The sequence below is a fragment of the Ruminococcus sp. AF20-12LB genome, from assembly GCF_003478985.1.
In the GTDB taxonomy this organism is placed as follows: Bacteria; Bacillota; Clostridia; order Lachnospirales; family Lachnospiraceae; genus Blautia_A.
On the sequence record NZ_QUGH01000013.1, the window covers coordinates 1 to 103,481 of the forward strand.

Annotated in this window: 93 protein-coding genes; 74 read left to right on the forward strand and 19 right to left on the reverse strand. The window is 45.7% G+C overall.

Translation table 11 applies throughout. The annotated features are described in order from the left end of the window. On the reverse strand, positions 1-1,016 hold a 1,016-nt coding region (locus DWX61_RS14875), incomplete at its 3' end, for a helix-turn-helix domain-containing protein (RefSeq protein WP_147419631.1). A gap of 317 nt (positions 1,017-1,333) precedes the next feature. Between DWX61_RS14875 and clpB the strand changes: the two genes are divergently transcribed. The 12 genes from clpB to DWX61_RS14935 all read left to right on the forward strand — a co-directional run bounded on the left by clpB (position 1,334) and on the right by DWX61_RS14935 (position 18,541). Next, on the forward strand, positions 1,334-3,916 hold the full coding sequence (clpB, locus tag DWX61_RS14880; protein ID WP_118626103.1) for an ATP-dependent chaperone ClpB: 2,583 nt from the start codon (positions 1,334-1,336) through the stop codon (positions 3,914-3,916). A gap of 284 nt (positions 3,917-4,200) precedes the next feature. Beyond that, entirely contained in the window at positions 4,201-4,374 is a 174-nt protein-coding gene (locus DWX61_RS14885) for a DUF4250 domain-containing protein (protein WP_118626179.1), read from the forward strand. 293 nt (positions 4,375-4,667) lie between these two features. Beyond that, entirely contained in the window at positions 4,668-5,186 is a 519-nt protein-coding gene (locus DWX61_RS14890) for a MarR family winged helix-turn-helix transcriptional regulator (RefSeq protein WP_227573847.1), read from the forward strand. Then, positions 5,179-7,341: an ABC transporter ATP-binding protein gene (locus tag DWX61_RS14895; RefSeq protein WP_118626105.1), complete on the forward strand. Its 2,163-nt coding sequence runs from the start codon at positions 5,179-5,181 to the stop codon at positions 7,339-7,341. The genes DWX61_RS14890 and DWX61_RS14895 overlap by 8 nt, the downstream gene beginning before the upstream one ends. Beyond that, positions 7,338-9,176 (forward strand): ABC transporter ATP-binding protein, encoded by a 1,839-nt coding sequence (locus tag DWX61_RS14900; protein ID WP_118626107.1) that lies wholly within the window; start codon positions 7,338-7,340, stop codon positions 9,174-9,176. Before DWX61_RS14895 ends, DWX61_RS14900 begins: the two co-directional genes overlap by 4 nt. 322 nt (positions 9,177-9,498) lie before the next feature. Then, the gene (locus tag DWX61_RS14905; RefSeq protein ID WP_092068733.1) at positions 9,499-10,866 is read left to right on the forward strand and encodes a hypothetical protein; all 1,368 of its coding nucleotides are present in this window, start codon (positions 9,499-9,501) and stop codon (positions 10,864-10,866) included. A 4-nt stretch (positions 10,867-10,870) separates the two neighbouring features. Further along, positions 10,871-12,022, forward strand: a complete 1,152-nt coding sequence (locus DWX61_RS14910; RefSeq protein WP_118626109.1) for an aminotransferase class V-fold PLP-dependent enzyme — start codon at positions 10,871-10,873, stop codon at positions 12,020-12,022. Between the two features lie 124 nt (positions 12,023-12,146). Next, entirely contained in the window at positions 12,147-12,440 is a 294-nt protein-coding gene (locus tag DWX61_RS14915) for a hypothetical protein (protein WP_110103239.1), read from the forward strand. 104 nt (positions 12,441-12,544) lie between these two features. Continuing rightward, positions 12,545-13,414 (forward strand): AraC family transcriptional regulator, encoded by an 870-nt coding sequence (locus tag DWX61_RS14920; protein WP_092068404.1) that lies wholly within the window; start codon positions 12,545-12,547, stop codon positions 13,412-13,414. A gap of 172 nt (positions 13,415-13,586) precedes the next feature. Next, the gene (locus DWX61_RS14925; RefSeq protein ID WP_118626111.1) at positions 13,587-15,956 is read left to right on the forward strand and encodes a glycoside hydrolase family 31 protein; all 2,370 of its coding nucleotides are present in this window, start codon (positions 13,587-13,589) and stop codon (positions 15,954-15,956) included. Between the two features lie 156 nt (positions 15,957-16,112). After that, positions 16,113-16,433, forward strand: a complete 321-nt coding sequence (locus DWX61_RS14930) for a putative heavy metal-binding protein (protein WP_015527228.1) — start codon at positions 16,113-16,115, stop codon at positions 16,431-16,433. A gap of 5 nt (positions 16,434-16,438) precedes the next feature. After that, entirely contained in the window at positions 16,439-18,541 is a 2,103-nt protein-coding gene (locus tag DWX61_RS14935) for a HelD family protein (protein ID WP_118514259.1), read from the forward strand. A 98-nt stretch (positions 18,542-18,639) separates the two neighbouring features. On the opposite strand, the gene DWX61_RS14940 is transcribed toward DWX61_RS14935, so the two are convergent. Together DWX61_RS14940 and DWX61_RS14945 are read right to left on the reverse strand one after the other, a co-directional pair. Continuing rightward, a complete protein-coding gene (locus DWX61_RS14940; protein ID WP_118368961.1) occupies positions 18,640-19,407 on the reverse strand; it encodes a response regulator transcription factor in 768 nt (255 codons plus the stop codon). 4 nt (positions 19,408-19,411) lie between these two features. Then, the gene (locus DWX61_RS14945) at positions 19,412-21,214 is read right to left on the reverse strand and encodes a sensor histidine kinase (protein WP_118626113.1); all 1,803 of its coding nucleotides are present in this window, start codon (positions 21,212-21,214) and stop codon (positions 19,412-19,414) included. A 284-nt stretch (positions 21,215-21,498) separates the two neighbouring features. Here DWX61_RS14945 and DWX61_RS14950 point away from each other — a divergent pair, with 284 nt between their 5' ends. The 3 genes from DWX61_RS14950 to DWX61_RS14960 all read left to right on the forward strand — a co-directional run bounded on the left by DWX61_RS14950 (position 21,499) and on the right by DWX61_RS14960 (position 24,611). Continuing rightward, positions 21,499-22,824: an ABC transporter substrate-binding protein gene (locus DWX61_RS14950; protein ID WP_015527223.1), complete on the forward strand. Its 1,326-nt coding sequence runs from the start codon at positions 21,499-21,501 to the stop codon at positions 22,822-22,824. Positions 22,825-22,908: 84 nt separating this feature from the next. Next, complete coding sequence (locus tag DWX61_RS14955; protein WP_226843038.1) at positions 22,909-23,790, forward strand: carbohydrate ABC transporter permease; 882 nt, start codon at positions 22,909-22,911, stop codon at positions 23,788-23,790. Continuing rightward, positions 23,790-24,611, forward strand: coding sequence for a carbohydrate ABC transporter permease (locus DWX61_RS14960; RefSeq protein WP_118626115.1), 822 nt, complete (start codon positions 23,790-23,792; stop codon positions 24,609-24,611). Before DWX61_RS14955 ends, DWX61_RS14960 begins: the two co-directional genes overlap by 1 nt. A gap of 90 nt (positions 24,612-24,701) precedes the next feature. On the opposite strand, the gene DWX61_RS14965 is transcribed toward DWX61_RS14960, so the two are convergent. Both DWX61_RS14965 and DWX61_RS14970 read right to left on the reverse strand, forming a co-directional pair. Further along, the gene (locus DWX61_RS14965; RefSeq protein ID WP_118626117.1) at positions 24,702-25,832 is read right to left on the reverse strand and encodes a pyridoxal-phosphate-dependent aminotransferase family protein; all 1,131 of its coding nucleotides are present in this window, start codon (positions 25,830-25,832) and stop codon (positions 24,702-24,704) included. Positions 25,833-25,880: 48 nt separating this feature from the next. Next, positions 25,881-26,444, reverse strand: coding sequence for an ECF transporter S component (locus tag DWX61_RS14970; RefSeq protein ID WP_118626119.1), 564 nt, complete (start codon positions 26,442-26,444; stop codon positions 25,881-25,883). Between the two features lie 503 nt (positions 26,445-26,947). Between DWX61_RS14970 and DWX61_RS14975 the strand changes: the two genes are divergently transcribed. From DWX61_RS14975 to DWX61_RS14990, 4 genes are all read left to right on the forward strand, one after another. Continuing rightward, positions 26,948-28,063 carry a hypothetical protein gene (locus DWX61_RS14975; RefSeq protein WP_243101157.1) on the forward strand — a complete coding sequence of 372 codons (1,116 nt, stop codon included), beginning with the start codon at positions 26,948-26,950 and terminating at the stop codon, positions 28,061-28,063. Between the two features lie 176 nt (positions 28,064-28,239). Further along, positions 28,240-29,013: a class I SAM-dependent DNA methyltransferase gene (locus DWX61_RS14980; protein WP_118626121.1), complete on the forward strand. Its 774-nt coding sequence runs from the start codon at positions 28,240-28,242 to the stop codon at positions 29,011-29,013. Positions 29,014-29,031: 18 nt separating this feature from the next. Beyond that, on the forward strand, positions 29,032-29,913 hold the full coding sequence (hslO, locus tag DWX61_RS14985) for an Hsp33 family molecular chaperone HslO (protein ID WP_015527218.1): 882 nt from the start codon (positions 29,032-29,034) through the stop codon (positions 29,911-29,913). A 19-nt stretch (positions 29,914-29,932) separates the two neighbouring features. Beyond that, positions 29,933-31,882, forward strand: coding sequence for an NAD(+) synthase (locus DWX61_RS14990; RefSeq protein WP_118514270.1), 1,950 nt, complete (start codon positions 29,933-29,935; stop codon positions 31,880-31,882). 23 nt (positions 31,883-31,905) lie between these two features. Here DWX61_RS14990 and DWX61_RS14995 read toward each other — a convergent pair whose 3' ends face one another. Continuing rightward, positions 31,906-32,343 (reverse strand): FMN-binding protein, encoded by a 438-nt coding sequence (locus DWX61_RS14995; RefSeq protein ID WP_118626123.1) that lies wholly within the window; start codon positions 32,341-32,343, stop codon positions 31,906-31,908. A gap of 203 nt (positions 32,344-32,546) precedes the next feature. On the opposite strand from DWX61_RS14995, the gene addB reads away from it, so the two are divergent. Both addB and addA read left to right on the forward strand, forming a co-directional pair. Beyond that, complete coding sequence (addB, locus tag DWX61_RS15000; protein ID WP_353652880.1) at positions 32,547-35,933, forward strand: helicase-exonuclease AddAB subunit AddB; 3,387 nt, start codon at positions 32,547-32,549, stop codon at positions 35,931-35,933. Beyond that, positions 35,914-39,636 (forward strand): helicase-exonuclease AddAB subunit AddA, encoded by a 3,723-nt coding sequence (gene addA / locus DWX61_RS15005; protein ID WP_118626125.1) that lies wholly within the window; start codon positions 35,914-35,916, stop codon positions 39,634-39,636. Before addB ends, addA begins: the two co-directional genes overlap by 20 nt. A gap of 52 nt (positions 39,637-39,688) precedes the next feature. Here the strand turns inward: addA and DWX61_RS15010 are convergent, their stop codons facing one another. After that, positions 39,689-41,149 (reverse strand): RsmF rRNA methyltransferase first C-terminal domain-containing protein, encoded by a 1,461-nt coding sequence (locus tag DWX61_RS15010; RefSeq protein WP_182434016.1) that lies wholly within the window; start codon positions 41,147-41,149, stop codon positions 39,689-39,691. A 255-nt stretch (positions 41,150-41,404) separates the two neighbouring features. Here DWX61_RS15010 and DWX61_RS15015 point away from each other — a divergent pair, with 255 nt between their 5' ends. From DWX61_RS15015 to DWX61_RS15060, 10 genes are all read left to right on the forward strand, one after another. Next, positions 41,405-41,722: a PadR family transcriptional regulator gene (locus DWX61_RS15015; RefSeq protein WP_015527209.1), complete on the forward strand. Its 318-nt coding sequence runs from the start codon at positions 41,405-41,407 to the stop codon at positions 41,720-41,722. A gap of 2 nt (positions 41,723-41,724) precedes the next feature. After that, positions 41,725-42,501, forward strand: a complete 777-nt coding sequence (locus DWX61_RS15020; protein ID WP_118626127.1) for a DUF1700 domain-containing protein — start codon at positions 41,725-41,727, stop codon at positions 42,499-42,501. Beyond that, the gene (locus DWX61_RS15025) at positions 42,498-43,415 is read left to right on the forward strand and encodes a DUF4097 family beta strand repeat-containing protein (protein WP_118626129.1); all 918 of its coding nucleotides are present in this window, start codon (positions 42,498-42,500) and stop codon (positions 43,413-43,415) included. Before DWX61_RS15020 ends, DWX61_RS15025 begins: the two co-directional genes overlap by 4 nt. 13 nt (positions 43,416-43,428) lie before the next feature. Continuing rightward, the gene (locus DWX61_RS15030) at positions 43,429-43,611 is read left to right on the forward strand and encodes a PspC domain-containing protein (protein ID WP_021977077.1); all 183 of its coding nucleotides are present in this window, start codon (positions 43,429-43,431) and stop codon (positions 43,609-43,611) included. 97 nt (positions 43,612-43,708) lie between these two features. Further along, positions 43,709-43,900, forward strand: coding sequence for an alpha/beta-type small acid-soluble spore protein (locus tag DWX61_RS15035; protein WP_015527205.1), 192 nt, complete (start codon positions 43,709-43,711; stop codon positions 43,898-43,900). A 168-nt stretch (positions 43,901-44,068) separates the two neighbouring features. Then, positions 44,069-44,974 carry a DUF308 domain-containing protein gene (locus DWX61_RS15040; protein ID WP_182434017.1) on the forward strand — a complete coding sequence of 302 codons (906 nt, stop codon included), beginning with the start codon at positions 44,069-44,071 and terminating at the stop codon, positions 44,972-44,974. A 43-nt stretch (positions 44,975-45,017) separates the two neighbouring features. Further along, the gene (locus DWX61_RS15045; protein WP_118626133.1) at positions 45,018-45,833 is read left to right on the forward strand and encodes an arginase family protein; all 816 of its coding nucleotides are present in this window, start codon (positions 45,018-45,020) and stop codon (positions 45,831-45,833) included. Beyond that, positions 45,833-46,603 carry a prolipoprotein diacylglyceryl transferase gene (locus DWX61_RS15050; RefSeq protein ID WP_118626135.1) on the forward strand — a complete coding sequence of 257 codons (771 nt, stop codon included), beginning with the start codon at positions 45,833-45,835 and terminating at the stop codon, positions 46,601-46,603. Before DWX61_RS15045 ends, DWX61_RS15050 begins: the two co-directional genes overlap by 1 nt. Before the next feature lie 104 nt (positions 46,604-46,707). Then, positions 46,708-48,525 (forward strand): S8 family peptidase, encoded by a 1,818-nt coding sequence (locus tag DWX61_RS15055; protein WP_118626137.1) that lies wholly within the window; start codon positions 46,708-46,710, stop codon positions 48,523-48,525. Positions 48,526-48,764: 239 nt separating this feature from the next. Continuing rightward, complete coding sequence (locus DWX61_RS15060) at positions 48,765-49,853, forward strand: class II aldolase/adducin family protein (RefSeq protein ID WP_110103225.1); 1,089 nt, start codon at positions 48,765-48,767, stop codon at positions 49,851-49,853. Positions 49,854-50,000: 147 nt separating this feature from the next. On the opposite strand, the gene DWX61_RS15065 is transcribed toward DWX61_RS15060, so the two are convergent. Further along, a complete protein-coding gene (locus DWX61_RS15065) occupies positions 50,001-51,227 on the reverse strand; it encodes a 6-phosphofructokinase (RefSeq protein WP_118626139.1) in 1,227 nt (408 codons plus the stop codon). A 154-nt stretch (positions 51,228-51,381) separates the two neighbouring features. On the opposite strand from DWX61_RS15065, the gene DWX61_RS15070 reads away from it, so the two are divergent. From DWX61_RS15070 to DWX61_RS15085, 4 genes are all read left to right on the forward strand, one after another. Next, on the forward strand, positions 51,382-51,612 hold the full coding sequence (locus DWX61_RS15070) for an HPr family phosphocarrier protein (RefSeq protein WP_118514290.1): 231 nt from the start codon (positions 51,382-51,384) through the stop codon (positions 51,610-51,612). A gap of 215 nt (positions 51,613-51,827) precedes the next feature. Further along, positions 51,828-52,106, forward strand: coding sequence for an autorepressor SdpR family transcription factor (locus tag DWX61_RS15075; protein WP_015527197.1), 279 nt, complete (start codon positions 51,828-51,830; stop codon positions 52,104-52,106). After that, positions 52,093-52,752, forward strand: a complete 660-nt coding sequence (locus DWX61_RS15080; RefSeq protein WP_330637551.1) for an SdpI family protein — start codon at positions 52,093-52,095, stop codon at positions 52,750-52,752. Before DWX61_RS15075 ends, DWX61_RS15080 begins: the two co-directional genes overlap by 14 nt. A gap of 155 nt (positions 52,753-52,907) precedes the next feature. Further along, the gene (locus DWX61_RS15085) at positions 52,908-53,339 is read left to right on the forward strand and encodes a hypothetical protein (protein ID WP_118626141.1); all 432 of its coding nucleotides are present in this window, start codon (positions 52,908-52,910) and stop codon (positions 53,337-53,339) included. 35 nt (positions 53,340-53,374) lie between these two features. Here DWX61_RS15085 and DWX61_RS15090 read toward each other — a convergent pair whose 3' ends face one another. Together DWX61_RS15090 and DWX61_RS19000 are read right to left on the reverse strand one after the other, a co-directional pair. Continuing rightward, positions 53,375-53,905 (reverse strand): IS630 family transposase, encoded by a 531-nt coding sequence (locus DWX61_RS15090; protein WP_182434018.1) that lies wholly within the window; start codon positions 53,903-53,905, stop codon positions 53,375-53,377. After that, positions 53,796-54,302, reverse strand: coding sequence for a COG3415 family protein (locus DWX61_RS19000; RefSeq protein WP_182434019.1), 507 nt, complete (start codon positions 54,300-54,302; stop codon positions 53,796-53,798). Before DWX61_RS19000 ends, DWX61_RS15090 begins: the two co-directional genes overlap by 110 nt. Before the next feature lie 99 nt (positions 54,303-54,401). Between DWX61_RS19000 and DWX61_RS15095 the strand changes: the two genes are divergently transcribed. From DWX61_RS15095 to DWX61_RS15155, 13 genes are all read left to right on the forward strand, one after another. Then, positions 54,402-55,688, forward strand: a complete 1,287-nt coding sequence (locus DWX61_RS15095) for a vWA domain-containing protein (protein WP_118626145.1) — start codon at positions 54,402-54,404, stop codon at positions 55,686-55,688. Next, a complete protein-coding gene (locus tag DWX61_RS15100) occupies positions 55,685-57,205 on the forward strand; it encodes an ATP-binding protein (RefSeq protein WP_118626147.1) in 1,521 nt (506 codons plus the stop codon). The genes DWX61_RS15095 and DWX61_RS15100 overlap by 4 nt, the downstream gene beginning before the upstream one ends. A gap of 124 nt (positions 57,206-57,329) precedes the next feature. After that, positions 57,330-58,202, forward strand: a complete 873-nt coding sequence (locus DWX61_RS15105) for a phosphoribosylaminoimidazolesuccinocarboxamide synthase (protein ID WP_015527192.1) — start codon at positions 57,330-57,332, stop codon at positions 58,200-58,202. Positions 58,203-58,378: 176 nt separating this feature from the next. Further along, positions 58,379-59,197: a class B sortase gene (srtB, locus tag DWX61_RS15110; RefSeq protein WP_118626149.1), complete on the forward strand. Its 819-nt coding sequence runs from the start codon at positions 58,379-58,381 to the stop codon at positions 59,195-59,197. A 32-nt stretch (positions 59,198-59,229) separates the two neighbouring features. Beyond that, positions 59,230-59,952 carry an NAD-dependent protein deacylase gene (locus DWX61_RS15115; protein ID WP_118626151.1) on the forward strand — a complete coding sequence of 241 codons (723 nt, stop codon included), beginning with the start codon at positions 59,230-59,232 and terminating at the stop codon, positions 59,950-59,952. Positions 59,953-60,002: 50 nt separating this feature from the next. After that, complete coding sequence (locus DWX61_RS15120) at positions 60,003-60,197, forward strand: DUF951 domain-containing protein (RefSeq protein ID WP_118514300.1); 195 nt, start codon at positions 60,003-60,005, stop codon at positions 60,195-60,197. Between the two features lie 115 nt (positions 60,198-60,312). Continuing rightward, entirely contained in the window at positions 60,313-60,600 is a 288-nt protein-coding gene (gene rpsF, locus DWX61_RS15125) for a 30S ribosomal protein S6 (protein ID WP_021977097.1), read from the forward strand. A 73-nt stretch (positions 60,601-60,673) separates the two neighbouring features. After that, entirely contained in the window at positions 60,674-61,132 is a 459-nt protein-coding gene (locus tag DWX61_RS15130; protein ID WP_118626153.1) for a single-stranded DNA-binding protein, read from the forward strand. A 48-nt stretch (positions 61,133-61,180) separates the two neighbouring features. Then, on the forward strand, positions 61,181-61,444 hold the full coding sequence (gene rpsR, locus DWX61_RS15135) for a 30S ribosomal protein S18 (protein WP_021651398.1): 264 nt from the start codon (positions 61,181-61,183) through the stop codon (positions 61,442-61,444). A gap of 191 nt (positions 61,445-61,635) precedes the next feature. After that, positions 61,636-63,684, forward strand: a complete 2,049-nt coding sequence (locus DWX61_RS15140) for a DHH family phosphoesterase (RefSeq protein ID WP_118626155.1) — start codon at positions 61,636-61,638, stop codon at positions 63,682-63,684. Positions 63,685-63,686: 2 nt separating this feature from the next. Continuing rightward, entirely contained in the window at positions 63,687-64,133 is a 447-nt protein-coding gene (gene rplI, locus DWX61_RS15145) for a 50S ribosomal protein L9 (protein ID WP_118514304.1), read from the forward strand. A 3-nt stretch (positions 64,134-64,136) separates the two neighbouring features. Further along, positions 64,137-65,465: a replicative DNA helicase gene (dnaB, locus tag DWX61_RS15150; RefSeq protein WP_015527183.1), complete on the forward strand. Its 1,329-nt coding sequence runs from the start codon at positions 64,137-64,139 to the stop codon at positions 65,463-65,465. Between the two features lie 226 nt (positions 65,466-65,691). Continuing rightward, entirely contained in the window at positions 65,692-66,261 is a 570-nt protein-coding gene (locus tag DWX61_RS15155) for a MerR family transcriptional regulator (RefSeq protein ID WP_118368999.1), read from the forward strand. A gap of 46 nt (positions 66,262-66,307) precedes the next feature. On the opposite strand, the gene fdxA is transcribed toward DWX61_RS15155, so the two are convergent. Continuing rightward, the gene (fdxA, locus tag DWX61_RS15160) at positions 66,308-66,478 is read right to left on the reverse strand and encodes a 4Fe-4S ferredoxin (protein ID WP_015527180.1); all 171 of its coding nucleotides are present in this window, start codon (positions 66,476-66,478) and stop codon (positions 66,308-66,310) included. 208 nt (positions 66,479-66,686) lie between these two features. Here fdxA and DWX61_RS15165 point away from each other — a divergent pair, with 208 nt between their 5' ends. Further along, a complete protein-coding gene (locus DWX61_RS15165; protein ID WP_015527179.1) occupies positions 66,687-66,887 on the forward strand; it encodes a DUF1858 domain-containing protein in 201 nt (66 codons plus the stop codon). 106 nt (positions 66,888-66,993) lie between these two features. Here DWX61_RS15165 and DWX61_RS15170 read toward each other — a convergent pair whose 3' ends face one another. Further along, a complete protein-coding gene (locus DWX61_RS15170; RefSeq protein WP_118369001.1) occupies positions 66,994-67,761 on the reverse strand; it encodes an adaptor protein MecA in 768 nt (255 codons plus the stop codon). 359 nt (positions 67,762-68,120) lie between these two features. Between DWX61_RS15170 and DWX61_RS15175 the strand changes: the two genes are divergently transcribed. The 10 genes from DWX61_RS15175 to DWX61_RS15220 all read left to right on the forward strand — a co-directional run bounded on the left by DWX61_RS15175 (position 68,121) and on the right by DWX61_RS15220 (position 78,821). Further along, positions 68,121-68,390 carry a hypothetical protein gene (locus DWX61_RS15175; protein WP_021651392.1) on the forward strand — a complete coding sequence of 90 codons (270 nt, stop codon included), beginning with the start codon at positions 68,121-68,123 and terminating at the stop codon, positions 68,388-68,390. A gap of 185 nt (positions 68,391-68,575) precedes the next feature. After that, positions 68,576-70,225 (forward strand): glycosyl hydrolase family 18 protein, encoded by a 1,650-nt coding sequence (locus DWX61_RS15180; protein ID WP_118626157.1) that lies wholly within the window; start codon positions 68,576-68,578, stop codon positions 70,223-70,225. Positions 70,226-70,310: 85 nt separating this feature from the next. Next, positions 70,311-71,030, forward strand: a complete 720-nt coding sequence (locus DWX61_RS15185) for an N-acetylmuramoyl-L-alanine amidase (RefSeq protein ID WP_227752328.1) — start codon at positions 70,311-70,313, stop codon at positions 71,028-71,030. 69 nt (positions 71,031-71,099) lie between these two features. Then, the gene (locus DWX61_RS15190) at positions 71,100-73,097 is read left to right on the forward strand and encodes a hypothetical protein (protein WP_118626159.1); all 1,998 of its coding nucleotides are present in this window, start codon (positions 71,100-71,102) and stop codon (positions 73,095-73,097) included. Then, positions 73,087-73,797, forward strand: coding sequence for a glycosyltransferase family 2 protein (locus DWX61_RS15195; protein WP_118626161.1), 711 nt, complete (start codon positions 73,087-73,089; stop codon positions 73,795-73,797). The genes DWX61_RS15190 and DWX61_RS15195 overlap by 11 nt, the downstream gene beginning before the upstream one ends. Positions 73,798-73,815: 18 nt before the next feature. After that, complete coding sequence (locus DWX61_RS15200) at positions 73,816-76,074, forward strand: DUF2298 domain-containing protein (protein WP_118626163.1); 2,259 nt, start codon at positions 73,816-73,818, stop codon at positions 76,072-76,074. 127 nt (positions 76,075-76,201) lie between these two features. Beyond that, positions 76,202-76,783 carry an HD domain-containing protein gene (locus DWX61_RS15205; RefSeq protein WP_118626165.1) on the forward strand — a complete coding sequence of 194 codons (582 nt, stop codon included), beginning with the start codon at positions 76,202-76,204 and terminating at the stop codon, positions 76,781-76,783. Between the two features lie 12 nt (positions 76,784-76,795). Next, positions 76,796-77,878 carry an L-threonylcarbamoyladenylate synthase gene (locus DWX61_RS15210; RefSeq protein ID WP_118626187.1) on the forward strand — a complete coding sequence of 361 codons (1,083 nt, stop codon included), beginning with the start codon at positions 76,796-76,798 and terminating at the stop codon, positions 77,876-77,878. Continuing rightward, positions 77,859-78,287: a ribose 5-phosphate isomerase B gene (gene rpiB, locus DWX61_RS15215; protein ID WP_015527166.1), complete on the forward strand. Its 429-nt coding sequence runs from the start codon at positions 77,859-77,861 to the stop codon at positions 78,285-78,287. The genes DWX61_RS15210 and rpiB overlap by 20 nt, the downstream gene beginning before the upstream one ends. 39 nt (positions 78,288-78,326) lie before the next feature. Then, on the forward strand, positions 78,327-78,821 hold the full coding sequence (locus DWX61_RS15220; RefSeq protein WP_015527165.1) for a deoxycytidylate deaminase: 495 nt from the start codon (positions 78,327-78,329) through the stop codon (positions 78,819-78,821). 86 nt (positions 78,822-78,907) lie between these two features. Here the strand turns inward: DWX61_RS15220 and DWX61_RS15225 are convergent, their stop codons facing one another. Both DWX61_RS15225 and DWX61_RS15230 read right to left on the reverse strand, forming a co-directional pair. Beyond that, a complete protein-coding gene (locus DWX61_RS15225; protein ID WP_118626167.1) occupies positions 78,908-81,592 on the reverse strand; it encodes a sensor histidine kinase in 2,685 nt (894 codons plus the stop codon). A 42-nt stretch (positions 81,593-81,634) separates the two neighbouring features. Continuing rightward, positions 81,635-82,336, reverse strand: coding sequence for a response regulator transcription factor (locus tag DWX61_RS15230; RefSeq protein WP_110103207.1), 702 nt, complete (start codon positions 82,334-82,336; stop codon positions 81,635-81,637). Positions 82,337-82,537: 201 nt separating this feature from the next. Here DWX61_RS15230 and DWX61_RS15235 point away from each other — a divergent pair, with 201 nt between their 5' ends. Continuing rightward, complete coding sequence (locus DWX61_RS15235) at positions 82,538-83,500, forward strand: radical SAM protein (protein ID WP_330409239.1); 963 nt, start codon at positions 82,538-82,540, stop codon at positions 83,498-83,500. Positions 83,501-83,837: 337 nt separating this feature from the next. On the opposite strand, the gene DWX61_RS15240 is transcribed toward DWX61_RS15235, so the two are convergent. Continuing rightward, positions 83,838-85,277 (reverse strand): TrkH family potassium uptake protein, encoded by a 1,440-nt coding sequence (locus tag DWX61_RS15240; protein ID WP_118626169.1) that lies wholly within the window; start codon positions 85,275-85,277, stop codon positions 83,838-83,840. Between the two features lie 12 nt (positions 85,278-85,289). Beyond that, the gene (gene trkA / locus DWX61_RS15245) at positions 85,290-86,648 is read right to left on the reverse strand and encodes a Trk system potassium transporter TrkA (RefSeq protein WP_118626171.1); all 1,359 of its coding nucleotides are present in this window, start codon (positions 86,646-86,648) and stop codon (positions 85,290-85,292) included. A gap of 243 nt (positions 86,649-86,891) precedes the next feature. On the opposite strand from trkA, the gene DWX61_RS15250 reads away from it, so the two are divergent. The 3 genes from DWX61_RS15250 to DWX61_RS15260 are packed head-to-tail and all read left to right on the forward strand — an operon-like array spanning position 86,892 to position 88,042. Beyond that, positions 86,892-87,137: a spore coat associated protein CotJA gene (locus tag DWX61_RS15250; RefSeq protein ID WP_110103204.1), complete on the forward strand. Its 246-nt coding sequence runs from the start codon at positions 86,892-86,894 to the stop codon at positions 87,135-87,137. Next, positions 87,134-87,415, forward strand: coding sequence for a spore coat protein CotJB (locus DWX61_RS15255; protein ID WP_022426053.1), 282 nt, complete (start codon positions 87,134-87,136; stop codon positions 87,413-87,415). The genes DWX61_RS15250 and DWX61_RS15255 overlap by 4 nt, the downstream gene beginning before the upstream one ends. Before the next feature lie 3 nt (positions 87,416-87,418). Continuing rightward, the gene (locus tag DWX61_RS15260) at positions 87,419-88,042 is read left to right on the forward strand and encodes a manganese catalase family protein (protein WP_015527157.1); all 624 of its coding nucleotides are present in this window, start codon (positions 87,419-87,421) and stop codon (positions 88,040-88,042) included. A 136-nt stretch (positions 88,043-88,178) separates the two neighbouring features. Here the strand turns inward: DWX61_RS15260 and DWX61_RS15265 are convergent, their stop codons facing one another. After that, a complete protein-coding gene (locus DWX61_RS15265; RefSeq protein ID WP_118626173.1) occupies positions 88,179-92,420 on the reverse strand; it encodes a 2-hydroxyacyl-CoA dehydratase in 4,242 nt (1,413 codons plus the stop codon). Positions 92,421-92,722: 302 nt separating this feature from the next. On the opposite strand from DWX61_RS15265, the gene tgt reads away from it, so the two are divergent. From tgt to DWX61_RS15300, 6 genes are all read left to right on the forward strand, one after another. Continuing rightward, positions 92,723-93,874, forward strand: a complete 1,152-nt coding sequence (tgt, locus tag DWX61_RS15270) for a tRNA guanosine(34) transglycosylase Tgt (RefSeq protein ID WP_110103202.1) — start codon at positions 92,723-92,725, stop codon at positions 93,872-93,874. Between the two features lie 157 nt (positions 93,875-94,031). Next, positions 94,032-94,346, forward strand: a complete 315-nt coding sequence (gene yajC, locus DWX61_RS15275) for a preprotein translocase subunit YajC (RefSeq protein ID WP_015527154.1) — start codon at positions 94,032-94,034, stop codon at positions 94,344-94,346. 395 nt (positions 94,347-94,741) lie between these two features. After that, a complete protein-coding gene (locus tag DWX61_RS19005) occupies positions 94,742-94,897 on the forward strand; it encodes a hypothetical protein (protein WP_207664994.1) in 156 nt (51 codons plus the stop codon). A 144-nt stretch (positions 94,898-95,041) separates the two neighbouring features. After that, positions 95,042-96,397: an SPFH domain-containing protein gene (locus DWX61_RS15290; RefSeq protein WP_118626175.1), complete on the forward strand. Its 1,356-nt coding sequence runs from the start codon at positions 95,042-95,044 to the stop codon at positions 96,395-96,397. A gap of 84 nt (positions 96,398-96,481) precedes the next feature. After that, positions 96,482-97,567 (forward strand): TFIIB-type zinc ribbon-containing protein, encoded by a 1,086-nt coding sequence (locus DWX61_RS15295; RefSeq protein WP_118626177.1) that lies wholly within the window; start codon positions 96,482-96,484, stop codon positions 97,565-97,567. Between the two features lie 13 nt (positions 97,568-97,580). Further along, positions 97,581-98,381: a TPM domain-containing protein gene (locus tag DWX61_RS15300; protein ID WP_118514325.1), complete on the forward strand. Its 801-nt coding sequence runs from the start codon at positions 97,581-97,583 to the stop codon at positions 98,379-98,381. A gap of 5 nt (positions 98,382-98,386) precedes the next feature. Here the strand turns inward: DWX61_RS15300 and DWX61_RS15305 are convergent, their stop codons facing one another. Together DWX61_RS15305 and DWX61_RS15310 are read right to left on the reverse strand one after the other, a co-directional pair. After that, complete coding sequence (locus tag DWX61_RS15305) at positions 98,387-99,436, reverse strand: recombinase family protein (RefSeq protein WP_330590868.1); 1,050 nt, start codon at positions 99,434-99,436, stop codon at positions 98,387-98,389. A 3-nt stretch (positions 99,437-99,439) separates the two neighbouring features. After that, positions 99,440-99,694 carry a hypothetical protein gene (locus DWX61_RS15310; protein WP_055179750.1) on the reverse strand — a complete coding sequence of 85 codons (255 nt, stop codon included), beginning with the start codon at positions 99,692-99,694 and terminating at the stop codon, positions 99,440-99,442. Positions 99,695-99,959: 265 nt separating this feature from the next. On the opposite strand from DWX61_RS15310, the gene DWX61_RS15315 reads away from it, so the two are divergent. The 5 genes from DWX61_RS15315 to DWX61_RS15335 form a co-directional block, all read left to right on the forward strand. Next, positions 99,960-100,148 (forward strand): helix-turn-helix domain-containing protein, encoded by a 189-nt coding sequence (locus DWX61_RS15315; RefSeq protein ID WP_118514327.1) that lies wholly within the window; start codon positions 99,960-99,962, stop codon positions 100,146-100,148. Continuing rightward, positions 100,141-100,833: a response regulator transcription factor gene (locus DWX61_RS15320; protein ID WP_055179764.1), complete on the forward strand. Its 693-nt coding sequence runs from the start codon at positions 100,141-100,143 to the stop codon at positions 100,831-100,833. The genes DWX61_RS15315 and DWX61_RS15320 overlap by 8 nt, the downstream gene beginning before the upstream one ends. Positions 100,834-100,838: 5 nt before the next feature. Next, on the forward strand, positions 100,839-101,756 hold the full coding sequence (locus DWX61_RS15325; protein ID WP_118514329.1) for a sensor histidine kinase: 918 nt from the start codon (positions 100,839-100,841) through the stop codon (positions 101,754-101,756). A gap of 135 nt (positions 101,757-101,891) precedes the next feature. Further along, positions 101,892-102,818: an ABC transporter ATP-binding protein gene (locus DWX61_RS15330; protein ID WP_118514331.1), complete on the forward strand. Its 927-nt coding sequence runs from the start codon at positions 101,892-101,894 to the stop codon at positions 102,816-102,818. Next, on the forward strand, positions 102,811-103,481 hold a 671-nt coding region (locus tag DWX61_RS15335; protein ID WP_147419633.1), incomplete at its 3' end, for an ABC transporter permease. The genes DWX61_RS15330 and DWX61_RS15335, both read left to right, overlap by 8 nt.

The following is a 103,481-nucleotide window of genomic DNA, read 5'->3' on the forward strand; positions in this document are numbered from 1 at the left end:
TCTCCAGGACGTTCAAATATTTCAGGGTCTTTAAAAGAGGAGCCATTGTCTGTGAGGATGACAGGAAATAACTTGTGGTATAGATCAGCTCCAAGCTGTTCATACAGCCAAAGGAAAACTTCCCTGATATTTTTACGGTTATCGGCTTCAAGCAAAAAAATGAGCATAAGGTTACAGTTACGGAATAACATAGTCAGAAGGACTTTCTCAGATTTTCCACCAGCTCCTTCCACAACATCTAACTCTACAACATTTGTGTCTGGATATTCTTCAAGATATTTTTCAAAATGATGGTATGTCCTGTTTTCCCGGTAGCCGGTGTTTTCAGGGGCTTTTCTGGTCTTGCGACGCTTTTTATAGCGTACTTTGCGGGGGAGGTCCAAATTGATAGCAGTAAAATATCCATGATCAATGTAGTTATACAATGTACGGATGGAACAATCGATAAGATGTTGATTGGAAGCGTAAATATGAGATAATGGCTGCCCTTTAAGGAGAAAAGGCGAAACCAGTTGATCCAATTGTTCCAGCGATTCAGGAGTCTGATTGATACCGGAACGGGAAGAAACCTTGATCTCATTATAAAGGTCATGGGCATAATGGGCACGGTAAAAATAGAAGTCATGGGAACAGGTCCGGATCTGTTTACAGTTATTACAGACGTAAGGTGGTTTTTTAAGTCTGTCACAAAGTATAGGAGTAAAATCACGGCAGTACACGGCGCAGCGTTTGGAACGGCATTTAAAGCATAATGACTGGCAGGAAAGGCTGCCACATACATTTCTTTTTTCACAGAAATGAAAGAACTGGCATTCTGAGCGTTTCTTCTGTAGGTCGTCCTGATAATGAGGAACATGTATGAGATGCCGCCGTATCTCCTTTGAGATGGTAGATGAATCCTTGTTTAACCTCTGAGCGATCTGTGTAAAGTTTTCGCCAATCTGTATACCATGTTCGATAGCAGCACGGTCAGCGAGAGTAAGGTGTTTGTGATTCCCAATATTATTAGTAGCCATAAGTAAATCCTCCTTTGTAATAAAAATGGATCATTTCCGGTGATCGGAGGATATGGGCCAGTGTACCCTGGCATTTGTTATAGGATAGCTTATTGCAGGACTAAGTTCCACCCCTAATTTCAGCAAAAGAACATAAAGGGCTGAGAATGGAAATTAGTTTTTCATTTTAGGTCACAAAATCTTCACAAAATAATTAGCACTCACCTCTTGACAGTGCTAACAAATCGTGTTATATTTCTCCTAGAACAAGAAAAAAGCTACAGCATTTCCGAAACGAAAGTGCCGGAAGTGCTTTTTCAGGAATAGGAGGAAATCCTATGAATATCAGTAAATTTACACAGAAATCCGTACAGGCTGTCCAGGATCTTGAGAAGGTTGCTTATGAATATGGCAATCAGGAGATCGAAGAGGAACACCTTCTGTATACTTTACTTACACAGGAAGACAGCCTGATTCTCAAATTGATCGAGAAGATGGAGATTCAGAAGGAATATTTTGTTGACACTGTTAAGAAAGCTCTGAATGCGAAGGTTAAGGTTCAGGGCGGAGAACTTCGCTTTGGTCAGTATCTGAACAAGGCACTGGTCAGTGCGGAGGATGAAGCCAAGGCTATGGGAGATGAGTATGTTTCTGTAGAGCATCTGTTTCTTTCCATGCTGAGATACCAAAGCCCAAGCATGAAGAAGATCTTTGAGGAGTTTGGAATCACCAGAGAGCGTTTCCTTCAGGCATTATCTACAGTCAGAGGAAACCAGAGAGTTGTCAGTGACAACCCGGAGGCAACCTATGATACCTTGAATAAATACGGTGAGGATCTTGTGGATAAGGCGAAGAACCAGAAGCTTGATCCGGTGATCGGCCGTGATATGGAGATCCGGAATATTATCCGTATCCTTTCCCGTAAGACTAAGAACAACCCGGTTCTCATCGGTGAGCCTGGCGTTGGTAAAACAGCAGCCATTGAGGGACTGGCACAGCGTATTGTGGCAGGAGATGTACCGGAAGGTCTTAAGAATAAGAAGATTTTTGCCTTGGATATGGGTGCGCTGGTTGCAGGTGCCAAGTATCGTGGCGAGTTTGAGGAACGTCTGAAAGCAGTACTTGAGGAAGTGAAGAAGAGCGAAGGACAGATCATTCTGTTTATCGATGAGCTTCATCTGATTGTGGGTGCAGGTAAGACAGACGGCGCCATGGACGCAGGAAACATGCTGAAGCCTATGCTTGCCAGAGGTGAGCTGCACTGTATCGGTGCAACAACTCTGGATGAGTACCGACAGTACATTGAGAAGGATGCTGCACTTGCTCGTCGTTTCCAGCCGGTTATGGTAAATGAGCCGACAGTGGAAGATACCATTTCCATTCTCCGTGGCCTGAAGGAAAGATATGAGGTATTCCACGGTGTTAAGATCACAGACAGTGCCCTGGTTGCCGCTGCCACACTTTCACACAGATACATTACAGACCGTTTTCTTCCGGATAAAGCCATCGACCTTGTTGATGAGGCCTGTGCGCTGATCAAGACGGAACTGGATTCCATGCCGACAGAGCTGGATGAGCAGAGACGTAAGATCATGCAGCTGGAGATTGAGGAGTCTGCCCTGAAGAAAGAAACTGACAACTTAAGTAAAGAGCGTCTGGCTGATCTGCAGAAAGAACTTGCAGAGCTGAGAGATACTTTTAATACCCAGAAAGCTCAGTGGGATAATGAGAAGCATTCCGTAGAGAAGCTCCAGAAATTACGTGAGCAGATTGAGGATATCAATAAACAGATCCAGAAAGCAAAACAGAATTACGATCTGGAGAAAGCAGCTGAGCTGCAGTACGGCGAGCTGCCGAAGCTTCAGCAGCAGCTGGAGGTTGAGGAGAAGCAGGTTAAAGAGAGTGACAGAAGCCTGGTACATGAGGCTGTCACAGATGATGAGATTGCCCGTATCATTTCCAGATGGACCGGTATTCCGGTAACCAAGCTGACAGAAGGTGAGAGAACCAAGCTGCTGGGCCTTGAGGATGAGCTGCACAAACGTGTAGTAGGACAGGATGAGGGTGTTCGTCTTGTAACAGATGCGATCCTTCGTTCCAAAGCCGGAATCAAGGACCCCACAAAGCCGATCGGTTCCTTCCTGTTCCTCGGACCAACCGGTGTTGGTAAAACAGAGCTTGCCAAGACTCTGGCTGCCACATTGTTTGACGATGAACAGAATATGGTCCGTATTGATATGAGTGAGTACATGGAGAAATATTCTGTGTCCCGTCTGATCGGAGCGCCTCCAGGATATGTTGGATATGAGGAAGGTGGACAGCTGACAGAGGCCGTTCGAAGAAAACCGTACAGTGTTGTTCTTTTTGATGAGATCGAGAAGGCTCACCCGGATGTATTCAATGTACTTCTGCAGGTACTGGACGATGGACGTATCACGGATTCACAGGGACGTACGGTTGATTTTAAGAACACAATCCTGATCATGACTTCCAACATTGGTTCTCCATACCTTCTTGACGGTATCGACGAGAAGGGAGATATCAAACCGGAAGCACAGGAACAGGTTATGAATGATCTTCGTGGTCACTTCCGTCCGGAATTTCTGAACCGTCTGGATGAGATCATCATGTTCAAGCCGCTGACCAAGGATAATGTAGGTAAGATCGTAGATCTTATGGTCAAGGAGCTCAGCGACCGTCTGGCCGACCAGGAGCTTTCTCTGGAACTTACAGATGCTGCCAAACAGATGGTAGTGGATAACGGTTATGATCCGGTTTACGGCGCACGTCCTCTGAAGCGTTATCTCCAGAATTATGTTGAGACACTGACAGCCAAGAAGATCCTTTCCGGTGATGTACATGCCGGAGATACCATTGTGCTGGATGTGAGGGACGGAGAGTTTACTGTCAGCACGAAGTAAAAAATAACTCCATAAATTTATGATAGATTGACAAGGAAAAGAACTGTCGGTTCTGATGGGAATCCATTTCAGGATGAAAATCAGAACCAGGCAGTTTTTTTCTGGACAGGGAATGGGATATTTTTATCAGATACTGAAGAAATAAAAAATCCTGAAAAATCTGCTCTGGCTCTTGACAAAAAATAAAATTGGTAAGATAGTAAATCTGATATTTCAGATCAGGCAGCTCTCCAGCAGCATCTGGGATATTGGATAAATATCAGATAAAAGGATGGAAACAGATTATGATACCAAAGGACCCGGTAATGCTTTTAAGTTACGTAAATACACAGCTGCGGGATTTTTACAGATCCCTGGATGCCTTCTGCGAGGACAGAGGACTTAACCGGAAAGAACTGGAGGATAAGCTTGATATAATCGATTATGCTTATGATTCGGCTGTGAACCAGTTTGTATAAGAAAATCAGGAACAGAAAGAAGTACCCGTTTCGAATAAAAAAATGAAGCGGGTATTTTTTTGCGAAAAAACAGCAGAAAATAAATTAGTTTGACAAATTAATTAATAGATTTCAGTTGGGAATTAAAGAAGCTATAAATCTTAAAAAAGTGTAAAATCCACAAAAACCAGTTGCATTTTTTGTGCAGATGTATATCATATATAGTTAGCCGACTAATTAAAAGGAAATGGCCACTGCTTCGTGTATCATTAACAGGGAGCAGGTGTCTGATCGGATGAGAGAGGAGTGACAGCATGTTTTGTAAGGAGGAAGATGAGAAAGAAAAGCAGAGCAGTTTTTTATCTCTGTTTATGAAGGTAGACCGTCATTTTATGACGAAATGCTTTAGTCAGATGCAGGAGCTTGGGATTTATCCGGGACAGATCCCGGTTCTGGGGCTTGTGTCCGGACGGGATGGCCTGAGTCAGCGGGAAATTGCAAAGATCCTGCATATCAAGCCGCCTACGGTAAATGTATCGATACAGAGACTGGAGAAAGCAGGCTTTCTTTATAAGAAACCGGATGAAAAGGACCAGCGTGTGACCAGGATCTACATGACAGAAAAGGGAAAGGAAATCAAGGCAAAAGCACTGGAACGGATCCATAAAAATGAGGCTGTAATGATGGAAGGCTTCAGTGAGGCGGAACAGTGCCTGCTTCGGAGATTTCTGGAGCAGATCCTTGTAAATATCGAAAAGATCCAGCCGGAGGAAGCCATAGAAAAGCTTCAGCCGGATGAAATGACAGAAAGGAAGGAACAGAAACGTGATTAAACTGATGAAATATCTGAAACGATCTGCAGGTTACATCGTACTCATCATTGCGCTTCTTTTTCTTCAGGCATACTGTGATCTGTCCCTGCCGAATTACACATCCAATATCATTAATGTGGGAATTCAGCAGAACGGTATTGAAGACAGTGTTCCTGAGAAGATCAGAAAGACGTCCATGGACAGTCTGAAGCTGTTTATGGAAGAGGATGATGCGAAAACTGTGGATGGATTTTATGAGGAAGAGGGAGATGATCTGGTATTAAAGGATAAAATCTCCAAAAAAGACAGAGAAGAACTCAACGATATCTTTGGCAAACCGATGGTGATCGTTTCTACTCTGACGTCCGACAATGAAGAATCAAAGGCAGCTCTTGCAAAAATGGGAATCCCGGAAGGGACTGATCCGCTGGCGGCTCTTTCTCAGATGCCTGCAGAGGCTCTGGCTGCTATGAAGGAGCAGGTCGGAGAAAAGATCGACAAGATGCAGGAATCCATCATCACACAGGCAGGTGTTTCCTATGTTCGTGCAGAATATGAAGCTATGGGTGAAGATGTGGACGCCATACAGATGGATTACATGAAGTCAACAGGTATCAGCATGGTGCTTATGGCATTTGTCACTATGATGGCTGCAGTATGTGTGGTATTTCTTTCATCCAGAGTTGCGGCATCTTTCGGACATGATCTCCGAGGGCTGGTTTATAACAAAGTCATAGGTTTTTCCAGCAGAGAGTACCATAAGTTTTCAACAGCGTCCCTGATCACACGATGCACGAACGATATCCAGCAGATCCAGCAGGTAATGGCTATGATGTTCCGTATCGTGCTTTACGCGCCGATCCTTGGAATCGGTGGTGTGATCCGCGTGCTTCAGAGAGATTCCTCCATGACATGGATCCTTGGGGTGGCCATTGTACTGATCATGGCATTTATGGGACTGCTGTTCAGGATCGCAATGCCGAAATTTACAGCTTTGCAGACCATGGTAGATAAGCTGAACCTGGTAACAAGAGAAATCCTTACCGGTATTCCGGTTATCCGTGCATTCAGCCGGGAGAAACACGAGGAGGAGCGTTTTGAGGATGCAAATATCACTCTGACGAAGACAAACCTCTTTGTAAACCGTTGTATGACATTTATGATGCCGGTGATGATGCTGATCATGAACGCAGTTTCTGTACTGACTATCTACAGCGGTTCCTATGCGGTAGACAGCGGAAGCATGCAGGTTGGTGATGTTATGGCGTTTATCCAGTATGCAATGCAGATCATCATGTCATTTTTGATGATCACAGCAATGTCTATCATGCTGCCGAGAGCAAATGTATCTGCACGCCGTATCAACGAGGTACTCGAGACAGAAGTCAGTGTCCAGGATCCGGAGGATCCGGTACAGCCTTCCCAGGATGTGAAGGGTACTGTAGAATTTGATCATGTAAGCTTCGCATATCCGGAGGCAGGAGAGAATGTTATCACAGACATTTCTTTCAAGGCAGAAAAAGGTGAGACAGTAGCAATCATCGGAAGTACAGGAAGCGGTAAGAGTACACTGATCAATCTGATCCCGCGTTTCTATGATGCAACAGAAGGATCTGTGAAAGTGGATGGCGTGGATGTCCGGGAAATGACACAGAAGGATGTCCGTGACAGGATCGGTTACGTTCCGCAGAAGGGTGTACTTTTCTCAGGAACCATTGATTCCAATATCCGTTACGGAAAGACAGAGATTTCGGAAGATGCAGTGAAAAAAGCAGCAGGGGTTGCACAGGCTACGGAATTTATCGACACCAAGCCGGAGCGATATAAGACTCCGATCGCACAGGGGGGAAGCAATGTTTCCGGTGGACAGAAGCAGAGGCTTTCCATCGCCAGAGCTATCGCAAAAGATCCGGAGATATTTATCTTTGATGACAGCTTTTCCGCACTGGATTTCAAAACAGACAGCACACTTCGAAAAGCGCTGAAAGAACATACAAAAGAAGCAACAACCATTATCGTGGCACAGCGTATCAGTACGATCTTAAATGCAGATAAGATCCTTGTACTGGACGATGGACATATGGCAGGGATCGGAAGCCATAAGGAGCTGATGAAGTCCTGCGAGGTATATCGCCAGATTGCCATGAGTCAGTTATCAGAGGAGGAATTGGCATGAGTCAGCAGAGAAGAAGAGGCCCGATGGGCGGACACGGAATGCAGCCAACAGAGAAGGCCAAGGACTTCAAAGGCTCCATGAAAAAGCTCTTTGGCTATATGGGCAGATATAAATTCCGTTTTATCCTGATGTTTATCTTTGCAGTGGCAGGTACAGCGTTTAATATTGCAGGCCCGAAGATACTTGGAAAAGCTACCACAGAGCTGTTCAATGGTCTGGTTGCCAAGGTAAACGGCACAGGCGGTATTGATTTCGGTAAGATCGGAATGATCCTTTTGTGGACTTTGGGACTGTATGTGGCAAGTGCATGTTTTTCCCTGATCCAGGGCTTTGTCATGACGGGGATTTCAAATGATGTCACATACAATCTCCGAAAGGATATTTCAAAGAAGATCAACCGTCTGCCAATGAATTATTTTGAAAGTAGAACAAACGGTGAGATCCTTTCTAGGGTGACAAATGATGTGGATACCCTGCAGATGAGCATTAATCAGAGTATGACACAGCTGATCACATCCGTAACAACACTGATCGGTGTATTTATCATGATGCTTTCCATCAACGTGTGGATGACACTGGCAGCAGTGCTGATCCTGCCGGTTTCCATGTTTATCATTAATAAAGTAATGAAACATTCCCAGAAATATTTTCAGGCACAGCAGGAGTATCTGGGAAAAGTAAATGGTCAGGTGGAAGAGAATTTCGGCGGCCATGATGTGGTAAGAGTATTCAACAAAGAGCAGGATGTGCTGAAGGAATTTGAGCATGACAACCAGAAGCTTTATGAATCTGCATGGAAGTCACAGTTCTTTTCTGGAATGATGATGCCGATCATGCAGTTTGTGGGAAATCTGGGATATGTGATGGTGGCACTTCTCGGAGGGATTTTTGCCATCAAAGGAACTATCGAGGTTGGAGATATCCAGTCTTTCTTCCAGTACATCCGTAACTTTACACAGCCGATCCAGCAGATCGCCCAGGTTACAAACCTTCTGCAGTCCTCGGCGGCAGCTTCTGAGCGGGTATTTGAATTTCTTGAGGAGCCGGAGGAAGAGCTTCAGCCGGAGAACCCGGATTCCATTGAGGGACTGGAAGGAAATGTACAGTTTGAGCATGTGAAATTCGGTTATAATCCGGATAAGATCATTGTAAATGATTTTTCCGCAGATGTGCATGACGGTCAGAAGATCGCCATTGTAGGACCTACAGGCGCAGGAAAAACGACGATCGTAAAGCTGCTGATGCGTTTTTATGATGTAAATGACGGAAGCATCAAGGTTGACGGACATGATATCCGGAACTTCAACCGCAGCAATCTCCGTGAGATGTTCGGAATGGTGCTGCAGGACACCTGGCTGTTTTCCGGAACCATTATGGAAAACATCCGCTACGGAAGACTGGACGCAACGGATGAAGAGGTGATCGCAGCAGCAAAAGCGGCCCATATCCACAACTTTATCATGCAGCAGCCTGGCGGCTATCAGATGGTCCTGGATGAGGAAACCAGCAATGTTTCTCAGGGGCAGAAACAGCTGCTTACCATTGCAAGAGCGATCCTGGCAGACAATAAGATCCTGATTCTGGATGAGGCCACATCTTCCGTTGATACAAGAACGGAAATGCAGATCCAGAAAGCTATGGATAACCTGATGAAGGGCAGAACCAGCTTTGTTATCGCCCACAGACTTTCTACCATTAAGGATGCAGATCTGATCCTGGTGATGAAGGACGGAGATATCATTGAGCAGGGAAATCATGAAGAGCTGCTGGCACGGAAGGGATTTTATGCGGATCTGTATAACAGTCAGTTTGAGAAAAAAGAGGCTCAGGCATAAGATAACCTGAGTATTGGGCAGGATTACAGCACCGGAAATGTACTTCCATCCGAAAAACGGATCGGCCACGTTTCCGGTGCTTTTTTTGCGGATTTTTTTCAGGTTAATGTGGTGAATAAATATTGTATAATTCATATAAAAATGATGGGAATAATAATATAAATTATATGAAAATAGCACAAAATCGTAAGAAAGTACAGTCTGTTCGGAAGAATAAAGAGGAATTCCATGATTCATACAGTATAATAGGATATATCGAGTGTGTGGAAAAACTACAAACTGGAAAATGCGGAATGTTAAAGAGAAGAGAGGTATTTTTATTATGAAACAGAAAGCAATGGATATGAAACTTGTAGTAAAACCGTTGGTTGGATGTCTGACACATACACATTTCTGGGAGGGACCATGTCGTGCCGGACATAAAGAGGATATGACTGTTGAAGCTGAGACAAAAGCAGCTGATGAGGCATTCAAAAATTCAGTTAAGGGATTACAAGGGGTTATTGATGAGGTAGAATTCACGGAGCCTGTGGATGTCCGCTATAATGAGTCTTTTGTTGTAGATAAAGACCTTTTTGCAAAAATCGGAGAGGATGTTGATGAGATCGATTGCTTCCTCTGCATGGGATGGAGAATTCCTAAGCTTGAGCGTTTCGGAAAGCCGGTCGTTATCTGGCAGAACGGAAACGAAGGAATTGATTTTGCAGCATACTGCCGTTCCATCGGAGTAGAGGCATATGTATGTATGGATCTTCAGGATGTGAATGAGATCATGCATATTCTCTGGGTAAGAAAAGCAGTTCGCAATACAAGGGCGCTTGTACTGACAGCAGGATCTCAGCCTACATTCGGAATTCAGAGTCTGATCCGCGATCCGGAGATCCTTCGTCAGCGTTACGGAGTTGAAGTGGTGAAGCTTCCATTTACATCCATTTTCAAATATATGGATGAGATCACAGATGAGGAAGCAAAGCCGATTGCAGATAAGATCATTGCTGGATCTACTGATACACAGGTAAACACAGACTGGTTTATCAATGACGTGAAATATTATCTGGCTGCCAAAAAGATGATGGATATTTATGACTGCAACGCTTTCTCAACCGCATGTCATGAGCTCTGTACAACAGAAATCCCGCAGAACCGTAAATTCACACCATGTATGTGTCATTCCATCATGAAAGACGAGGGAATTCCAAGCGGATGTGAGGAAGACCTTAACGCATTGATGGCCATGCTGATCATGCAGTATGCCGGAAAACGTCCGGCATTCATGGGTAACCCGAACCACGAGACAGACGAGCTTCTCCGCATCCACCATGCAGTACCGGCTCTTCAGATGAACGGTTATGGAACAAAACCGCTGGCATACAAACTCTGGGCATTCACAGGCCAGGGATTCGGTGGAAAACTGCAGGTTGACTTCACAGAGAACGATGATGATTATATCACACTTGGACGTTTCAATCCGGCAGGCGATACCATGTGCATCAAGAAAGGCAAGGTTATCCGTTCTGAATATGCAGATACATACTGCAGTCCGTTCTACTACATCCAGATGGACGATGCAAGAGAATTCATGCACAATCTTGCAGGATTCGGACATCATCAGGTGCTGATCTTCGGTGATTACACAAAGATGATCAAGAAGATTGCAAAAATTATGAACTTCAATATTCTGGAAGGATGATTGGATGATATATCTGAACAACGGGGCAACTTCCTGGCCGAAGCCCCCTGCTGTTTTGGAAGCTGTGCAGGCGTGCCTTAGCGGCACGCCTGCTTCGCAGTTCCGGGGCGGCAGCTCGATCATGAAAAAAGATGTGGAAGTACTTTGCCGGGAAAAACTGGGACAGCTCCTTGGAATCAGGGAAACAGAGAGAATATTTTTTACATCAGGGGCAACAGAAAGCATGAATACAGTCCTTGGGGGGCTGGACTACGGTGAAAAAGGCAGTAGCATCCTGGTAACGCAGACAGAGCATAACAGTGTGCTACGTCCGGTATATAATCTGGAACAGCTGAGAGAACATCCGGTGCTGGTAGTGAAGTGTATGATAAACGGGACAGTGACGGAAGAAGCCCTGGAAACAGCAGTACGACCGGACAGCCGTGTGCTGATCGTGAACCACTGTTCCAACGTGACAGGCTGTGTGCAGGATATGGAGATGATCCGGGAATTTGTAAAGAGACATGGACTGATCCTGATCGTGGATGTGTCGCAGAGTGCTGGCTGTATCCCTGTTGATGCAGATAAATGGGAAGCAGATGCGCTTATTTTTACAGGCCACAAAAGTCTGATGGGAATTCAGGGAACCGGCGGATTTTATGTCAGGAGCGGAATTGAGCTGAAGCCTCTGAAATATGGGGGAACCGGAAGAAACAGCGCACAGCTTACCTACGAGAACAAAGATTATGAGTATGAGGTAGGAACTCAGAACATGCCGGGAATCACAGGACTTCTGGCTGGGGCGGAGTTTATTGAGCAGACAGGACTTGCGGCAATTATGGAAAAAGAAGCTCGTCTAATGGAAATGCTTTATTGTGGTCTGGAACAGATAGAGGGTGTAAGGAGCTACGGAAACCATGACGTATGCAGAGGACCTGTGATGAGCCTGAATTTTCAGGGACTGAAAGCTTCGGATGCCGCGTATATTCTGGAAAGCGGATATGGGATCATTGTCCGTTCAGGGCTTCACTGTTCGCCATTGATCCATAAGGCAATGGGAACAGAAGAGGGCGGAACTGTGAGAGTAAGTGTTTCGTGGTTTACGGAGGAGAAGGATATAAAGGAATTTTTAGGAGCTGCGAAGGAAATAGCAGCATCTGTGGCACGGAATATTTAGCAGGCAAGTTACAGAGCAAATTTATACGGATGTATTACGAAGAACGATCACAGGAATCAGTCATATAGGGCAGACAGTAGATCCACGGGAAATCTGCCTGTAAAGGAAAGGGGAATACACGATTATGAAAATAATAGGAAAACAGCCTTCCAGGGAAAAATGTGCAGAATCCGGCTGGTTTGCCTGGGATTATCTTCTGGATGAACCGGTAGAGCGGGAATTCATTCTGAAGCTGAGACCATTGGGTGGATTCACATATCTTGATATGCTGAAACAGCCGTTTTTTAAGATTGACAGCGATTACTATATGATAAAAGGAATTCAGGGTAATGATTATTTCCGCATTGCTGTCCATGGGAAGCACGAAGATCAGCTGGAAGAGTTAGAACGAACTATCACAGATTGCATGGAAAAATAATATCTGCTATAATATTGTGAGCGTAAGAAGACACTGGAAAAGCTGCCGGTCCTGCCGGAAACAGCTGATGCGATGACAGTGTCTGCGTTTACAGGAGGCAGAATTTGCGATTAGAGAGAGACAACATACCCCTTGACAAAGAATTTCCTTTTCAGATTTCAGAGGTGGAACTGACACCGGAGAACAGTCGGCCTGGAAGTTATCACTGGCACAGCTATTTCGAGATCACCTGTGTGTTGGGGGGCAAGGGAAATTATTTTGTAAACGGGCAGGAATATACAATGGAAGAAGATGACATCATCATCTTCAATAATGTGGAGCCTCATGGATGGAAGCTGATCGGTGGAGACATGAAGCTTCTTGTGATGATCTTTTCACCGGAATTCGTGGCCGAAAAGCTGAGTATTTTTGATACGGAATATCTGAAGCCGTTTGTTGAGAGAGGAAGTAATTTCAAGAACCGTATCGGCAGGGAAGAAGAGGTAAGCGGAGAGATCCGTTCCAGTATCTGGGAGATCTATCACGAATGGCAGCAGAAAAAAGAAGGCTATCCGCTGATGATCAAGGCGAATGTACTTCGCATCCTTACCATGCTGATCCGGGCTTATCAGGATGAGAGCAAGTCAGGGGAAATGCTCCGTGAGAAGAAAAATGCAATGAAGCGTCTTGAGCAGGCTTTTAATTACATAGATGATCATTACTGTGAGAAGATCACTCTGGAAGAAGTTGCTTCTTCCGTATATATGAGTTCCAACTATTTTTCTTCTTATTTCCGTAAGGTGACAAATATCAGTTTCAGCGATTATGTCACAAGGATGAGGATCAACCATGCGCGTGAGCTTCTTCGGGAAACAGATAAAAATGTTACGGAAATCGCCATGGAATGCGGATTTAATAATATTTCCAATTTTTACAGACTTTACAAAAAACACGTGGGGAAACCGCCGAAAGATGAGAAGCAGAAGAAACAGTAAAAATAGTTAAAATTCATGAGCGGATAAGTCATAGACGGAAATCAGGCTTCGATGTTAGGATAAAAGTAAGAAATTTTGTCCTGATATCGGAGCTTTTTTATTAGAAAGGCTCCGATATCAGAAACGGAATATTAATGTCTGATTTACCGGACAGATAAGGAGAAGGGAAATTATGGTTAAAACAGATAGCTATGTACAGTTTGAAGCAGGAAAGCTGACATACCGGGTGGTTCCGGTGACAGAGGAGATCATCCGCATGATCGTTTCCGGAAAAGAGATCAAAGAGGCACAGGACTCCCTGATCATTGAGAAAAAAGAATATCCTGAGGTTGATTTTTCAGCAGAGGAAAATGCAGGAAGTATCATTGTGAAAACTGTGAAAGTTTGTGCAGAGATCAACACTGCATCCGGTGATATCATCTGGAAGCATGCAGACGGAAGCAAGTGGCTTTCCCAGAAGAAACCGGAACTGACTGAAACAGATGTGATCCACTATAATACAGGCGATGAGGAGCCGATCATCAACCGTGTAAAGACAGTTGACGGTGAGAGGAATTTTATCCAGAATCTGAAAGCTGAGAAAGTAAGAACAGCATATCGTGGAAAACTGTTCTTCACATGGAAAGAGGATGAGGAAATCCATGGGCTTGGCCAGGCAGAGGAAGGTATTTACAATTACAGAGGTCACTGCCAGTACTTATATCAGCATAACATGCGTATCCCGATGCCGGTTTTGGTTTCCACAGAAGGATATGGAATTCTTGTTGACTGCTGTTCACTTATGACTTTTAATGATGATCTGAAAGATTCCTATCTGTTTCTGGATACTGTAGATCAGATCGATTATTATTTTATGGGCGGTCATACTATGGATGAGATCATCCATGATTACCGTTATCTTACAGGCAAGGCGCAGATGCTGCCGAAATGGGCTTATGGCTATGTACAGTCCAAAGAGCAGTATTACACGGCAAAAGAGCTTCTTGAGATTGTTCGCCACTACCGTAAGATCGGGGTTCCGCTTGACTGTGTGGTACAGGACTGGAATACCTGGGATCCTGGAAACTGGGGCGAGAAGATCCTGGATCAGAAGCGTTACGGAGATATGAAAGAATGTGCGGAGGAAATCCACAAACTGAATGCCCATACCATGGTTTCCGTATGGCCGAATATGAATGCAGGCGGCAAGAACCATACAGAGTTTTTTAAGACTGGTCATCTTCTTTATGATTATGCGACTTATGATGCTTTTAATGAAGAAGCGAGAGAAATGTACTGGAAACAGGCACAGGAAGGACTTTTTGACCAGGGCTTTGATTCCTGGTGGTGCGATTCCACAGAACCGTTTTCCGGTCCTGACTGGAATGGTGCAGCAAAGAGAGAGCCATGGGAAAGATATGAGCTTGTCGGCGGTGAGCACAAGAAATATCTGGATCCTGCTGTTGCCAATGCTTTTGCACTGATGCATGCAAAGGGAATTTATGAGAATCAGAGAAAAACTACAGAAGAGAAACGAGTTCTTAACCTGACACGTTCCGGCTATGCTTCCGGCCAGAAATATTCTGCAATGCTGTGGTCAGGCGATACCTGTGCATCCTGGGATAATCTTAAGACACAGATCGTGGAAGGCCTGAATATGGGACTGAGTGGATATCCATACTGGACACTGGATATCGGCGCTTTCTTTACAGTTGCTGATAAGTGGCAGAACCGTGGATGCGGCTGCAACACAGATCCGGAGCCGAAATGGTTCTGGCAGGGCAAATATAACGAAGGTGTGAAGGATAAAGGATACTGTGAGCTGTATACAAGATGGCTGGAGATGGGAACCTTCCTTCCGATGTTCCGTTCCCATGGAACTGATACACCAAGAGAAATCTGGAACTTTGGTGAAAAAGGAACCATGTTCTATGATGCCATCGAGAAGTTTATCAAGCTCCGTTATCATCTGATGCCGTATATTTATTCCCTTGCAGGTGCTGTACATTTTAATGATTATACGATTATGAGAAGCCTTCTCTTTGACTTCCCGGAGGATAAAGAAGCACGCAAGGTTGAGAATGAGTTTATGTTCGGACCGTCCCTTCTGATCTGTGCTGTTACAGAGCCGATGTATTACGGACCGGAGAGTACTGAGCTCCATAGAGAGAAAACATGGAAATGCTATCTCCCGGCAGGTACGAAATGGTACGATTACTGGACAAACAAGGAGTATGAAGGCGGCCAGTACGTAACCGTAGATGCTCCGATCGACCGGATGCCGATCTTTGTAAAAGCAGGAAGTATCCTTCCTGTTGCAGAGGGACTTGTATATGCTTCCCAGAAACCTGAGGAGTCGGTGAAACTTATGGTATATCCAGGTGAAGACTGCAAGTTCACTATTTATGAGGATGAGGGAAATAACTACAATTTTGAAAACGGTGCTTATGCAACAACAGAGCTTACCTGGGATGATAAAACAGGAACTCTGACTGTTGGCGGGCGTCAGGGAAGTTATCCGGGAATGGAAGAAGTTTCCTATGTGACTGAAGTTGTAAAATAAATAAGCGATAATAAGGAAAGACTGTCTGAAAAGGTGCCTGGCATCTCTTTGGGCAGCCTTTTTTTACTCTATACATCGTGACGGCTTTCGGGTATAATTCTGTAATAAGGCATTTTTATGCCTGAGAAAAAACAACAGAAACGGGAGGATTTTACCATGATCATAACAACAACGCCATCTGTAGAGGGAAGAGCAATCCGTGAATATAAAGGAATCGCATTCGGAGAAGTGATCACAGGAGTAAATTTCATGAAAGATCTTGGAGCAGGTCTTCGGAATTTCTTTGGCGGCAGAAGCGCCGGTTATGAGGAAGAACTTCAGAAAGCCAGAGGAGAAGCCCTGGCAGAGCTGGAGCAGCGTGCAGGTGCAATGGGAGCTAATGCAGTGATCGGTGTGGATATTGACTACGAAGTGCTTGGTGCAGATAATGGAATGCTGATGGTAACAGCAAGTGGAACTGCTGTAGTGGTGGATTAAGGCTTATGGCAGCGGTAAAAAACGGACGTGAATACCTTTCACATGTGACAGAGACATTGAAGCACAGGATCGCACAGCTGGATGAATCCATAGAGGTCGGGCAGAAAGAAATCGAAGGTATGCATGAGTACTACTGGGAAAACTATACAGAGATGGACCAGTACGGATATGAGAATTTTGATAACCAGCAGGCACTTCTCCATGAGATCAATGCCAGCAATGAGAAGATCGAACTGCGTCGGAGATTCAGGAAGATGATGGATTCACCGTTTTTCGGAAGGGTGGATTTCTGCTATGAAGGAGAAGATGAGCCGGAGATATTTTATATCGGAATTGCGAACCTGGCTGAGGAGAACGGCGGACTTCCGTTGATCTATGACTGGAGAGCACCTGTGTCCGGACTGTTCTATGATTTTGACAAGGGACCGGCTTCCTACCAGGCTCCGCTTGGCGAGATCCACGGGGATATTGCTGCCAAGTGGCAGTACAAGATCCGCGGTGGAAAAATGATCTATGAGTTTGAGAGTGATGTGAAGATCGACGATGAGATCCTGAAGGCAGAGCTTGGAAGCAACGGTGATGTACAGCTGAAGAATATTATCCGCACGATCCAGAAGGAGCAGAATGCGATCATCCGAAACACTTCGGATCGTATCATGGTGATCCAGGGAGCAGCAGGAAGCGGAAAGACTTCCATTGCCCTTCACAGGATCGCTTATCTCCTGTATCATGACAGGAAAAATCTGAAATCTTCTTCTGTGCTGGTGCTTTCACCGAATGGGGTGTTCTCGGACTATATTTCCCATATCCTGCCGGAGCTTGGCGAGGAGAATATCCGGGAGATGAGCTTTGACCTTTTTGCATACAAGAGACTGAAAAATGTTGTTTCTGACTGTGAAGACAGATATGATCTGATCGAGCGTCAGATTGCAGGATTATGCGATGAAAAGCTTCTGAAAGAGAAACTGTCACGGGATTTTCTGGATCGTATGGAAGGATATCTGGTGGAGCTTGAGGACAGCCTTATGAACTTCCGTGATGTGGAACACAGAGGCGTGGTCAAAAAAGAGCAGGAGATCATAGAGCTTTTTTACTTTAAATTCATGGATATCCCGCTGCTTTCCAGAATGGATGCAGTAGCAGAATATTTCATTGATGAGGTGGAGACTCTTAAGGGATTCGATCTTCCGGATGAGGAAAGGGAGGCTGTGAAGAACCGTTTCTACAGGATGTATGAGACAAGAGATCTCTATGTGCTGTACAACCGTTTCCTGAGACAGGAGGGTTTTCCTTCTCTTCCACAGGTTCAGTATGAAAAAAGAAAGCTGCGCTATGAGGATGTGTATCCGGTTTTGTATCTGAAATATCGGCTGGAAACTCAGCAGGAGGATTCCGGTGTGCGCCATCTGATCGTGGATGAGATGCAGGATTATTCCATGATCCAGTATCTGATCATTCAGAGACTCTTTAAATGCAGGATGACTATTCTTGGGGACAGAGAACAGACTATGGACGGCGAGCAACAGGATGTGCTGACATTTCTGCCTAAGATATTTGGAAAAGATATACGCAGGATCGTGATGAACAAGAGCTACCGTAATACTGTTGAGATTGCGTCTTATGCCAATAAACTGGCGGGAATTACGGAAGTGGAGCTTTTTGAACGTCATGGAAAACCTGTTGTGGAAAAAGAATTTCCGGGGCTTGAGGAGGCACTGGAGAGCGTAGTGAGAGAGCTGCGGCTTGAGAAGCAGGCAGTCATAGCTGAGAATGCAGATGAAGGTGTTGAAGATATTATTTCATATGAAACAGCAGCAGTGATCGCAAGAACTGCAGATGAAGCAAGGGAAACTTACTACATTCTGAAGGAGAAGCTGGAAGCAGAAGGCTTTGATACCAAGGAGCGTTTGTCCCTTCTTCACAGAGACAGCACAAACTTCCAAAAAGGCCTGACTGTCACAACATTCTACATGGCAAAGGGTCTGGAGTTTGATCAGGTATTTTCTGTATTTCCTGGGGAAGACCGAAGTCCGATCGTGGAGCGGGCGAGATATATTGCGGCGACGAGAGCTCTTCATGAATTGTATATGTATGAAGTTGTGAAATAAAATATAAAAAGTCATTTCAGAAGCCGGATGCTTTGGGAACAGAGCATAACCGGACGTCGTGAAATGACTTTTTTGTTTATATATACCTGGAAAATTTATTAACTGATCTGCTGGCTCTCTCCCTCATCTTTATATTCCAGAGGGCTTTTCCCTGTATGTTTCTTAAAGATCCTGCTGAAATATCCCTGGTCGTGATAGCCGCACATTTCACCGATCTGTTTTACAGAAAGGGAAGGCTCATGGATCAGCAGCTTCTGTGCATGGCTCATCCGGAGATTGATCAGATATTTGGTAGGGGTGCAGTCATAGACCTGACAGAAGATTTTGGTCAGGTAGCTGGGACTGTAGTTCATGGTTCCTGCAATCAGGTTCAGGTTGATATCCTCTGCATAATTCTGTACCATGAAGTTCTTGAGAAGCTCTGCAATCTGTCCCGGTGACATGCAGGAAGCACCTGGGGCGAATACGGTTTCGTAGTCATCACGTTTGATCTGAAGTTCCTGTTTGATCTTAAGGAGAACATTTTGGAGTTCGTCCGGATCTACAGGCTTCAGAAGGTAATCAGAAACCTTCAGCGTGATGGCTTTTTTTGCATATTTAAAATCAGAAAATCCGCTGGTGATCACAAATTTCGTAAAGGGAAACTGATCACGGATCCTGGTGAGCAGGGTGATTCCGTCCATGACGGGCATCTTGATATCCGTAAATACCACATCCGGGCTCATCTGTTCCACCAGCGAGAGGGCCTGTGCACCTGTCTGTGCTGTGCCGATCACCTGAAAATCAGGATCTGCTTTTTCAATCTTATGTACCAGATTATTCAGAAGAAGTTCTTCATCTTCTGCCACAATAACAGTATAGTTCATAGTATTATTCCTCCGCATCTGTCTGAAAATACCGTCCAATAGAAACAATTCCGTGGCCGTCCGCTGTATTTCCATACCTGAAAATTATGTCATCTTTGCAGAAGAGTTTCCAGCGGAGAAATACATTGACAGTGCCAAGACCGTTGATCTTCAAAGCAGGCATGCCGGGATTTCGAATGGCATTCATGATATCTGAATTTATTTTTTTCTTGGCTTTTTCAGTGAATCCCGGTCCGGTGTCTGTAACATCGATCTGCCAGCTGTTTTGGTTTATTGTACTGCTGATTGTGATAGTCCATGGCGGTTCGCAGTCAGAACCATATTTGATAGCGTTTTCCACAATAGGCTGGATGATCAGCTTCGGAACCGGCTGATCCAGAAGAGATTCATCTACATCAATGGAATAATTCAGACTGGACTGGTAGCGGACCTTCATGCAGTAGAGATATTTCTGGACATAATCAAGCTCTTCGCGGAGTGTTACAGTTGTTTCAGCAGTATTGGTAATATAACGCATGATCCTGGAAAGATTGCGGCACATTTTTTCCACGGTATCCGTATCTCCGTTTTCTGCAAGCACCATAATGCTGGAAAGAGAGTTGTAATAAAAATGAGGATTAATCTGACTCTGCAAAGCCATGCTGCGTGCTTTCATTTCCTGCTCCTTGGCTTCGTTAAGCTGAGTCATGGAATCTTTTAGGTTATCGCTCATCAGCTGGAATGCCTGATACAGTTCTTCCAGTTCATTGACGGAAACCGGATAGGAAGTGACTTTTTCCTGGCCGAGAGTGTCCAGTTCCATACGCTGGATAATGTGCTTCAGGTGTTTCACCGGTTTTACTACAGAGCGGGAAAGCCTGTAGGAAATGATTACTGCTGCGGCAAGAAAAGTAGCAACAACAGCCAGAAGGATCTTCAGCATTTTGTATGCAGGGGCAAGGATCACAGATTCCGGTTGGATAGTCAGATAAGTGTAGCCTGTATATGCGGAATTCAGTCTGGAGACGTATTCTTTCTGATCTGTGACGGGACTCTGTATGGTAAGGGTATCCTGGTCAGAATCAGTAAGTTTGTAATATTTTGAAATATCATTGGTATCGTCGGCTGTGATATCATAAGGATAGATAAGATCGCCGGACTCATTGAAAACATAGACACTGGCAGCATTTCCGTGATTTTTTTTCTCATAGGAAATGATGCTCTTAAAGATGGATTTACATTGTTTGGCGGTTTCAATCACGCCGACACCACGGCCGTACTGGTTGGTGAAGGAGCGGTACAGGGAGATGAACCACTGGGGATAGCGGGCAGATTTTGAATAGACGTAAGTGCTGTAAGGAGCTGTCAGGACTTTTTTTCCGTTGGCTTCACGGGCTTTCTGGATCCATTCATTATGAGAGTCGTTGCTTTTTTTGACCATGGTGGAAAGGCCGGCCTGGAGCACATATCCGGAGAAATCATAAAGATTTACCTGATCTGCTTTCAATTCAGTGCCGCTTAAGGAGATAAAAAGATCGGACATGGCAGAAAGCATTTCATCGGAAATATTAAGGTCAAATTTCTGGTCGAGAACGGATTTCGACATGTTGCTGTAATTGATGTTTACAGATACAGTGTCAAGATTCTGGATTGCAGAGTCTACCTGGGACTGAAATGTGGAATTTAAGGTGCTCATGGCACTGATCTGGCTTTTCTTCAGCTGCCCGGATGAAAAAACATAAAAGAATATGGCAAAAGAAAAAAGGATCAGGCAGGCCATGCCAAGATAGGCGATAAAAAGTTTGGACTGCAGACTGCGTGTTTTCATATTGGTAAGCCCCCTGTGTGTGAAATGGTCGTGCAAAACATTGGCTAAAAGTATAGCACATTTGTAAAAAAAGTACAAACCGTAAAAATGTAATTCTGAAATAGTGCTTGAAAATGTCAATAGAAACTTGTGTATAGTTACGGAAAATATGAAAAAAGTATAATAAACTGTGAAAAAAGTACAAATACAGGGCAGGAATATCCATGGCTTTTAAAATGATCAGATGATAAACTAATATCATCAAGAGAGAACGAAAAATCAGTTCAAAAAAGGAGGAAACATTAATGAAAAGAAAGAGATTTCTGGCAGTAGCCTGTGCAGCAGCAATGATCGCTTCCATGACGACAGGACTTGCAGTGAACGTATCTGCAGCGGATGAGAAGAGCGATTTCGCAGGCGAGGAGCTCAGCATCCTGGTTTCAGCAGGATGGATGGACAATCGTTACGATGAGACAATTAAACGTTTTGAGGATACCTACGATGTTACCGTAGACCTTCAGACAATTCCGGCTGATCAGTATTCAGATCTTCTTCAGTCCAAACTTGCTACAGATTCCTGTGCAGATATCTTCTGGATCCAGTCCAACCCGTTTGCAATTGAATCTACCATCGTTGATCCTGAGAAATACTGCATCGACTTTACAGGAGCTTCCTGGGAGAATGTTATGCCGGAGACAAGAAAAGAGTCCTGCGTATACAATGACAAACTGTACGGACTTCAGATCTGGAACGCATCTCCGGAGTATGTAATGGTTTACAACAAGACACTGTTCGAAGAGAACGGCTGGGAAGTACCGACAACATATGATGAGCTGAAAGAACTCTGCGGTAAGATCCAGGATGCAGGAATCACACCTTGGTTCATGCCTGGTGCAGATGGATGGCAGCATCAGCTGGCATTTTTCCAGATCGGCGGCGTTTATGAAGAAGCAACACCTGGTCTTTATGACGAATTAAATGAAAACAAAGCAACATTTGCAGATAACGAGAAGATGCTTGAAGTTCTGAATGAGTTCAAAGAACTCTCTGATGCAGGATACTTCGGAGAAGACTGGATCGGAACAGACAGTACAAACATGTCCAACGAATTTGGTGACAGAAACTGTGCAATGGCACTTGCAAATTCCAGTTTCATCAAACAGATCCAGGAAGACACAGGCACATCTGATGAGTTTGGAATGTTCCTTGAGCCACTTGGCGACAATACCTGGTATCCAAGCAGCAACTCCGGCCCGACAATGTTTGGTTACAAGGGAACAGAGCATGAGGATCTTGTAAAAGAGTTCTTCAACTTCGTTACAACAACAGAGAGCCTTCAGGAAATTCTTGATAACTCTCCGGCATACACAAACCTTGACGTTAACGATGACAAGCTTGAGCAGCACTGGCTGCCGGAGGAGCAGGAGTTCCTTAAAACAGTTCCGGATGACAAGAAGGCTGTTGTAACACTTCAGACAGGTACAAAATATACAAACGATTACTGGACACAGTTTGGTCAGGATATGGTTGCATTCTGCCAGGGCGAGATGGAAGCAAATGATGTTCTTAAGAACATGGATACCAACCGTGCTGAGGCAGCAAAAACTGTAGGCGACGAGAACTGGAAATAAATAACAGAACTTAAAACTAGTTGACCCGAAGGCAGAGCCGGTATTTGCCGGCTCTGTTTTAACTTAAAACAGGAGGTGCTTTCTGTGAATAAGAAGAGAATCTATCCACAGTGGTTTCTGATACTGCCGTTGGCATTATATATTATTTTTTTCCTGCTTCCCAGTGTAATGGGTGTTGGTTACTCCTTTACAGACTGGAACTCCAGAAGTGTTCTTAATGGTACTCATTTTGTGGGACTGCAGAATTTTGCTGAGATTTTTACATCAGATAAGTCTTATCTGAGCGGTATTGGCAATACATTGAAGTTTACTATCATTTCCAACATCGTTAAGCTGATCCCGGCTCTTCTGATCGCGATTATGCTTCAGGAGGGACTTAAAGGCAAAGGGCTTTACAGAACATTGCTCTACCTGCCGTCTATTCTGCCTTTTGTAATCATTGGTCTTGTATTTAAATCCATCCTGAATTATAATAACGGACTTTTAAACACACTTCTTGATGCATTCCATCTTGGAATCTTCAAACAGAAATGGCTGTCTGATCTGGCTATTGTATGGAAATCCATCTATGGTGTAGATGCGTGGAGAGGCATTGGTTATGTCATGACTATCTTCCTTGCAGGTCTGAATACGATTCCGAAATCTTATTATGAGGCTGCGCAGATCGATGGTGCAAACTTCTGGCAGAGACTTCGGTATGTAACACTTCCGATGCTGAGTGGTGCTATCATGATCAACCTTGTATTTGGTATTACATATGGTCTGAAAGTATTCGATATTGTTTATGTACTTACAAACGGCGGTCCTGGACATGCAACAGAGGTTCTTACAACTTATGCATTCCAGCTCTATTCCAGAGGCCAGTATGGAATGTCTTCTGCATTGAATACTGTTCTTCTTGTAATTACAGCGATCATAGGTGTATTTATTGTTAAGACATTAAGTAAACAGGAGGTACAGCAGTAATGGCAAAAAAAAGAATTCAGAATTTATTAAAACATGTTGTATGTATCCTGCTTTGCTTATGTGTCGTGCTTCCATTTTATATGGTATTGATCAACTCTTTTAAGACAAAAGCAGAGGCAGCCAGAATGAGTCTGGCACTTCCTACAGAGTGGGTATTTTCCAACTACTCTGAGGTTATTGAAAAAGGAAGCCTGATCCAGGGATTCCTGAACAGTTTTGCATATGCGCTGATCGCTACAACACTTGGCGTTGTACTTTGTGCAATGGCTGCATTTGTCATGTGCCGTAAGAGAACAAAGTTAAATGTATTTCTGTATTATTTTGTACTTTGTGGACTGTTTTTTCCGGTCAACTATGTAACTCTGGTACGTGTACTCAGTACACTGCACCTGAACGATACAAGAGTTGGCATTATCATGGTATTTACCAGTGCAATGATTCCGTTCTGTGTATTTACCATCCGTAACTTCGTAATCTCTGTCCCGGTTGAGCTGGACGAGGCTGCTGTTATCGACGGCGCAGGCCCGTTAAGCCTGTTCTTCAAGATCATCATGCCGCTTCTGAAACCAACTATGGTAACATGTTTTATCCTTCAGTTCATGACAGTATGGAGTGATTTCCTCACACCTTTGTATCTGTCAAGCAAGAGCCGTCTCTTCCCGATGACAATGGCTGTATATCAGTTCTTCGGAAAGAACAAGAGTTACTGGAACTATATTTTTGCTGATATCGTACTTACCTGTATCCCGGTTATCATTGTTTACATGATCGGCCAGAAATACATCGTAGGTGGTATGACATCCGGTGCGGTAAAAGAATAAAGAAAAATATTATAAGAATTATAAAAAAGCACTGCGAGATGAAAAGTTGGATTTATCTTACAGTGCTTTTTACTATTGAAATCTCAGAAATTACTGCATGTTTTTGCAGAAGATCTCCTCCATGGAAGCCTTAAGCGGAACGCCAAGCCTGCGTAAAGTTCCGTCCAGGGCAGCGAAAACTTCTCTTACATTATAGAATGTAGCGTTGTTTCCCATATGTCCGATGCGGATCACTTTGCCAGCCAGGACATCGAAGGAACCTGCCAGCATAATGTTGTAGTCTTTTTTTACTCCATCAAGGATCGCTTCGGCTGTTGTGCCCTCCGGTACTTCAAAAACAGTAACTGTATTGGAATATCCGCTGTGCAGGTAAAGGTTCAGGCCTGCGCCTGTGATGGCTTTTCTGGAGGCACTGGCGATCTTTGCGTGGCGGGAGAGGATGGCAGGGTCTGCTGCGATGTTGTCAATGGCAGCGCGGAGTCCGTAGATATCGCTGATCGGCATTGTATATGGAAACCATTTCTCTTCGTAATAATGTGCAAAAGCTGTAAGATTGGCATAGAAAGAAGCAATTGGTGTCTTACGGTCTGCCATGGATTTCTTTGCATCACTGCTGACTACAACAAAGGTAAGTCCCGGAGGTGCAGATACCACCTTCTGTGATCCGCCGCACATGATATCGATCTGGCATACATCAATGTTCAGAGGCTCGCCGAAGGAAGCGGAGACAGAATCTACAACGGTAAGGATCCCGTATTTTTTTAGAAGCGGGCAGATGGCAGCTACATCGTTAAGCATGCCGCTTGGAGTATCACCGTGTACTACGGTTGCATATTTGTAGTCGTGGTTATCCGCAAGGAAAGCTTCCAGTTCCTTTACATCGAGAGTGTTCTGATAATCTCTGGTATAAAGCTCCGGTCTGCCTCCGTACATGGAAACAAAATCGGCAAAGCCTTTTCCGTAGATACCATTGTCCAGAACAAGAACCTTATCTCCGGGCTCAGTCATGGAAGCAATGGCAGCCTCCAGTCCAAGGATACCCTCACCGCTTAAGATGAGGGTTTCGTTGGAGGTATGGAGAAGAGAACTGATCTTCTCGCAGGTTTCTTTATAAAATTCGACAAAATCTTCGTCCAGATCTGGATTTGTGCATTCCATGCTTCTTGCCAGACGGACATTTTCTGCGACCTGTGTAGGTCCCGGTGTCATGATCTTATACATAAGCTCACCTCTTGATCTTTATATTATTTCCGTAAATTACGGCTGCTGTTACAGCTGTTTTTTTAATCCGGTTTTTCTTGCTGCAAGGTTTAAGGGGGTGATCACTATGAGAACGATGACAGCTGCAACACCGATCTGGACCAGGTTTCCCGGGATGGAAGATACCGGTGCCAGTGGATTTCCATAGATGATAACCTCTGCAATGTAGTATCCTACTACTTTGATCACGCAGGCTGCGGCAATGGCGATCACATACCATTTCATGTTCTGGTGCCGGTGATCTTCTGTGAGCTTACCTACTGTGAAGCCCATGATCCCTACAATAATAAGAGTAAATGGTGCCCACAGGGTCCAGCCGGAGAGAAGGTCAAAGAGCCCCATTCCGATCCCACCGGCAATGGCTCCGGTTTTCTTTCCGAATAAAATGGCACCGATGAATAACGGCACATTTCCAAGGTGGATCAGTCCGCCGTTGGCTGCGATCGGAAGCTTAACATTAATAAATGCGGTGAAGATATAAGTCAGTGCAACAAATGCGGCTGTAATGGTGAGAAACTGAACAGATGAAAGCTCCTGGTCAGTTCTCTGAGATGTCTGAACTGCTTTTTCCATAGTGATAGATCCTTTCCCGAAAACATCGATGTATTGATGTCCTCTTTTCATATATTTTTGGTTGGGTATACTTTACAACATGAGTGTACATGAATAAAGACACAATTATAGAAAAAAAAGAGGGGACAGATCTGAGAGGGATATTTGTCATTAAAACAGGAGGTTTACCTGGTGGGGAATAAAACAGAGTTTTCGTAATGAAGGCGTAAAACGGGAAATACAGGGTCAGCATAGGAAGAGAATAAGATAGGTATATCTGGGAAGATTATAATGTTAGAAAAATCCTGTACGGAGCAGGATGTCTGCTTACGGTTCACCGGCAATGTCCCGCGAGGTGTTTTTTGTGAGTGAAGGTCACAGAAAACCCGAGATATATTCATAAAGTACAGGGAGAAATCAATTGACAAAGCTGTAATAAAATCGTAAACTATAGCAAAGAGTGTGTTCAGGAGTGAATGTTCCGGACACACTTTGTGACTGATGATGATTATGAGGAGGATACTATGAAGAATAAAAAATTTATTGCACTTTTAGCTATGACTGTTGCTCTTTCTGGTGTCATGACGGCATGTAGTTTCGGAGGAGGAAAAGAGGACAGCGTGGTTGTGGAGTCTACTCCTACTCCGACACCGGCGAAAAAAGCGAAGGTTACACCGACTGTTGCAGCAGATGCACAGAATACAACCTATACATCCAAGGATAAATCTGTAGCGATCAAGCTTCCGGATGCAACCTGGGCCAACAAGTCCGATGAGACAGATATGGTGAGCTTCGAGTCTCCGGACCAGGGCAGGATCCTGATCCTTCATGGCTCCGGTGCTGACCTGGAATCCGCAGTGATCCCGAACTCCCAGGATATGGCAGTTTCCATGACACAGGCAGAGAACATGGTAAATGGAACCGATTTTGAGATCCAGGATTACAAGGCAGATCAGAAAGACGGAATCAACATTTATTCTTATACTGTGAAATATAAGGATACGACCAAGAGTGACGGTTATGTATATGCTATCAATAAATACTTTGTAAGTGACAGCGAGTATTACAGCATTGTGGCCTCTGTTAAAAAAGAGGATGCTCTGAAAAAGGTTCAGGAGTCTGTCGACAGCTTTGCGATCCTTGGTGATTCCACTCTGAAGAGTGCGGCAAATGGTTCCGCAGCCAAGACTGCCGGTAAAGATAATGCAGCAGCTTCCTCTGACGGAAATGCATCTGCAGATGGTAATGCAGCAGCTTCTACTGACGGAGCAGCAGATGGAACTACAGCTGCCGGCGGAAGCACATCTGCCGACGGAAGTGCAGCGTCTGACGGAAGTAGCACATCTGACGGTTCTTCCGATGGAACTGCATCCACTGACAGCAGCTCCTCCGGTGCTATCGTAAATGGCGGATTTACAGATGAGCAGCTTGGCAACACAGATGAGACAAGAACTATTTACAGAAACTCCGATGGTAAACCACGTGTTATCGTTCCGGACGGAAACGGTGCATGGATGGATAACGAAGGAAACCGTTTCACCTTCTCTTCTCAGTATGACTGTGATGTATATGAAGAGGATGGAACAAGCTTCTACTGGCACGGTGAGGCTGCAGACGTATACTATATGCCTGTACAGTAAAGCCTGGAGCAGCAGGAGATTCGGTTAGATAAGAATTCCGGGATCACAGCTTTTGTGGCTGCGGTCCCGGATTTTTTGTGTCATATTATGTCAGAGGCGTATACTTATACAGGAAGACATGGTATAATGTGAACGCTGCGGGCGATGGAACGTCCGAAAAATATTTGGAGGTTTTTATGGAAGCATACAGCGATTTTGCCAGAGTTTATGATATTTTCATGGACAATGTGGAATATGAAAAATGGGCGGAATATCTTATAGAAAGTCTTAAAGAATACGGAATTGAAGACGGGATCGTGCTGGAACTTGGCTGTGGGACCGGAGTGATGACAGAGCTTCTGGCTGAGTCCGGTTATGATATGATAGGCGTGGATAATTCTGAGGAAATGCTTGGCGAAGCTATGGAAAAACGTGCAGAATCCGGTCATGAGATCCTTTATCTGGAACAGGATATGCGGGAGTTTGAACTTTATGGAACGGTACGTGCTGTCGTCAGCGTCTGTGACTGTATGAATTACATCACAGAGGAGGATGATCTGCTTACTGTATTTAAACTGGTGAACAATTATCTTGATCCGGATGGAATTTTCATATTTGATATGAACACCCCATATAAATACCGGGAAATGCTTGGAAATACGACTATTGCAGAGAATCGGGAAGAGGGAAGCTTTATCTGGGAAAATGAATTTGATGAGGAGACCGGGATCAATGTGTATGATCTGACTCTGTTTCTTCCGAGAGAAGATGGTCTTTATGAGAGAGACGAGGAAATTCATTACCAGAAGGCCTATGATCCAGAGAAAGTAAGGGAACTTCTTGAAAAGGCAGGCCTGATCCCGTTGGCGGTTTATGACGCATACACCAAGGATGTGCCGAAGCCGGACAGCGGAAGACTGACTTTTGTGGCCAGAGAACATGGAAAAGAAATTCCGTCAGAAAAGAAATAAAGGAGGAAATTTTTTTATATGAGTGATTATATTGTAAGAGCAACAGCGGCAAACAGCCAGATCCGTGCATTTGCGGCTGTTACAACCGATATGGTGGAGACAGCGAGAAAGAATCATAACACCAGTCCGGTGGCAACAGCGGCACTGGGACGTCTCCTTACCGGCGGTGCTATGATGGGAGCTATGATGAAAGGAGAAAAGGATCTCCTTACACTTCGGATCCATGCAGGCGGACCATTGCAGGGAATCACAGTAACTGCAGATTCTCACGGAAATGTAAAGGGTTATGTGGGAAATCCGGATGTATGTATCCCGGCAAACAGCAAAGGCAAGCTGGATGTTGCGGGAGCTGTCGGCGTAGGCTTTATGGATGTGATCAAGGATATGGGACTGAAAGAGCCATATGTGGGACAGGTTGCTCTTCAGACCAGCGAGATTGCAGAAGATCTCACCTATTATTTTGCAACCAGCGAGCAGGTTCCGTCTGCGGTAGGACTGGGTGTGCTGATGAATAAGGATAATACAGTCCGTCAGGCGGGAGGCTTTATTGTACAGCTGATGCCTTTTGCAGAGGAAGAGGTGATCGCAAAGCTTGAGGAAAACGTATCAAAGATCGATTCTGTTACCAATCTTCTGGAGCAGGGGCACACACCGGAAAGTCTTCTTGAAAAAGTACTGGAAGGCTTTGACATAGAGATCAATGATACACTGCCCACACAGTTCCATTGCAACTGCTGCCGAGAGCGTGTGGAAAAAGCGCTGATCAGCATCGGAAGAAAAGAACTTAACGAGATGATCCAGGAAGGCAAGGACATTGAGATGAACTGTCATTTCTGCAATAAGAATTATAATTTTACCGTGGAAGATCTTAAGAGGATCATAAGAGAGTGCAAGCGATAAAACTCGGGAGGAAGAAAAAATGAAGCATGGTTTTATCAAGGTGGCAGCGGCAACGCCGAGAGTTACCGTTGCAGACTGCAAGGCAAACGGAGAGGAAATCCTTAAGGCCATTCATGAAATGGAAAAGGAACATGTCAAGCTGATGGTATTTCCGGAATTTTGTATCACTGGATATACCTGTCACGATCTTTTTCTCCAGAGATGTCTTCTGGACAGTGCGTGGGATGAGCTTCTGCATATTGCGGAGGAGACAAGGGAGACGGACGCCCTGATCTTTGTGGGACTCCCGCTGCGTCACAGAGGCAAGCTCTATAATGTGGCAGCAGCTCTGAATCATGGCCGTATCGTGGGATTTGTGCCGAAGACTCATATTCCGAATTATAATGAGTTTTATGAGCAGAGACAGTTTGCAGGTGCAGAGGAAGAAGATGTGGAATTTGTGGACTTCCTGAAGTGCGAGAAAAATGAGGAGGATGAGTTCTGGGATGAAATTCCTTTTGGAACAGAGCTGATCTTTGAATGTAAGGAATTTCCGGAATTCACCGTTGCAGCAGAGCTTTGTGAGGATCTCTGGGTCCCTGCGCCGCCAAGTATCCGTCATGCCATCAACGGTGCGCATATCATCGTTAATCTCTCTGCCAGTGATGAGATGGTAGGTAAGGATTCCTACCGGAGAACTCTGGTAAGCGGGCAGTCAGCACGACTGATCTGCGGATATATTTATGCCAGTGCAGGGGAAGGGGAGTCTACCCAGGATCTCGTGTTTGGCGGACAGAATATGATCGCAGAGAACGGTTCCATGCTTGCGGAAAGCAGACGCTTTGAGAACAGCATCATTTACAGTGAGATCGATGTGCAGAGACTGGCTGATGAGAGAAGAAGAATGTCCACGTATCCGGCAGTTTCTACCTGCAGTCATACAAGAGTTGATTTTTCCGTAGCAGAGGAGGAAACAAGACTTACCAGAAAATATCCACAGTATCCCTTCGTTCCGTCTGTGAAGGAAGAGCGTGATGAGCGCTGCGAGGAGATCCTGAACATCCAGGCTATGGGACTTAAGAAACGTATGGAGCATATTCACAGCAGGAGTGCGGTGGTAGGACTTTCCGGAGGACTGGATTCTACCCTGGCGCTTCTTGTAATGGCACGTGCCTTTGACCGGATGGGAATGCCGAGAGAGCAGATCCACTGTGTGACCATGCCATGCTTTGGAACCACAGACAGAACCTATCAGAATGCCTGCAAGTTAAGCCGCTGCCTTGGTGCAAGGCTTACCGAGGTAAATATCAAAGAGGCGGTAAATATCCATTTTCGGGATATTGGACATGATCCGGAGATCCACGATGTGACGTATGAGAACAGCCAGGCACGTGAGCGCACCCAGATCCTGATGGATACGGCAAATAAGGAAGGCGGCGTTCTTGTGGGAACAGGAGATCTTTCCGAGCTGGCTCTTGGCTGGGCGACCTATAATGGCGATCACATGTCCATGTATGGTGTGAATGCTTCTGTTCCAAAGACACTGGTACGTCATCTGGTACGTTATTATGCGGATACCTGCGGAGATGAGGAACTGAAGGAGGTTCTTCTGGATATCCTGGATACTCCGGTAAGCCCGGAGCTTCTTCCTCCTAAGGATGGCAAGATCGCTCAAAAGACTGAGGATCTGGTAGGACCTTATGAGCTTCATGATTTTTATCTGTATTACATGCTGCGTGCAGGATTTACACCGGATAAGATCTACAGGCTTGCCTGCCTGACCTTTGACGGGATTTATGATAAAGAGACGATCCTGAAATGGCTGAAAACCTTCTATCGGAGATTTTTTGCCCAGCAGTTCAAGCGTTCCTGTCTGCCTGATGGCCCGAAGGTAGGTAGTGTGGCACTTTCTCCAAGAGGAGATCTCAGAATGCCAAGTGATGCAAGTGCAAGGATCTGGCAGGATGTGCTGGAGAAGATTGAAATCTGAACGTAGATCGCAAAGCGGAGAGCTTAAGTGTTCTCCGCTTTTTTTATTGCGTCCGTGATAGCTGAAAGGAGCACCTGGGAGGTATATTTCCGGTCTCCTGCATACTGAATGTCTTCCAGGGACTGACTGGAATAGATCTGACTTGCCAAAGAATCCAGAACCGGTTCCATAAGAGGATAGGAAGCTTTTGTCGTTTCATTTAAATTCACCAGACGGATGGCCTTGATCCTGTCAGCATTTACAGTAACTTCCACATCGAAGGTATTATCATTCAGAGTGATGGAAGAGGTATAGACGCCCGGCTTGTAGCGGGATTTTTCGCCGGCTGTATGACTGGCATTTTTTCCGGGACCGAACATGAAGAAAAGAACGACAGCCAGAACAACAGCCAGAGCCAGAAAGACAGCTGTGTAAATGATCTCTTTCATATGTAGAACGATGATCCTGGTTTTGGAACTCATGGCGCACGCCTCCCAAAGCTTTTTGTATAGTTTATTATCGGGATGGAGGATTTATGCCACAGCTGTGCGCAGACCATCCGATACCGTGTCTGGAAAAATAAGGAAAAGAGCAAGCAGATATTTCAGAATATGGAGAACGACCGTTCTATAGGAGCAGAATTTGTGGTATGATAGGAATACTTCAGGCGCAGGAGGGCGCCGGAATGACTGAAAATCTGCAAGTGATCGGGAGGATGAAGATGTCATTACAGTTTATCATAGGAAGTTCCGGAAGCGGAAAATCCTGTTATGTTTATCAGAATATAATAGAACAGGCAGGGCTGCACCCTGAGAAGCTTTTTTATGTGATCGTGCCGGAGCAGTTTACCATGCAGACCCAGAAGACACTGGTTGAGATGAGTCCGGGCAAAGGAATCCTGAATATTGATATCCTGAGCTTCGAGCGTCTTGCATACCGTGTTCTGGAGGAAGTTGGAGGAGACAGCCGCACCCTTCTGGAAGAAACCGGTAAGAGTATGGTGCTGCAGAAGATGGTACAGCAGCATGGAAAGGAGCTTTCCTATCTGGGAGGTCAGATGCGTAAAGCGGGATACCTGGATGAAGTGAAGTCTATCCTGTCGGAGTTTATGCAGTACGATATCCGGGACAGTGAGATTCAGGAGATGATCGAGGATTCCGGTGACAGAGCGTTACTTCAGATGAAGCTGAAAGACGTAGCTGTTCTTTACCAGGCGTTTACCGGATATCTGAAGGATCATTATATGACGGGAGAAGAAGTAATGGATGCGCTGGAAAAAGCTCTTCCGTTTTCTGAAAAAATGAAAAACAGTGTACTTCTTCTGGATGGTTACACCGGTTTTACTCCTATTCAGATGCGTGTCGTGGGAGAACTTCTTGCTGTCTGTGAAAAGGTGATGGTAACGGTGACTATGGATGCGGATGAGAATCTGAGCATGAGAGGAAAACCTTATCAGCTTTTTTATATGAGCCGTCAGATGATCCATGGGCTTTCGGAGCTGACCAGGGAGATCGAGACGCCGGTTCTTTTGAAGGATGTGGGAAAATCCCGCTTTTCCCAGGCACCTGCCCTCCATTTCCTTGAAAAAAATATTTTCCGTTACCGAAAAAATATATATAAAAAAGCGCAGGATGAGATCTGCATGTTCTCGGCAGTGAACCCGCAGAAGGAAATGGAAGAAGCTGCCCGCCGGATCGCCAGACTTGTAAGGGAAAAGGGCTGCCGTTACGGTGAGATCGCCGTGATCACAGGTAATCTGGAGGAGTATGGCAATCTTGCAAAGCAGGTATTTACAGCAGCAGGGATCCCGTATTTCATTGATGAGAAGCATACGGTCCTGATGAATCCGTTTGTAGAATATTTCCGGGCAGCACTTGAGATGGCAGTGCAGGATTTTTCCTATGAGAGTGTATTCCGGTATCTCCGCTGCGGAATGTCCTGTGTGACCAGGGAGGAAGCAGACCTTCTGGAGAATTATGTGCTGGCTCTTGGTATCCGTGGATTTAAGAGATGGGATGAAGTGTGGGTGCGTATTTACCGGGGAATGCCGCCGGAAAGCATTCAGAGGCTTAATGAGATCCGGAAGCGGTTCGCAGATGAGACCAGAGAGCTTGCGCTAAGCTTTAAAGGCGGGAAAAAGACGGTCCGGGAATACTGTACTTTTCTCTACGAGTTTGCAGTGCGGAGCCAGGTGCAGCAGAAACTGAAGCATCAGGAACTGAAATTCAAGAAACAGGGCGACAAGGCCATGGAAAAGGAATATGCCCAGATATACGGAATTGTTATGGAACTTCTGGATAATATGGTGGAGATCCTGGGCGAGGAAACCGTGAACCGTCAGGATTTCCGACAGCTTCTGGAAACAGGATTAAACCAGGCCAAGGTGGCTCTGATCCCGCCAAGTATGGACCAGGTACTTGTGGGAGATATGGAGAGAACCAGGCTGAAGGATATCCGTGCACTGTTTTTTGTGGGAGTAAATGAAGGGAATATTCCGAAGAATACATCCGGCGGAGGAATGCTCACGGAGATTGACAGAGAATTTTTTAAAGATCAGGGAATCCAGCTTGCACCGGGGCCAAAGGAACTGATGAACATGCAGCGGTTTTATCTGTATCTGAACATGACCAAGCCAAGAGAGCTGCTCTGTCTGTCCTTCTGTCAGTCTGACAGCCAGGGAAAAGCCCTGAGTCCGGCCTTTCTTGTCAGTAATATCCGGGAGATGTTTCCGAAAATGGAGATCCGGCAGTGCGGAGATATGCAGGAACCTATGGAATTACTGGAGCTTCCGGGAATCAGCCTGGATTATTTCCTGAGAGGGCTTGCAGGAGAAGCTTACCAGGATAATGCGGTCTTCCAGGAACTGTACAGCTGGTATCTTCAGAGCCCGGAATACCGGATCCTTGTAAAAAAACTTACAGAGGCATCTTTTTCAGAACGACCGTCAGACAAGATCGGAAAAACAGTGGCAAAGATCCTCTATGGAGAAATTTCCCCGTACAGTGCTACCCGGCTGGAGCGTTTTGCGGCCTGTGCGTTTGCACATTTTCTGCAGTATGGCCTGAAGGTTACAGAACGTGCAGAGTATGAGTTCCGGGCTATGGATATGGGAAATGTCATGCATATGGCACTGGAAAAATTTGCGGCGGAAGTCCGAAGAGAGGGACTGGACTGGGCAGAGCTTACGGAGGAAGAGCGAAACCGTATCATAGACAGCTGTCTGGATCAGGTTTCCGCAGATTACGGAAATACGATCCTTAAAAGCAGTGCGAGAAATGAATATATGATCGAACGGACCAGACGTATTTTGCGGCGTACCGTGTGGGCTTTGCAGGAACAGCTGAAGCATGGAGCATTCCGGCCGGAAGGATTTGAGGTGAGGTTTCAGGGCGGAAGGATCGACCGTGTGGATATCATGGAAGAGCCGGAGAACAACCGGGTCTATGTGAAGGTGATCGATTATAAAACCGGAAATACTTCGTTTGATCTGCTGGCGTTGTATCATGGCCTTCAGCTTCAGCTGATGGTCTATCTGGATGGAGCATTACAGGTGGAAAAACGGAAGTATCCGGATCGCGAGATCGTTCCGGCCGGTGTGTTTTATTATAATGTGAAGGATCCTATGATACAGGAGAAGATCCACGCGGATATGGAAAGCATCAATGAGCAGATGCTGAAGAAAATGAAAATGAATGGGCTTGTACAGGCAGATGATAATATGAGTACCAAAATCGACAGCACTATGGCCTCCATACCGGTGTCCCTGAACCGGGACGGAAGCTTCAGCAAAAGATCTTCTGTTGCCTCAAGGAAGCAGTTTGATGCTCTGGGAGCGTATGTGCGGAGAAAGATCTGTGACATCAGGGAAGCGATCCTGGATGGAAATGCGGCAGTGGAACCCTATGAACTTGGAAAAAAGAATGCCTGCACATACTGTCCGTATCTTACTGTGTGCGGCTTCGACAGGAAGATACCGGGATATGAGTTTCACAGGCTGTCGTCCATAGAAGAAGATGCACTGTGGAAAAAGATCATGAAGGGAGAGGAAGAGAATGGCAGTGAAATGGACTGAAGAGCAGAAAAAGGTCATCACGCTCCGGGACCGGAATATTCTGGTCAGCGCAGCAGCCGGTTCCGGTAAAACTGCAGTGCTGGTGCAGAGGATCTTAAGTAAGATCATGGATCCTTTGAAACCGGTGGACATTGACCGTCTTCTGATCATGACATTTACAAGGGCGGCAGCGGGAGAGATGCGGGAACGTATCGAACGTGGACTGGATCAGGCACTGGCTGAAGATCCGGATAATGAGCATCTGCAGAGACAGATGACGTTGATCCATACGGCACAGATCACTACCATTGACGGCTTTTGCGCCTATGTGATCCGAAATTATTTTCATCTGATCGGACTGGATCCGGGTTACCGGACTGCAGATGAGGGTGAACTGAAGCTTTTGCAGGAAGATGTGCTGAAGGAGCTTTTTGAAGATCATTATGCAGAAAGAAAGGCAGATTTTACTGCATTTGTGGAAAGCTATGCGCCAGGAAAAACGGATGAAGGACTGAAGGAACATGTGCTGGAGCTTTATAATGCTGCGATGAGTAATCCATGGCCCGAAAAATGGCTGGACAGCTGTGTGGAGAATTATCATCTGGATCCGGAAAAAGGTATTGAGGGAACGCGATGGTTCCGATATCTGTGGGAGGCTGCAGACTGCGCACTGAAAGAAGCGGAAGAGCTTACAGAAACCGCAATGAAGACCTGTCAGCTCCAGGATGGACCGGAGCTTTATCTGGAGGCTCTGGAAAAAGATATGATACTGATCCGGCAGTTAAAACAACTGTCCGTTAAAAGGGACTATGATGAGATGGCGCAGAATCTCCGGGATCTGAAGTTTGCAAGACTTTCCTCAAAAAAAATGGAGGGGGTATCGGAGCAGCTGAAAAATCTGGTAAAAGCTCTTCGCGAAGATGCAAAAGATAATCTGAAGGAACTGGGAATCCGATATTTTTACGGAAATCTGGCTGAGCTGACGGAACTGACAGAAGCATCTGCACCACCGCTGGAGATGCTGGTAAAGCTGACAAAGGATTTTGCAGAACGTTTCCAGGCAAAGAAGCGTGAAAAAAATGTTCTGGATTTTTCGGATATGGAACATTTTGCACTGGATATCATTCTGAAAAAGGAAGGAGAAACCTATACGCCCAGCCAGGCGGCAAGAGAGCTTTCCGAAAAATATGATGAGGTCCTGCTGGATGAGTATCAGGACAGTAATCTGGTCCAGGAGATCCTGATGCAGACAGTTTCCGGCTGGGTCAATGAACGCAAAAATATCTTTATGGTAGGAGATGTAAAGCAGAGCATCTACCGTTTTCGTCTGGCCCGTCCGGAACTGTTCATGGAAAAATATAAGAGCTATTCACTGGAAGACAGTCCGGAACAGCGGATCGACCTGCACAAAAATTTCCGAAGCAGACCGGAAGTCCTTGAAAGTGTCAACTTTATTTTCAGGCAGATCATGGGGGAAGATCTGGGAGGAATTGCTTACGACGAGGCGGCAGCTCTGTATCCCGGAGCTTCTTTTCCGGAAGGCCAGGATCCGGAATTTGTAAAAACAGAGATCCTTCTTGTGGATAAATATAGTCCGCTGCTGGAAGAGGAGGATGAAGAAGTAACGGAGAATGAGAGAGAGCTGGAGGCCCTTGCCATTGCAGGAAGGATCCGATCTATGGTAGGGCATGAACGGGTGCTGGATAAGGAAACGGGAGAATATCGACCTCTTCAATATGGAGATATCGTGATCCTGCTCCGATCTGCTTCAGGCTGGGCTGAAACCTTCGGGGAGGTTTTGAGTGCAAGAGGGATACCGGTATATACGGCCTCCAGAACCGGATATTTTTCTGCAACAGAGGTTGTGACACTGCTGAATTATCTCCGGATCCTGGATAATCCGCTGCAGGATATTCCCATGACCGGTGTACTGCGTTCACCGATCGTTGGATGTACCACAGAAGAGCTGGCTGAGCTTCGGATCGCATATCCGGAAGGAATGATTTATGAATGTGTGTGCAGGTTTGTGGAGGATTACAGAGAGCATGGGAGCTTTGAGGAAAACAAAAAAATCCTCGGAGAGAAGCTGTCCTGTTTTATGGACACTATGAATGCACTTCGTGACAAGGCGGCTTACACGCCGGTCCATCAGCTGATCCTGGAGGTACTTGCACGCACCGGATATGGAGACCATGCAAAGGCAATGCCAAATGGTGAACAGAGGAATGCAAACCTGAACATGCTTGTGGAAAAAGCAATGGAATATGAGAAGACAAGCTATCGAGGCCTTTTTAATTTTGTAAGATATATCCAGAAGCTTCAGCAGTATCAGGTGGATTACGGGGAGGTAAATCTTTCCGGAACCGGGGAAAGTGCGGTACAGATCATGACGATCCACAAGAGTAAGGGACTGGAGTTTCCGGTAGTGGTTGCAGCAGGAATGGGAAAACGCTTTAATTTCCGGGATATGAACGCAAGTATCCTGATCCATCCGGAGCTGGGGATCGGTGCGGATGCGATCCTGCCGGAGAAGAGGATCATCGCTCCATCCCTTTGCAGGCAGATCATACGGAGAGCGCTCCTGATGGAAAGCCTCGGAGAGGAGCTGAGGGTACTTTATGTAGCGCTTACACGTGCAAAGGAAAAACTGATCCTCAGTGGAACTATTGGAGCCTTGCGTCCGGAATTGGAAGAATTGTCCGCATTAAGGGACAGTGAGGAACCATTGCTTTCTCTGGGAAGAAGGCTTTGCGGAAAGACTTACTGGGATTATGTGCTTCCGGCACTGGTAAGACATCGCTGCATGGCACCATTATTTCATGAATATGGCATCTTTATGAATACCGCAAATCCTCTGTACAAAGATCCGGCAGAATTCATAGTTACAAGAGTCACAGCACGGGAACTGACAGAAAGTGAGGTTATGGAACAGGCGGAGCGGGAAATGAAGAAGGAAACGCTGGAGAACTGGAATCCGGGCAGAGTTTTTGACAGTGAGATCCGGGAGGAGATCCAGAGACGTTTTTCTTTTGTATATCCATATCAATATCTGGAAGATCTTCCTGTGAAGGTCAGTGTATCAGAACTGAAAAAGCGAAGCTACCACAGTGAGCAGGATCTGGAAGAAACGGTGGATTATGAGACGGAAGAAGAGATTCAGCCGCTGGTTCCCCGATTTATCGAGGAGAAGAAAGAGGAAGGATATACAGGGGCACTTCGTGGAACGGCTTATCATCGTGTAATGGAATGCCTGGACTATCAGAAGACAGCAAACAGGGATGAGATCCGCAGACAGCTGAGAGAATGGGTTGACGTCAGGAAGATGGAAAGAAAAGAGGCTGAGTCGGTCCGGGTAAAAGATATCTGGAATTTTGTGGAAACACCCCTCGGACAGCGGATGAAAGCAGCTTCAGAGAAGAGACTTCTGTTCCGGGAGCAGCCTTTTGTGATCGCAAGAAAAGCTTCGGAGCTTGATCCGCAGTGGCAGTGTGAGGAAAATGTTCTGGTACAGGGAATCATTGATGCGTATTTTATAGAGGATGAAGAAATCATTCTGGTGGACTATAAAACGGACTTTGTGAGACGTGGAGAAGAAAAGAAGCTGATCGACCGTTATCATGTACAGCTGGAGGATTACGCCCAGGCATTGGAACGGATGACAGGCCGGAAGGTGAAGGAACGGTATATTTATTCGTTTACTCTTGGAGAAGCGTTCAGTCTCTGATCTGAAAATGAAAAGATATGTTAATGTGGGCAGATATCCTGCGGCGGAGAGGTTATACTCTCCAGCCTGCAGGATATTTGTTTTTCAGGATTCCGTTTACAAGCTTTCCGAAGCCGAGAGGATAACCGTCCACGCAGAGAAGATGCCAGCCTTTTTTGTGTGCGGCCTCTTCCGGCTCGATCATAAGAGTTTCGCCTTTCAGATAACGGGTGAGCCGCTCGTCGGAAACCGGCAGGGAGATAACTGCTTCCACATCTCCTTTGTGAAGAGCCAGCGCCAGAGGCTGAGACGGCTCAAAACGGTTTTTCTTCAGATCACCCAGATAGAGGCCGTTTCGAAGAAATGAGATTCCTCGGAGATCCAGCGGGAAGGGCAGTTGATAGTATACTTTATCCTTGCGGACTTCCACACGGTTCCAGTCAAATTCCTGAGCGCCAATGGTTTTCAGGCCGATCTCGGAGAAAAATTCCTCCAGCCATTTCCGGGTGTTTTTGTCCGGCCCTTTTGCGGAAAAGCGGAAAACAGGTGGAAGAGAGTCGCCTTTTTTGCGGAATAGGGCGAGAAAATGGCCTTCACCATCCATTTTGTGTGGAAAGATTCGGACGCATTTTTGAAGTTCTTCCGGATTAAATGTATTTAAGTTTAATGCAATTTCGGAATCGGAAGTGTCTGCTGTGCCGGCATATTCCGGTCGGCCGCCGGAGAAGCCTTCATATCCTGGCATTTCCATAAGTTCCATATCCGGGCGTTGTCTGAGAAGATAGGCTGCCACTTCTTCGTCTTCACATGGGGAAAAAGTGCAGGTGGAATAAAGCAGCATTCCGCCCGGACGGAGCATATCGGCAGCTTTTAAGACCAGGTCTTTCTGGATATCAGAAAGCTCTGCGGATTTTTCCGGTGTCCAGTCGCGGGCAAGGGCTTCTTCTTTTCGGAACATGCCTTCCCCGGAGCATGGAGCGTCCAGAAGGATCTTATTGAAGAAAGCGGGAAAACGCTGGGCAAGTTTGGCGGGCTTTTCGTCGGTGACGAGCATATTTTTCATACCAAAAAGCTCCAGATTTCTGAGAAGGGCTCTGGCTCTGGAAGTACTGATATCGTTGGCAAGGAGAAATCCGGTGTCATTTAAGGCTGCACCCAGGGCAGTGGCTTTTCCTCCGGGAGCTGCACAGAGATCCAGGACAAAATCTCCAGGTTCGATGGGAAGCCTGGAAGCTGGTGTCATGGCACTTGGTTCCTGAAGATAATAAAGACCTGCCTGGTAGTAAGGACATCGTGCAGGGCGGCTTTCCTCCTCGTAGAAGTATCCTGTATTGATCCACGGGATCGGCCGGATGGGGAAAGGGGAAAGCGTCTGAAAGTCCTGGCAGGAGAGCTTGGCGGTGTTTACACGTAGACCGTAAGTGCGGGGATTTTTGTAGCTTTTCAGGAAAGCATCATAATCATCTCCCAGCATTTCTTTCATACGCTTCAGAAAAGGAAGCGGTAATGTCTGTATTTTATCTGAATCTGTCATAATTTCCTCCATAATATAAACTTGACTCTCTCGGATATTGTGTGAAAAGAGTGGTTTCCGAAAATATTATAAAGTATAGAGGGATTTTTCTAAATACTATTGACAAAACTATATTATACGATATATAGTATTATTCACAGAACAATATTACATGACTTATCATGTGAGCGTTGGATCGTGAAGTGATCGCGTTCATCAGCATGTAGTAAGACGGAATGTGAATGTCTGTTTTACAGGTCATAGAGAGGTGAGCAGATGGTATTTAATACAGGAGCAGCCCTGCTGGATGCGATCGTCCTGGCTGTTATTTCCAGAGAGAAGGACGGTACCTACGGGTACAAGATCACCCAGGATGTGCGAAGTGTTCTGGAGGTTTCAGAATCTACGCTGTATCCGGTCCTTCGCAGGCTTCAGAAGGATGAATGTCTGGAAGCCTACAATATGGAATATGCAGGAAGAAACCGGAAATATTATAAGCTGACAGATAAGGGCGCAGCGCAGCTGAATCTTTACAGAAGTGAATGGGAGATCTATTCATCTAAGATCACCAGGATGTTTGAGGAGGGAGTTTGATCATGAACAGAAAGCAGTTTATGGAACAGCTTGAACGGCTGCTTTCCGATATTTCAGAGGCAGAGAGACAGGAAGCACTGGAATATTATGAGGGATATTTTGATGATGCAGGTCCTGAGAATGAAGGAGAAGTGATCCGGGAACTGGGAAATCCGGGGAAGGTTGCTGCGATCATTAAGGCAGATCTTCAGGAGAACAGTGAAGATTACGGGGAATACACAGAGAACGGATATCAGGATACCCGTGTGAAAGAGAACGGGGAAATGCCGGACCATTATACAGAAGTAACCGTATACGGAAATGGACAGGGAGGGTCCCATCGTGATACGGGAAGCAAAGAAAATTTTGAAGACCGCAGGAAAAGACGTGCCCAGCGCGGCTATCACGCAGAGAAAAAGCAGAATAAGGCAGGGATCATTCTTGCGCTTATCGTTCTTGTTTTTGCGGCTCCTCTGATAAAAGGATTATTTGGCGGAGTACTGGGGATTTTGGTGACACTGGCATTGTTGCCTTTCCTGCTGACATTTTTTGCAGGAGTGGAATCGATCATCCTTGTGATCGGTGCAGCTGCGTGTATTGTTGTTGGAATTGCCATGGCGGTGTCTCTTCCGCCGGCCGGGATCCTGACTATCGGTATCGGATGCCTGATGATGGCACTTGGACTTTTGCTACTGTTACTGACGGTGTGGTTTACAGGTAAGATACTGCCGGCGATTCTGAGGAAATTTACGGGATTCTGCAGCAATCTCCTGAATGGAAGAAAGGCGGGAAAAGTATGAAACGTTTTCTGAAGGTAATCCTGATCCTTGCAGCAGTATTCGGTGTGGCAGGCCTGGGACTTACTGCCGGCGGAGCTGCCATGGGAGCGACTATGGGAGATGTGAGTGTGCTGGATCATGGAATCACGCAGGTGCTTCGTATTCTGGATCATGAAGACAGCTGGGAAGTGGAAGACTCCGAAGAAGATATGGATGAGCAGGAGGATGATTTTCAGGCAGATGCAGAGAGAGCGGTAACTGAGAAAGGCATTCTGGCAGACAGTGCAGACAGTTCCGCATATACGAAAGTATATGAGGCTTCGGCTGTGTCAGACCTTTCCTGTGATCTGAGATACGAAGAATTGGTTTTGAAAACATGGAATGAGGATAAAGTCCAGGTGAAAGTTTCAGGGAAGGATCACAATCGCGTTCAGATCAGCAATGACAACGGCAGTCTGAGAATTGCAAGTGATCAAAAAGTGAGAAACCGTTCCGTGGAAATTTTTTGCCCGGAAAACTTAAGCTTTCAGAAGATAAAACTTCAGATGGGAGCCGGAACCATCGAACTGGATGGTGATTTTAAAGCGGAGCAGATGGAAGTAAATGTGGGAGCCGGAACCATTGAAAATTCCGGCAGCCTAGATATAAAGGAAGCAGACTTTACAGTCGGAGTGGGAACTGCCGACATCAGTGAAATTCAGGTGGAAAAATTAAATGGCAGCTGTGGCATGGGAAATATGGAGCTTACACTTACAGGAAAAGCAGCTGATTATAATTATGAGCTGAAATGTGGTCTTGGAAATCTGGAGGTGGATGATTCTCTGGAAACCTCCATCACTTCCGGAAATAAACAGATCACAAATGAAGGTGCTGCGAAAAATATAAAACTGGATTGCGGAATGGGAAACGTTCAGGTTGAATTTGAAGAAGATTAAAGGAGAAAGCATTATGAGCAACAAAAAACTTTACAAATCATCAGTAAACCGTATGTTATGTGGTGTCTGTGGCGGAATTGCAGAATACTTTGATATCGATCCGACTCTTGTCAGGCTGGTATGGGTGATCATTACGCTGATGGGCGGAGCCGGAATCCTGGCGTATATCATTGCAGCGATCATTATCCCGGATTAAAAATGACAGTATCTGTAAAGGACAGACATATTTTTCAGAATGCATAATTTCTCCGAAAATTGTTCATACTCCATAAAAAAGATGAGGAGTGTGGAAGATGAACAGGGAGAAAGAAGTAAAGGCATATCTTGAGGGAAAGCTTTCCCAGGCGGAAAAACTGAAATACGAGATTGCCGATGAGATGGGAGTTCTGGATAAAGTGATCAAAGACGGGTGGAAAAGCCTTTCTGCAAAAGAAACCGGACGGATCGGTGGTCTTATGACAAAAAAGAAGAAACATAAAAAGTAAAATACAGCCTGAAGGAACAAGGCGAAATGACGCCGGAAAAGTCCTTCGGGCTGTATTGAATTATAAGAAAATTTTTCTGAAAAAAAGAAATTTTTTTGACGGTTCAGGGTGGACTGACCAGTGGAAAAGAGCTATACTGTTGGAATAACAGAGGAGGTATGAATGAACATGGGTGAAAAAATTAATAACATTCTAAAGGGTGAGATCATCTCCTCAGTATTTTATATACTGCTTGGACTTTGCCTGATCCTGATCCCCACGCAGACGGTGGATGTGATCTGCAAAGTAGTATTCGGGCTGATCCTCATCGGAGTTGGCATTTATCATATTTATATTTACATACGTGGAAAAGCGAAAGCTACGATCATGGATCTTCTAAGTGGTGTGGTTGTTTTTGTACTGGGTGTGTTTCTTTTTATGACACCGTCCATCGTGATCAAATTGCTTCCATGGATGCTCAGCGCATTTGTACTGGTTGACAGTCTGTGGAAGTTTAAAGGAGCTTTCCTTCTGAAAAAAGGAGGAAACGGCGCATGGAGCGTGCTTTTGATCGGAAGTCTTGTTTTCATTGTACTTGGAATCGTGATGCTGTTTGGAAGATTTCCGAAGATCATGACTCTGCTGATCTTTTCCGGCTGGGTGCTGGTGTGTGACGGAGCTGCGGATATCGTATTCTATACTATTATGAAGCTGGGGCTTCGGAAGATTGCAAAAAAAGCAGAGACAGAGAAGGAAGATTCTGGTGCAGACAGTTCAGATGCTGTAAATGAAACGGCAGATATGGATATGCCAAATGATACAAAAACCCAGGATGAAAACGCGCCAGGTGAGCAGCAGAGCGGGAATGAAACAGAATATCCAACAGACACAGACGGATATTCTGCGGACAGAAAAGAGACAGAAGAATCGACAGAACCGGAAGAAGAGCAAAAGCAGGAGAATTCCCGCTGGGAAAAAGAACCGGAGAATGTGGAGATGAAGCTCTGGGATGTAGGCAAAGACCAGGCGGAAACCGGCAGCCTGAAGAACCTTCTGGATGGTTCCGATGAAGACCTGGAAGAGTGGAAGGACTGACCCTTCTCTTGCATCATCTGTCATTCCGTGGTAAGATGTGCACATGAAAAATACAGATAAAAATATAAAGATACTGATGATGGATTTTTCCGGAATATATGAGGATCAGCAGTTCTGGAGGGGAAAAGAAGTATCCCGGGTGGAGGCCAGGGACATTCCCGGAACCAACTGCTACTGCGATGAGGATGCGATGAATACCATTCGCAGCCGTATTGCCCCTTATTTTTCCGGAGGGATCCATTTTATTGATTCCGGAAACTATCACTATATGACAAGGATCTGGCTGGAAAAGATATCGGAGCCTTTCTCGCTTCTTGTATTTGACAATCACACGGATATGCAGCCGCCGGCATTCGGAGGTCTGCTTTCCTGCGGAGGATGGATCTACGATTCTGTTATGGAACTTCCATTGCTTAAAAGGGTGATCCTGATCGGCCCGGATGAGGAGGCTTTTTCCAGAGTGGAATCGGAGATTCAGGAAAAGGTGGAGTTCTTGAGCAGAGAGAAGCTTCTGGAAATGGAAGAAGCGCAAGTGTGTGCGTTTGTAAGTGAGCATGTGGGAAAGCTGCCGCTGTACATTTCTGTGGATAAAGATGTTCTATGCAAGGATGATGCGGATACGAACTGGAGCCAGGGAGACATGCGCCTGAATACTCTGCTGGAATGTCTGAAGAGGGTCAGAGAAATATGTGCAGAGGGAATCCGGGGCGTGGATATCTGTGGTGAATGTGATGTGGCAGAATCTGGAAACAGCGCCTTGAATGACCGGGCCAATGCTGCTTTGCTGGAGTGTTTTCTGTCCGCATACGTGAGCGAAGATTATGACGGAAATAAGAATAAGATAACAGGAGGAAACTGATGAAAAATGAACTTCTTACCATCGGGCCCTTTACGGTATACGGTTATGGTCTGATGATCGCCATTGGAATTGTGGCAGGCTGCCTGACTGCAGAATACAGAGCCGGAAAACAGAAGCTTGACAGTGAACAGATCTTTCCAATGATCCTGTGGTGCCTGGTAGGGGGATTTTTCTGTGCAAAGCTTCTCTTCTGGATCACAGAGTGGAAATCAATTGTCCAGGATCCGGGATTTATAATGGAAACTTTAAGCTCTGGTTTTGTGGTGTTTGGCGGTATCATCGGCGGGATACTGACGGGGCTTTTGTACTGCAGGATCAGAAAGCTTGTATTTTTTAAATATGCAGATGTGATCCTGCCATCTGTGGCATTGGCCCAGGGATTTGGACGGATCGGATGTTTCCTGGCGGGCTGCTGTTATGGAAAAGAGACAGAGAGTATTTTTTCTGTGATATTTCAGAATTCTGAATATGCGCCCAATCACGTGGCGCTGATCCCGACGCAGTTGTATTCCAGCGGACTGGATTTTCTGCATTTTTTTCTGTTGTTGCTGATCGCACGGAACAAAAAAGAAGATGGTCAGGTCACTGCCTGTTATCTGATCTTTTATAGCATTGGACGGTTTGTGATTGAGTTTTTCCGTGGGGATATTATCCGTGGAAGTGTGGGGATTTTGTCGACATCCCAGTTTATCAGTATTTTTACCGGGATTGCGGGAATCGTGCTGCTGACATTGATCAGGAAAAAAAGAGACAGCAAGAGTTGCGTTTAAACGAATCAGGGAAGTTCCATGTATCAGGAAAAAGTTGGATAATAGTGGTATAAGGACAGGCTTTCGCTGCATACATCTATGAAAAAGGCGAAAGCAGGCCTGTCATGCTCAGAAAAGAAGATTTTGAACCAAATATGAAAACAGAGGATAAGATCCCCGGAGCGCAGACGGAAAATCCGGCACAGAGTCAGCGCTTCGGGGATTTTATCGTGAAATATATGCAGGATGTCCAGGATACTATGGAACTTTTCCCGGGGACATCTTTTCAGGCAATCAATGAAATTTTCGGTGTTCTTTATGTTCCGCTGGAAAGTATGGGAGAGATCGAGGTTACGGGAATCTCCTATAATTCAATCCCGAAATGCTATACCTACATGGATATGGAGGCAGCAGGGGAATCAGGGATCAACAGGCTGCACGATCACCCCTATCTGAAGCTGCGTGGAAAAGGTACTGCGGTGGCGGTGATCGATTCGGGGATTGATTATCAGAATGAAGTGTTTCGAAATGCAGGCGGCTCCAGAATCGCTTATTTATGGGATCAGTCCATAGAAGATGAAGAACAAAATCAGTCAGGGCGGGAATTGGAAGCTGAAAATGGAGATGCAGATAATTTGCAGGAAGAGGGGGATGATATAACAGATACAGAAGTTCCATATGGCAAATTATTCCGGAAAAAGGATATCGACCGGGCACTGGCTTCCGAGGAGCCGTTTGCCATCGTGCCATCCAGAGATACCAACGGCCATGGCACGGCACTGGCAGGTATTGCTGCCGGAAATATGGTACCCGGAGAAAATTTTACCGGAGCAGCGCCGGAGGCAACCCTGATCATCATCAAGGTAAAGCCGGCAAAACAATATCTCCGTAATTTTTATCTTTATCCTCCGGAGGCAGAAGCTTTTCAGGAAAATGATGTGATGATGGCCATTGCTTTTGCGATTACCCAGGCCAAAAAGCTGAAGATGCCACTTTCTATCTGTCTGGGAATCGGAAGCAGCCAGGGCGCACATCTGGGGACCAATGCGTTAAGCCAGTATGTGGACTATGTGGCAAATTTTTCCCAAGTATCCGTATCTGTGGCAGCAGGAAACGAAGGAAATACCAGAAACCACAGTGCAGGCTTTTTTTCTCAGGGAAGGGAGCAGATCGTGACGGAGCTTCGTGTGGCGGAAGGAGAGCAGGGCTTTACCATGGAATTCTGGGGTGAGCCGCCGGAAATCTACGGGCTTTCCATTCAGTCACCTACAGGAGAGATACTGGAGGTAAGCAGCTCCATCGGTTTCAGGACTCAGGAGCTGTCATTTGTTTTTGTGGAAACAAAGGTGTATGTGAATTATATCCTGATCGAGCGTCAGACCGGATATTCGCTGGTGTATATTCGATTTTTCCATCCGGCGTCCGGTATCTGGAAAATTTTTACCAAGGCAAGAAATCAGCAGAACGTAAAGTTCCATATGTGGCTTCCTGTGGAAGGGCTGATCTCCCAGGATACTTATTTTCTGGAACCATCCCCCTATACTACGGTGACAGCGCCGGGAGACGCCAGGAACAGCATCACGGCAACCGCCTACCAGCACCGTGACGGAAGCATCTACATTGCAGCAGGCAGAGGCTATACGCCAGATGGCATGATAACTCCACATCTTGCAGCTCCTGGCGTTAACGTAAAAGTGCCGCTGGTACGAGGCGGATTTGGAACCCGCTCCGGAACCAGTATATCCGCTGCACAGACCGCCGGCATCGCGGCACTTCTGTTTGAATGGGCGATCATACGGAATAATCAGCCGTTTTTTACCGGGAGCAGCGTGAAATATTATCTGCAGAGAGGCGCAAGAAGAGAAGAAAACATGCAGTACCCAAACCCGGAGTGGGGGTATGGGAGGGTGGATCTGTATCATACCTTTGAGTTGCTGATGTGAGATGATCTGTTTTTTTGATCATGTATGCTGCTTATTATTTATATATAAAGGAAAAACGATTTCCCGGATCGCAGAAGAAACTCAATGGAAAGATGTATAGATATTACATTTGGAAAAGTAATAAAAGGATACGAAAGTACTAATTTTGGAAAAAATATTCATATAGATAATTCACTTTGTATCGTGTACTATAAATATATGGAAAAAATATATAATGATACAAAAGGGAGGATTTTACTATGGAGCTTTCAACTTTGGTAAAAATGTCAAACACTTACGGAAGCAATCCGGCTTATGTTCTGGCAGGAGGCGGTAATACTTCTGTAAAAGACGATACAACACTGTATGTAAAGGGATCCGGTACACAGCTTGCTACCATTAAGGCAGAGGAATTTGTCAAAATGGACAGAGCCCGTCTGAATGAGATCATGAAAACGGAATATCCGGCGGATGATGTGAAGCGTGAATCGGCATATCTTGCAGATGTAATGGCGGCAGTGACCGATGAGGATAAAACAAAGCGTCCCAGCGTGGAAGCGCTGCTCCACAATCTGTTTGCCTATACGTATGTCCTGCATGTTCATCCGACACTTATCAATGGACTGACCTGCGGAAAGGGCGCAAAGGCTCTTTGCGAAGAGCTTCTTGGAAAAGATGTACTCTGGATCGATATCTGCAAACCGGGATACACACTTGCCCGCATCTGCTTCGAGAAAATGAATGCCTATAAAGAAGAAACAGGAAAAGACGTGCAGATCCTTCTGCTTCAGAATCACGGAATTTTTGTTGCGGCTGATACTGTAGAGGAGATTGGCGTTTTATTCGATGGTGTGATCGGAAAGCTGGAAAAGCAGGTAAAGAGAACTGCGGATGTAAGTGATGCTGTTACACCTGAAAAAGAGCAGGCAGCACAGAAGCTTTCCAGTCTGCTTGGACATGCGGTGGAAGTCGTACCGGCTGCGGAGGCTGATAATTTTGTAAAAGACAAAACTGCTGCAGCACCTCTTCTGAAGCCGTTTACTCCGGATCATATTGTATATTGCGGACCTTATCCGTTATTTGTAGAAAATATTGATGAGGCGAAAAATGCGATGGATGCATTTATGACAGAGCATGATAAAGAGCCAAGACTGATCCTGGTACAGGGCGTTGGCGCATTTATCATGGAAGATGACAAAGGAAAGGCAGCAAAGGCACAGCTTCTGGTGAAGGATGCGATCAAGCTTGCAGTGTATGCGGAGAGCTTTGGCGGCCCGCTGCAGATGACCGATGAGATCACATATTTTATCACACACTGGGAAGCAGAAGCATACCGCAGTAAGAAATAAAAAAGAAAAAATATATAGAGAAATAAAGAAAATGCGCCGGGAACTGTTAAGAAATTCCCGGTGCATTTTTATCGAATGACGGATACATCTGTTCAGGACAGAGTTACGCAGCAAATGTGGATATTTTTATCCGCATTACCACAAATCTTATTTCCGATACACGAACGCCGGCAGTCCGTCCTCGCCAACCGGAACATTTACAGTTCCTTGGATCAGAGGGCGGGCATAGCGGATAAAGTCTTCGGTGACATCGGAGCCGTCTTCTGTGATCCATTCTACGGGGACAGTCTTTTCTTCGTTGCAGATAACGTTGACATCCTCCAGTGTGCATTTCATGGAGTACGGAGAATCACTCTGACGTTTAAATGCGATCATCTTTCCGGTTTCGCCGTTCAGGGCAGCCTGTACACCAAATTCACCGGCGAGAATTGCTTCCTGCTGGTCTGTCTCAGAGAGCATGGAGACAGAGCAGCGCTGGCTTACATTGAGTTCTACGGAGCGGGCTTTGACACCAAGACGGCTGCGTACAAGATTCTCAAGATATTTACCGCAGCCAGCCAGCATCTTGTGACCGAAGGCGTCGGTTCCGGCAGCGCTGTCGTATTCGCAGATGAATGTGCCGTCTTTATCGTGGATTCCCTCAGATACACAGACTACGACGTTGCAGTTTTTCTCAAAGGCAGCATTAACTTTCAGGAGAAATTCTTCTACATCGAAATTGGTTTCCGGAAGATAAATGAGAAGCGGATTGTCTCCGACGTATTTCCGGGCAAGGGCAGCAGCTCCGGTGAGCCAGCCTGCGTGACGTCCCATGATCTCGATGATAGTGACGGATTTTTTCTCGTAGACACAGGCGTCCAGGGTGATCTCACGGACGGTGGAGGCTACGTAGCGGGCAGCACTTCCGAATCCGGGAGTATGGTCGGTGTTTACAAGGTCGTTATCAATGGTCTTCGGCTCACCGAGGATACGGATGTCACTGCCAATCTTTTCGGCATAGCGGGAAAGCTTGCTGACGGTATCCATGGAATCATTGCCGCCGATATAAAAGAACCAGCCGATGTTCATCTCCTCGAATTTCTGAAAAAGCTTCGGATAAACCGGATCCTCCAGGGATTCCGGAAGCTTGTAACGGCAGGAGCCGAGATAGGCGCCGGGTGTCCAGGTAAGAGCGAGAAGCTGCTCTCCCGGAAGTGCTTCCTGGAAATCAAGGACTGTTCCGTTTAAAAATCCCTCAATGCCGTTGACCATACCATAAACATGGTCGATCTCCTCTGTATGTTTAAGTGCTTCAGATACCACACCGTAAAGACTGCTGTTGATAGCTGCGGTTGGTCCGCCGGATTGTCCTGCGATAAGGTTCTTTTTTGACATTTTGATACCTCCTGGGTGTTGTTTTTTATATTGTAACAGAAATAGGAGAAGATAACATCTAAAAAAATCACCTTTTTTATAAAAAAATTACTCTAGCAAATGTTTATATCATAGTAATATAATAGTATAAACAGAGAAAAGAGGTGAAAAAACGATGACAGTAAGAAAAGTACAGTTTGAGAGTATGGATGAAGTGAACCGTTTTCTTGATGTGACGGAGCATTTTCCGTTTGCAGTGGATCTGAAAAGGGGAAACAGGACAGTAAATGGCAAATCTATTCTTGGAGTTGCATCTATTGGCCTTGGCAGAGAGATGGACTTTTGTGCACATGTGCCGGAGCTTGCGCCGGAGATCACATCCAGTCTTGGTTTTTGCATGAGGTAGGTTTAAGAGGAGAAAAAATAAATAATGGTTGATCGATGGTGAATGAGGATATCGTAAGGTCGCAGAGGCGATGCTCGGTATCCTCATTTTTGATATATGACAAATACAACTATTTAGAAAAAAATCTAAATAGTTATTGACTGGAAAAGCCGAAAATGATATATTCTATTTAGAAATATTTCTAAATACCATCCGAAAGGAGGAAGCCATACACGATGGCGTTTGCAGAAACCTTCAAGGCACTTTCGGATCCTGTGCGGAGAGAAATCCTGCAGCTTCTGAAAAACGGGAAAATGTCAGCCGGTGAGATCGGAGGACATTTTGACATGACAGGTGCAACCATATCCTATCATCTGAAAATTTTGAAGAAAGCAGATCTTGTGTGGGAAACGAAGGTAAAGAATTTCGTGTATTACGAACTGAATACCACAGTTGTAGAGGAGCTGCTTCTGTGGCTCAGTGATCTGAAAGGGGGAAAGAATGATGAAAGGTGAAGAAAGAAAAGAGTTTCTGAAGGAATATAAAATGTCCCTGATCTCCGGGAGTATCCTTACGATCTCACCGTCACTGGCAGGGATCCTGCTGTGGGACCGTCTGCCGGAGAAGATCGCAACACATTTTGATCAGCACAATGTGGCCAACGGCTGGAGCAGCAAGCCGATGGCAGTTTTTGGAATTCCGTTTCTGCTTTTGCTGATCCATCTGTTTTGCGTGTTTTTTACAGCCAATGATCCAAAGAGAAAAAATATCAACAGGCGTATTTTTACCATGATCCTGTGGCTGGTTCCGGTGGTGTCTGTGATCACCTGCATGGCGATCTACGGACTTGCTCTGGGAATGGAACTTGATATAGGTGTGATCGTGAATATCATGGTAGGTATCATGTTTATCATTCTCGGAAATTACGTTCATAAGGTGAAACAGAATTATACAGTGGGAATGAAGCTTCCCTGGACTTTGAACAGCGAGGAGAACTGGAACCGTACCAACCGTATGACAGGCTGGATACTGATCCTGTCAGGGCTGCTTTTTCTTATGAATTCGCTGCTCCTGAAAACGGAAATTGTTTTTGCGGTAATTTTGCTGGTCATCCTTGTGCCAATGATCTATTCATTTATTCTTTATAAAAAGGGAATCTGAGAAAAATCTTCAGACCGTCATTGTCGTAAAAAGGCAGTGGCGGCTTCTTTTTTACCAAAAAATAATGTTCAAACAAAACGGTACGTGATATGATAATGTCATACAAAAACATTTTCTCGAACACTATAAACCGACAGCAGACAGGAGGGATCACTATGACAGAATTAAGCCGTTTTCAAAAAGATGTGGAAGTTGCTGCCAATGCTCTTGAAATGCGGGCAGAGAACGAGGATGCCAAAGAAGAGGCCATTCATCTTTACCGGAAATTCGGAAGTACCAAACAGGAGCCGCTGCGGCTGGCAGTTGCCCTGCGGGGATATTTTCTGGAGGAAGGTGTGGAGGAAGAGGAACGCGCGCATTATGGAGCATATCTTAAGAAAAGGATCCGTCCGGCTGTGGAACGTCTGATCCTGGAAGATGACTGGGAAAAGATCGAGAAGCTTTATGAGAACGAATGGTTTGGGGAACAGGAACTGGAAGTGTTCCTGAAACTGGCCGAAGAGTGGAGGAGACCTGCGGCGCTGATGGGACTTCTCCATTTGAAAAAAGCAAATTATGGATTTAAAGAGAAGAAATTTGAATTGTAAATAAATCTGGTGAAAAACTATAGCAATCCAATAAATTATTGCACATAATTACACGAATGAAACCACCCTATGCAGTCCTTTGGACGAATTGTTAAAAATCCTTTTGAAATAGCTGATGGTAATTCCGATGCAATCCGTATCTTTTCTTTCCTTAAAAATGCTTTGAGTTTTGACCACATCTTTTCAATCGGATTCAGATCCGGACTATACGGGGGTAAATACAGATAGGTTACTTTTGAGCTGTCCAGTAGCTGTTTCACCACTTTTGCATGATGGGAACGCATATTATCCATAACGATAATGTCTGCTTCTGAAAGCGTCGGCAGCAACTTTGTTTTCAGGTATTCTGCAAACCGCTCTGCAGTAGTTCCTCCCTGATAGACTGTATAGGCACAGTCTCCATTCAGACGTATGGAAGAAAGAACGGTTGTATTGCAGGGCGTGTTGAGTGGAGTTTTATCTACTGCTCTCCGGTTTTTCCATGCTCTGGCATAATGTCGCGTCATATTGATGTTTACTCTGCTTTCGTCCAGAAAGACCAGATGATTTATGTCTCTCTCCGACATATGTTTTTTCCAGTTTCTGCGTTTTTCCCTGACATCGGGGACGCTCCTGCTCTGAGGTATGAAGAGAATTTTTCTTGTAAGAATACCCGAGTTTAATAACTGCCTTGCGGACTGTTTCATTACAAACATGCAGACCAAGTTTATCAATGATTTCACCAATTGTGATATCTGGTTCCTGCTGAACCACCCGGTCAATATTTTGGATATCTTCCGGTGTCAGGGCATGTTTACGTCCTCTCTGTGATGTTCTTGTTTTTACAGAACCTGTTTCACGCATTTGTTTTTCCAGGCGGTAAACAGTACTGGTATTCACAGAAAAACACTCTGGGATTTCTTTTGCATTGTGCGTTTTATTCCAAGCTTCAATAAGTAGTTTACGTGTTTCATCATGTAACATAATAATCACCTCTTGACTCTATCATAGTCCTGTTGTCAAGAGTGTGCAGTATTTTTTTGGAGTGCTATAGTTTGATCAGAAGGACAGGAGGCGGATTCGGTGGACCGGAATCAGGAAGAACTGGGAATACATATCCTGGAAAACATAAGGAACGAGCTGTACTATTATTTCCCATATCTGGACGGTGCTTTTGCTTGTATTTCCGGGAAGGGCTCAGAGCAGACCGGAACCATTGGAACAGATGGAGCTTTCTTCCTTTTTTCCCCGGAATATCTGCTGGAGCTTTATGTAAAAAGGCCGGAGGCAGTACGAAGAGGTTATCTGCACATGCTGCTGCACTGCCTGTATCTGCATCTTTTTCGGGAAGATCAGGAGGACAGACGCTTATGGAACCTGGCCTGTGATATTGCGGTGGAACAGATCATTTCCAGGGAAAAGATCCCGATTCTGGAGACAGGCGGCGATGCGAAAAAAATCCGTGAAAAGGTTTTTCATATTCTGGGAGACAGGTCGGATTCCGCAGAAAAGATATGCCGGAAGCTGAAGGAACAGACTTTTCCGTTTCACCTGGAAGAACTGGAGGAAGCCTTTCATTTTGATGACCACACCCTGTGGGACACCTGCACAGGAGAAAAAGGAAAAAGAACAAAGGAAAAATGGAACAAGCTTCTTTCCTATACTGCCGCAAACCGTCAGGATCACCGGAAACGGCGGGGAAGTCAGAAAGGGGACCAGAAGGAAGAGGCAGGAACGGTAAGATCCGGAAGGTACGATTACAAAAAGTTTCTCCGTCAGTTTTCTGTGCTGCGGGAAGAGGTGGAGCTGGATACGGAAAGCTTTGATTATATTTTTTATAATTACGGGATGGAGCATTATGGAAATCTTCCGCTGATCGAGCCGCTGGAATATAAGGAAGTGAACCGTCTGGAGGAGCTGGTGATCGCCATTGATACTTCCGGCTCCTGTGATGGAGAGACTGTGCGGAGATTCCTTGGAGAAACGTATTCCATTCTCAGTGAAAAAGAGAATTTTTTCCATAAAATGAAGGTGTACCTGATCCAGTGTGACTGCTGTATCCAGGATGTTAAGGTGATCCATTCCGAGGAAGAATGGAAGGAATACAGCAAAAATATCACCATACAGGGCCGGGGCGGAACAGATTTCCGGCCGGTGTTCCGGTATGTGAAGGAACAGCAGGAGAAAAAAGAAATCCGCAGTCTTAAGGCGCTGATCTATTTTACAGACGGGGACGGGATATATCCCGGAAGCAAACCGGATTATGAAACGGCCTTTGTATTTTTGCATAAAACAGAAAAAATGGAGCTTGTTCCGCCCTGGGCGATCCGGCTTGTGGCAGAGCAGGAAGGAGTGCGTTACAGAACATGAATATAAAAGAGGCAAAAGAAGAGATCAAACATACCTTACTGGCTTACAACCGGAAGGATGCAGCCGGGCGCTATACATTTCCCAGACTCCGGCAGCGTCCCATTCTGCTTATGGGACCTCCAGGAATCGGAAAAACAGCGATCATGGAGCAGGTGGCAGAGGAATGCGGGGCAGGTCTGGTAGCCTATACTATCACCCACCATACAAGACAGAGTGCGGTAGGACTGCCAAGGATCGTGACCCGGTGCTACAATGGAAAAGAGATCAGCATCACAGAGTATACTTTAAGTGAGATCATTGCTTCTGTGTATGATTGTATGGAACGTACCGGGAAAAAGGAGGGAATCCTTTTTATTGATGAGATCAACTGTGTCTCCGAGACACTTGCACCCACTATGCTGCAGTTCCTTCAGAACAAGACCTTCGGAAGTCACAGCGTGCCGGAAGGATGGCTGATCGCGGCAGCAGGAAATCCTCCGGAATATAATAAGTCGGTCCGGGAGTTTGATATTGTAACACTGGACCGTGTGCGGAGGATGGATATCGAGGCAGATCTTGATGTGTGGATGGAGTATGCCTGGAAAAAGGAGATCCACGGATCGATCCTGGCTTATCTCGGAATGAAAAAGGATCATTTTTATTCTGTGGAGAATACAGTGGACGGGAAATTCTTCGTGACAGCAAGAGGCTGGGAAGACCTGTCTGAGATCCTGAAGGCTTATGAGGAACTGGGCGTGGAGATCACGGAGAATCTGGTCGGGGAGTATTTATGCAGAGATGAGATCGCAAGAAGCTTTTTTGCCAGCTATCAGCTGTACCGGAAGTACGGAGAGGACTATGGCCTGGAACGCCTGCTTTCCGGAGAGATGCCGGAGGAAGAGCAGCTGAAAAAGGTAAAAATGGCGAAGGATGCTTCCTTTGAGGAACGCTTCCTTGTGACAGGGCTTCTGCTTGACGGCCTGAACGGAAGTTTTCTGACCTATGAGAAGATGGATGGTGAGACAGGTGCTGTTTATCAGGAACTTCTGCATCTGAAAGCTTTTCTCCAGGATAAAAAGGACATGACGGCGCTGGATGAATTTACAGATATGAAGAAGAAAAGTCTGGCTGTTCGTCTGGAGGCGGAGCTTCTTACCGCAGATCAGCAGACTACGGAAGAGCTTGTGATCCGCATTCTGGAGGAATTCAGCCTTACTATCCGCAAGGAGCATATCACAGAAACAGAGGCTGGCTTTGAACGGATCCGGCAGCTTTTTACGGAAATGGCGGAGAAGAGAAAGGCCTGTGCGAAAAAGATCACCGGGGAGCTGGAACAGGCATTTGCATTTATGAAGGAATGCTTCGGGGACGGACAGGAAACGGTGCTTTTTGTTACCGGATTGACCCGGAACACCCATGCGGCGGCCTTTATCCGGGAGTATGGCTGTGATCCTTATTTTGCCTGCAGTGAGAAGCTTCTTTACCGGAAACAGGAGAAAAAGCTTCAGGAGGAATGTGCGTCACTATTAGAAATATGAATGATCCCTTAACGAATACTTATGACTGAAAGGGGCCTGACATCTTGACAGGAGGGCTTGTGAGGTGATACGGTAACGGTGTCGAAAACAAAAATCAAATAACCGAATGATGAGGTGTGAGAACATGCAGGAATTAAAACCAATCAAAGAAGGTAAAGTACGTGAGATTTATGACAATGGAGACAGTCTGATCATGGTTGCAACAGACCGTATCAGCTGCTTTGACGTAATTCTGAATAACGAAGTTACAAAGAAAGGTGCTGTACTGACCCAGATGTCCAAATTCTGGTTTGACATGACTGAGGACATTCTTCCGAACCACATGATCTCTGTAGATACCAAGGATATGCCGGAGTTTTTCCAGCAGGAGAAATTCGAAGGAAAATCCATGATGTGCCGTAAACTGAACATGCTGCCGATCGAGTGTATCGTACGTGGATACATCACAGGAAGTGGATGGGCAAGCTACAAGGAGAACGGCACTGTATGTGGCATCAAGCTTCCGGAGGGACTGAAGGAATCCGACAAGCTGCCTGAGCCGATCTACACACCATCTACCAAGGCTGAGATCGGTGATCACGATGAGAATATTTCCTTTGAGCAGAGTATCGATCATCTTGAGAAATACTTCCCGGGAAAAGGACGCGAGTATGCAGAAAAGCTTCGTGACAACACAATTGCTCTTTACAAAAAATGTGCAGAGTATGCACTCAGCAAGGGAATCATCATTGCAGATACAAAATTCGAGTTTGGTCTTGATGAGGACGGAAACATGGTCATCGGTGATGAGATGCTGACACCGGACAGTTCCCGTTTCTGGCCGGCAGAAGGCTATGAACCAGGACATGGTCAGCCATCCTTTGACAAACAGTTTGCACGTGACTGGCTGAAAGCCAATCCGGACAACGACTGGACACTTCCTCAGGAAATCGTTGACAAGACTATTGAGAAATATCTCCAGGCATACAAAATGCTTACAGGAAAAGAACTGGCCTGAAAATAACAGCAGTTCTGAAATAGAACATACCTTACAAGCCGCTTCGGACGCCCATTCCGAGGCGGCTTCTTTCTTTATAAAACAGGACAAAAACAAAACGGTTGCAAGAAAACGGAGGGATATTTATAATAAATACAGAAACCATATGATCCTGACAGATTTAAAGGAGTGTGATTATGAGCAGGAAAAACAAGGTGAAAAACAAAAAAACAGTGGGAGATCATATTCTGACGATCGTTCTGATCGTGGCAATCTGTATTTTCTGTTATGCAGCTTTTAACCTTTATCATATTTATACAGAATATAAAAAAGGAACCGATGAATATAACAGCATTTCCGAAATGGCAGTGACAGAACGTGATCCGGACCAGGTGGAAGAGATGAATCAGCCGGATGAACAGCCTGTAGCACCTGTGCGTGTTGATTTTGATTCTCTCAGGAGTATCAATGAGGATGTGATCGGCTGGATCTATATGGAGGCATTGCCTGAGATCAGTTATCCGGTGGTACAGGGAGAGGATAATAATTTTTATCTGCACCAGACATATGAGAAAAATTATAATTTTGCGGGAACGATCTTTATTGATTATGAGAACAAAAGGGATTTCAGCGATTGTAATACCCTGGTGTACGGACACAATATGAAGAATGGTTCCATGTTTGGAATGTTGAAAAAATACAGAGCTGATGAGACGCTTTACAATGCCAGCAAATATTTCTGGATCCTCACACCGGAAAAAGATTACCGGTATGAGATCATTGCAGCGTATACGACTTCTGTGAACAGCGATACGTATACCTTATTTAAGGGACCTGGCAAAGAGTTTCTGGAATATGAGAAAAAAATGTTCCAGAATTCGGAGATCAGAACAGATGCCACTGTAAGTGAAGCCAATGTGAAGGATAAGATCGTTACATTATCAACCTGTACCGGCAATCAGGCAACACGTTTTGTGGTACAGGGAAAAAGAGTGAATGCGGTGAACCCACAGTAGAGCTTTTGCGGATAAGTTTGGGAGGAAATGATATGGGAAATGAGATAGAAAAATTACAAAAGATCATTGATGAGAGCAGAAATATTGTATTTTTCGGCGGTGCAGGTGTTTCAACAGAAAGCGGGATCCCGGATTTTCGAAGCCAGGACGGACTGTATAACCAGAAATATGATTACCCGCCGGAAACAATCTTAAGCCATACATTTTTTATGCGAAAACCTGAGGAATTCTTTAAATTTTACAGAGATAAGATGCTTTGTGATACTGCAAAACCGAATGCAGCACATCTGAAGTTGGCGGAGATGGAGCAAACAGGAAAGCTGAAGGCTGTGATCACTCAGAATATCGATAATCTTCACCAGATGGCAGGAAGTAAAAAGGTCCTGGAGCTTCACGGAAGCGTTTACCGAAATCATTGTGTGAAATGCGGGAAATTCTATGATTTTAAATATATGAAGGAATCTGAAGGTGTTCCGCGGTGTAGCTGCGGTGGCATGATCAAGCCGGATGTGGTCCTTTATGAGGAAGGGCTGGATGACTATACGATCCAGGAATCAGTAAGAGTGATCTCAGAGGCGGAGGTGCTGATCATCGGGGGAACTTCTCTGGCAGTATATCCGGCAGCAGGCCTGATCGATTATTTCCGGGGAGATCATCTGGTGGTGATCAACAAGGCACCGACACCGAGGGATAAATATGCGGATCTTCTTATTAAAGAACCGATCGGGCAGGTGTTTTCTCAGATAAGAGTCTGAAAATATGGGAACCCGGGATGATCTGCAAAAATAAAAATGAGGAGTATCAAATGGGATTAAATTATGAAGTTGGAGATATTGTCACACTGAAGAAGGCTCATCCCTGTGGCAGTAAAGAATGGGAGATCCTTCGCGTAGGAGCGGATTTCCGCCTGAAATGCAAGGGCTGCGGACATCAGATCATGGTGGCACGTAAGCTGGTTGAGAAAAATACACGAGATTTGAAAAAATTCGAAAAAAATTAAAATTATGCTTTACATCACGGGAGAGATGTGCTAGAATCAACAATCGTGATATATTTCATATCCTTGCTCTTTGACAGGCAAAGGGCCAAAAGACCATAAGGAGGTTAAGACAAGCATGAACAAGTACGAGTTAGCATTAGTTGTGAGCGCTAAGCTTGAGGATGAAGCACGTGACGCTGTAGTTGAGAAAGCAAAAAGCTACATCACACGTTACAACGGCGTGATCACAGAAGTTGAAGAATGGGGTAAGAAGAAATTAGCTTACGAGATTCAGAAAATGCATGAAGGCTTCTACTATTTTATTCAGTTTGAAGCAGATTCTCAGTGCCCGGCGGAGATCGAGAGACATGTCCGCATCATGGACAATGTATTAAGATACCTGGTTGTCAAGAAAGAGGCATAATTTTTGCAGCGGATTTTCGAAAACACCATTAAGAACCTGTTCAGTTAAGTGAAATCATAAGAGAGGTAGAACGATGAACAAAGTAATATTAATGGGACGCTTGACAAGAGATCCTGAGGTAAGATATTCCGCAGGAGAAAATGCCCTGGCAATCGCCAGATATACACTGGCAGTTGATCGCAGATTCCGTCGTGACGGAGAGGCAAGCGCTGATTTTATCAGCTGTGTTTCTTTCGGACGTACAGCAGAATTTGCGGAAAAGTATTTCAGACAGGGACTGAAAATTGCAGTTACGGGACGTATCCAGACAGGAAGCTATACGAACCGTGAGGGACAGAAGGTTTATACGACTGAGGTTGTTGTTGAGGATCAGGAATTTGCTGAGAGCAAAGCATCAAGCGACAGCTATGCAGCATCTCATCCGAGAACAGAGGCAGCACCTGCACCGTCTATGCCGAGTCCGAGCGCAGCAAGCGCCGACGGCTTCATGAACATTCCGGACGGAATTGATGAGGAGCTGCCGTTCAATTAGAACATCTGATCAAGACAGATGAGACGAATAAGATAGGAGGAAACAATCATGGCTTACAATAGAGGCGAGAGACCAGATTCTCCGATGAAGAGAAGAGGCGGACGCAGAAGAAAAAAAGTTTGTGTATTCTGCGGTAAAGAGAATAACGAGATCGATTACAAGGATGTAGCAAAGTTAAGAAAGTATGTTTCCGAGAGAGGTAAAATTCTCCCGAGAAGAATTACAGGTAACTGTGCGAAACATCAGAGAGCACTGACAGTTGCTGTTAAGAGAGCACGTCATATGTCCCTGATGCCATACGTTCAGGACTAATTCTGATCTTATACAGGGTCGTTGCGAAACAGATGAGCAGTCATCTGAAGGCAGCGGCCTTGTTTTTTTATATGCAGGATTCTTTCTTATGAGCGAAACAGATTTTATCATTGCTATGGAATTATAATAAGGAATCTGGTATAATGTTAAATAACTTGTGGGTTAAATTACATTAAGAACAGGAAAAAGCAATGAACAACAAAGTTAAATTCAAGGGGCCTATGAAACACTTCATGCGCTGGCCGCTGTACCTTTCGGTCCTGGTTGTGCTGCTGGATCTGCTGGTGTTTATTGTAAGTGTAAAGGCCGGAATTCTGGTGTCTGCAGGTACTGTGATCTATATTTTTATTGCAGTACAGCTTTTTCGATATCACAAACCGCTGATCGTCAATGATATGATCGCATTTGCCAATCAGTATGATGTGGTAGAAAAGCGGATGCTGGAAGAACTGGCGCTTCCTTATGCCATTATGGATATGGAAGGCCGCATGATCTGGTCCAACCGTATTTTTTCGGAGATCACGGGGAGAGATCAGTTTTATAAAAAAAATATCAGCACAGTTTTCCCGGATATTACTCCGGACAAGCTTCCTGTAGCCGATGAACTGGAAATTTCCGAGATCAGTATACATTTCGGGGATCGGATCTATCGGGCTTCCATGCAGCGGGTGACTATGGGTGAAGTGGTCAGTCATGCGGATATTCTGGAGAATATGTCCCAGAATATCAGTCTGATCGCCATGTATCTTTATGATGAAACAGAGCTTAAGGAATACATTCAGAAGAATGAGGACAATAAGCTTGTTGTGGCACTGGCTTATCTGGATAATTATGAAGAGGCGCTTGAGAGTGTGGAGGATGTGCGCAGATCCCTTCTGATCGCACTGATCGATCGTAAGATCACGAAATATTTTTCCAACTTTGACGGCCTTGTGAAGAAACTGGAGAAAGATAAATATCTTCTGATCATGCGCCAGAGTTCACTGGAAACACTGAAGGAACAGCGTTTTCATATCCTGGATGAGGTTAAGACGGTTAACATCGGAAATGAAATGGCTGTGACATTAAGTATCGGAATCGGTCTGAATGCTTCTACGTATATCCAGAATTACGAATATGCCAGAATTGCCATTGAGATGGCGCTGGGTCGTGGCGGTGATCAGGTAGTGATCAAAAATGAAAATAATATTACCTACATTGGCGGCAAAGCGCAGCAGATGGAGAAATCAACCCGTGTGAAGGCACGAGTGAAGGCTCAGGCTCTGAAGGAATTTATGAGCACTAAGGATCGAGTGGTGGTTATGGGACACAAGATCACAGATGTGGATGCTCTGGGAGCCGGAATCGGTATTTACCGTGCCGGTAAGACTCTTGGCAAGCCGGTGCATATTGTGATCAATGATCCGACCACATCCATTCGGCCGCTGATGAGTGGATTTATGGAGAATCCGGATTATGAGCCGTCCATGTTTGTGGACAGTAATCAGGCCAAAGAACTGGTGGATAACAATACGGTAGTAATTGTGGTGGATACCAACAAGCCAAGCTATACCGAATGCCAGGATCTTCTCTATATGACAAAGACCATTGTGGTATTGGATCATCACCGCCGCGGCAGCGAGGTGATCCAGAATGCAGTTCTGTCCTATGTGGAGCCATATGCATCCTCAAGCTGCGAGATGATCGCAGAGATCCTGCAGTATTTTGCAGACGGGCTGAAGCTTCGCAGTATTGAGGCGGACTGTATTTATGCGGGTATCATGATCGATACCAACAACTTTACAACAAGAGCGGGTGTGCGTACCTTTGAGGCAGCAGCATTCCTGCGCAGATGCGGAGCAGATGTGACACGTGTACGTAAGATGCTCCGGGATAATATTGATTCTTATAAGGCGAGAGCGGAGGCAGTTCGTACTGCGGAGATCTACAGAGATTATTTTGCCATTGCAAGATGTCCGAGTGAAGGTCTGGAAAGTCCTACCGTTGTAGGAGCACAGGCGGCCAATGAGCTGCTCAATATCGCAGGAGTCAAGGCATCTTTTGTTCTTACCAGCTATAATAATGAGGTTTACATCAGTGCCAGAGCCATTGATGAGGTGAATGTACAGGTCATGATGGAACGGATGGGCGGCGGCGGACATCTGAATATTGCCGGTGCACAGGTGAAAGACACCATGGATGAGACCGAAAGAATGCTGAAAGAAATTATAGACCAGTTATATCAGGAAGGGGACAAATAGAAATGAAAGTAATTCTTCTGGAAGATGTTAAATCCCTGGGAAAAAAGGGACAGATCGTAAATGTAAGTGACGGATATGCAAGAAACATGATCCTGCCAAAAAAGCTTGGTGTTGAAGCTACCTCCAAGAATCTCAATGACCTGAAACTCCGTAAGGCAAATGAAGAAAAGGTTGCACAGGAAAACCTGGACGCTGCCAAGGCATTTGCAGAGGAGCTTTCCACAAAGGAGGTTATCCTTACTCTGAAGGTAGGTGAAGGCGGAAGAACATTCGGTTCTGTATCCTCAAAAGAAATCTCTGAGGCAGCCAAGAAACAGCTGAATCTTGAGATTGATAAGAAAAAGCTCCAGCTGGAGAATCCGATCCGTAACCTGGGTGTTACCAATGTTCCGGTACGACTTCATCCGAAGGTAACCGGAAGTCTCAAAGTCTGGGTAAAAGAGGCGTAATCAATGGAAGAAGCACTGATCAAGAGGATTCTGCCTCACAGTATTGAGGCAGAGCAGTCAGTGATCGGATCCATGATCCTGGATCGTGATGCGATCTTGGTGGCTTCCGAGATCCTGACCAGTGATGATTTTTATCAAAAACAATACGGCATTATTTTTGATGCCATGGTGGAACTCTGTAATGAAGGACAGCCGGTAGATCTGATCACTCTGCAGAATCGTCTCAAGGAGAAGGAACTTCCGCCGGACATCAGCAGTATGGAATATGTCCGTGATTTGATCGCAGCAGTTCCTACATCAGCCAATGTGAAATACTATGCCAATATCGTAAGCGAAAAGGCAGTTCTCCGTCGGCTGATCAGGACTACGGAAGAGGTTGCCAATGCCTGTTATCTGGAAAAGGACAGTACGGAAACCATACTTGAGGAATCCGAGAAAAAGCTGTTTAATATTTTACAGAGAACAAATGGCAGCGATTATGTGCCGATCCAGCAGGTTGTGTTGAATGCAGTCAGCAATATTGAGAAGGCTTCCAAGCTGAAGGGCTCCGTTACCGGGATTCCGACCGGATTTGTGGATCTGGATTATAAGACTTCCGGTATGCACGCGTCTGATCTTGTACTGATCGCAGCTCGACCTTCCATGGGAAAAACTGCCTTTGTATTGAATATTGCCCAGTATATGGCGTTTCGTAAAGATGTGACCGTGGCTATTTTCAGTCTGGAGATGTCCAAGGAGCAGTTGGTAAACCGTCTTCTTGCTATGGAATCTCACGTGGATTCCCAGAATCTCCGTACCGGAAATCTGAAAGATGAGGACTGGACGAAGCTGGTAGAAGGAGCGGATATTATCGGTGGCTCCAATCTTATTATTGATGATACACCTGGAATTTCCATTGCGGAGCTTCGTTCCAAATGCAGAAAATATAAGCTTGAGCATAATCTGGGGATCATCATGATCGATTATCTTCAGCTGATGAGCGGAAGTGGAAAATCGGATTCCAGACAGCAGGAAATTTCAGATATTTCACGATCACTGAAAGCGTTGGCAAGAGAGATCGATGTACCGGTAATTGCGTTATCACAGCTTAGCCGTGCAGTGGAACAGAGACCGGATCACAGACCAATGCTTTCGGATCTTCGAGAGTCCGGAGCTATTGAGCAGGATGCGGATGTGGTCATGTTTATCTATCGAGATGATTATTATCACAAGGATACCGAGAAGAAAGACATTGCAGAAATTATCATAGCCAAGCAGAGAAACGGTCCTATCGGAACTGTGGAGCTGGTATGGCTGCCAAGATATACCCAGTTTGTAAATATGAAAAAATAGAGCCGTGCAGACGGTAAATGAAAGGCTGTCAGGATGAAAGCTTATAGTTATCCTGATGGCCTTTTGTATTTTTGTCAGTGTGATAGTGGAGTTCGGGATGCTATGGATATAGGCAAAGAGTCATATTTGGTAAAATTATGTCAACCGATTAATCTTGCTATTTCCTGATCTCAGGGGTTATACTGTAGACAGCAGCAGTGAATCTCTATATAAGGGGGCGTTCACAATGGAAAAAAGATATACAGTCAGACAGGCCGTAACACTGACCGGAGTGAAATCTTATGTCCTGCGTTACTGGGAGGAAGAACTGGAGCTTCGGATCGGACGCAATGAACTGGGACATCGCTATTATACACCGTTTGATATCCAGCTTTTTCTTAAAATAAATGAGCTGAAAAGTAAGGGACTTCAGTTGAAAGCAATCCGTACACTGATCCCACCGGAGGTAAGAAAGACAGATACACCGGATTTTTCAGAATCTGATATCAGGATTCTGGAGGGAGAAGCTGTTGAGCTTGAAGATACCCCAATGAAAAATACGGGATCTGAAAAGGAGTTCATGGAAAAAGCGGAATCCGGGAATACAGAGAAGTGCGGAGCAGATAACGATAAGATATTGGAGTTTCAGGAAATCATGGAACGCCTGATCCGTGAGGAAATGCAGAGAAAGAAAGAAGGAGAGTACCGGTGTCGTTCTCTGGATGAAGCAATCCGCAGGCAGCAGCAGGCAAGAAGAGAAGCAGCAGCTTCCTGTGAGGGAAAAAAGAATAAAAGAAACAGAAAAGGCTGCCGGTAAACCGGCAGCCTCATTCATTATAGCAGCTTATCAAGCTAATGGTGCATTACTCAGCAGAGATAGCACCAACTGGACAGGCCTCAGCGCATGTTCCGCAGTCAACACAAGCGTCTGCGTCGATTACATAATGCTCGTCTCCCTGAGAAATAGCCTCGTTCGGGCACTCACCCTCACATGTTCCACAGCTAACGCATTCGTCAGAAATTACATATGCCATAATTGATATCCTCCTTTTAAATTGTGTATTGTATGTATCCCCTACCAGGGATTCTATCCCCATTCTAATATATCTGCATAAAGAATACAAGTATAAATTTATAAACAAAACTGAAAATTCATAACCCGTTGATTCCATCCCGGATTCGTATTATAATAGCAGAACGGAATGAAAATATTTCGATAAAACAGTAAAGGAGAATACAATCATGGCAAAAGTTACAAAGAGCATGCTGATCGGAGAACTGCTCACTGTAGACCCGAATATCGCACCGATCCTGATGAGAGCAGGAATGCATTGTCTTGGCTGCCCGTCTTCACAGATGGAATCTCTGGAGGAAGCAGCAATGGTCCATGGCCTGGATGCAGATGTCCTCGTAGCTCAGATCAATGATTTTCTTGGTGAGTAATAAACAGAAGCTTTTTTGCTGAAACAAAAGAACCGCTGTCGGGAAATGCAGATCATATGGATCGCATTCCGACAGCGGTTTGTTTGTCTGCAGGATATCTGGTTTGTCAGATATTCAGAAGCTTCTGAAGTGCATGATCAGCGATCAGTGCACAGTGCTCTCTGAAGTAGGCTTCACCGGCTGGTGTGAATGCGCGGCCGATGCCATACTCGGAAAGGATATTGCAGACCTTGTTAAATTCTTCAGGTGTACAGTCTGACTGATGAAGAACCAGCTGATAGACACCGTCTTCTCCTTCACGATAGAGAGTATTATCACCGGTAAAGAAACCATTCATACCATGAGCTGCGGCAATAACATCATCCAGCTCCGGGAAAGAGTACAGGCGTATAAGCTTTACAGAACTCTCAGCTGGCTGCTGTGATGCATCCGGAGTTTCTGTTTCCTGAGAGGTGGAAGTTTCTGCCCTTTTTTCTTCCGGTTTCTGTGAAAGATCCTTAAGTTTGGATTCACAGAGCTTCTGGAAGATATCGATGATATTGTCAGCGCCATCGATCTCTACGGTATCGGAAGGCTTGTTGCCCTTGAAGGGGGCAAATTTGGAAAAACGTGTATCCAGTTCTTCAGGATCTTCCACTTTAGTGATAATGAGGATAACACTTTCGGCATTGACAGGAATAGCCTCGATCATCAGAGGAATATTATCTGCTTCAAAACCAAACTGTATCTGTGCCTGCTGCATCATATCACGAAAGAGACGTTTGGCTTTCTCGGTACCGTATGCAAGTTCACTGATACGGATCTGATGACTGTCCAGATCTTCTTTCGTCAGGGTACAGCGGATCTGATTTTCATTGATTTTTTCTATTTTCATATGATCACATCCTATAGGTGAATAAATTAATCTTTTACATACTGTATTATATAACAGTTATACACAAGATGTAAAGATGCAGAAACCTGAGAAAAAAAGAAAATTTCCTATTCTCTTATAAAAGACTTGCATCTGAAGGGAAATCAGGTATAATGAAAATCAGAAAAGCTGTCTCATCCCAGAAACAAGAAGACAGTAACGATAACTTAAAGTCATATTTTTCTGAAGATAAGGATTCTGTGTGAAATTCATCGGCGAGTCTGTCGGTACACAGATAAATTTTCCCCATTTTATTATTTATATTTTATTACAAGTATCATCCTAACAGGGAAGTTGCAGCTTTTCGAGAACCATTGCTGGTGTTTTCTGAAAATCTAACCAGGAAAGGAGGTCGGGATACGCCAAATATATCACAGGAAAAAAAGAAATCCGCAAAACCCCTTCGAAGGGAACTGGAGCTTTATCGTGAGAACGGAGTTTCTCTTTATCTCAATGGAGCACCAAGCACTCCGAAAAAAATCGCAAAAGCCTGTCAGATTGCGGAAAACGGGGTCTATATGCGGGATTATACGGAAGATGAAGACGGCCATATCGCCTGTGTAAGCTTTGATCTTATTCGTAAAGAATGACCGTACATAAGAAAAAACGGTTCCCCGGATAACGATCATCCCCTGCACTCATGCATACCATGCGGGGAACCGAAATTCTAAAGAAATTGTGAAAAATTATTAAAAGTCGATTTTTATAACGAAATGTAGACAAGATATGTTATAATGAAACAAATTATGACATTTTATACCGAGAGGAAAAAAATATGACAAAAAAACACATACCGATCCTTGTGGTAGGTCTGCTGATCGTTCTGGTCGTTCTTGCCGGAGGGGCTGTTTACGGGATCAATAAGATTATACCAAGCAGGAAACAGATGAATCTGACAGAATACTACGGACAGAATGCAGACGGTGAGGCTGCGTTGATACTTGGAACTGAGAAACTGGAGGAGAAGGCACTTATCTCAGGAGAAGATGTATATCTTCCGCTGGATGTAGTGAACGGATATTTGAATCAGAGATATTACTGGGATAGTGAAAACAAGAAGATCCTGTATGCAACACCATCCAGTCTCACAGAGGAACCGGCTTCAGATAAGGCAGACGGAAACGTGTGGCTGAAGGATGACACGGTTTATCTGAAACTGGATTATGTAAAAGAGTATACAGATATCGATTCTTATATAGGGCAGGATCCTGCAAGGGTTGCGATACAGTACAAATTTACCAATGTGGAGACCGTGACCACAAAGAAGGATACAGTGATCCGCTACCGGGGCGGGATCAAGGCGCCGATTCTTTCCAAACTGGCGAAGAATACAGTTCTACGGCTGATGAATGAAGGTGAGGACTGGGATCAGGTGGCAACCGATGACGGTTACATCGGTTATGTTCAGAAGAAAAAGGTAAGTGCCGTGGATACAACGGATTATGAAAGGGATTTTAAGACAGAGTCCTATACATATCTTACCATGGATAAGCCGGTGAACCTGGCATGGCACCAGGTTACCAGCACAGATGCAAACAGCTATTTCGCAGATGCGGTACAGAATATGACAGGCGTGAATGTGATCTCTCCAACCTGGTTTTCTGTAACGGATAACTCCGGAAATATTTCTAGTCTTGCATCTGGGGAGTATGTGATGCAGGCACATGAAAAAGGACTGAAGGTATGGGGACTGGTGGATAATTTTAATGAGAACATGAGTACCACAGAAGTTCTTTCAAAAACCAGTTCAAGGCAGAATCTGGAGAATCAGCTGATCACTTATGCACTGAAAGCAGGACTGGATGGAATCAATGTTGATTTTGAATCTTTGGGCGAAGAAGCAGGAATCCATTTCCTTCAGTTTTTAAGAGAGCTTTCTATCCAGTGCCACGCCAATAACCTGGTGCTTTCGGTAGATAATCCGGTTCCGGAAGATTTTACCAGTCATTATGACCGTGCGGAACAGGGCAAGGTTGTAGATTATGTGATCATTATGGGCTATGATGAGCATTACGTAGGCTCCGATGCAGGTTCCGTGGCATCTCTGCCATGGGTAGAACAGGGGGTTAAGGATACGCTTTCAGAAGTAGCAGCTCAACGGACGATCCTTGCGATCCCGTTCTACACAAGGCTCTGGAAGACTACAGATGGCGGTGCACTGACAAGTGAGGCCATCGGTATGGATCAGGCACAGCAGACGATCAGTGATAACGGAGCAGAAACGTACTGGGACAAAAAGACAAGTCAGAATTACGGAACCTATGAAGGGGACGGTGCCACATACCAGATCTGGCTGGAGGACTCTAAGTCTATTGCGGAAAAGGTTAAACTGATCAAAAAATACAAACTGGCAGGTGTGGCAGAGTGGAAGCTTGGGTTCGAGAACAGCGGAATCTGGAGCGTGATCACAGAAAACCTGTCATAAACAGAAGAAAACATTGTGATCTTCACAATGCTAAAAACACTCCCGGCAACATATATTAAAATAAATATGCCGGGGGTGTTTTGCGTTGAAAAAACATTTCATAGAATTGGCAATGGCAGTTCTTATGCTGGTCTGTTTTTATATTCTGTCATGGGAAGCGGCAGAAACTGCAGGCAGACTTATAGATGTATCCGGAAATATAAAAGCAGATCAGGTGATCCTGGTGGATGCCGGCCATGGCGGTATGGATTCCGGAATGGTGGGAATCGGTGGATTGAAGGAAAAAGGGATCAATCTGGATATTGCCATGAAACTTAAAGGGATTCTGGAAAAAAAAGGCCTTGCCGTAGTGATGACCAGGGAAGAAGATAAAGGTCTTTATGAAAATGGTACAAAAAATATGAAAGCACAGGATCTGCAGAATCGTATTGAACAGATCCGGAAATATGAACCGGTGCTTTCTGTGAGTATCCATCAGAACAGCTACAGTGATCCCGGAGTAAAAGGTCCGCAGGTATTTTATTATGAAGATTCGGAAAGCGGAAAAGCACTGGCACTTGCGATCCAGGAAAGCATGAACCGGAAGCTTTCCATTGTACGGCCTCGGGTGGCAAAAGGAAACAGGACTTATTATCTTCTGAAGCGAAGTCCGGGTGTGATCAATATCGTAGAATGTGGATTTCTTACAAATCCGGAGGAAGCTTCCCTGCTTCAGACAGAGAAGTATCAGTGCAAGGTAGCAGAGGCTGTGGCCGATGGAATCGTTACATATCTGGAAAAACAGAAGGAAAACGAAAAAAATTGAAAAAAATGTGAATAGCCTTTTCATAGGAAGGTGATTCTGCTATACTTTACGTGAATTAAGGAGAATCCTATGCTTGGAATCATTTATCTTATATTATGTATGTTAACAGGACTGGAAATGGCAGGATGTCTGTTTCCGCGTCAAACAACTGAAAGAGGAAACAGGATATGGGTGGTCCTGCCGGCAGCATTTGGAATAGGGATCCTGATGCTGACCTGGGCAGTCTATATTCTTTCCTGGATGTTCAGCATATGCGCGGGGGCAGAGCATCCTCTTTTTTATGGAAATCTGATCGTATTTCTGGTGGATATCCTGCTGCTTTCGGGAATCTTCCGGTGGAAAAAGAAAAAACAGAAAAAAACGTTTGTGATATCCGAACGGATGATCAGCAGAAAATGGATCCTGAAAAAAGAGCTTCTGCTTTTTGGCATTCTGACGGTCTTTGTGACCTGGATGATGTTTTACGTTTTTTACATGAAAGACGGCATTCTGTACTCCGGTTTTTCTGTATATGGAGATTATGCACCCCACACGGCAATGATGCGATCTTTTTCCAGAGGAAATAATTTTCCAACCCAGTATCCGCATTATGGCGGGCAGGATGTGAAATATCATTTTATGTTCCAGTTCCTTGTGGGAAATCTGGAGTATCTGGGCTTTCGTCTTGATCTGGGATATAATCTGGTAAGCATCCTGTCTCTGGTGGGATTTCTTATGGTGCTTTACGGGATCAGCTACCGGATGTTTAAAAGCTTCTGGGCAGGGGCAGCTGCCATTGTTTTCTTTTTTTTCCGCAGCGGAACAGCGTTCTGGCGTTATCTGTGGGAACATCTTCAGGCGGGGGATCTTGTACGGACTCTGGAAGAAAATACGGCGTTTATCGGTTATACCACCAATGAAAATTGGGGATTATGGAATTTCAATGTATATCTGAACCAGCGTCATCTGGCCTTCGGTCTTCTGATGGCAGCTGTAGCGGTATGGACTTTTATAGATTGGGTGGAAGCCGGATGCAGTCACAAGGAACAGGGCTTTTTGTGGATCCGTAACCGCTTTTTTACAAAAGAAGCCTGGCTCTGCAGAAATGAGGGTACGGCGATCCTTCTGGGTCTGTTTCTGGGATTAACTGCCTTCTGGAACGGAGCTGCGCTGATCGGCGGTCTTCTGATCCTTGCCGGACTGGCAGTTTTTTCTGACGGTAAGCTGGATTATATGATCTGTGCCGGACTGGCGGTACTTTTTTCGGAACTGCAGTCGAAGATCTTTGTGTCGGGAAGTGTTATGAGTCCATCCTTTTACTGGGGATTTCTGGCAGACAATAAAAGCATTTCCGGTGTACTCTGGTATCTGGTGGAGATCAGTGGATTTTTCTTTGTGGGAATGATCGTGGCAGCAGTATTTCTGAAAAGAAGTCAGCGGGCAGTGCTGATGGGCTGTTTGCTACCAATGGTATTTGCATTTCTGGTATCGCTGACTCCGGATATCAATGTCAACCATAAATATGTGATGATCTCCTACGCATTTGTGACAGTGTTCTGGGGATGGAGCGTTAGATGTGTTTTCCTTGAGGGAAAAAAAGGCTGGAAGAAATGGGCCGGTCGCGCAGTGGCAGCCGTCCTTTGTATCTGCCTTAGTGCAACCGGGATCTACGATTACGTGATCATCTTAAGAGATAACGATTCCGCACACAGGATGACTGTAAATATGGAAAGCAGCCTGACGGACTGGCTCAGTGCGAATCTTAAGAAAAATGACCTTCTGCTGACGCCGGAATATACCATGAATGAGGTTACTATGTCCGGTGCCATGCTGTATTGCGGATGGCCTTATTATGCATGGTCTGCAGGGTACGATACGGGCTATCGTGCCGGCCAGGCAGTGCTCATGTATACCACGGATGATCCGGAGGTACTGAAAGCTGCCGTAAAGCAGGAAAAGATCACATATATCCTGTTTGAGGAGGATATGGAATTTGAACAGCAGGAATGTCGTGAGGATATCATCAGGGAGACATATCCACTGGTGTATACCTCAGAGGATGGGAGAATAAGAATCTATGAAACATGACAGCTTATATATCATTATGCCGGCATATAATGAAGAAAAAAATATCGGGACCGTGATCGAGCAATGGTATCCGGTAGTGGAGAAGATCGGCGGGGACAGCCGCCTGGTGATCCTGAATGACGGCAGCAAAGATGCTACCTACAAAAAAATACAGGACTATCAGAAAAAGTATGACCGTCTTATAGGAATTGATAAACCGAATGAAGGGCATGGAGGAACAATACTCAGAGGATATCGTTACGCAGTGGGAAAAGATGCTGATTATATTTTTCAGACGGATTCAGACGGGCAGACACTTCCGGAGGAATTCTGGCAGTTCTGGGAAAAACGTCAAAAGTGCGGGCTTCTTATCGGTTACCGGCAGAAGAGAGAGGATGGGCTCTCCAGGATTTTTGTGACAAGAATACTGCGGCTTGTGCTTTTTCTTATTTTTGGAACCTGGGTAAAAGATGCAAATACGCCATATCGGCTGATGGAGGGAAAACAGCTCGCCAAAGTACTGAAGCGTATCCCAGACGGATTTTTCCTTTCCAATGTGCTGATGACTGTGATCTATGAAAAACATCAGCTTTATGTGGAATATATCCCCATCACATTCCGACCGAGACAGGCCGGAAAAAACTCTATCAACATGAAACGGATCATAAAGATCGGAAGACAGGCATTTGCGGACTTTATCCGTCTGCGGAGCAGGATCTGATACAGGGGGGACAGAAGGATGAAAAAAAAGATCAGAGAATTATTTCCGGAGTTGACTGCAGCAGTGATCCTGACAGTACTTTCTGCGTATCTCCTGGGAGGAGATGTATGGACATTCTGGACGTGGTGGCTGCTTGCACTGTTTATGGGAATGGTGGCAATGCCGGTCACAGGAAGGCTTTTCGGAGGCTTTGAAGACCGGGGCTGGCTTTTTTCAAAGGTACTTGCCATTGCGGTTACCGGATTTCTCACCTGGTTTCTGGTAGCGGTGGAAATTCTTCCTTTTACAGCAGCAGTGTGTGTAGGAGTATCTGTGGCTGTTGGCATTTTGTGTGCTGTACTTTTTCATGTTCAGCTGAAGCATGGGATTGAATGCTATCCGTCAGGAAAGATCCGGTTGGTCTTTCGGGAGGAGCTTTTGTTTTTTGGGATTTTTCTGCTCTGGACTTATCTGGCCGGATTCCGGCCACAGGCATACGGAACAGAGAAATTTATGGATTATGGCTTCATGGAGGCCATGATGCGGAGCAAAACTCTTCCTGCACGTGATCTCTGGTATTCTCAGGGAACCATCAATTATTACTATGGCGGGCAGTATTTTGCAGTATTTCTTACGAAGCTTACAGGAAGCAGAGTGGAAGTGACTTATAATCTGATGCGTACCTTTGTGGCAGCGTTTGCCTTTGTGTATCCGTTTTCGCTGGTCCGTCAGATGACGAAGGACAGGCTGTATGGACGGCTGGATGGAAAGAAGAAATATCTTCCGTCACTGGCAGGAATTACTGCAGGCATTGCGGTATCTATCGCAGGAAATGTACATTATATCGTCTATCGTTGTGTATTACCGCTGATTCGGAAGATGCAGGGAGCGGCAGAAGCAGCCAGCTACTGGTTCCCGGATGCAACACGTTACATAGGGTATAATCCGGTGAATGACAGTGATAAGACCATACATGAATTCCCATGCTATTCGTTTGTCCTGGGGGATCTTCATGCCCATGTGGTAAATGTGATGTTTGTGACATTTCTGGTAGGAATGCTCTATGCATGGCTGAAAATGATCCGAAAAAGAGGGCCTGAGCCTGAAAAACAGGAACGCAGTGTTTTCTGGCTGAGACAGCTTCTGATGCCGCATATCCTTCTGGCGTCAGTTTTTCTTGGCATGTTCCAGTGGACCAATTACTGGGATTTTGTGATCTATTTTGTAGTGACCGGCGGCGTTGTCCTGATCGCAAATATCATACGATTTGAGGGGAAGATAATCAGGATCCTGGCAGTGACGATCGTACAGGCAGTGGAGATCATAGGTCTCTCTTATCTGGTGATCCTGCCCTTTACATTGAAATTTGATACGATGGTACAGGGAGTGGCACTGGCACAGCATCATTCACTGTGGTATCAGCTTCTGATCCTCTGGGGGCTTCCGGTAATCCTTACTGTTTTGCTGATCCTGTCTGTTATCACAGAAAAAATGAGGGGACTGAAGTACAAAAGCCTTTACAGGCTGCTGGAGGCGCTCACAGTTCCGGATCTTTTTGCAGTGATCATGGGCTTATGTGCTATCGGACTGGTTCTGATCCCGGAGCTTGTATATGTACGGGATATTTATGAAAATGGAAATGCCAGAGCCAATACCATGTTCAAGCTGACGTATCAGGCATATATCCTTTTCGGAATGACAATGGGATATGGGATTTACCGTATGCTGGTGGTATCCAAACAGAAAATCATCCGGATCCTTTCAGGTGTGGGTCTTTTTGTACTGCTCTGGACTGTGGGCTATTTCGGAAATGCCGTGCATTCCTGGTTCGGGGATGTCTGGAAGGTTTCGGAGTATCAGGGACTGGATGCAACTACATTTCTTGAGCAGGATTTTCCTCAGGATGCGTCGGCGATCCGCTGGCTGAAGCAGAACATCAAGGGATCTCCTGTGGTGCTCGAGGCTAACGGGGACAGCTATACCGGATATGAGAGAGTTTCTGCATCTACGGGGCTTCCGACCGTACTGGGATGGTATGTGCATGAATGGCTCTGGAGAAATAATGTACCTGACCTCAATGAAAAAAGTGCGGACATCCAGACTATTTATACTTCCACAGATACAGAGACGGTAAAAAAACTGATCAGCCGTTATGATATTTCTTATATCTTTGTAGGAGAACAGGAAAAAGAAAAATATGGAACAGAGCTTAATGACAGTGTTCTTCAGAGTCTGGGAAGCATTGTCTTTGAAGATGATATGTCAGGAACCTACATTGTGAAAGTGGGGCAGGATTGACATTTTTTCCATAATAACGCTATAATATAACTATTATGTGACTGGTACAGATATGTTCTGAGAGATTTCTGCTGGCAGTATACAGAAAAAGCAACAGTTGCGGGATGGCAGCAGAGAGGAGGATATTATGAACAGAATCGACAGACTTTATATGGAAATGATCCATTATTATCAGGGTGATCCGAAACATATCCAGCATTTTGTGAAGGTACATGATCTTTCAAGGCTGATCGGCCAGGGTGAGGGTCTGGACGAAGATACGATGTATGTTCTGGAAGCTGCGGCTCTCGTCCATGATATCGGGATCAAAGTCGGTATGGAAAAATACGGACGCTCTGATGGAAAAACGCAGGAAGCAGAAGGCCCGGCAGCTGCCAGAGAGATGCTTACCGCACTGGGCTTTCAAGATAGGGTGATCCGCAGAGTGGAATATCTGGTAGGACATCATCATACCTATAAGGATATTGATGGGCTGGATTATCAGATCCTTGTGGAAGCTGATTTTCTGGTTAATTATTTTGAAGATGGACTGGATAAAGAACATATAAAGAAAAGTGCAGAGAAGATATTTAAAACAGAAACAGGCAAAAAAATAGTAAAAGACATGTTTTTCCCGGAGACTTTTCCGAAATCCGAAACCTGGGCACAGGATGCCCTTCAGGACCTGGAGGATTTTATTGAAGAGCAGGGGATTTATATCAGACAGTAAATGGAGCGTAAAATGAAAGCAGAAATAGCAGTTATGACAGCGGAGAATATAGACAGAAAGGCAATTGCCCGAGGTGGCGAGATCCTGAAAAACGGCGGGCTTGTGGCATTTCCCACAGAGACTGTATACGGTCTCGGAGGAAACGCCCTGGATCCGAAAGCATCGATGAAGATCTATGCAGCCAAGGGAAGACCTTCGGACAATCCGCTGATCATACATATCGCAGATATCCGTGACCTGGATAAGATCGTTACGGAGGTTCCTGAAAAAGCCAGAGTACTGGCTGAGAAGTACTGGCCGGGTCCGCTGACAATGATCCTTCCCAAAGCAGATATCGTGCCAAAGGAAACAACCGGAGGACTGGACAGTGTGGCAGTACGTTTTCCAAGTGACCGTATCGCACAGGAGCTGATCCTTGCGGCTGGCGGATATGTGGCAGCGCCAAGTGCCAATACTTCCGGAAGACCAAGTCCTACGACAGCGGGGCATGTGGCAGAGGATCTGGGAGAAGCCATTGATATGATCATTGATGGAGGACAGGTAAACATCGGTCTGGAATCTACTATCGTAGATTTTACAGAAGACATACCGGTAGTCCTGCGGCCGGGATATATTTCCCTGGAAATGCTCAGGGAAACACTTGGAGACGTAAGGATGGATAAGGGGCTGATCAAACCGGACAGCAAGGTCCATCCAAAAGCACCGGGAATGAAATACCGTCATTATGCACCAAAGGCAGATCTTGCCATTGTGGAGGGTTCCACAGAGGGTGTGATCGCGGAGATCGAAAGAAGAGCCGGAGAGGCTGAGGATAAGGGACTGACTGTGGGAATTATCGCAACAGATGAAACAAAAGGCCGATATTCACATGGAATCGTAAAGAGTATCGGAAGCCGGGAGCAGGAAGAAACGATCGCGCATCATCTGTACGAGGTCCTGCGTGATTTTGACAGCTGTAATGTAAGTGCCATTTATTCAGAGGCATTTTTTACACCAAGAATGGGACAGGCGATCATGAACCGCTTATTGAAAGCGGCTGGTCATAAAATTATCAATGTTGAGGAGGAGAAAGAAAATGATAGCACTGGGATGTGATCATGGCGGCTATGAGCTGATGCAGGAGGTAAAGAAGCATCTGGAAGAGAGAGGACTGGAGTACAAAGATTTTGGATGCAATGGTCCGGAATCTGTAGACTATCCTGTTTATGGAAAGAAAGTAGCACAGGCGATCGTGGACGGTGAGTGTGAGAAAGGTATCCTGATCTGCGGAACAGGTATCGGAATTTCCATCACTGCTAATAAATTCAAGGGAATCCGTGCTGCACTTTGTACAGATTGCTTTACTGCAGAGGCAACAAGACTTCATAACGATGCCAACATTCTGGCCATGGGCGGTCGTGTAGTAGGACCGGGACTTGCTCTGAAGATCGTGGATACATTCCTGGATACACCATTTTCCGGGGATGAGCGTCATATCAGAAGAATCAACATGATCGAGGATTGATCGATCAGTAAGAAACCAATAGAAAAAAGAGGATTCTGTATGGATAAAAAAGGACAGAAACGACAGGGATATCTTTCCTGGGATGAGTATTTTATGGGGGTTGCCATGCTTTCCGGCATGCGTTCCAAAGATCCTCATTCACAGGTTGGTGCCTGTATCGTAAGTGAAGATAACAAGATCCTGTCAATGGGGTACAATGGATTTCCAAAGGGATGTTCCGATGATGAGTTTCCCTGGGGAAGAGAAGGAGATCCGCTGGATACCAAATATCTTTATGTGACACACAGTGAGCTCAATGCTATCCTGAATTACCGGGGAGGAAGTCTGGAAGGTGCCAAGCTTTATGTGTCCCTGTTTCCCTGCAACGAATGCGCCAAGGCTATTATCCAGGCAGGGATCAGGACTATTGTATATGACTGTGATAAATATGCAGATACTCCGTCTGTGATCGCATCCAAAAAAATGCTGGATGCAGCCGGAGTCCGGTATTATAAATATAACCGGACAGACCGTGAGATCACCATTAAAGTATAAAAGAGAACAAAAATAAGAGAAAAACAGCAGCCTGGCTCCTGATCCATCATAGCATCAGGGCTTCAGCTGCTGTTTTTTATGAATGGTTAAGAAGGTGTTTCGGAATGAAGATCTTCCGGTGTGGATAAGGCTGTGTGAGAGATCTTCTGTGGAAAACTTAAGCAGACTTTGAAAAGGTCACCGTCCAGATAAAGTTTAAAGGTGCCACCTTGAAGCTGCGTAAGGCTCTGTGCGATGGATAATCCAAGTCCGCTGCCTTCTGTATTTCTGGCAACATCGCCGCGGATGAAACGTTCGGTCAGTTCTTCAGCCGGAATGTTCAGAGGCTGTGCGGAAATATTTTTCAGGGTAAAGATGACTTGATCTTTTTCCAGAAGAACTTCCGCATAGACCCTTGTGTTCTCCATGGCATATTTCAGAATATTGCCGAAAAGATTTTCAAGGATACGCCACATCCGTCTGCCATCGGCATAGATCATGGCAGGAGAATCAGGCAGATGTGTCATCAGGGTCAGATGTCTGTTTTCCATCCGTTCTTCAAATTCGCCCATCACCTGGTAAAGCATTTCCACAAAGTTCAGATCCGCCATTTCCAGGGAGAGATTTCCAGCACTGGCTTTGGAAGCTTCGACTACATCTTCGGTCAGACTTTTCAGACGATGTGCCTTTGAGTTCAGGATCTCAAGATATTTCAGTGCCTCCGTATCTTTGAGGTTCAGTCTTTTCAGCAGATCAATGTAATTGATGATGGAAGTCAGCGGCGTTTTCAGATCATGGGAGACATTGGTGATCAATTCGGTTTTCATACGCTCATCTTTGAGGCTTTTTTCCACGGCAGCGTCCAGCCCGTCACCAATGCGGTTGATATACTGTGCCATTGCTTTCTGATCACCACGGAGTTCCTTTTCCGGGATCTTGTAAGTGAGTTCTCCATCGGTGATCCGTTTCAGACCATCAAGGATGAGTTCCCGTCCAAGAGCAATTTTGTAGACGCAGAAAAGCGCACCCAGATCCAGAAGAAATAGAAGCAAAAACATCAGGAACCATCCATCAGATGCCGCGAGCAGGGCACTGAAGAAAAATTCAAGGAATAGAAATACGCCAAGTCCCACTACCATACGTATTCTGCTGATGGTATTCCTGGAGAAAAAATCGATCAACTTACCGGCTTTACAAAGACACAGACGGGGAAGCTTCAGGCATTTGCGAAGCAGGCTGTTTTTCCACAGGGTGCGAGCTTTGATCCTGCGGATCAGGCTTAAATAGCCGATCCAGAACAGGCACGTGATCAGGAAAATCGTGATACCCAGGATGATCAGGGAGGAGACAAGGTTATAGGTGGAAGCTTGCATGCTCAGTCCTGCGGTCAATACACCAAGTGCCGGGATACACACGAGTCCTGCTGCTGCTTCCGTATAGATCCTGTCAAAAAAGTTCAGTTCTGGCTGAGCCGTGTCTGTATTACCGCTATCGGAATTTCTTCTTCCGGTGTGGACAGTAAGCCAGATAAAATCTATGATAAAGAGCAGAAAACTGATCACGGTGATCACAGCAGCCGGGATAAATAAAGTACGGTAAGTCAGGAAATTCTGTCTGTCAGTTTTAATGGAATCCTGTACAGGAAGGCTGGTATCATCGATCCAGGCAAGAAAACTGCAGTTTTCATCGTATGTGGAGTTTCGAAGGAGATCGATCCAGTTTCCTACAGAAGGGTTTGCAGCAGCGGAAAGGTTCAGGTTCATAAGACCATTCCGGGCATTTTTTTCATCTGTGGCAGCTTCGTTGACACTTAGGAACACGTAAGGCTTTTTGTCTGAAAAACCGGAAATATCAGTCAGGTCGGAAGTATAGGCTGCATCTGTATTTGTGAAGATTTTCTGTGAGGTGTTATCCGTATAGGCATAATGGATATTGGAATTATCACTGCTGTACTCATCCAGTGTCTGAGCAGCGTCTGTCCAGCCGGAAAAAAGATCCCGGGCATTATCCAGCTGCTCAAAGGCATCGGCCAGGTTCCCTTTGAAATTCCTGGTTTTGGATGAGGTGGAATTCATGTAATCCAGGAGACTGCCGTAACCTTCCGGTGCACAGGGGATTTCAAGGATTGGAGTGAGCATATCTGCCACATCTGTGTAAACTACGTTTCCGTTTTTGTCTGTGATGTTTTTCAGAGGTTCCTGTGACTGGATGCCGCCGTCTGCATATTCGGCGCTCAGAGAGGAAAGAATCCGCTCAGTCCAGTCTTTCTGGGAAATTCCCTCGTATTTCAGGGCACCGGAGTTGGCATTTAGCTGCAGGGTTCCGTCTTCCAGAGCTTTTTTGAAATCAGAATAGTACATATATTTTGTTTCACCCTCCGGGGTGGTAAGGCCCAGGACGATCCAGTTATCATTGGAATGGATCGTCTGTGAACTCCATTCCTTAAGATCATTGAAGGAATAAGCCAGTCCGGAGGTGTTTTTGAAGGAGAGAGAATCTCCGTTATAAAGCTCTCCGAGATCAATGTATGCATCTTCGCTTGTTTTATCCAGGATTTCCCTGGCTGAGATCCCGGACAGGATTGTGGAAATTTTTGAGTAAAAGCTGTCAGCAAAAGCAGAAGTCTGGAAATAATCCTTTGTTTTAAGATCTTCTGCAGAGTCTATCCGGATACCTGCCTGGATCACCAGTGCCGCTGAAAAGACCATGATCACAGGCAGGATAAGAGCAAGGACAAGAGCAGGAATGCGCATAAATGAACGTTTTTTTCCCGTATGTTTATTTTTATTCATAATACCCCTTTCTGAAGTACAGATACTTCATGGCCGGCTGGCTCACCGGCTCAGTTTTTCGATTTTATAACCCAGGCCCCAGACAACTTTCAGATAGCGGGGATCCCTGGGATTGATCTCAATCTTTTCGCGAATGTGACGGACGTGGACGGCTACAGTGTTATCCGCGGCCAGAGCATCTTCATTCCAGATGCTCTCGTAGATCTGCGTGGTGGAAAAAACACGTCCGGGATTTTTCATGAGAAGAAGCAGGATATTATATTCGATGGGCGTCATCCGTACCGCTTCTCCATCTACCAGCACCTCTTTTTTGTCATCGTTTACCGTAAGACCTCCGGTTGTGTAGATGTGTTCCGATGATGCCGGTGCAGCGGAGCCAAGCTGTGTGTACCGGCGCAGCTGGGATTTTACCCTGGCGATCAGCTCCAGAGGATTGAAGGGTTTGGTGATATAGTCATCTGCACCGATGTTAAGTCCAAGGATTTTGTCCGTGTCTTCAGATTTTGCGGACAGGATGATGATGGGCAGAGGATTGCTTTCCCGGATCCTGACTGTTGCCCGGATTCCGTCGAGACGGGGCATCATCACATCGATGATCAGCAGATCTACAGTTTCGCTGTTCAGGATATCCAGCGCTTCCTGTCCGTCATAGGCTTTCAGAATGCAATAGCCTTCCTGTGTAAGATAGATTTCGATAGCTTCCACGATGTCTTTGTCGTCATCGCAAACAAGTATGTTAGCCACTTTTTTGTACCTCCCTGATGTTGTTAGAATAGCAGTCGGAAATTAAGACGAAAGGGGTAAATTCTTAAGATTTCATGAAATCCATTGTACTATATTAAGGATATAGTGTAAACAGAGAAAGACTTGTTGGCAGCAGACGTGATGTGCTAAACTAGTAGAGAAAATAACGATAATGGAAGAAAGATCAGGAGAAAAGTGAAAGTGGAGAATGAAAATAAAATCAGCAGTATGGCAGGGAGCGCACACTGTACGGAAGAAATTATGTCAGCTTGTGCTCTTTGTCCAAGAGAATGCCTGGCAGACCGGGGTGCAGGGAAAAAAGGCTTCTGTGGCATGGATGAGAGAATTTATCTGGCAAGGGCTGCACTTCACATGTGGGAGGAACCCTGTATCTCCGGAACAAAAGGTTCCGGGGCAGTGTTCTTTTCCGGGTGCGGACTGCGCTGCTGTTTCTGCCAGAATCATGATATTGCCATCGGGAGCAGGGGACGGGCTGTAAGTGTGGAACGGCTTGGAGAGATTTTTCTGGAACTGAAGGAAAAAGGAGCTGCAAACATCAATCTGGTAACAGGTGCACACTATGTACCACAGATCATAGAGGCACTGGATATGGCCCGAAGGAATGGTCTGGATATTCCGGTGGTGTATAATTCCAGTGGGTATGAAAAAACAGAAACCCTGAAGCTTCTGGAAGGATATGTGGACATTTATCTTCCGGATCTGAAATATCTGGATCCGGAGCTTGCACAGAAATTTTCTTATGCGCCGGATTATGTGCAGGCTGCAAAGGCTGCAATCGGAGAGATGGTGCGTCAGACCGGGAAATGTGAGTTTGGAGAGGATGGATACATCCGGAAGGGAACCATTGTCCGGCATCTGATCCTGCCGGGACATACAGGAAATTCCATAAAAGCTCTGAGGTATCTTCATGAAACCTATGGGGAGGATATTTATATCAGTATTATGAATCAGTATACGCCGGTGAGAAAATTTGTGGAATTTAAGGAATTAAACCGGAAAGTTACAAAAAGAGAGTATGAAAAAGTTCTGGATGCTGCTGTGGATATGGGGATTCAGAATGGATTTATCCAGGAAGGAGAAACTGCTTCAGAAAGCTTTATTCCTGATTTCGATTATGAGGGAGTGGAAAAAAATACTCCGTAAATGGAAGGAGGCCGGTACTTTCGTACCGGCGCGTATGAAAAAGAAAAATATTATAGAAAGTTCATCACCTTCTATGACCTATAATATACAGCAAAAATGTGAAGAAAGTGTGTCTAACATTTGAAATAAATGTGAAAAGAACAATTTATGCCACGAATATAGCAAAATATGACGAATATATACATGAATAAATGAGAGACGGAATGTTAACCGAACCAGGGAAAGCCTCTGCTTCAATTGCGAAAAGCAATAAGCAGCAGGCAGGAGCGTGCCTGTATCAGGAGAAAAAAATCGGAGAAGCTGATGATAACATATCAGTTCTCCGATTTTTATTTTATCAGAATTTCTTCCAGGTTTCACGAAGAAAAAGGATCAGGATCGGAAATAGCTCCAGTCGGCCGGCCAGCATATCGAAAGAAAGGACCAGCTTGGACAGCGGAGAAAAGATCCCGAAGTTTCCGGTAGGACCGATCAGGGAAAGACCGGGACCCACATTGTTTAAAGTGGTGACTACGGCTGTGAAATTTGTTACAAGATCAAATTCATCAAAACTGATGATAAAGATAGATGCAGCCACGATCATCAGATAAACGATCATATAAATATTGGTGGCACGCATAACTTCGTGAGACACCGCTTTTCCGTCCATTTTGATCTTTTTTACTGCATTGGGATGCAGATAAAGATGCAGTTCCTTGCGGACGGATTTTGCAAGAAGCAGAAGACGGGAAATCTTGATTCCGCCGCCTGTACTGCCGGCACAGGCACCACAGAAGGTAAGCAGTACCAGAATCGTTCTGGATACTGCAGGCCACTGGTTAAAATCCGTAGTGGCATAACCGGTGGTGGTGATAATAGAACCAACCTGGAAAAATGCCTGTTGAAGTGCTTCCCACACATTGTCAAACAGATGTCGGACATTGAATGTGATCATCAGGGCAGAAGCGATGATCACAAAGAAGTAGCAGCGGACCTCTTCAGATTTCAATGCCTGAGAAAACTTCCTGGTGAGAAGAAGAAAATAGACATTGAAGTTAACGCCAAACAGAATCATAAAGATAGTGATGACGATCTGAATATATAAGCTGTAACTTCCCATACTGTCGGATTTGATTCCGAACCCACCGGTTCCGGCAGTTCCAAATGCTGCACAGAGACTGTCGTAAAGAGGCATCCCCCCAAGAAGCAGGAGGATGATTAGTGCAACAGTGAGTGCAATGTAGATCTTGTACAGGATCTTGGCAGTTGACTGGACTTTTGGAAGAAGCTTTCCTACGGAAGGACCGGGGCTTTCTGCCTTCATAAGGTTCATATGATAGCCACCTGCCAGGGGCAGCAGTGTCAGGATAAATACCAGAACCCCCATACCGCCGATCCAGTGGGAAAAGCATCTCCAGATATTGATGCTGTAAGGCATCTGTGATGGATCGGAGAGAATACTGGAACCGGTTGTAGTGAAACCGGAAACAATCTCAAAAAAAGCATCAATGGGATTCGGGATAGCCCCGCTGAGCACAAACGGCACAGCACCGACAATACTGAGGACAATCCAGCTTAAAGCAGTAGTCACAAGGCCTTCACGGGCGTAAAACGCTTTCTTGGACGGTTTGCGGCTGACCAGTGGAACACCGATCGCCAGGCATGCCAGAATTGTGATCACAAAGGCGATTCCGGCTTTTTCACGGTAGATAAGGGCTGTGATACTGGGAACCAACATGCAGACTGCTTCCACGTTCATGATCCATCCCAGGATATAAACAATAATTGAATAATTCATTTTTCAGTACCTCTATTTTGCAAGTATGTCTGTGATGTCACGGAGGCCTTTGTGAGTGGTTACAATGATGACCGTGTCGCCTACCTGAATGGTATCCTGACCACGGGGAATGCGGATGCGGCCGTTGCGGTTCAGGCATCCCACCAGAAGATTCTTGCGGAGATTCAGCTCTGCAAGAGGGATATAAGTTACGGCAGATTCCTCACGGATCGCAAATTCCAGTGCTTCTGCATTGCCATCCAGAATATGATAAAGGGTTTCTACGTTGCTGCCGATGCTGTTCTGAGTGGCACGGACATACTGCAGGATATAATCAGCAGTGATATTTTTCGGGTAGATGACACTTCCGATATCCAGGGAGTCGATGACATCATCAAATTCCAGACGGTTGACCTTGGCAACCAGCTTGGCATCGGAGATGCTTTTGGCAAAGAGAGCAAGAAATACATTCTCCTCATCCAGATTTGTCAGAGTGACAAAGGATTCGGACTCGGAAAGTCCTTCTTCGAGAAGAAGAGAACGGTTCGTTCCGTCACCATTGATGATAGTCGCATCTGGAAGCAGTTCGCTTAAGTGCTCACAGCGGTTTTTGTTCTGCTCGATGATCTTGACACTGATCTTCATATCCAGAAGTGCATGGGCAAGATAATAGGAAATGGTTCCGCCACCTACGATGATACAGTTTTTGACCTGATTGGTCTTAAGACCGATCTTACGGAAAAATGCCGCTGCATTAAGCGGAGAGGCCAGAATGGAAACCATATCTCCGTCGTGTATAATGTGATCACCACCAGGAATGGATACATTGTCACGGCTCTCGATCGCGCAGACCAGAATATCACTTCGGAAAGCATCTGAGATCTGGGAAACGCTCATTCCGTCCAGCTTGAATTCCGGGAGAACTTTAAACTTGAGAAGTTCTACACGACCACGTGCAAAGGTGTCGATCTTGATCGCAGATGGAAAACGGAGAAGCCGTGAAATTTCCTGGGCAGCGGCAAACTCCGGGTTAATGATCATGGTAACACCAAGACGTTCTTTGATGAATCCGATTTCTTTTTCATAAATGGGGTTACGGACGCGGGCGATGGTCTGACAGTGGTTGGCCTTCTGCGCGATCAGACAGCAGAGAAGGTTCAGCTCGTCAGAAGCGGTAACTGCGATCAGGATATCTGCAGTATCAACACCTGCCTCCATTAAAGTATTGATGCTGGCACCATTACCGACGATTCCCATGGCGTCGATATTTTCGCAGAGATCATTGATCTTGTCGGCAATAACGTCGACAAGAGTGATATCAATATCCTCTGCCTGAAGCTGCTCTGCAAGATTTCTACCGACTTTTCCGCAGCCTACAATAATTACCTGCATAATTTCCTCCTTCAATAGCCGGTCAGGGCTACAAATCATAAGTAAAAGCGCCCATCCGTGTAAAGATAGGCAAGGATATTATAGCACTGTATATCTGATTTTTAAACAGTAATATTTTCCTGTATATATAGAAAAAATGGCAGAAAGACAGATATATGTGAAGGAAAGTGAACATTCCCGTTTTCACAAGTTTAAAAAACGGTCATAAAATATAGCGTGATCATGAATGAAAGGATTTCGATTATGGACCGATTTCAGATGAATCGTTCGGGCTGCCGGCCATATCAGTATACCTGTGGGATGAATAGCGGGATGGCAGGCCGGACGGATCAATCATTTTCTGATATGGCAAAACAGGTTCCTGCAATGGCGTATGTGCCATATCAGGAATTTGCGCCTACCTTTGAACTGAAAAAAGCTCTTCAGGTCGGAACTATCTTCCCAGAGCTTTGCAAGCCGTTCTGCGGCAGGAGAGGAGGGTGCCGATGATGTCCGGAAATTGTACTTCCAAAAAAGAACTGCTGCAGTTTATTGACCAGGTAAGCTTTGCCATTGACGATCTTCTCCTTTTTCTGGATACGCATCCAAAAGAAAAAAGGGCTCTTGAATATTACAGTGAGCTTTCAGCCAGAAGAAATGAGCTTCTGGAAAAATATGCAAAGTTTTATGGACCGCTGACCATTGATACCGGAAACGACAGCAATCTTAAGTCATGGCAGTGGATGGAACAGCCGTTTCCATGGGAACAGGAAGGAGGGTGCAGATAAGGTATGTGGAATTATGAAAAAAGACTCCAGTATCCTGTAAATATCAAGACGCCCAATGCAAAGCTGGCACAGTTTATATCCAGCCAGTATGGCGGACCGGACGGAGAAATAGGAGCTTCCATGCGGTATCTTTCCCAGCGTTTTACCGCACCGAACCGGATGGTCGCGGCTGTGCTCAATGATGTGGGAACAGAAGAACTGGCACATTTGGAAATCGTGTCCACCATTGTCCATCAGCTGACAAAGGATCTCTCGATGGAAGAAATTGAGAACAGCGGACTTGGGCCGTATTATATTGATCACACGGTGGGAATCTGGCCGCAGGCAGCAGGTGGAGTGCCGTTTAATGCCTGCGAATTCCAGAGTAAGGGTGATCCGATCACGGATCTGTTTGAAGATCTGGCAGCAGAACAGAAGGCACGCTCCACCTACGATAATATCCTCCGGGTGGTGAAAAACATCCCGGAAGTTGCAGATCCCATACGTTTCCTTCGGGCAAGAGAGGTGGTTCATTTCCAGCGTTTCGGTGAAGCATTGCGTTCTGTGCAGGAGCAGCTGGATGCTAAAAATTTCTATGCCTTTAACCCGAGCTTTGATGCTCCGTGCAAAGCCTCCTGTGAAGAATGATGGATCAGAGAAAAACATCTGTCTGACAGAAATCATATCTGAAATAAAAAGAGCTGCACAGCCGACAGGGATCCTGCGGCTGTGCAGCTTTGAATTTGTTTTTTTGGAAAAAAATATTTGTAACCTGCATTTATTGTTATGCGTCTTTTTTATCGTTTTTATGCAGATTCTTCTGTGCTGTGGAAAGCATAAGCTTGATCCTGTTCAGCTGATTTACTTCGCTGGCACCTGGATCGTAGTCGATGGCAACAATGTTGGCTTCCGGATGCTCACGGCGAACTTCCTTGATGACACCTTTTCCTACGATGTGGTTCGGCAGGCATCCAAAAGGCTGGATGCAGACGATGTTCGGGACACCGCCGTGGATGAGCTCCATCATCTCTCCGGTCAGAAACCATCCTTCACCGGTCTGATTTCCGGCAGAAACGATGGGCGCAGCCATTTTTGCAAGATCACGGATATCTGCGGCCGGTGTAAAGTGGCGGCTCTGCTCCAGGGCTTCATTTGCTGTTTTTCTCAGCCAGTCGATGGCTCTGAGACCAAGATTTGCGATGGTTGCCTTGGATTTCTTGAATCCAAGCTTTTCAACCTTGAAATTCTGGTTGTAGAAGCAGTAGCAGATAAAGTCGATAAGATCCGGAACAACCGGTTCAGCCCCTTCTGCCTCCAGAAGATCTGCCAGGTGGTTGTTGGCAGCAGGCAGGAACTTGACAAGGATCTCACCTACGATACCAACGCGAGGCTTTTTCTCATCGGAAATCGGAATCGTATCAAAATCATGGACCATCTCACGGCACATTTTTTTGAAGGTACCATGGCTGACGCTGCTGCCTGTTACGAAGGCAATGACGCGCTGCTCCCAGATCTTGTGCTTGCGGTTTACGATACCTTTTTCCAGTTCGTAAGGACGCATGCGATATACGCATTTCATCAGGATATCACCAAATACGGCACCGTAAACGATACGCTTGATCAGCGGCAGTGTCAGCTTAAAGCCAGGGTTGCTCTCCAGTCCGCTTAAGTTGAGGGAGATAACCGGAATCTGCTCCATGCCGGCTTTTTTCAAGGCACGGCGGATGAATGCGATATAGTTGGAGGCACGGCAGCCGCCGCCTGTCTGAGACATGATGACTGCAGTTTTGTTCAGGTCATATTTGCCGGAAAGAAGGGCATCCATGATCTGTCCCACAACCATCAGGGATGGATAGCAGGCATCGTTGTTTACATATTTAAGGCCCACATCAACAGCATGTTTGTTGTCGTTGGGGAGGACTTCCAGGTTATAGCCGGATGCCTTAAAAGCAGCCTCAAAGATTCCGAAGTGGAATGGAGACATCTGCGGGCAGAGAATGGTGTACTCCTTACGCATCTGCTTGGTAAAGGATATCTTCTCAATGGAAGCCGGCTTGATGTTCCTTTTTTTATTCTGCGCCTGTTTTGCACGGATAGCGGCGATCAGGGAACGGATACGGATCCTTGCCGCACCCAGGTTGTTGACCTCATCGATCTTCAGGCAGGTGTAGATCTTGTCACTTCCATCCAGAATCTCATAAACCTCATCGGTGGTAACGGCATCAAGTCCGCATCCGAAGGAATTCAGCTGGATCAGATCCAGATCCTCTCTTGTTTTTACAAAATTTGCGGCAGAGTAGAGACGGGAGTGATACATCCACTGGTCGTTGACACGGATGGGACGCTCCAGATGTCCAAGGTGTGCAACAGAGTCTTCGGTAAATACGGCGATTCCGTAGCTGTTGATCATATCCGGGATACCGTGGTGGATTTCCGGGTCAATATGGTATGGACGGCCTGCAAGAACGATTCCGCGGCGGCCGGTTTCTTTCAGGTACTGCAGGGTTTCCTCACCCTTTTTCTGGATATCCATATGTACGGCCGTAAGTTCTTCCCAGGCCTTGTGGGCAGCGGCTTTGACCTCGGCGGCAGGAATATCCTGGAATTCTTCCACAAGGCGGTTTGTCAGGATATCCTCGGAAGTAAATGCCAGGAACGGGTTGCGGAAGGTGATGGACGGATCACTGAGTTCGTCCACATTGTTCTTGATGTTTTCCGCATAGGAAGTAACGATCGGGCAGTTATAATGGTTGACCGCATCCGGGAACTCGTTGCGTTCGTAAGGGATGCATGGGTAGAAGATAAACTTCACACCATTACGGATCAGCCATGTGACATGTCCGTGAGCAAGCTTGGCCGGGTAGCATTCGGATTCACTTGGGATGGACTCAATACCCAGCTCATAGATCTTACGTGTGGAAGTGGGAGAAAGCACCACCTGGTATTTCAGCTCTGTAAAGAAGGTATACCAGAACGGGTAATTTTCAAACATGTTCAGAACACGGGGGATACCAACCTGTCCACGGGTAGCCTTATCTGCGGAAAGAGGTTCATAGGAAAAGAGCCTCTTATATTTGTAATCGAAAAGGTTCGGGATATGATCCTTGTTCTTTTCTTTTCCAAGTCCGCGCTCACAGCGGTTTCCGCTGATGTATTTACGGCCGCCGGAGAATTTGTTGATGGTCAGACGGCAGTTGTTGGTACATCCACGGCAGTTTGCCATGGATGTAGTGTACTGGAGACTGTTGATCTGATCAATGGAAAGCATGGAGGTTTTTTCGCCCTCCTGATAGCGCTCTCTTGCGATCAGAGCAGCACCGAAGGCACCCATGATTCCGGCGATATCCGGGCGGATGGCCTGGCAGTTGGCAATCTTCTCAAAGCTGCGGAGAACTGCGTCATTATAGAAGGTACCACCCTGTACAACGATATGCTTGCCAAGCTCGGAAGCATCGGAAACCTTGATAACCTTGTAGAGGGCATTTTTGATAACGGAGTAGGCAAGACCGGCGGAGATATCGGAAACCTCAGCGCCTTCCTTCTGGGCCTGCTTAACTTTGGAATTCATAAATACAGTACAGCGCGTTCCGAGATCAATAGGATGTTTTGCAAAAAGAGCTGCTTTTGCAAAGTCCTGTACTGTGTAGTTCAGAGATTTTGCAAAGGTTTCGATAAAAGAACCGCAGCCTGAGGAACATGCTTCGTTGAGCTGTACACTGTCAACAGTCTGGTTACGGATCTTGATACATTTCATATCCTGACCGCCGATATCCAGGATGCAGTCTACTTCAGGATCAAAGAAGGCAGCTGCGTAATAATGGGAAACTGTTTCGACTTCACCTTCGTCAAGAAGAAGTGCCGCTTTGATCAGGGCTTCGCCGTAACCGGTGGAGCAGGAAAAAGCAATTTCTGCATCTTCCGGGAGAAGGCTGTAAATTTCCTTGATGGAGCTGATGGTGGTTTTCAGCGGGTTTCCGTTGTTACTGCTGTAGAAGGAATAAAGAAGAGTTCCGTCTTCGCTTACCAGCGCGGTTTTTGTTGTGGTAGAGCCGGCATCGATTCCCAGGAAGCATTTGCCCTTATAGGTGGAAAGCTCTCCGGTTTTTACCCTGTAGGCACTCTGACGGTCATGGAAAGCCTGGTAGTCGTCCTCTGTGGCAAAAAGCGGCTCCATACGTTCTACTTCAAAATCCAGCTTGATGGTGGTCCGCATGCGTTCCTTCAGTTCAGTCAGGGAAACGGTAACATCCTGCTTTGCATTCAGGGCGGAGCCGATGGCTGCGAACAGATGAGAGTTGTCCGGTGCGATAATATGTTCATCATCCAGCTTCAGGGTTCGGATAAAAGCGGTCTTCAGCTCAGAAAGGAAGTGAAGTGGACCGCCAAGGAAAGCAACGTGTCCGCGGATCGGTTTACCGCAGGCAAGACCGGAAATGGTCTGGTTGACAACTGCCTGGAAAATGGAGGCAGAAAGGTCTTCCTTGGTTGCGCCGTCGTTGATCAGCGGCTGGATATCTGTTTTTGCGAAAACACCGCAGCGTGCCGCAATGGGATAAAGTGCCTTGTAATGTTTGGCGTATTCATTAAGACCTGGTGCATCGGTCTGGAGAAGAGATGCCATCTGGTCAATGAAGGAACCGGTACCGCCGGCACAGATGCCATTCATACGCTGCTCTACATTTCCGTTTTCGAAATAGATGATCTTGGCATCCTCGCCTCCAAGCTCGATAGCAACATCAGTCTTTGGTGCCAGCTTCTGCAGGGAAGTGGATACGGCGATAACCTCCTGTACAAAGGGTACTTCCAGATGATTGGCAAGTGTCAGTCCGCCGGAACCTGTAATGACCGGACAGAGTGTCAGTTCACCAAGCTGATCCTCAGCTTTCTGAAGAAGATCTGCAAGGGTTTCCTGGATATTTGCAAAATGTCTCTCATAGTCGGAGAAGATAAGCGTATCGTTTTCGTCTAAGATCGCAATCTTAACAGTGGTGGAACCAATGTCAATTCCAAGTGTGTGTTTCTTCATAAAAAATTGATTTCCTCCTCGTTGTATCTATACAGGGGTTTCCCGACTCTGACATTTCTGTCAGATGGGAGTTGTTTCTTCTTATTATAAAGGATTTTTAAGCGAATATTCTATATTATACGATATCGTTTAAAAAATGGCAATGTAAAAGTTTAACAATCAGTAGCCGTAAAGAAAAAAATGTGTTATGATATTGACTAAAAGTTTTGAAAGATATTTGCATCGGCAGCTGGTTATGGCTGTACCTGTAACGCAGATGCTGGGCAGAGACAACTTTAAAATGTTTTTAGAAGGGAAATGAAATGGCAGAATATAAACTGATCACAACAGAAGGAAGAGCGAAAAGGGGCGAGTTTAAGACGGTCCACGGAACGATCCAGACTCCTGTTTTTATGAATGTAGGAACAATTGCAGCAATTAAAGGCGCAGTTTCCACTGTGGATCTTCATGAGATCGGTACACAGGTAGAGCTGTCCAATACCTATCATCTTCATGTGCGCCCTGGTGACAAGGTGGTAAAGCAGCTGGGAGGTCTTCATGAATTTATGAACTGGGACAGACCGATCCTTACCGATTCCGGCGGATTCCAGGTGTTTTCTCTGGCGAAGCTTCGTAAGATCAAGGAAGAGGGCGTGTACTTTAACTCTCATATCGATGGTCATAAGATTTTTATGGGACCGGAGCAGAGCATGCAGATCCAGTCAAATCTGGCCTCTACCATTGCAATGGCCTTTGATGAGTGCCCAAGCAGTGTGGCAGACAGGGATTATGTACAGAGATCGGTAGCGCGTACAACACGCTGGCTTAAAAGATGCAAGGATGAGATGGCTCGTCTGAACAGTCTGCCGGATACCATTAACAAGAACCAGCTTCTTTTTGGTATTAACCAGGGGGCTGTTTATGAAGATATCCGTATTGAGCATGCCCAGGCTATCGCGGAGATGGATCTGGACGGCTATGCAGTTGGCGGCCTTGCAGTTGGTGAAAGTCATGAGGAGATGTACCGGATCCTGGATGAGGTGGTTCCGCATTTGCCACAGAACAAGCCGACGTATCTTATGGGGGTTGGTACCCCGGCCAATATCCTGGAGGGGGTTGAGCGTGGTATTGACTTTTTTGACTGTGTATATCCCAGCCGTAACGGCCGTCATGGTCACGTGTATACCAATCATGGCAAGATGAATCTTTTTAATGCAAAGTATGAGCTGGATTCCAAACCGATCGATGAGGAGTGCCAGTGCCCGACCTGCCGTCATTACAGCAGAGCGTATATCCGTCATCTTCTGAAGGCGAAGGAGATGCTTGGTATGAGGCTTTGTGTTCTGCATAATCTGTATTTCTATAATCATATGATGGAAGAAATCCGGGATGCGCTGGATGCAGGGAATTTTGCGGCTTATAAGAAGATGCGTCTGGAAGGCTTTGAGGAAGGCAGGATCAACGGGAACCGGTAAGTTTTATTTATAAAATTTGTGTAAATTACTTTGATTTTATAAGAAAACCCTTGAAGGTTTTTTGGTTTTTGTGTATGATAGTACGAAGTGACACTTTTAGAGGTCAGTAACGGCGGGGGTACCGCAGATTATTTGTTTTTAGCAGGAGGAATTTGAAATGATCGCATCATCTACAGCGGCAGCTGGCGGACTTAGCGCGGGTCTTGGTATTGTCTGGATCGTAGTTCTGTTTGGAATTATGTATTTTATGATGATCCGTCCGCAGAAGAAGGAGCAGAAGAGAACTCAGACTATGTTGAACAGCATGGAGGTTGGTGACAGTGTTGTTACTACCAGTGGTTTTTATGGTGTTGTTATTGATATGACTGAGGAAGATGTTATTGTTGAGTTTGGTAATAATAAGAATTGCCGTATTCCTATGAGGAAGCAGGCGATTGCTGAGGTTGAGAAGGCTGATCAGGCTTCTGCCTGATGCTTTTTTCGCAATAACGGGAATATGTGAAAGGCACTGCGTTTTTTTGTGACGTGGTGTCTTTTTTGTATGTGTATGGACGGATGAAGGTACGCCGGGGAAGGGGATGCTGGCTGGTCTGCGGCTTCGTCGGGGGCTGGCTTCTAGGACGCCGGAAATCTGCTAAAAGCGTTTTTAAAAAGTCCGAACTCGCGGCCTGCTGCCGCTCAGACAGCGGACTTTTGAAAAACAACGCAGATTCCCGCCGTCCAAGAATCAGCTCCCCTCCTGCAGAAGCAGAGCCATCCAGCATCCCCTTCCCCGGCTGGTGCTTCCGGTGAGAAAGGAGTGTCGTTTGACGGTAGGTTGTGGGTCGTCAGCGCTGCGCTGGACGACTGCAGTGGATGAGTTTGGGTTTGGGTGATGGGACGGCTGAGGCGCTGCGCTGTCAGCCTGGGATTGTGGATGTGCCTGGGATTGTGGATGTGCCTGGGATTGTGGATGTGCCTGGGATTGTGGATGTGCCTGGGATTGCGGATGTGCCTAGAATTGCGGATGTGATGGGAATATGACAATTGTAATATTGTATAGAAATAAGTGGATTTTTGGTAAAATTCGTGTAATAATGATGTTACTATCAGAAATGAGAGTGACGATAGCTTTGGAATATCGTAAAATCGTAAATAAGAATGAATTTTCAGAAAGGGGTTGGAGTTATGGGTCTTATCAGAGCGGCTGTGGGTGCAGCGGGTGGTACGTTGGCGGATCAGTGGAAGGAGTTTTTTTACTGTGAGGCTATGGATAAAGAAGTGATGGTTGTGAAGGGGACGAAGAGGTCTTCTTCCAGGTCTTCCAATAAGCATGGGAGTGATAATATTATTTCCAGCGGCAGCGGGATCGCTGTGGCGGATGGACAGTGTATGATGATCGTGGAGCAGGGGAAGGTTGTTGAGGTTTGCGCGGATCCGGGAGAGTATACGTATGATGCTTCTACGGAGCCGAGTATTTTTTCAGGCAGTCTGGGTGACGGAATCAGGAAGACCTTTGATACGATCGGGAAGAGGTTTGCTTTTGGCGGTGATACGGGTAAGGATCAGAGGGTGTATTATTTTAATACCAAAGAGCTTGTGGATAACAAGTTTGGTACTGCTAATCCGATCCCGTTCCGGGTTGTGGATTCCAGGATCGGGCTGGATGTGGATGTGGCTGTGAGATGTCATGGTGTTTATTCCTACAGGATCGCAGATCCCCTTCTTTTTTATACAAATGTGTGTGGGAATGTGGAGCGGGAGTATACCAGGGAGGAGCTGGACGGACAGCTGAAGGCGGAGTTTATCAGTGCGCTGCAGCCTGCTTTCGGAAGGCTTTCGGAGCTGGAGATGCGTCCGAATCAGATCGTGACTCATAATACGGAGCTGGAGAATGCCATGAATGAGGTACTTTCTGCCAAGTGGGAGGAGCTTCGTGGGCTTAAGGTGGTCAGTGTGGCGCTTGGTTCTGTGACATTGCCGGATGAGGATGCCGAGATGATCAAGCAGGCTCAGCGTACGGCTATGATGCGTGATCCTGCTATGGCTGCGGCTACTTTGACCGGGGCCCAGGCGGATGCTATGAAGGCTGCGGCTTCTAATTCAGCAGGAGCTATGACTGGCTTTATGGGCATGGGGATGGCTGCTAATGCAGGTGGCCTGAATGCTCAGCAGTTGTTTGAGATGGGCCAGAAGCAGCAGACGCAGCAGCAGAGCGTACAGCAGCAGGCAACGCAGCCGGTTTCGCCGGCAGGGAACGGAGCAGGGGCTGCGGCTGGTTCCTGGATCTGCAGCTGTGGTGCGGTTTCTTCGGGAAAATTCTGTCCGGAGTGTGGTGCATCGCGTCCGGTGGAGGACAGCTGGACCTGTTCCTGCGGTACGGTGAATAAAGGAAAGTTCTGTATGAACTGCGGAGCGAAGAAGCCGGAGAAGAAGATGCAGTATCGCTGCAGCAGGTGCGGATGGAAACCGGAAGATCCGGAGAATCCGCCGAAATTCTGCCCGGAATGCGGTGATCCGTTCGGACCGGAGGATGCAGTATAAATCGGAAAGAGAGATGGTCAGGAGCAAAATGCAGGATAACTCCTGCCGTTTGTTGGATACAGAATGATGAAGTGAGGTGAATATATGGCGAAGATGCAGGAGTTTAAGTGTCCGTGCTGTGGTGGCTCCATAGAGTTTGACAGTTCTGTGCAGAAGATGAAGTGTCCGTTTTGTGATACGGAGTTTGATGTTGGCACGTTATCGGAATATGCCCAGACTGTGGAGGAAGAGCAGCCTGAGGATATGAGCTGGTCGGATGAGGCTGGCAGTGAGTGGCAGGACGGGGAGAGTGAGGGTCTGCGTACCTATGTGTGCAAGTCCTGTGGCGGCGAGATCGTGGGAGATGCCAATACGGCAGCAACGGCCTGCCCGTTTTGCGGAAGTCCGGTGGTAATGACCGGGCAGCTGTCCGGTGCACTGAAGCCTGATTATGTGATCCCGTTTAAGCTGGACAAGAAAGCGGCAAAGGAGAAACTGAAAAAGCATCTTACCGGTAAGCGGCTTCTGCCGAAAGCGTTTAAGTCAGAGAATCATATCAGCGAGGTTAAGGGTATCTATGTTCCGTTCTGGCTGTATGACACAGACGCAGACGCAGATATCCGTTATCGTGCAACAAAAACCCGGTTCTGGAGCGATAGTGATTATGATTATACGGAGACCAGCTATTATGCAGTGCACAGAAGTGGTTCTCTTGGTTTTGATCATGTACCGGTGGATGGCTCTGCAAGCATGGAAAATGATCTGATGGAGTCTATAGAGCCTTTTGATTTCAAAGAAGCGGTGGATTTTCAGACTGCGTATCTGGCCGGATATTTTGCAGATAAATATGATGTGACAGCGAGTGAGTGTGAGGAACGTGCCAATGAGCGTATCCGCCGCAGCACAGAGGCTGCATTCCGGGATACGGTGAGAGGATACGCCAGTGTGGTACCGGAGAATACCAGTATCCGGCTTCATAACGGGACAACGAAATATGCGTTATATCCCGTATGGATCCTGCAGACGAAGTGGAAGGGCAATAATTACATATTTGCCATGAATGGTCAGACAGGGAAATTTGTGGGAAATCTGCCTACAGACAAGAACGCTTTTGCACGATGGTTCCTGGGAACAACGGGGGTCGTGGGTGTGATCGCTTATATTATCCTGTATCTGATCTGGGTTTTGTAGGGAGGTGGATGCCATGAAAAAAAGAATATCCGTATTTTTGATATCAATCCTTTTGTGTCTGGCATGCGCTTTTCCGGTATGGGCAGGCACCGTAAGCCGTCTGGATGACCAGGCGGGACTTCTGGATGCAGAGCAGAAGGAGAGCCTGAGCAGTACTCTGGATGAGATCAGTGAGCGGGAACAGGTAGATGTTGTGATCGTTACCGTTAACAGTCTTGAGGGAAAAACAGCCCAGGCGTATGCTGAGGATTATTTTATTGACCGTGGATATGGACAGGGGGAAAATGGTGACGGTATTTTATTCCTGTTGGACATGGGAGACCGTAACTGGGCTATTGCAACACACGGATATGCTATAGAAGTGTTTACTGATGCCGGACAGTCCTACATCATGGATCAGGTGAAGCCTTATTTAAGTGACGGTGATTATAACGAAGCGTTTCATAAGTTTGCCACTGAATGCGACGATTTTATCACACAGGCAAATGAGGCAGAGCCATACGATGTGGAAAATCTTCCGAAGGAGCCTTTTGATGTGGGGGTAAATCTGCTGATCGCTCTTGCAGTGGGGCTTGTAGCAGGATTACTGGTGACCGGAAATATGAGAAGAAAGCTGAAAACTGTGCGAAAACAGGATCGGGCGGCTTCTTATGTGCGGCAGGGCAGTATGGAGGTGACCAGAAGTAATGATTTTTACCTCTACAGTACAGTATCAAAATCCGCAAAACCGAAAAATGAGGATAGTAACGGTGGTTCCAGCACCCATACATCATCTTCCGGTGATACCTTCGGTGGTTCCAGCGGGAAATTCTGAGAAGATTAACAGAAAAAATAGAATATGATAAAAAAGAAAGACTGCTGTACCGGAAAGGCGCGCCCCCATAAGGAAGTAATTTGATTGTCGCAGGACGGCATGGCTGAAAGGTCATGCCGTTCAGCTTGCTTGGCCGGACGGCGCTTGTTCTCCCGCAATTCTTGTACCCGCACAAAGACTTGTTCATCAATAATGGCAGGCTGTGTATTGGGGAAAATCCGCTGGTTTTCCGGGACGTTATACAGTCGCTTTTTCAGTTTGTGGGACTTGGAATAGGTCTTGAAGTTCACCGTGCAACCGGTGTACTCTGGCCGTTCCAAGATCCCCGCCACAGATTTCGGGTCCCAGTGATATGGTTTTTCAGGCAGCGGTTTTCCGGCACGCTGGGCATAATGTGCCTTGACAGTCAGGATGTGTTCGGCAGTCAGCAACTTGGCAATCTGCATGGGGCCTTTTCCCGCAATGCACAGGTCAAAAATACGCTTGACGATCTCGGCAGCTTCCTCGTCCACAATCCACTTCTTTTTGTCCGCTGGGTCTTTCATATACCCGTAGGGCGGGTTGGTGCAGAGGTGTTCCCCAGCGTTTCCTTTGGCACGCATGACGGTACGGATTTTCTTGCTGGTATCACGCGCGTAGAAATCGTTGAACAGATTGCGAAAAGGGGTAAAATCGTTGTCCCCCTTGTCGCTGTCCACACCGTCATTGATGGCGATATATCGAATATCACGTTCCGCAAAGAAACTCTCGGTATAGTAGCCCACTTTCAGGTAATCCCGTCCCATGCGGGACATATCTTTGACAATAACGGTCTGGACTTTCCCCGCTTCTGCAAGGCGTATCATCTCATTCCAACCGGGTCTATCGAAAGTTACACCGGAAACGCCGTCATCAATGAAAAATGTGGGATTGGAAAAATGATTGTCCGTTGCGTATTTGAGCAGGATTTTCTTCTGATTGGCAATGCTGTTGCTCTCGCCGTCCAGCGCATCCTCTTGGGACAGGCGGGCGTATAAAGCGGTGATGTTGTCGGGATAGTTTGTGTTTGCTGTCATGGTTCATTCCTCCTGTAATGAACGCCCGACAAACAGGTTGCTGTCCTTATTATACCGTGCTTTGTGGTCTTTGTCAGCATCTGTGATGGTTTCCGAGCGGATGAGCCGCACCATTTTGTCATAGAGCGCTTCCGTTCCGCCGCAGGAAGTTTCGATTTCAAAGACCGTCCCGCCGATCTTGTAGCAGATAGTTTCTTGCAGCGGATTTCCTCTTTTCGGGAGATAATCGTTCTCTTGTACTTTTGGCTTCTGTTCCATTCCATTCCCGTCCTTTCCGGGAAAGCCACAACAGAGCAAGCATAGGGAGTGTAGCCACACTCCCACAAAATCTCCGTTTCCGGCCTGCTGCCGGAGCGGAGATTTTTGCCTGTTGGGAACTTCCCAAACCCTTGTTTTTTTGCTTCGCCAATATAACGCTGGAAAGGACGGAATCTGCCCGCAAAATGAAAACTTTTAATTTTACATTCCGTTTCTTGTATCGTTCTTTTGTAAGAACTATAATACTATTATCGGAGGTGCAGACATGGATTACATAACAGTCAAAGAGGCAAGCGAAAAATGGGGCGTGACACCTCGTAGGGTAAATTATTATTGTGCCGGTGGGCGTATCTCCGGCGCTGTGAAGATGGCCGGTGTTTGGCTGCTCCCTAAAACTGCGGAGAAGCCGCTTGATAGTCGGACAAAACAAGGGAGAGAACTGTGCCATGAATAAAATTTTGATTATAGATGATGACAGAGAACTGTGCGCTTTGATTAAACGCAGTGTGCTATCAGAAAATATTGAAGCTGATTTTTGTAATACCGGAAAAGAGGGCTTGCAGAAATTAAAAGAGCAGGAGTATCAGCTTGTAGTGCTGGATGTGATGATGCCCGGTATGGATGGATTTGAAACGCTGGAAGAAATCCGTAAAGAGAACAGCCTGCCGATTTTGATGTTTACATCCAAAAATGACAGCATTTCTAAAGTGCGAGGCTTACGGGCCGGGGCGGACGATTATCTGACAAAACCGTTTGATATGGACGAACTGATTGCCCGTATTGCGTCCCTCATTCGCCGCTACACCCGTTTTAATCATCAAGCCGGAGCTGTGCAAAAACTGGATTTTGATGGATTGCAAATTGACCTTGAAAACCGTTCTGTTACGACGGAAAACGGCACTTTTGAACTTCCACCAAAGGAATTTGATCTGCTCCTGTACTGTGCAAAGCATCAAGGAAAAATTTTGACCAAACAGCAGATTTATGAGGAAGTTTGGGGCGAAGAATATTTCTATGACGACAGTAACATTATGGCGATTATCAGTCGGCTTCGTAAAAAATTAGAAGTCAATCCTTCAAGCCCAAAATATATACAAACGGTCAAAGGGATTGGCTACCGGTTTAATAAGGAGGTGTAGCCAGCATGGAAATCATCGTTTTCTTGTCCATTGTGATTGCTGTTTTGGCTGTGCTGACCTCCATCGTTCTCGTTCGACGCGTAAAAAACCAAATAGCAGAAATGACCGATGTGCTGGTTGATGTGAAAAACGGAAATGGCAACCGGCGTATTCTGTCTGCAACAAATGAACTGACAGCACCTCTTGCCTATGAAATCAATGAGATCGTTGTGGCCTATGAAAGCAGACTTTCAACTGTACGGCAGACAGAAGAAACCAACCGCCAGCTTATGACGAGCCTTTCCCATGACGTGCGAACGCCCCTTACTACTCTGCTTGGGTATCTTGACGCTGCACACAAAGGACTGGTCACAGGAAAAGACCGGGATGATTATATTGAAACCGCCCGACGGAAAGCCCATGATCTGAAAGAATATATTGATGTGCTCTTTGACTGGTTCAAGTTAAATTCTAACGAGTTTGCTTTAGAAATCCAGAGCGTTGAGGCCGCAGAGCTGACAAGAAATATCCTGATTGACTGGATACCGATTTTTGAGGATAAACAGGTTGATTATGACATTGATATTCCTGAACAGCCTGTCCGGGTAAGATTGGATATGGATAGCTATATGAGGATCATCAATAACCTTATTCAAAATGTAATCGCTCACAGCCATGCGGACAAAATCAAAATTTCCCTATCGAAGAAGGAAAATAACATGGAGCTGCTGCTGGCGGATAATGGAGTGGGAATTGAGAAAGAAGATTTGAAACACATATTTGAACGGCTTTATAAGTGTGATAAAGGACGCTCTGAAAAAGGCAGCGGACTTGGTCTTTCTATTGTCCATCAGCTTGTAGAAAAGATGGGTGGAAGTATAACAGTTGAAAGTTTGCCGGGAAAAGGAACTGAATTTATGTTGCTTTTTCCTTTGGAGAGTTAAGCGGGTTCCCGTCTTTATGGCGGGAACCTTTGTCATTTTGCCGGATTTCAAATTGCAAGGTTAATGCAAGGTTGCGGCAAGGTTAATGCAAGGTTGGCGTGATAGAATACCCTTACAGAACAGGAGGTTTTGAATATGGATACAAATTACATCATTGAAACAAAAAATCTGACGAAGCAATACGGCTCACAAAAGAGTGTGGCTGACCTAAATATCCATGTGAAGCGTGGGAGAATTTATGGTCTGTTGGGCAGAAACGGAGCCGGAAAAACCACAACCATGAAAATGCTGTTGGGCTTAACGAAGCCGACTTCCGGGGAGGTCAAAATCTGGGGGAAATCTTTGCAGGGGAATGAAAAGAAATTGTTGCCCCGTATCGGCAGCCTAATTGAGTCCCCTGGTTTTTATCCCAATCTGACCGGTACGGAGAACCTGCGTATCTTTGCTACCCTACGGGGCGTACCAAACAATCATGCCATCAAAGACGCTCTGGATCTGGTAGGACTGCCCTACAAAGATAAAAAGCTCTTTTCTCAGTATTCTCTTGGTATGAAGCAGCGGCTTGCCATCGCCCTTGCCGTGATGCACGATCCGGAACTTTTGATTTTGGATGAGCCGATCAACGGTCTTGATCCCATCGGTATTGCGGAGGTACGCTCCTTTATTCGGGAGCTTTGCGACGCAAGAGGAAAAACGATTCTGATTTCCAGTCACATTCTTTCGGAGATTTCCTTGCTGGCTGACGATATTGGAATTATCGACCACGGCGCATTACTGGAAGAAGAAAGCCTTGCCGCGTTGGAGCAAAAAAGCAGTAAGCAGATTCGTTTTACGCTCTCTGATACTGCACAGGCGGCAAGGATTTTGGAACGCAATTTCCATGAAAACCATTTTTCTATACAGGACGACCACAATCTGCGCCTGCACAACCTTGATCTGCCTGTTGGGAAAATTGTAACTGCCTTTGTGGAAAACGGATTGGAGGTATCAGAGGCACACACCTGTGAAGAAAGCCTTGAAGATTACTTCAAGCGTGTGACAGGGGGCGAAGGAATTGCTTAAACTAATCAAATGCGAATTTTTGAAATTGAAACGGAAGAAATTTATCCCGCTGATTATTCTGGCTGCGTTCCTGTTTCCAATCCCGCTGACTTATCTGATGACAACGCCCTCTATGATGGAGCAATATACGGATCGGGCAGATGCTTTCGATGGACTATTTAACATGGTGTTGGGATATGGTATCCAGTTTTTACTGCCCTGCATTATCGGAGTGATTGCCGCTATTCTGTTTTTTATGGAACGCGACAACGATACATTCAAAAATCTGCGTACAATTCCCGTAACCAGCACGCAAATGGTACTTGCAAAGATTATTGTCCTTTTTATCTTTGGAATTGTTTTTTGCGTGGCTTCTACCATTGCAACAATTCTTTGCGGATTTGGAACATTAGAAGTTTATGGAATTGGTTATAAGCTGTTTTTGGCGGTTGAAACGGGGATCTTCATTACGGCAGGAACACTCCCGTTGATTGTCCTTGTTGTCTTTTTCAGTAAGACCTATGTTTTTTCCATTTTGCTGTGTGTCTTTTACAGCGTTCTGAACATGAGTGCTACGGCATTGTTTGACACACTGCCTAAAACTATGTTATGGCTTCTGCCCACGCCACTGACTACATTTTGGAGTGCGGGAGATATGGCGGCTCATGGAATAAAAATGGACTT

Excerpts from the sequence above, each read along its gene's own strand:
- DWX61_RS15170 (WP_118369001.1), bottom strand. The coding sequence starts at position 67,761 with ATGAAAATAGAAAAAATCAATGAAAATCAGATCCGCTGTACCCTGACG.
- fdxA (WP_015527180.1), bottom strand. The coding sequence starts at position 66,478 with ATGGCATATGTAATTTCTGACGAATGCGTTAGCTGTGGAACATGTGAG.
- DWX61_RS14930 (WP_015527228.1), top strand. The coding sequence starts at position 16,113 with ATGATCATAACAACAACGCCATCTGTAGAGGGAAGAGCAATCCGTGAA.
- DWX61_RS14900 (WP_118626107.1), top strand. The coding sequence starts at position 7,338 with ATGAGTCAGCAGAGAAGAAGAGGCCCGATGGGCGGACACGGAATGCAG.
- hslO (WP_015527218.1), top strand. The coding sequence starts at position 29,032 with ATGAGTGATTATATTGTAAGAGCAACAGCGGCAAACAGCCAGATCCGT.
- DWX61_RS15225 (WP_118626167.1), bottom strand. The coding sequence starts at position 81,592 with ATGAATAAAAATAAACATACGGGAAAAAAACGTTCATTTATGCGCATT.
- DWX61_RS14925 (WP_118626111.1), top strand. The coding sequence starts at position 13,587 with ATGGTTAAAACAGATAGCTATGTACAGTTTGAAGCAGGAAAGCTGACA.
- DWX61_RS15030 (WP_021977077.1), top strand. The coding sequence starts at position 43,429 with ATGAGCAACAAAAAACTTTACAAATCATCAGTAAACCGTATGTTATGT.
- DWX61_RS14915 (WP_110103239.1), top strand. The coding sequence starts at position 12,147 with ATGAAAATAATAGGAAAACAGCCTTCCAGGGAAAAATGTGCAGAATCC.
- DWX61_RS14945 (WP_118626113.1), bottom strand. The coding sequence starts at position 21,214 with ATGAAAACACGCAGTCTGCAGTCCAAACTTTTTATCGCCTATCTTGGC.
- DWX61_RS15325 (WP_118514329.1), top strand. The coding sequence starts at position 100,839 with ATGGAAATCATCGTTTTCTTGTCCATTGTGATTGCTGTTTTGGCTGTG.
- rpsF (WP_021977097.1), top strand. The coding sequence starts at position 60,313 with ATGAACAAGTACGAGTTAGCATTAGTTGTGAGCGCTAAGCTTGAGGAT.
- DWX61_RS15255 (WP_022426053.1), top strand. The coding sequence starts at position 87,134 with ATGATGTCCGGAAATTGTACTTCCAAAAAAGAACTGCTGCAGTTTATT.
- DWX61_RS14990 (WP_118514270.1), top strand. The coding sequence starts at position 29,933 with ATGAAGCATGGTTTTATCAAGGTGGCAGCGGCAACGCCGAGAGTTACC.
- DWX61_RS15320 (WP_055179764.1), top strand. The coding sequence starts at position 100,141 with ATGAATAAAATTTTGATTATAGATGATGACAGAGAACTGTGCGCTTTG.
- DWX61_RS15100 (WP_118626147.1), top strand. The coding sequence starts at position 55,685 with ATGAATATAAAAGAGGCAAAAGAAGAGATCAAACATACCTTACTGGCT.
- rpsR (WP_021651398.1), top strand. The coding sequence starts at position 61,181 with ATGGCTTACAATAGAGGCGAGAGACCAGATTCTCCGATGAAGAGAAGA.
- DWX61_RS15010 (WP_182434016.1), bottom strand. The coding sequence starts at position 41,149 with ATGACAGATTCAGATAAAATACAGACATTACCGCTTCCTTTTCTGAAG.
- rpiB (WP_015527166.1), top strand. The coding sequence starts at position 77,859 with ATGATAGCACTGGGATGTGATCATGGCGGCTATGAGCTGATGCAGGAG.
- addA (WP_118626125.1), top strand. The coding sequence starts at position 35,914 with ATGGCAGTGAAATGGACTGAAGAGCAGAAAAAGGTCATCACGCTCCGG.
- DWX61_RS15120 (WP_118514300.1), top strand. The coding sequence starts at position 60,003 with ATGGGATTAAATTATGAAGTTGGAGATATTGTCACACTGAAGAAGGCT.
- DWX61_RS14935 (WP_118514259.1), top strand. The coding sequence starts at position 16,439 with ATGGCAGCGGTAAAAAACGGACGTGAATACCTTTCACATGTGACAGAG.
- DWX61_RS15205 (WP_118626165.1), top strand. The coding sequence starts at position 76,202 with ATGAACAGAATCGACAGACTTTATATGGAAATGATCCATTATTATCAG.
- DWX61_RS14965 (WP_118626117.1), bottom strand. The coding sequence starts at position 25,832 with ATGTATAAGATCATGACACCGGGACCTACACAGGTCGCAGAAAATGTC.
- DWX61_RS15130 (WP_118626153.1), top strand. The coding sequence starts at position 60,674 with ATGAACAAAGTAATATTAATGGGACGCTTGACAAGAGATCCTGAGGTA.
- clpB (WP_118626103.1), top strand. The coding sequence starts at position 1,334 with ATGAATATCAGTAAATTTACACAGAAATCCGTACAGGCTGTCCAGGAT.
- srtB (WP_118626149.1), top strand. The coding sequence starts at position 58,379 with ATGAGCAGGAAAAACAAGGTGAAAAACAAAAAAACAGTGGGAGATCAT.
- DWX61_RS15015 (WP_015527209.1), top strand. The coding sequence starts at position 41,405 with ATGGTATTTAATACAGGAGCAGCCCTGCTGGATGCGATCGTCCTGGCT.
- DWX61_RS15035 (WP_015527205.1), top strand. The coding sequence starts at position 43,709 with ATGAACAGGGAGAAAGAAGTAAAGGCATATCTTGAGGGAAAGCTTTCC.
- DWX61_RS15055 (WP_118626137.1), top strand. The coding sequence starts at position 46,708 with ATGCTCAGAAAAGAAGATTTTGAACCAAATATGAAAACAGAGGATAAG.
- DWX61_RS15265 (WP_118626173.1), bottom strand. The coding sequence starts at position 92,420 with ATGAAGAAACACACACTTGGAATTGACATTGGTTCCACCACTGTTAAG.
- DWX61_RS15200 (WP_118626163.1), top strand. The coding sequence starts at position 73,816 with ATGAAAAAAAAGATCAGAGAATTATTTCCGGAGTTGACTGCAGCAGTG.
- DWX61_RS14995 (WP_118626123.1), bottom strand. The coding sequence starts at position 32,343 with ATGAGTTCCAAAACCAGGATCATCGTTCTACATATGAAAGAGATCATT.
- DWX61_RS15300 (WP_118514325.1), top strand. The coding sequence starts at position 97,581 with ATGAAAAAAAGAATATCCGTATTTTTGATATCAATCCTTTTGTGTCTG.
- DWX61_RS15190 (WP_118626159.1), top strand. The coding sequence starts at position 71,100 with ATGCTTGGAATCATTTATCTTATATTATGTATGTTAACAGGACTGGAA.
- DWX61_RS15295 (WP_118626177.1), top strand. The coding sequence starts at position 96,482 with ATGGCGAAGATGCAGGAGTTTAAGTGTCCGTGCTGTGGTGGCTCCATA.
- DWX61_RS15060 (WP_110103225.1), top strand. The coding sequence starts at position 48,765 with ATGGAGCTTTCAACTTTGGTAAAAATGTCAAACACTTACGGAAGCAAT.
- DWX61_RS15180 (WP_118626157.1), top strand. The coding sequence starts at position 68,576 with ATGACAAAAAAACACATACCGATCCTTGTGGTAGGTCTGCTGATCGTT.
- DWX61_RS15290 (WP_118626175.1), top strand. The coding sequence starts at position 95,042 with ATGGGTCTTATCAGAGCGGCTGTGGGTGCAGCGGGTGGTACGTTGGCG.
- DWX61_RS15070 (WP_118514290.1), top strand. The coding sequence starts at position 51,382 with ATGACAGTAAGAAAAGTACAGTTTGAGAGTATGGATGAAGTGAACCGT.
- DWX61_RS14975 (WP_243101157.1), top strand. The coding sequence starts at position 26,948 with ATGAAGAATAAAAAATTTATTGCACTTTTAGCTATGACTGTTGCTCTT.
- DWX61_RS15045 (WP_118626133.1), top strand. The coding sequence starts at position 45,018 with ATGAAAAATACAGATAAAAATATAAAGATACTGATGATGGATTTTTCC.
- trkA (WP_118626171.1), bottom strand. The coding sequence starts at position 86,648 with ATGCAGGTAATTATTGTAGGCTGCGGAAAAGTCGGTAGAAATCTTGCA.
- DWX61_RS15210 (WP_118626187.1), top strand. The coding sequence starts at position 76,796 with ATGAAAGCAGAAATAGCAGTTATGACAGCGGAGAATATAGACAGAAAG.
- DWX61_RS15260 (WP_015527157.1), top strand. The coding sequence starts at position 87,419 with ATGTGGAATTATGAAAAAAGACTCCAGTATCCTGTAAATATCAAGACG.
- DWX61_RS14885 (WP_118626179.1), top strand. The coding sequence starts at position 4,201 with ATGATACCAAAGGACCCGGTAATGCTTTTAAGTTACGTAAATACACAG.
- DWX61_RS15020 (WP_118626127.1), top strand. The coding sequence starts at position 41,725 with ATGAACAGAAAGCAGTTTATGGAACAGCTTGAACGGCTGCTTTCCGAT.
- DWX61_RS15240 (WP_118626169.1), bottom strand. The coding sequence starts at position 85,277 with ATGAATTATTCAATTATTGTTTATATCCTGGGATGGATCATGAACGTG.
- DWX61_RS14960 (WP_118626115.1), top strand. The coding sequence starts at position 23,790 with ATGGCAAAAAAAAGAATTCAGAATTTATTAAAACATGTTGTATGTATC.
- DWX61_RS14905 (WP_092068733.1), top strand. The coding sequence starts at position 9,499 with ATGAAACAGAAAGCAATGGATATGAAACTTGTAGTAAAACCGTTGGTT.
- DWX61_RS15250 (WP_110103204.1), top strand. The coding sequence starts at position 86,892 with ATGGACCGATTTCAGATGAATCGTTCGGGCTGCCGGCCATATCAGTAT.
- DWX61_RS15305 (WP_330590868.1), bottom strand. The coding sequence starts at position 99,436 with ATGACAGCAAACACAAACTATCCCGACAACATCACCGCTTTATACGCC.
- DWX61_RS15220 (WP_015527165.1), top strand. The coding sequence starts at position 78,327 with ATGGATAAAAAAGGACAGAAACGACAGGGATATCTTTCCTGGGATGAG.
- DWX61_RS15065 (WP_118626139.1), bottom strand. The coding sequence starts at position 51,227 with ATGTCAAAAAAGAACCTTATCGCAGGACAATCCGGCGGACCAACCGCA.
- DWX61_RS14890 (WP_227573847.1), top strand. The coding sequence starts at position 4,668 with ATGTTTTGTAAGGAGGAAGATGAGAAAGAAAAGCAGAGCAGTTTTTTA.
- DWX61_RS15050 (WP_118626135.1), top strand. The coding sequence starts at position 45,833 with ATGAAAAATGAACTTCTTACCATCGGGCCCTTTACGGTATACGGTTAT.
- DWX61_RS15085 (WP_118626141.1), top strand. The coding sequence starts at position 52,908 with ATGACAGAATTAAGCCGTTTTCAAAAAGATGTGGAAGTTGCTGCCAAT.
- DWX61_RS15075 (WP_015527197.1), top strand. The coding sequence starts at position 51,828 with ATGGCGTTTGCAGAAACCTTCAAGGCACTTTCGGATCCTGTGCGGAGA.
- DWX61_RS14940 (WP_118368961.1), bottom strand. The coding sequence starts at position 19,407 with ATGAACTATACTGTTATTGTGGCAGAAGATGAAGAACTTCTTCTGAAT.
- yajC (WP_015527154.1), top strand. The coding sequence starts at position 94,032 with ATGATCGCATCATCTACAGCGGCAGCTGGCGGACTTAGCGCGGGTCTT.
- DWX61_RS15330 (WP_118514331.1), top strand. The coding sequence starts at position 101,892 with ATGGATACAAATTACATCATTGAAACAAAAAATCTGACGAAGCAATAC.
- DWX61_RS15155 (WP_118368999.1), top strand. The coding sequence starts at position 65,692 with ATGGAAAAAAGATATACAGTCAGACAGGCCGTAACACTGACCGGAGTG.
- rplI (WP_118514304.1), top strand. The coding sequence starts at position 63,687 with ATGAAAGTAATTCTTCTGGAAGATGTTAAATCCCTGGGAAAAAAGGGA.
- DWX61_RS15315 (WP_118514327.1), top strand. The coding sequence starts at position 99,960 with ATGGATTACATAACAGTCAAAGAGGCAAGCGAAAAATGGGGCGTGACA.
- addB (WP_353652880.1), top strand. The coding sequence starts at position 32,547 with ATGACTGAAAATCTGCAAGTGATCGGGAGGATGAAGATGTCATTACAG.
- DWX61_RS15140 (WP_118626155.1), top strand. The coding sequence starts at position 61,636 with ATGAACAACAAAGTTAAATTCAAGGGGCCTATGAAACACTTCATGCGC.
- DWX61_RS15115 (WP_118626151.1), top strand. The coding sequence starts at position 59,230 with ATGGGAAATGAGATAGAAAAATTACAAAAGATCATTGATGAGAGCAGA.
- DWX61_RS15080 (WP_330637551.1), top strand. The coding sequence starts at position 52,093 with ATGATGAAAGGTGAAGAAAGAAAAGAGTTTCTGAAGGAATATAAAATG.
- DWX61_RS19000 (WP_182434019.1), bottom strand. The coding sequence starts at position 54,302 with ATGTTACATGATGAAACACGTAAACTACTTATTGAAGCTTGGAATAAA.
- dnaB (WP_015527183.1), top strand. The coding sequence starts at position 64,137 with ATGGAAGAAGCACTGATCAAGAGGATTCTGCCTCACAGTATTGAGGCA.
- DWX61_RS14970 (WP_118626119.1), bottom strand. The coding sequence starts at position 26,444 with ATGGAAAAAGCAGTTCAGACATCTCAGAGAACTGACCAGGAGCTTTCA.
- tgt (WP_110103202.1), top strand. The coding sequence starts at position 92,723 with ATGGCAGAATATAAACTGATCACAACAGAAGGAAGAGCGAAAAGGGGC.
- DWX61_RS15040 (WP_182434017.1), top strand. The coding sequence starts at position 44,069 with ATGGGTGAAAAAATTAATAACATTCTAAAGGGTGAGATCATCTCCTCA.
- DWX61_RS14910 (WP_118626109.1), top strand. The coding sequence starts at position 10,871 with ATGATATATCTGAACAACGGGGCAACTTCCTGGCCGAAGCCCCCTGCT.
- DWX61_RS15310 (WP_055179750.1), bottom strand. The coding sequence starts at position 99,694 with ATGGAACAGAAGCCAAAAGTACAAGAGAACGATTATCTCCCGAAAAGA.
- DWX61_RS15090 (WP_182434018.1), bottom strand. The coding sequence starts at position 53,905 with ATGTCGGAGAGAGACATAAATCATCTGGTCTTTCTGGACGAAAGCAGA.
- DWX61_RS15195 (WP_118626161.1), top strand. The coding sequence starts at position 73,087 with ATGAAACATGACAGCTTATATATCATTATGCCGGCATATAATGAAGAA.
- DWX61_RS15105 (WP_015527192.1), top strand. The coding sequence starts at position 57,330 with ATGCAGGAATTAAAACCAATCAAAGAAGGTAAAGTACGTGAGATTTAT.
- DWX61_RS14950 (WP_015527223.1), top strand. The coding sequence starts at position 21,499 with ATGAAAAGAAAGAGATTTCTGGCAGTAGCCTGTGCAGCAGCAATGATC.
- DWX61_RS14980 (WP_118626121.1), top strand. The coding sequence starts at position 28,240 with ATGGAAGCATACAGCGATTTTGCCAGAGTTTATGATATTTTCATGGAC.
- DWX61_RS15165 (WP_015527179.1), top strand. The coding sequence starts at position 66,687 with ATGGCAAAAGTTACAAAGAGCATGCTGATCGGAGAACTGCTCACTGTA.
- DWX61_RS15025 (WP_118626129.1), top strand. The coding sequence starts at position 42,498 with ATGAAACGTTTTCTGAAGGTAATCCTGATCCTTGCAGCAGTATTCGGT.